This is a genomic window from Streptomyces sp. NRRL WC-3742 (assembly GCF_000720635.1).
Classification (GTDB): Bacteria; Actinomycetota; Actinomycetes; order Streptomycetales; family Streptomycetaceae; genus Kitasatospora.
In genome coordinates this window covers 1-114,098 of record NZ_JOCF01000006.1, presented here as the reverse complement: position 1 = coordinate 114,098, position 114,098 = coordinate 1, and the positions used below count along the sequence as shown (strand labels likewise).

At 72.5% G+C, this 114,098-nt stretch carries 97 protein-coding genes and 1 pseudogene (1 of these 98 running past the window's edge); 48 read left to right on the top strand and 50 right to left on the bottom strand.

Annotation, left to right across the window (positions count from 1 at the left end; genetic code table 11):
• The 3 genes from IH61_RS0105865 to IH61_RS0105855 all read right to left on the bottom strand — a co-directional run.
• On the bottom strand, nucleotides 1–117 hold the start of the coding sequence (locus IH61_RS0105865; RefSeq protein WP_031065942.1) for a GNAT family N-acetyltransferase. It extends 405 nt beyond the left edge of the window; 117 of the gene's 522 nt are visible here — the first part of the coding sequence; the start codon lies at nucleotides 115–117; its stop codon lies beyond the left edge, outside the window.
• 207 nt (nucleotides 118–324) lie between these two features.
• Nucleotides 325–1,626, bottom strand: a complete 1,302-nt coding sequence (locus tag IH61_RS0105860; RefSeq protein WP_051836360.1) for a helix-turn-helix domain-containing protein — start codon at nucleotides 1,624–1,626, stop codon at nucleotides 325–327.
• Between the two features lie 119 nt (nucleotides 1,627–1,745).
• Entirely contained in the window at nucleotides 1,746–2,537 is a 792-nt protein-coding gene (locus IH61_RS0105855) for a DUF4232 domain-containing protein (RefSeq protein WP_031065935.1), read from the bottom strand.
• A 443-nt stretch (nucleotides 2,538–2,980) separates the two neighbouring features.
• Between IH61_RS0105855 and IH61_RS0105850 the strand changes: the two genes are divergently transcribed.
• Both IH61_RS0105850 and IH61_RS0105845 read left to right on the top strand, forming a co-directional pair.
• A complete protein-coding gene (locus IH61_RS0105850; RefSeq protein ID WP_420713840.1) occupies nucleotides 2,981–4,072 on the top strand; it encodes a HoxN/HupN/NixA family nickel/cobalt transporter in 1,092 nt (363 codons plus the stop codon).
• Nucleotides 4,073–4,201: 129 nt separating this feature from the next.
• Nucleotides 4,202–5,308: a branched-chain amino acid aminotransferase gene (locus tag IH61_RS0105845; RefSeq protein ID WP_031065929.1), complete on the top strand. Its 1,107-nt coding sequence runs from the start codon at nucleotides 4,202–4,204 to the stop codon at nucleotides 5,306–5,308.
• Between the two features lie 72 nt (nucleotides 5,309–5,380).
• On the opposite strand, the gene IH61_RS0105840 is transcribed toward IH61_RS0105845, so the two are convergent.
• Nucleotides 5,381–9,118, bottom strand: coding sequence for an RICIN domain-containing protein (locus IH61_RS0105840; protein ID WP_031065925.1), 3,738 nt, complete (start codon nucleotides 9,116–9,118; stop codon nucleotides 5,381–5,383).
• 359 nt (nucleotides 9,119–9,477) lie between these two features.
• Here IH61_RS0105840 and IH61_RS49480 point away from each other — a divergent pair, with 359 nt between their 5' ends.
• Nucleotides 9,478–16,692: an RHS repeat-associated core domain-containing protein gene (locus IH61_RS49480; protein WP_158844669.1), complete on the top strand. Its 7,215-nt coding sequence runs from the start codon at nucleotides 9,478–9,480 to the stop codon at nucleotides 16,690–16,692.
• Nucleotides 16,693–16,777: 85 nt separating this feature from the next.
• On the opposite strand, the gene IH61_RS0105830 is transcribed toward IH61_RS49480, so the two are convergent.
• On the bottom strand, nucleotides 16,778–17,986 hold the full coding sequence (locus IH61_RS0105830) for an RCC1 domain-containing protein (protein WP_031065920.1): 1,209 nt from the start codon (nucleotides 17,984–17,986) through the stop codon (nucleotides 16,778–16,780).
• 32 nt (nucleotides 17,987–18,018) lie between these two features.
• Nucleotides 18,019–19,266 carry an RCC1 domain-containing protein gene (locus IH61_RS49475; RefSeq protein ID WP_031065917.1) on the bottom strand — a complete coding sequence of 416 codons (1,248 nt, stop codon included), beginning with the start codon at nucleotides 19,264–19,266 and terminating at the stop codon, nucleotides 18,019–18,021.
• A 327-nt stretch (nucleotides 19,267–19,593) separates the two neighbouring features.
• On the opposite strand from IH61_RS49475, the gene IH61_RS0105820 reads away from it, so the two are divergent.
• Nucleotides 19,594–20,517, top strand: coding sequence for a hypothetical protein (locus IH61_RS0105820; protein WP_031065915.1), 924 nt, complete (start codon nucleotides 19,594–19,596; stop codon nucleotides 20,515–20,517).
• Nucleotides 20,517–21,857 carry a hypothetical protein gene (locus IH61_RS0105815; RefSeq protein ID WP_031065913.1) on the top strand — a complete coding sequence of 447 codons (1,341 nt, stop codon included), beginning with the start codon at nucleotides 20,517–20,519 and terminating at the stop codon, nucleotides 21,855–21,857. The genes IH61_RS0105820 and IH61_RS0105815 overlap by 1 nt, the downstream gene beginning before the upstream one ends.
• A gap of 56 nt (nucleotides 21,858–21,913) precedes the next feature.
• Here IH61_RS0105815 and IH61_RS0105810 read toward each other — a convergent pair whose 3' ends face one another.
• The 3 genes from IH61_RS0105810 to IH61_RS0105800 form a co-directional block, all read right to left on the bottom strand.
• The gene (locus IH61_RS0105810) at nucleotides 21,914–22,786 is read right to left on the bottom strand and encodes a hypothetical protein (RefSeq protein WP_158844666.1); all 873 of its coding nucleotides are present in this window, start codon (nucleotides 22,784–22,786) and stop codon (nucleotides 21,914–21,916) included.
• A complete protein-coding gene (locus IH61_RS40410; protein WP_158844663.1) occupies nucleotides 22,783–23,739 on the bottom strand; it encodes a hypothetical protein in 957 nt (318 codons plus the stop codon). Before IH61_RS40410 ends, IH61_RS0105810 begins: the two co-directional genes overlap by 4 nt.
• A 225-nt stretch (nucleotides 23,740–23,964) precedes the next feature.
• Complete coding sequence (locus IH61_RS0105800) at nucleotides 23,965–24,261, bottom strand: hypothetical protein (protein WP_158844659.1); 297 nt, start codon at nucleotides 24,259–24,261, stop codon at nucleotides 23,965–23,967.
• Nucleotides 24,262–24,331: 70 nt separating this feature from the next.
• Here IH61_RS0105800 and IH61_RS40405 point away from each other — a divergent pair, with 70 nt between their 5' ends.
• The gene (locus IH61_RS40405; RefSeq protein ID WP_158844656.1) at nucleotides 24,332–25,243 is read left to right on the top strand and encodes a SecDF P1 head subdomain-containing protein; all 912 of its coding nucleotides are present in this window, start codon (nucleotides 24,332–24,334) and stop codon (nucleotides 25,241–25,243) included.
• Nucleotides 25,244–25,424: 181 nt separating this feature from the next.
• On the opposite strand, the gene IH61_RS47630 is transcribed toward IH61_RS40405, so the two are convergent.
• The 5 genes from IH61_RS47630 to IH61_RS0105770 form a co-directional block, all read right to left on the bottom strand.
• Nucleotides 25,425–27,203 carry an acyltransferase domain-containing protein gene (locus IH61_RS47630; protein WP_063763140.1) on the bottom strand — a complete coding sequence of 593 codons (1,779 nt, stop codon included), beginning with the start codon at nucleotides 27,201–27,203 and terminating at the stop codon, nucleotides 25,425–25,427.
• A gap of 113 nt (nucleotides 27,204–27,316) precedes the next feature.
• Nucleotides 27,317–27,571: an acyl carrier protein gene (locus IH61_RS0105785; protein WP_031065897.1), complete on the bottom strand. Its 255-nt coding sequence runs from the start codon at nucleotides 27,569–27,571 to the stop codon at nucleotides 27,317–27,319.
• 67 nt (nucleotides 27,572–27,638) lie between these two features.
• Complete coding sequence (locus IH61_RS0105780) at nucleotides 27,639–28,856, bottom strand: ketosynthase chain-length factor (RefSeq protein WP_031065894.1); 1,218 nt, start codon at nucleotides 28,854–28,856, stop codon at nucleotides 27,639–27,641.
• Nucleotides 28,853–30,121: a beta-ketoacyl-[acyl-carrier-protein] synthase family protein gene (locus IH61_RS0105775; RefSeq protein ID WP_031065891.1), complete on the bottom strand. Its 1,269-nt coding sequence runs from the start codon at nucleotides 30,119–30,121 to the stop codon at nucleotides 28,853–28,855. Before IH61_RS0105775 ends, IH61_RS0105780 begins: the two co-directional genes overlap by 4 nt.
• A gap of 360 nt (nucleotides 30,122–30,481) precedes the next feature.
• Nucleotides 30,482–31,276: an AfsR/SARP family transcriptional regulator gene (locus IH61_RS0105770; protein ID WP_031065887.1), complete on the bottom strand. Its 795-nt coding sequence runs from the start codon at nucleotides 31,274–31,276 to the stop codon at nucleotides 30,482–30,484.
• A gap of 242 nt (nucleotides 31,277–31,518) precedes the next feature.
• Here IH61_RS0105770 and IH61_RS0105765 point away from each other — a divergent pair, with 242 nt between their 5' ends.
• From IH61_RS0105765 to IH61_RS0105750, 4 genes are all read left to right on the top strand, one after another.
• Nucleotides 31,519–31,806: a hypothetical protein gene (locus IH61_RS0105765; protein ID WP_031065886.1), complete on the top strand. Its 288-nt coding sequence runs from the start codon at nucleotides 31,519–31,521 to the stop codon at nucleotides 31,804–31,806.
• A 5-nt stretch (nucleotides 31,807–31,811) separates the two neighbouring features.
• A complete protein-coding gene (locus tag IH61_RS0105760) occupies nucleotides 31,812–34,082 on the top strand; it encodes a TOMM precursor leader peptide-binding protein (RefSeq protein ID WP_031065884.1) in 2,271 nt (756 codons plus the stop codon).
• Nucleotides 34,083–34,221: 139 nt separating this feature from the next.
• The gene (locus tag IH61_RS0105755; RefSeq protein ID WP_158844653.1) at nucleotides 34,222–35,403 is read left to right on the top strand and encodes a sensor histidine kinase; all 1,182 of its coding nucleotides are present in this window, start codon (nucleotides 34,222–34,224) and stop codon (nucleotides 35,401–35,403) included.
• Nucleotides 35,404–35,459: 56 nt separating this feature from the next.
• Nucleotides 35,460–36,074: a response regulator transcription factor gene (locus tag IH61_RS0105750; protein ID WP_031065880.1), complete on the top strand. Its 615-nt coding sequence runs from the start codon at nucleotides 35,460–35,462 to the stop codon at nucleotides 36,072–36,074.
• Between the two features lie 21 nt (nucleotides 36,075–36,095).
• On the opposite strand, the gene IH61_RS0105745 is transcribed toward IH61_RS0105750, so the two are convergent.
• From IH61_RS0105745 to IH61_RS0105700, 10 genes are all read right to left on the bottom strand, one after another.
• The gene (locus tag IH61_RS0105745; protein ID WP_031065878.1) at nucleotides 36,096–36,929 is read right to left on the bottom strand and encodes a 4'-phosphopantetheinyl transferase family protein; all 834 of its coding nucleotides are present in this window, start codon (nucleotides 36,927–36,929) and stop codon (nucleotides 36,096–36,098) included.
• 1 nt (nucleotide 36,930) lies between these two features.
• The gene (locus IH61_RS0105740) at nucleotides 36,931–38,172 is read right to left on the bottom strand and encodes an acyltransferase domain-containing protein (RefSeq protein WP_031065876.1); all 1,242 of its coding nucleotides are present in this window, start codon (nucleotides 38,170–38,172) and stop codon (nucleotides 36,931–36,933) included.
• A gap of 50 nt (nucleotides 38,173–38,222) precedes the next feature.
• The gene (locus IH61_RS45625; RefSeq protein WP_051836354.1) at nucleotides 38,223–39,941 is read right to left on the bottom strand and encodes an acyl-CoA dehydrogenase; all 1,719 of its coding nucleotides are present in this window, start codon (nucleotides 39,939–39,941) and stop codon (nucleotides 38,223–38,225) included.
• Complete coding sequence (locus IH61_RS0105730; RefSeq protein ID WP_031065873.1) at nucleotides 39,938–41,686, bottom strand: fatty acyl-AMP ligase; 1,749 nt, start codon at nucleotides 41,684–41,686, stop codon at nucleotides 39,938–39,940. The genes IH61_RS45625 and IH61_RS0105730 overlap by 4 nt, the downstream gene beginning before the upstream one ends.
• Before the next feature lie 134 nt (nucleotides 41,687–41,820).
• On the bottom strand, nucleotides 41,821–42,837 hold the full coding sequence (locus IH61_RS0105725) for an aromatase/cyclase (protein ID WP_051836352.1): 1,017 nt from the start codon (nucleotides 42,835–42,837) through the stop codon (nucleotides 41,821–41,823).
• A gap of 139 nt (nucleotides 42,838–42,976) precedes the next feature.
• The gene (locus IH61_RS0105720) at nucleotides 42,977–44,005 is read right to left on the bottom strand and encodes a ketoacyl-ACP synthase III family protein (RefSeq protein ID WP_031065869.1); all 1,029 of its coding nucleotides are present in this window, start codon (nucleotides 44,003–44,005) and stop codon (nucleotides 42,977–42,979) included.
• Nucleotides 44,006–44,042: 37 nt separating this feature from the next.
• Nucleotides 44,043–45,743, bottom strand: a complete 1,701-nt coding sequence (cimA, locus tag IH61_RS0105715) for a citramalate synthase (protein WP_037971705.1) — start codon at nucleotides 45,741–45,743, stop codon at nucleotides 44,043–44,045.
• Nucleotides 45,744–45,829: 86 nt separating this feature from the next.
• On the bottom strand, nucleotides 45,830–46,996 hold the full coding sequence (locus IH61_RS0105710) for a CaiB/BaiF CoA transferase family protein (RefSeq protein ID WP_031065864.1): 1,167 nt from the start codon (nucleotides 46,994–46,996) through the stop codon (nucleotides 45,830–45,832).
• A 3-nt stretch (nucleotides 46,997–46,999) separates the two neighbouring features.
• Complete coding sequence (locus IH61_RS0105705; protein ID WP_031065860.1) at nucleotides 47,000–48,118, bottom strand: hypothetical protein; 1,119 nt, start codon at nucleotides 48,116–48,118, stop codon at nucleotides 47,000–47,002.
• A 65-nt stretch (nucleotides 48,119–48,183) separates the two neighbouring features.
• Nucleotides 48,184–48,666 carry an SRPBCC family protein gene (locus tag IH61_RS0105700; protein WP_051836350.1) on the bottom strand — a complete coding sequence of 161 codons (483 nt, stop codon included), beginning with the start codon at nucleotides 48,664–48,666 and terminating at the stop codon, nucleotides 48,184–48,186.
• A 173-nt stretch (nucleotides 48,667–48,839) separates the two neighbouring features.
• Here IH61_RS0105700 and IH61_RS0105695 point away from each other — a divergent pair, with 173 nt between their 5' ends.
• Genes IH61_RS0105695 through IH61_RS0105685 form a run of 3 tightly spaced genes read left to right on the top strand, consistent with a single transcriptional unit; the run spans nucleotide 48,840 to nucleotide 51,118 of the window.
• Entirely contained in the window at nucleotides 48,840–49,625 is a 786-nt protein-coding gene (locus IH61_RS0105695) for an SDR family NAD(P)-dependent oxidoreductase (RefSeq protein ID WP_031065854.1), read from the top strand.
• A 30-nt stretch (nucleotides 49,626–49,655) separates the two neighbouring features.
• On the top strand, nucleotides 49,656–50,189 hold the full coding sequence (locus IH61_RS0105690) for a flavin reductase family protein (RefSeq protein ID WP_031065852.1): 534 nt from the start codon (nucleotides 49,656–49,658) through the stop codon (nucleotides 50,187–50,189).
• The gene (locus tag IH61_RS0105685) at nucleotides 50,186–51,118 is read left to right on the top strand and encodes an MBL fold metallo-hydrolase (protein ID WP_031065849.1); all 933 of its coding nucleotides are present in this window, start codon (nucleotides 50,186–50,188) and stop codon (nucleotides 51,116–51,118) included. Before IH61_RS0105690 ends, IH61_RS0105685 begins: the two co-directional genes overlap by 4 nt.
• A 100-nt stretch (nucleotides 51,119–51,218) precedes the next feature.
• On the opposite strand, the gene IH61_RS0105680 is transcribed toward IH61_RS0105685, so the two are convergent.
• The gene (locus IH61_RS0105680; RefSeq protein WP_031065847.1) at nucleotides 51,219–51,671 is read right to left on the bottom strand and encodes a nuclear transport factor 2 family protein; all 453 of its coding nucleotides are present in this window, start codon (nucleotides 51,669–51,671) and stop codon (nucleotides 51,219–51,221) included.
• Between the two features lie 199 nt (nucleotides 51,672–51,870).
• On the opposite strand from IH61_RS0105680, the gene IH61_RS0105675 reads away from it, so the two are divergent.
• Together IH61_RS0105675 and IH61_RS0105670 are read left to right on the top strand one after the other, a co-directional pair.
• On the top strand, nucleotides 51,871–53,439 hold the full coding sequence (locus tag IH61_RS0105675) for an acyl-CoA carboxylase subunit beta (RefSeq protein WP_031065845.1): 1,569 nt from the start codon (nucleotides 51,871–51,873) through the stop codon (nucleotides 53,437–53,439).
• A 28-nt stretch (nucleotides 53,440–53,467) separates the two neighbouring features.
• Entirely contained in the window at nucleotides 53,468–53,677 is a 210-nt protein-coding gene (locus tag IH61_RS0105670) for an acyl-CoA carboxylase subunit epsilon (protein WP_031065843.1), read from the top strand.
• Between the two features lie 93 nt (nucleotides 53,678–53,770).
• Here IH61_RS0105670 and IH61_RS0105665 read toward each other — a convergent pair whose 3' ends face one another.
• Nucleotides 53,771–55,042: an NAD(P)/FAD-dependent oxidoreductase gene (locus IH61_RS0105665; protein ID WP_199823273.1), complete on the bottom strand. Its 1,272-nt coding sequence runs from the start codon at nucleotides 55,040–55,042 to the stop codon at nucleotides 53,771–53,773.
• A gap of 12 nt (nucleotides 55,043–55,054) precedes the next feature.
• Nucleotides 55,055–55,921 (bottom strand): LLM class flavin-dependent oxidoreductase, encoded by an 867-nt coding sequence (locus IH61_RS0105660; protein ID WP_031065839.1) that lies wholly within the window; start codon nucleotides 55,919–55,921, stop codon nucleotides 55,055–55,057.
• A gap of 268 nt (nucleotides 55,922–56,189) precedes the next feature.
• Here IH61_RS0105660 and IH61_RS0105655 point away from each other — a divergent pair, with 268 nt between their 5' ends.
• Complete coding sequence (locus IH61_RS0105655) at nucleotides 56,190–57,719, top strand: alpha/beta fold hydrolase (RefSeq protein ID WP_063763139.1); 1,530 nt, start codon at nucleotides 56,190–56,192, stop codon at nucleotides 57,717–57,719.
• A 59-nt stretch (nucleotides 57,720–57,778) separates the two neighbouring features.
• Here IH61_RS0105655 and IH61_RS0105650 read toward each other — a convergent pair whose 3' ends face one another.
• Nucleotides 57,779–59,251 (bottom strand): MFS transporter, encoded by a 1,473-nt coding sequence (locus IH61_RS0105650; RefSeq protein ID WP_063763138.1) that lies wholly within the window; start codon nucleotides 59,249–59,251, stop codon nucleotides 57,779–57,781.
• A 214-nt stretch (nucleotides 59,252–59,465) separates the two neighbouring features.
• On the opposite strand from IH61_RS0105650, the gene IH61_RS0105645 reads away from it, so the two are divergent.
• Together IH61_RS0105645 and IH61_RS0105640 are read left to right on the top strand one after the other, a co-directional pair.
• Nucleotides 59,466–60,896, top strand: a complete 1,431-nt coding sequence (locus tag IH61_RS0105645; RefSeq protein WP_051836346.1) for an alpha/beta fold hydrolase — start codon at nucleotides 59,466–59,468, stop codon at nucleotides 60,894–60,896.
• A gap of 26 nt (nucleotides 60,897–60,922) precedes the next feature.
• Entirely contained in the window at nucleotides 60,923–61,738 is an 816-nt protein-coding gene (locus IH61_RS0105640) for an SDR family NAD(P)-dependent oxidoreductase (RefSeq protein WP_051836344.1), read from the top strand.
• A 61-nt stretch (nucleotides 61,739–61,799) separates the two neighbouring features.
• Here IH61_RS0105640 and IH61_RS0105635 read toward each other — a convergent pair whose 3' ends face one another.
• The 3 genes from IH61_RS0105635 to IH61_RS0105625 all read right to left on the bottom strand — a co-directional run bounded on the left by IH61_RS0105635 (nucleotide 61,800) and on the right by IH61_RS0105625 (nucleotide 63,517).
• Nucleotides 61,800–62,057: a peptidoglycan-binding domain-containing protein gene (locus tag IH61_RS0105635; protein WP_031065826.1), complete on the bottom strand. Its 258-nt coding sequence runs from the start codon at nucleotides 62,055–62,057 to the stop codon at nucleotides 61,800–61,802.
• 217 nt (nucleotides 62,058–62,274) lie between these two features.
• Nucleotides 62,275–62,802, bottom strand: a complete 528-nt coding sequence (locus tag IH61_RS0105630; protein WP_031065825.1) for a GNAT family N-acetyltransferase — start codon at nucleotides 62,800–62,802, stop codon at nucleotides 62,275–62,277.
• Between the two features lie 121 nt (nucleotides 62,803–62,923).
• Nucleotides 62,924–63,517, bottom strand: coding sequence for an MBL fold metallo-hydrolase (locus tag IH61_RS0105625; protein WP_031065822.1), 594 nt, complete (start codon nucleotides 63,515–63,517; stop codon nucleotides 62,924–62,926).
• Nucleotides 63,518–63,667: 150 nt separating this feature from the next.
• Here IH61_RS0105625 and IH61_RS0105620 point away from each other — a divergent pair, with 150 nt between their 5' ends.
• The gene (locus tag IH61_RS0105620; protein ID WP_051836369.1) at nucleotides 63,668–64,576 is read left to right on the top strand and encodes a GlxA family transcriptional regulator; all 909 of its coding nucleotides are present in this window, start codon (nucleotides 63,668–63,670) and stop codon (nucleotides 64,574–64,576) included.
• 64 nt (nucleotides 64,577–64,640) lie between these two features.
• On the opposite strand, the gene IH61_RS42560 is transcribed toward IH61_RS0105620, so the two are convergent.
• A complete protein-coding gene (locus tag IH61_RS42560; RefSeq protein ID WP_031065818.1) occupies nucleotides 64,641–65,267 on the bottom strand; it encodes a TetR/AcrR family transcriptional regulator in 627 nt (208 codons plus the stop codon).
• A 153-nt stretch (nucleotides 65,268–65,420) separates the two neighbouring features.
• Here IH61_RS42560 and IH61_RS0105610 point away from each other — a divergent pair, with 153 nt between their 5' ends.
• Nucleotides 65,421–66,086, top strand: coding sequence for a hypothetical protein (locus tag IH61_RS0105610; protein WP_051836341.1), 666 nt, complete (start codon nucleotides 65,421–65,423; stop codon nucleotides 66,084–66,086).
• Nucleotides 66,087–66,197: 111 nt separating this feature from the next.
• On the opposite strand, the gene IH61_RS0105605 is transcribed toward IH61_RS0105610, so the two are convergent.
• Nucleotides 66,198–67,751, bottom strand: a complete 1,554-nt coding sequence (locus IH61_RS0105605; protein ID WP_078910863.1) for a multicopper oxidase family protein — start codon at nucleotides 67,749–67,751, stop codon at nucleotides 66,198–66,200.
• 32 nt (nucleotides 67,752–67,783) lie between these two features.
• Nucleotides 67,784–68,629: an NAD(P)H-binding protein gene (locus IH61_RS0105600; RefSeq protein ID WP_031065809.1), complete on the bottom strand. Its 846-nt coding sequence runs from the start codon at nucleotides 68,627–68,629 to the stop codon at nucleotides 67,784–67,786.
• Between the two features lie 104 nt (nucleotides 68,630–68,733).
• Between IH61_RS0105600 and IH61_RS0105595 the strand changes: the two genes are divergently transcribed.
• Complete coding sequence (locus tag IH61_RS0105595; protein WP_031065807.1) at nucleotides 68,734–69,087, top strand: winged helix-turn-helix transcriptional regulator; 354 nt, start codon at nucleotides 68,734–68,736, stop codon at nucleotides 69,085–69,087.
• A gap of 84 nt (nucleotides 69,088–69,171) precedes the next feature.
• On the opposite strand, the gene IH61_RS0105590 is transcribed toward IH61_RS0105595, so the two are convergent.
• Entirely contained in the window at nucleotides 69,172–70,617 is a 1,446-nt protein-coding gene (locus IH61_RS0105590) for an MFS transporter (protein ID WP_031065804.1), read from the bottom strand.
• 131 nt (nucleotides 70,618–70,748) lie between these two features.
• On the opposite strand from IH61_RS0105590, the gene IH61_RS0105585 reads away from it, so the two are divergent.
• Nucleotides 70,749–71,072, top strand: coding sequence for a 2Fe-2S iron-sulfur cluster-binding protein (locus tag IH61_RS0105585; protein WP_031065801.1), 324 nt, complete (start codon nucleotides 70,749–70,751; stop codon nucleotides 71,070–71,072).
• Between the two features lie 95 nt (nucleotides 71,073–71,167).
• Here the strand turns inward: IH61_RS0105585 and IH61_RS0105580 are convergent, their stop codons facing one another.
• Nucleotides 71,168–72,397: a methylaspartate ammonia-lyase gene (locus tag IH61_RS0105580; protein ID WP_031065800.1), complete on the bottom strand. Its 1,230-nt coding sequence runs from the start codon at nucleotides 72,395–72,397 to the stop codon at nucleotides 71,168–71,170.
• Between the two features lie 133 nt (nucleotides 72,398–72,530).
• Here IH61_RS0105580 and IH61_RS0105575 point away from each other — a divergent pair, with 133 nt between their 5' ends.
• A complete protein-coding gene (locus IH61_RS0105575) occupies nucleotides 72,531–73,625 on the top strand; it encodes a winged helix DNA-binding domain-containing protein (RefSeq protein WP_031065797.1) in 1,095 nt (364 codons plus the stop codon).
• 9 nt (nucleotides 73,626–73,634) lie between these two features.
• Here the strand turns inward: IH61_RS0105575 and IH61_RS0105570 are convergent, their stop codons facing one another.
• The 7 genes from IH61_RS0105570 to hemA form a co-directional block, all read right to left on the bottom strand.
• Nucleotides 73,635–75,728 (bottom strand): methylaspartate mutase subunit E, encoded by a 2,094-nt coding sequence (locus IH61_RS0105570; RefSeq protein ID WP_051836332.1) that lies wholly within the window; start codon nucleotides 75,726–75,728, stop codon nucleotides 73,635–73,637.
• A gap of 49 nt (nucleotides 75,729–75,777) precedes the next feature.
• Nucleotides 75,778–76,866 (bottom strand): AMP-binding protein, encoded by a 1,089-nt coding sequence (locus IH61_RS0105565; RefSeq protein ID WP_031065792.1) that lies wholly within the window; start codon nucleotides 76,864–76,866, stop codon nucleotides 75,778–75,780.
• The gene (locus IH61_RS0105560; RefSeq protein WP_031065789.1) at nucleotides 76,863–77,888 is read right to left on the bottom strand and encodes an ACP S-malonyltransferase; all 1,026 of its coding nucleotides are present in this window, start codon (nucleotides 77,886–77,888) and stop codon (nucleotides 76,863–76,865) included. The genes IH61_RS0105565 and IH61_RS0105560 overlap by 4 nt, the downstream gene beginning before the upstream one ends.
• Before the next feature lie 227 nt (nucleotides 77,889–78,115).
• A complete protein-coding gene (locus IH61_RS0105555; RefSeq protein WP_051836324.1) occupies nucleotides 78,116–79,822 on the bottom strand; it encodes an MFS transporter in 1,707 nt (568 codons plus the stop codon).
• 92 nt (nucleotides 79,823–79,914) lie between these two features.
• A complete protein-coding gene (locus tag IH61_RS42555; RefSeq protein WP_051836320.1) occupies nucleotides 79,915–81,078 on the bottom strand; it encodes an AfsR/SARP family transcriptional regulator in 1,164 nt (387 codons plus the stop codon).
• Nucleotides 81,071–82,639, bottom strand: coding sequence for a class I adenylate-forming enzyme family protein (locus tag IH61_RS0105545; RefSeq protein WP_037971702.1), 1,569 nt, complete (start codon nucleotides 82,637–82,639; stop codon nucleotides 81,071–81,073). The genes IH61_RS42555 and IH61_RS0105545 overlap by 8 nt, the downstream gene beginning before the upstream one ends.
• 100 nt (nucleotides 82,640–82,739) lie before the next feature.
• A complete protein-coding gene (gene hemA / locus IH61_RS0105540) occupies nucleotides 82,740–83,948 on the bottom strand; it encodes a 5-aminolevulinate synthase (RefSeq protein ID WP_031065778.1) in 1,209 nt (402 codons plus the stop codon).
• A gap of 193 nt (nucleotides 83,949–84,141) precedes the next feature.
• Between hemA and IH61_RS0105535 the strand changes: the two genes are divergently transcribed.
• From IH61_RS0105535 to IH61_RS0105525, 3 genes are all read left to right on the top strand, one after another.
• Entirely contained in the window at nucleotides 84,142–85,674 is a 1,533-nt protein-coding gene (locus IH61_RS0105535; RefSeq protein WP_031065776.1) for a long-chain-fatty-acid--CoA ligase, read from the top strand.
• A gap of 118 nt (nucleotides 85,675–85,792) precedes the next feature.
• Entirely contained in the window at nucleotides 85,793–86,932 is a 1,140-nt protein-coding gene (locus tag IH61_RS0105530) for an epoxide hydrolase family protein (RefSeq protein WP_031065774.1), read from the top strand.
• 107 nt (nucleotides 86,933–87,039) lie between these two features.
• Nucleotides 87,040–88,248 carry a cytochrome P450 gene (locus tag IH61_RS0105525; protein ID WP_031065771.1) on the top strand — a complete coding sequence of 403 codons (1,209 nt, stop codon included), beginning with the start codon at nucleotides 87,040–87,042 and terminating at the stop codon, nucleotides 88,246–88,248.
• Nucleotides 88,249–88,347: 99 nt separating this feature from the next.
• Here IH61_RS0105525 and IH61_RS0105520 read toward each other — a convergent pair whose 3' ends face one another.
• Nucleotides 88,348–89,325 (bottom strand): quinone oxidoreductase family protein, encoded by a 978-nt coding sequence (locus tag IH61_RS0105520; RefSeq protein WP_031065770.1) that lies wholly within the window; start codon nucleotides 89,323–89,325, stop codon nucleotides 88,348–88,350.
• Between the two features lie 134 nt (nucleotides 89,326–89,459).
• On the opposite strand from IH61_RS0105520, the gene IH61_RS0105515 reads away from it, so the two are divergent.
• From IH61_RS0105515 to IH61_RS0105490, 6 genes and pseudogenes are all read left to right on the top strand, one after another.
• Nucleotides 89,460–91,052, top strand: a complete 1,593-nt coding sequence (locus IH61_RS0105515) for an MFS transporter (protein ID WP_031065765.1) — start codon at nucleotides 89,460–89,462, stop codon at nucleotides 91,050–91,052.
• 90 nt (nucleotides 91,053–91,142) lie between these two features.
• A complete protein-coding gene (locus tag IH61_RS0105510; RefSeq protein ID WP_234327043.1) occupies nucleotides 91,143–91,595 on the top strand; it encodes a MarR family winged helix-turn-helix transcriptional regulator in 453 nt (150 codons plus the stop codon).
• Nucleotides 91,596–91,641: 46 nt separating this feature from the next.
• Nucleotides 91,642–92,193 carry a cysteine hydrolase family protein gene (locus IH61_RS0105505; RefSeq protein ID WP_051836314.1) on the top strand — a complete coding sequence of 184 codons (552 nt, stop codon included), beginning with the start codon at nucleotides 91,642–91,644 and terminating at the stop codon, nucleotides 92,191–92,193.
• A gap of 41 nt (nucleotides 92,194–92,234) precedes the next feature.
• Nucleotides 92,235–92,546, top strand: a pseudogene (locus IH61_RS0105500) (GNAT family N-acetyltransferase); the annotation flags it as partial.
• A 143-nt stretch (nucleotides 92,547–92,689) separates the two neighbouring features.
• Nucleotides 92,690–93,205, top strand: a complete 516-nt coding sequence (locus IH61_RS0105495; RefSeq protein ID WP_031065752.1) for a MarR family winged helix-turn-helix transcriptional regulator — start codon at nucleotides 92,690–92,692, stop codon at nucleotides 93,203–93,205.
• Nucleotides 93,196–94,443 (top strand): MFS transporter, encoded by a 1,248-nt coding sequence (locus tag IH61_RS0105490; RefSeq protein WP_031065750.1) that lies wholly within the window; start codon nucleotides 93,196–93,198, stop codon nucleotides 94,441–94,443. The genes IH61_RS0105495 and IH61_RS0105490 overlap by 10 nt, the downstream gene beginning before the upstream one ends.
• On the opposite strand, the gene IH61_RS0105485 is transcribed toward IH61_RS0105490, so the two are convergent.
• Complete coding sequence (locus IH61_RS0105485) at nucleotides 94,416–95,234, bottom strand: helix-turn-helix transcriptional regulator (protein WP_031065748.1); 819 nt, start codon at nucleotides 95,232–95,234, stop codon at nucleotides 94,416–94,418. The genes IH61_RS0105490 and IH61_RS0105485 overlap by 28 nt on opposite strands.
• A gap of 58 nt (nucleotides 95,235–95,292) precedes the next feature.
• On the opposite strand from IH61_RS0105485, the gene IH61_RS0105480 reads away from it, so the two are divergent.
• The 5 genes from IH61_RS0105480 to IH61_RS0105460 all read left to right on the top strand — a co-directional run bounded on the left by IH61_RS0105480 (nucleotide 95,293) and on the right by IH61_RS0105460 (nucleotide 101,631).
• Nucleotides 95,293–95,760 carry a DUF2000 domain-containing protein gene (locus IH61_RS0105480; protein WP_051836312.1) on the top strand — a complete coding sequence of 156 codons (468 nt, stop codon included), beginning with the start codon at nucleotides 95,293–95,295 and terminating at the stop codon, nucleotides 95,758–95,760.
• Nucleotides 95,761–95,904: 144 nt separating this feature from the next.
• Entirely contained in the window at nucleotides 95,905–96,258 is a 354-nt protein-coding gene (locus IH61_RS0105475) for a zinc ribbon domain-containing protein YjdM (protein ID WP_031065744.1), read from the top strand.
• Between the two features lie 187 nt (nucleotides 96,259–96,445).
• Nucleotides 96,446–97,393: an ABC transporter ATP-binding protein gene (locus IH61_RS0105470; RefSeq protein ID WP_031065741.1), complete on the top strand. Its 948-nt coding sequence runs from the start codon at nucleotides 96,446–96,448 to the stop codon at nucleotides 97,391–97,393.
• Entirely contained in the window at nucleotides 97,390–98,745 is a 1,356-nt protein-coding gene (locus tag IH61_RS0105465) for an ABC transporter permease (protein WP_031065739.1), read from the top strand. The genes IH61_RS0105470 and IH61_RS0105465 overlap by 4 nt, the downstream gene beginning before the upstream one ends.
• A gap of 93 nt (nucleotides 98,746–98,838) precedes the next feature.
• Nucleotides 98,839–101,631, top strand: coding sequence for an alkaline phosphatase family protein (locus tag IH61_RS0105460; protein WP_031065736.1), 2,793 nt, complete (start codon nucleotides 98,839–98,841; stop codon nucleotides 101,629–101,631).
• Nucleotides 101,632–101,683: 52 nt separating this feature from the next.
• Here the strand turns inward: IH61_RS0105460 and IH61_RS42550 are convergent, their stop codons facing one another.
• Complete coding sequence (locus IH61_RS42550; RefSeq protein WP_078910857.1) at nucleotides 101,684–102,832, bottom strand: PD-(D/E)XK nuclease family protein; 1,149 nt, start codon at nucleotides 102,830–102,832, stop codon at nucleotides 101,684–101,686.
• A 129-nt stretch (nucleotides 102,833–102,961) separates the two neighbouring features.
• On the opposite strand from IH61_RS42550, the gene IH61_RS45620 reads away from it, so the two are divergent.
• The 6 genes from IH61_RS45620 (at nucleotide 102,962) to IH61_RS0105430 (ending at nucleotide 107,368) form a co-directional block, all read left to right on the top strand.
• Complete coding sequence (locus IH61_RS45620; protein WP_107057049.1) at nucleotides 102,962–103,210, top strand: RICIN domain-containing protein; 249 nt, start codon at nucleotides 102,962–102,964, stop codon at nucleotides 103,208–103,210.
• 16 nt (nucleotides 103,211–103,226) lie between these two features.
• Nucleotides 103,227–103,493 (top strand): RICIN domain-containing protein, encoded by a 267-nt coding sequence (locus tag IH61_RS0105445; RefSeq protein WP_031065730.1) that lies wholly within the window; start codon nucleotides 103,227–103,229, stop codon nucleotides 103,491–103,493.
• Nucleotides 103,494–103,647: 154 nt separating this feature from the next.
• On the top strand, nucleotides 103,648–105,090 hold the full coding sequence (locus IH61_RS0105440; RefSeq protein ID WP_037971701.1) for a PTS transporter subunit EIIC: 1,443 nt from the start codon (nucleotides 103,648–103,650) through the stop codon (nucleotides 105,088–105,090).
• A gap of 163 nt (nucleotides 105,091–105,253) precedes the next feature.
• Nucleotides 105,254–105,973, top strand: coding sequence for a G1 family glutamic endopeptidase (locus IH61_RS0105435; RefSeq protein WP_031065724.1), 720 nt, complete (start codon nucleotides 105,254–105,256; stop codon nucleotides 105,971–105,973).
• 49 nt (nucleotides 105,974–106,022) lie between these two features.
• Nucleotides 106,023–106,544 carry a phosphotransferase gene (locus IH61_RS50175; protein WP_078910855.1) on the top strand — a complete coding sequence of 174 codons (522 nt, stop codon included), beginning with the start codon at nucleotides 106,023–106,025 and terminating at the stop codon, nucleotides 106,542–106,544.
• Between the two features lie 332 nt (nucleotides 106,545–106,876).
• Nucleotides 106,877–107,368: a hypothetical protein gene (locus IH61_RS0105430; RefSeq protein ID WP_051836308.1), complete on the top strand. Its 492-nt coding sequence runs from the start codon at nucleotides 106,877–106,879 to the stop codon at nucleotides 107,366–107,368.
• 925 nt (nucleotides 107,369–108,293) lie between these two features.
• On the opposite strand, the gene IH61_RS0105420 is transcribed toward IH61_RS0105430, so the two are convergent.
• Entirely contained in the window at nucleotides 108,294–108,539 is a 246-nt protein-coding gene (locus tag IH61_RS0105420; protein WP_031065718.1) for a hypothetical protein, read from the bottom strand.
• Nucleotides 108,536–108,787, bottom strand: a complete 252-nt coding sequence (locus IH61_RS0105415) for a hypothetical protein (protein WP_031065713.1) — start codon at nucleotides 108,785–108,787, stop codon at nucleotides 108,536–108,538. The genes IH61_RS0105420 and IH61_RS0105415 overlap by 4 nt, the downstream gene beginning before the upstream one ends.
• A gap of 127 nt (nucleotides 108,788–108,914) precedes the next feature.
• Between IH61_RS0105415 and IH61_RS0105410 the strand changes: the two genes are divergently transcribed.
• The gene (locus IH61_RS0105410) at nucleotides 108,915–109,742 is read left to right on the top strand and encodes a helix-turn-helix domain-containing protein (RefSeq protein ID WP_031065711.1); all 828 of its coding nucleotides are present in this window, start codon (nucleotides 108,915–108,917) and stop codon (nucleotides 109,740–109,742) included.
• Nucleotides 109,739–109,933, top strand: coding sequence for a DUF397 domain-containing protein (locus IH61_RS0105405; protein ID WP_031065710.1), 195 nt, complete (start codon nucleotides 109,739–109,741; stop codon nucleotides 109,931–109,933). The genes IH61_RS0105410 and IH61_RS0105405 overlap by 4 nt, the downstream gene beginning before the upstream one ends.
• A gap of 261 nt (nucleotides 109,934–110,194) precedes the next feature.
• Here the strand turns inward: IH61_RS0105405 and IH61_RS0105400 are convergent, their stop codons facing one another.
• On the bottom strand, nucleotides 110,195–110,428 hold the full coding sequence (locus tag IH61_RS0105400) for a response regulator transcription factor (protein WP_031065709.1): 234 nt from the start codon (nucleotides 110,426–110,428) through the stop codon (nucleotides 110,195–110,197).
• Between the two features lie 47 nt (nucleotides 110,429–110,475).
• Entirely contained in the window at nucleotides 110,476–110,751 is a 276-nt protein-coding gene (locus IH61_RS0105395; protein ID WP_031065706.1) for a hypothetical protein, read from the bottom strand.
• 153 nt (nucleotides 110,752–110,904) lie between these two features.
• On the opposite strand from IH61_RS0105395, the gene IH61_RS0105390 reads away from it, so the two are divergent.
• From IH61_RS0105390 to IH61_RS0105380, 3 genes are all read left to right on the top strand, one after another.
• Nucleotides 110,905–111,939, top strand: coding sequence for a helix-turn-helix domain-containing protein (locus IH61_RS0105390; protein ID WP_031065703.1), 1,035 nt, complete (start codon nucleotides 110,905–110,907; stop codon nucleotides 111,937–111,939).
• Between the two features lie 117 nt (nucleotides 111,940–112,056).
• Nucleotides 112,057–112,536: a hypothetical protein gene (locus IH61_RS0105385; RefSeq protein WP_031065687.1), complete on the top strand. Its 480-nt coding sequence runs from the start codon at nucleotides 112,057–112,059 to the stop codon at nucleotides 112,534–112,536.
• 31 nt (nucleotides 112,537–112,567) lie between these two features.
• Nucleotides 112,568–114,098, top strand: a 1,531-nt coding sequence (locus IH61_RS0105380) for a YcaO-like family protein (protein ID WP_199823272.1), incomplete at its 3' end; no start/stop codon positions are given.

Genomic DNA, 114,098 nt, shown 5'->3' with positions numbered 1-114,098 from the left:
CTGACGCCAGCCGAACCACAGATGCTCGCCCATGGCGTCGGGGTTGTTGAGGAGGTCGAGGAACTGCGGGAGGTCGGACTCGGCGACCGGGCGCAGGGATATCCGTTCTTGGCTCATGTCTGCCCGAACGCCGAATGGCGCGGTGACGGTTCCTCAATTCGCCGAGAAATTCCGAGAACTTTCCGGGAAATGTCCGCGGACCCGATTTACTGCGGAAATTCTCGCCCATTTACCGCGACAGCCGAAGAAGAACCGAGGCCCTGCCCCCGGGGGCACCGCACTACTTCCGTAGTGCCACTACGGAAGTAGTGCGACGGGCCCGGATCAGGGCACGTCGTTCGAGGTCTTGGTCCAGGTCCGCTCGTTGAGGAAGTACGCCGGCGCGCCCTTCATCCCGACCGTGCGGAACGCCTTGTCGTGGTCGTTCACCGTCATCCGGCCCTGAAGGCCGTTCTCCGCGGTGTACGTCAGCACGATGTTCCAGGAGACGTCCTGGCTCTTGGTGGTCGCGTCGATGTTGATCACCTGCGGATCGGTATTCGACACCTTGAACGGGAAGTTGAGGGCGGTCTTCTTACCCGTCTCGGGAACCGCCACGATCCGGGGCGGGGAGGAGTCCAGGTCCACGTCGAAGGAGGAGGGCTCCAGCCCGCCGCCGCAGCCCGAGCCCGGGGTGTACGCGTACCCCTTGAACGCCGGCTGGGTGCTGACCACCTCGATCGAGATCGTGTTCAGCACCACCACCTGGCTGCTGTCCCCCAGCGCCGTCAGCTGGAGGTGCAGGTGACCGGCCGGAACGGCCTCCTGGGCGGCCGCCCAGCTGTCGTTGGCGGCGAACATCGTCGGCGGCGGGGTCACCTTGCCGGGCGGGCGGGGCGAGAGGAACCACTGCTCGCAGGGATTCTGCCAGTCGGTGGCCAGGACGCTGACGTGGAAGGGGGCGGGCGGCGCCTGGGGCGGCGGAGCGGCCGAGGCCGACGCGGGCGCGGCCACGGCGGCAGGTGCGGAGGCGGGAGCCGAAGCGGGAGCGGCGGCGGTCGGAGGCGTCGTCGTGCCCGCCTGACCCGCAGCGTCTGCCGAGCGCTGCCCGTCGCTGTGCATCAGGTACGCCGGTACGGCGGCGGCCAGCACCACCAGGGCCGCCGCGCCCACCAGCACCCGCGAGCGCGACCACCGGGAGCGGCCCCCGGCCCCGGCGACCGGCTCGTTCACCGGCCCGGGCTCCTCGACCGCAGGAACGGCGGCCGGATCAGCGGCCGGAACAGCAGCCGGAGCAACGGTCGCAGCGGCGGCCGGAACAACAGCCGCAGCCGACGACTCGGCCACGGAAGCCTCCGCCGCCTTCGCGCCCTGCCCGCCGCCCGCGCCGCCCGGCTCCCGCCGCCTCGCCGCGTCGGCCAGTATCCACCGCCGGTGCAGCTCGACCAGCTCCGCGGGCTCCGCCCCGCAGACCCGGGCGAAGCGTTCCACCGGCGCGTACTCCGCCGGTACGGCCGCGCCGTTGCAGTACCGGTGCAGCGTCGACGTGCTGACGTGCAGCCTGGACGCGAGCACGCCGTAGCTGCGCCCCGACCGTTCCTTCAGCTCGCTCAGCATCGCCGCGAACCCGTCGGCCTCCACGCCCACGCCTTGCCTCCCCGTACCGCCGCCGGGCTCGGCCCCCTGACCGAACTCGCAGCTCACCGTACCGGCCGGAGCCCAGACGCTGTCGTCCGGGCCCGGCGCGAGGAGGTCCTGACCGCGGCTCACAACTGGTGGTCCGCCGTGGCCGCCGAGGCGGCCGCGTCCGGGACGGTGGAGCGGTAGAGGCCGAGCTTGGGCTTGGAGACCTTGGTGCCGGGCGTCAGCGGGGCGTTGATCCGGTAGGCGGTGGGCAGGCCGCTGCGCGCCAGGACGTTCAGCTCGTCGACCTTGCCGGCCGCGCCGCCGGAGGCGCCGCCCGGGTTGAGGTCGACGACCGCGTACGCGACCTTGCCCGCGCCGACCACGTACGCGGGCGGGCCGCCGAGGCCGCTGGGCACCATCGGCAGGATGTCCTGGTCGCGGTAGGCGGCGTGCGAGTCGCCGATGCTGATCTCGGGGTAGTAGTCGAGGCCGCACGCCTTGGGGCCCTTGTTGTGGACCTCGATGACCCGCTGGGACGGAGCCTCGGCCCGGGCGCTCACCTTCACCGTCAGCTGTTCGTTGGTGCAGAGGTGGCTGTAGCCGTACGGGTCGTCCTCGCCGGCTCCGCCGCCGGCGCCCCCGGTGCCACCGCCCGGGTTGGCCGGTCGCGCCGGAGTCGGAGCCGACGCGGGTGCTTTGGTGGCGCCCCCCGGAGCGGTGCCGCCCGCAGCAGTGCCGCCCGAAGCGGTGCCACCCGCAGCGGTGCCCGGGGCGGCGGAGTCACCCGGGGCCGGCGCACCCGGGGCGGAGGCCGGGGCGGACGCCTGCGGCGCGGCTCCGGCGTCGCCGCTGTCCGGACCGCAGGCGGTGAGGGCGAGGACGGCGCCCAGTGCGAGGGCCGCGGGCAGGACGAAGGTACGACGAGAGGACATGGAGAACCCCGTGAGCGTGAGAGGAAGGAGGCGAAGGAGACGAGGAAGCCGCCGGGCGGTGGAGCGAAGCCGCCGGACCCCGACGACCGGAACTCTGGCCCGCCGCCCGCCACGGCCGCCAGCCCTACCGGCCGATACGGGACGCTGGAACGCTTCCACCCCCTCTGACCTGCGCTTTCCCGTCAGCCTGGAACGCCCGGCCGGAACGCTCCCGCCCCTCCTACGTCCTCCGGAAGCGCACGCGTTCACCCCGCTCCACCCCGCGGCCGCCGCCCGCGCGACCCTGTTGCAAAGTCTTCGCAGGTGCGCAGGCTTGTCCGGAAGCGAGCCGAGACCCTACGGTGTTCCCCGCCTCTCTCACCGGGGGCAGAACCGCCCGTCCCGAGAAGTGAGCGAGAGTTGAGCGAGAAGTGAGTGGGACACGCCCGCCCGTCATGACCGTCATGGACGAGACCCCGTCACGGACGACACCCCCGCGGTGGGAGCGCAAGGACACCGTCCGCACCGCGAGCCTGCTGGCCGTCATCCTCGGCATGCACGTGGTCGGCTTCGGCATGCTGTTCCTGCTGATCGTGCCGAACCACTACACCGTCGGTAACCAGGCGTTCGGGGTCGGCCTCGGCATCACCGCCTACACCCTCGGCATGCGCCACGCCTTCGACGCCGACCACATCACCGCGATCGACAACACCACCCGCAAGCTGATGGCCGACGGGCAGCGCCCGGTCTCCGTCGGGTTCTGGTTCGCCCTGGGCCACTCCAGCATCGTGATGGCGATGGCCGCCCTGGTGGCCGGCGGGGCGAAGGTCGCCGGCACCCTGGTGGACCAGGAGTCGACGACCCACCAGTGGCTGGGCGTCATCGGCACCAGCGTCTCCGGGACGTTCCTGTACCTGATCGCCGCGATCAACCTGGTCGCGCTGGTCGGGATCTACCGGGTCTACCGGGCCATGCGGGCCGGGAACTTCGACGAGAAGCAGCTGGAGAAGCACCTGGACGAGCGCGGTTTCATGAACCGCATCCTCGGCCGGCTCACCAAGTCCATCCGCCGCCCCGGCCAGATGTACCCGGTGGGCCTGCTGTTCGGCCTGGGCTTCGACACCGCCACCGAGGTGGCGCTGATGGTGATGGCGGGCTCGGGTGCGGCCTCGGGCCTGCCCTGGTACGCGATCGTCTGCCTGCCGCTGCTGTTCGCCGCCGGGATGTGCCTCTTCGACACCCTCGACGGCACGTTCATGAACTTCGCGTACCACTGGGCGTTCTCCAACCCGGTCCGCAAGGTGTACTACAACCTGACCATCACCGGGCTCTCCATCGCCGTCGCCTTCGTCATCGGCACGATCGAGCTGGTCGGCGTCCTGCACGAGAAGCTGGACCTCACCGACCCCGTCACCGGCTGGATCGCCGACATCAGCCTCGACAACGTCGGCTACATCCTGGTCGGGATGTTCGTCGTCGTCTGGGCCTGCGCCCTCGCCTACTGGCGCTTCAGCAACGTCGAGCAACGCTGGACCGCCCGGGTCGAGAAGGGCTGACCACCTCCGGCCGCCAGGTGGCAGGCACCGGGACGATCTCTCATCGCGGATAGCGCCGCCCCGCCTCCACGGGGCGGCGTTAGCATGACCGGACCCGACCACGGCCCCCTCCGCGCCCAGGAGTTGACGATGAGCCCTGCCGAGACCGGACGCCCCGCCTACCCCCTCACCCGGACGACCGGCCCCGTCCCCGAGGAGGCACGCCGCGACATCCTCAGCGACCCCGGCTTCGGCAAGCACTTCACCGACCACATGGCCACCGCCGTCTGGACCCCCGACAACGGCTGGCACGAGCGGCGCGTCGAGCCGCTGGCGCCGTACTCCCTGCACCCCAGCGCGGCGGTGCTGCACTACGCGCAGGAGATCTTCGAGGGCCTCAAGGCGTACCGGCACGCGGACGGGAGCATCTGGCTCTTCCGCCCCGGGTTCAACGCCCGCCGCTTCGCCCGCTCCGCCGAGCGCCTCGCCCTGCCGCAGCTGCCGGAGGAGGACTTCCTCACCAGCGTCGAGGAACTCGTCCGCGCCGACCGGGCGTGGGTGCCCGAGGCGGAGGGCGAGGGCAGCCTCTACGTGCGCCCGTTCATGTTCGCCTCCGAGGCGTTCCTGGGCGTCCGGCCCGCCGAGCACGTCACCTACTCGGTCATCGCGGGCCCGGCCGGGCCGTACTTCTCCGGCGGCGTCACCGGCATCACCCTCTGGGTCAGCGGCGAGTACACCCGCGCGGGCCGCGGCGGCACCGGCGCCGCGAAGTGCGGCGGCAACTACGCGGGCAGCCTCGCCGCCCAGATGGAGGCCCGCCGCAACGGCTGCGACCAGGTGCTCTACCTGGACGACACCGGCGGCGACGGCAACCTGGAGGAGTCCGGGACGATGAACCTGTTCGTCGTCACCTCCGCCGGCGAACTCGTCACCCCGGGCCTGGGCACCATCCTCGACGGCCTCACCCGCGACACCGTCCTCGCCCTCGCCGACGACTTCGACCTCACCCCGGTCGAGCGCCCCTTCAGCCTCACCGACCTGCGCAACGGCGCGGCCGACGGCACCGTCACCGAGGTCTTCGCCGCTGGCACCGCCGCGGTCATCACCCCCATCACCGCCTTCAAGTCCCCCACCGCCGACTTCACCGTCGGCAACGCCACCCCCGGCAAGCACACCCTCGCCATCCGCGAGCACATCCTCGACATCCAGTACGGCCGCACCCCGGACACCCACGGCTGGCTCCACCGCGTCGTCTGACCCGAGGGCACGAGCGAGGGGCCCGGCCCGGGAAACGTCCCGGGCCGGGCCCCTCGTTTGTGGAGCGGTGCGTCAGGGAGTGCGTTCCGGCTGCAGGCTCCAGCGGACGTTGTCCTGGAGGTTGCGGCAGTCCCAGATGTCGAGCCAGGTGCCCGGATCCGTCTTCCAGCCGTTCAGTTCGATGCAGCGCCCGGTGTCCGGGTCGCCGCCGGTGACGGTCGCGTTGTTGACGAAACGGCCGTCCGGGCGGACGGTCCACTTCTGGGTGGGCTTGTCCTCGCAGCGGGCGAGGCGGACGAGGGTGCCGTTGCCGGTGGCGCCGTCCGCGGTGGAGACGCAGAGCGCGCCCGCGCGGATCGTGCCGTCGGCGCCGAGGTTGAACCGCTGGTTGGGCGTGTTCCAGCAGGCACCGAGGGCGAGCTGGGCGCCGTCGCGCGGGCCGCCCCAGGCGTCGATGCACTGCCCGGGCGAGAGCACGGGGTGGATCGAGGTGCTGGCGTCGGCGTAGCCGATCATGCTCGGAGTGCCGAAGCCGTCGACCTTGCCCGCGGTGCCGTTGGCGCTCCGGCCCGGGTAGACGGTGATGGCGTTGTCGTTGCCGACGGTCCACAGGTCCGGGGAGCCGTCCGCGTTGACGTCCCCGGCGCCGATGCGCGGGTAATCCGCGGCGTTCACGCCGAAGCCGATCTTGACGCCGGCGTCGGGCTTGGTCAGGGCGGTGTAGTCGACGGTGCCGTCGGCCTTCCAGGCCAGCGGGTAGGCGAAGACGTCGCCGGTGGTGCGGTTGCGGGCCCACAGGGTGGTCTGGCTGACCTGGCCCGGGTTGGCCTTGTCGGTGCTGGTGGTGACGCCGTTGGCGGCGCCGGGGTTGAGGAGTTCTAGGTCGGCCCAGCTGCCCGAGGCGGTCGGGATCAGCGTGGCGCTGTTGACGCGGTCGGCGAGGCCGTCCGGCGAGAAGAGGTAGAGGTTGCCGTTCTCGACGGTCAGCAGGGTGGTCTGGCTGGAGATGACCTTCTGGCCCGTGCTGCCGCCGGGCTTGGCGGCGGTGGCCTCACCCTCGGGGGTGCCGAAGGCGAGCACCTGGGAGACGCTGCTCCAGTCGGTCGCATTGTAGCCCGCGCACGGGGCGCCGGTGCCGTAGGTCCTGCACGTGGGCCGGTTGGTGATGGCGATCGGTGTGAGGGTGTCGAGGCGTCCGGTGCCGTCGTTGGGGATCACGTAGATCGAGTTCCTGAGGATCGACGCGCCGGGCTTGTCGGGGTTGTCGAAGTGGGTGACGATCTCGTCGACGGGCTGGCCGACGGCGAAGGTGCCGTGGTGGCTGATCCGGAAGTCGGCCCAGGTGGTGCCGTAGTCACGGGCGCCGGGGGCGGCCGCGGCCGGGGCTGCCAGTGAGGTCGACGGGTCCGAGGTGGCGCCGATGACGCGCAGGTCGCCGGTCCTGTCGACCAGGACGATGTCGGGCTTCTGGTCGTTGTTCACGTCGCCGAACACCGGCTGGGTGCCGGGCTTCCAGGGCACGTAGAAGTTGTAGACGGCGGGCTGGCTGTAGTTGCCCGCGATGTCCATCGCCCAGGCGTAGAGGGTGTTGGTGCCCCAGTTGCGCGGCTGGAAGCCGTACGGCTGGCCGGGCTTGACGGTGTCGGGGCGGTTGCACTGGAACCCGACGACGGGCGTCGGGTCCGGGCTGACGCGGATGCAGGCGACGCCGGAGGCCCACAGGCCGGGGCCGGGTGCCGGGTCCTCGGCGTTGAGGGTGAAGGTGCCCCAGTCGCCCGCGTACTTGGCCGGGTTGGGGTTGGGGGTGCCGGAGGGCGGGAAGTCGGTGGAGCCGATGCTGACGCGCGGGTTGGTCCGGTCCACCCGGAAGAAGCACATCGCGCTGCTGGGCGAGGTCAGCAGGCTGTCGGTCGAGCGGGCGACCCAGCCGTACTGGTGCCCGTCGCTGAGCGAGCCGACCGCCAGGCTGGGCGCCGGGTTGTTGTAACTGCCAGCCCAGCTGCCGTTGTTGGGGCCGATGCTGTAGTTGGGGTCGTTGTCGTCCCACATCTGGAAGCCGGTGTAGAGCGGCTGCCCGGCCGGGGAGTAGCTGCTGGCGTTCAGGTAGATGTTCTGGTTGTTGCCGACCCAGCCCGGGTTGTCCCAGGGGTTGGCACCGCCGGAGTTGCACTCGGCCGTGCCGCCCGTGTCGGCGAAGCCGGGGGCGGGGCCGGCGTGCGGCCACCAGACGGTGGGCGTGATGTCGTAACTCGTCGTGATGCTCGGGTTGTTGGCGACGGCGTGGCGGAAGAACTTGTTCCACTCGCTGTCGCTGGGGGCGATGGCGATGGTCCACTGGCCCCACTGCCCGGCGGCGGCGCGCTTCATCATGTCGGTGACGTCCACGGACATCGGGCCGGTGCCGGTGATCTGCTGGCCGCCGACCCAACTGCAGCCGTCCATCACGAGGTTGCCGTTGGTCCCGCAGGGCTGCGCGTTCCAGTTGGTGTCCCCGTTGATGCCCGTCGGGGCCGAGAAGACGCCGAGGCTGGTCGGGGTGCCCGGGCTGGAGGCCACGTTGACCTGGGCGTTGAGGGTGGAGGTGTAGAGGGTGGGCGGGACCTGGGCGCCGCCGGGGACGTTGTAGATCGCCGGGTTGACGCCGATCGCGAAGTAGGCCCGCTGGCGGCCCTCCTTGCCGCAGTCCTGGCTCGGGTCCGAGCTGTGGTAACCGCAGTAGCCCGTCGAGAGGTTGGACTTGGTGTTGAAGTTCTTGGCGTCCTTGTGGTTCTCCTGGACCTCGACCGAGCCCTGGCTGTAGCTGGTGACGGCGACCAGCGTCGGGTCCAGGTACCACGGGCCGCTGCCGGAGCCGAGGGCCTTCGGGTCCGGGGTCAGCTCGATGGCCTCGTTGGTGGCCCTGGCGCCGATCGAGGCGACGTTGGCGCCGTCGCCGGGGGCCTCGGCCGTGGACGGGGCGCCCTGGGCGGCGGCGTCCTCGGCGGCCGGAGCGGCAACCGCCTTGCCGGCGTTCGGGGTTGCGGTGGTGGCGGCGGGCCTGGAGGAGTCCCACTGCAGGGGTGCGGGCGAACGGAAGCGCAGCGCGCCCTTGTCGTCCTTGACCGTGATCGCGCCCTTGTCGTCCGAGGCGACGCTCAGGCCCTGGGCGGTGACCGGGAAGCGCAGGGTCCTGAGCGCCGGGTTGGCCGCCGCCTCGGGCGTGCGGACGACGATCACGTCGCGCCAGCCGCCGACCGGCAGCGCGGTCAGCTTCAGGTCGACGCCGGGCAGCACGTCCGCGTAGGTGGCGGTGTCGACGCTGAGCGTCGGCCTGGGCAGGGCGAACGGGGCACCGACGGCGAGTTTCCTGCCGTCCGCGGTGGCGACGGTGGCCATCGGGCCGGTGCCTCCGCCGGAGAAGGACACGGGGGTACTGGCCACGGCCGGGCCGAGCGTGCCGTCGGCGTTGCGGCGAAGCGTCGCGTCGATGTCGGCCCACCCGCCGCCCTGCTTGGCGCGTACGGGCTGGGCGCTGTCGGTGGTGGTCAGGCGGCCGTTCGGCTCGGCGGTGGTCCTGGACACCTCGGTGGTCATCGCGTCGACGACCACCGATCCGCCGGTCGACTTCGCCTTGGCGAGGGCGTCGAGCGCGGCCTGCTGCTGCTCGGTCCGGTGCGGGGCGGGCCCGTTGGGGGTGAGCGGCGGCAGGGACGTGGGCACGTGCGAGCCGCCGGTCGGCCCACCGGGTGCCGCGCCCACCGCGAACGCGGCCGGTGTGAGCAGCGTGAGGCCCAGGACGCCGCTGACGCCGAGCGCGGCCAGCCGGAGCACGCGTTTGCGGACCGATGGTGACGGTGGCGCCATTTGATGCGTAACTACCTTGTCGGACATGTCAGTTCGCTTTTCCTCCCGGTCACCGCGCCACGGTCGACGCAACGTTCGGGTGGGAACGATGCAACCCGCACAGCGCCCCGGTCAAACCGGAATCCCGTCCGCCGCCGTCACCTTGGAAGGACATGTCCGGAATGGTTCCAGCACGATCGGTCAAGTCTTGGCAAAGTTCGTCGGTGTGCGGATGAACTGCCTGTCCCGAGGATTCGATGCGCGCCTATCGTCGAGCCCCGACATCGTTAAGCGTGAATCTATCTGACGTACCGTCAGATGGCGATTCGTCATGTGGAGGTTCGGCGATGGCAATTCTGCATGCCCGGAACCGGGATTCCGGAGGCGGCGGAGGATCGGGCGGAGGGTCGGGCGGAGGATCCGGTGGACGGCGGAAACGGCCGCTGCTGTACACGCTCGCCCTCGCTCTGACCGTCTCGGGCCTGGCCGCACCGCAGGCCGCGGCCTGGACGTTCCCCGCACCGGAGGGGGAGGTGTGGACGCCCCCGAACACCCCGCTGGGCGCCCGGACCACGCCGGTGAAGGGCGCGGACGCCAAGCCCCCGGGCGGCAACCCCGCCCCCTCCCCCGCGAGTTGGACGCCGCAGGTGGCGCCCGCGGTGGTGACCGGGAAGGCGACGGTCGCCCTCGGACCGGACGGCGCCGAGGCGGAGGCCGCCCGCAGGGCGACCGGCGGCGCCTCGCCCGCCTCCGGCGGGACGACCGGAACGAAGGCCGGCGGCCTGGCCGTTCGGGTCGCGCCCGGAGCCGGGACGGCGCAGAGCGCCACCTCCGTCACCGTGCAGGTCCTCGGCCAGGACAAGGGCAGGGCGGCGGGCGTCGACAGCCCGCTGGTCGCGGTCAGCGACGCCGCGCCCGAGAGCGAGGGCCACGCGGCCCGCGTCACCCTGGACCTGAAGGCCCTGCGGGCCGGCGGCTGGGCCGACCGGGCGGCGCTGATCGCCCTGCCCGCCTGCGCGTTGACCACGCCCGACAAGCCCGAGTGCCGTACCCAGACGCCCGTCGAGGCGAAGGCCGACGGGCGCGGCGAGATCACCGCCGAGCTCACCCTCCCGGCGGCCCGTACGGGGGCGAAGGCCGGTGAGTCACTGGCGGCCGACGGCGGCGGCGCGCTGGTGCTCACCACGGCGGCCTCGCCCTCCGGCTCGCTGGGCGACTACACGGCCTCCTCCCTGTCCCCCTCCTCGGCCTGGTCGGCAGGCTCCAACACGGGGAGTTTCACCTACAGTTACCCGATCCAGGTGCCGCCCGCCCTCGGCGGCGCGGCTCCCACCGTCGCGCTGGGCTACAGCTCGGCGGAGGTGGACGGCAAGACCTCCGCCTCCAACGCGCAGCCGTCCTGGATAGGCGACGGCTGGTCCTACGACCCCGGGTTCATCGAGCGCTCCTACCGCAGCTGCGACAAGGCCGGGATCACCGGCTCGCCCGACCAGTGCTGGGGCAGCCAGAACGCCGTCCTGTCCTTCGGCGGCCACTCCGGCCCGCTCGTGCACGACGACGCCCCCAACGGCACCTGGCACCTGGCCGCCGACGACGGCACCAAGGTCGAGCAGCTGACCGGCGCCCCCAAGGGCGCGGGCGACGTGGACTACAACGGCCGCGAGTACTGGCGGATCACCACGCCCGACGGCGTCCAGTACTACTTCGGCGCCAACCACCTGCCCGGCGGCGACGGCAGCGACCCGGCCGCCAACTCCGTGCTGACGATGCCCGTGTACTCCCCCAACAGCGGCGACCCCTGCTACAGCGCCGCCCAGGGCAAGAACTCCTGGTGCCAGATGGCCTGGCGCTGGCAGCTGGACCACTCCGTCGACCCGCACGGCAACCTCACCACCTACACGTACGCGACCGAGGGCAACAAGTACCAGCGCGGACGCGTCCAGGGCGGCGGGGCGCTGACCGACTACCAGCGCGCCGCGTACCTCAAGGAGATCGCCTACGGCCAGCGCCTGGCCGACCAGGTGGCCGCCAAGGGCGCGGGCACCCCGGCGGCGAAGGTCGTGTTCACCACCGCCGAGCGCTGCATCGCCACCGACGCGATCAAGTGCACCGAGGACCAGCGCACCACCGCCAACGCGGACGCCTGGCCGGACACCCCGATCGACCAGATCTGCGCCGACGACACCTGCACCAACGTGGCGCCGACCTTCTTCACCACCAAGCGCCTCACCTCGATCAGCACCCAGGTCCAGACCGACGCCGGGCCCCGCACCGTCGACACGTACAACCTCGCGCAGCAGCTCGCCGACCCCGGCGACTCCACCAAGCACCTGCTGCAACTGGACTCCGTCCAGCGGGTGCCCAGCAACGGCCAGGCCGAGCTGAAGACCCTGCCGTCCGTCCGCTTCCAGTACACGATGCGCGCCAACCGCGTCGACGGCCTCGTGCCCGCCTCGCCGATGTTCATGCGCCCGCGCATCCAGGGCATCACCACCGAGACCGGCGAACGCATCGACGTCGCCTACAGCGACCCCGAGTGCTCCCGGGTCAACGGCCACATGCCGGCCTCCGAGGACGCCAACGCGATGGCCTGCCAGCCCGTCCACTGGTACCTGCCCAAGCAGAGCTCCAAGGACCCGGTCAGCGACTGGTTCGACAAGCCGCTCGTCAGGAGCGTCACCGAACAGGACCTCGTCAGCACCCCCGCCGTCGCCCGCACCACCGAGTACACCTACGGCGGCGGCGCGGCCTGGCACCGCAACGACGCCGAGTTCACCGACCCCAAGGTCCGCACCTGGGACCAGTTCCGCGGCTACCGGACGGTCGTGACCACCACCGGCAACGCCGCCCCCGGCGAGGCCCCCAAGACCCAGTCCCGCACCACCTACCTGCGCGGCATGGCCGGCGACTACCTCGCCGACGGCAGGACGCTGCGCACCGTCCCCGACGTGGCCAACCCGCTCGGCGGAACGACCCCCGACAGCGCCCAGCTCGCAGGCCGGGTCGTCGCCTCCGAGACCTTCGACCAGGCCGGCGGCACCGTCACCGCCATCTCCGGCGCCCTGTACGGCGGACAGACCAGCACCGCCTCGCACGCCCAGAGCGCCGGCGCGCCCAAGCTCTACTCCTGGCAGCCGGACTCCCAAACCACCGCCGTCGCCAAGTCCCTCCTGTCGGACGGCAGTTGGCGCACCACGACCACGGTGACGACCACCGAGCCGGCCAACGGCAACCGCGTCGTCAAGGTCGACGACCAGGGCGACGGCACCGCCGCCACCCCCGAGACCTGCACCACCCTCACCTACGCCGCCAGTGACAACCCCCAACTCCGCTCCCTCGCAGCCGAGAAGGCCACCTACCGGAGCTCCTGTTCCCAGCCCGGCAACCTGCTCTCCGCCACCCGCACGCTCTACGACGGCAAGCCCTTCAAGCAGGCCGGCGCCACCGGTGACCCGACCAGCTCCCAGGCCCTGGACAGCCTCGACGCCTCCGGCAACCCCGTCTACGCGCTCACCGGCAGCGGCACCTTCGACGCCTACGGCCGCGCCCTGACCACGGCCACCACCGACGGCTCCACCTACGGCCGCGACGGCGCACAGCTCGCCGCGCCCACCGTCACCCCCGCCGTCACCACCACCACGCTCAACCCCGCCTCCAGCCGTCTGCCCACCGAGGTCCGCACCACCAACCCGCTGGGCTGGACGACCGTCACCACCAGGGACCCGGCCCGCGGCACGCCGCTGACCAGCACCGACGTCAACGGCCGCGTCACCACCGCCCAGTACGACCAGCTCGGCCGCGTCACCGCCGCCTGGGCCCCCGACCGGCCCACCGGCGCCCTGCCGAGCAAGCGCTTCACCTACGGCCTCAACGGCGGCGGCGCACCTTCCACCGTCAGGACGGAGGCGCTCAACGACGACGCCTCCACCTACTCGGCGAGCATCCAGATCTACGACGGCCTCGGCCGCCCCCGCCAGACGCAGAGCACCAGCGACGCCAAGCCCACCGGGCGGCTGATCACCGACACCGCGTACGACACCCACGGCTGGGTGATCAAGACCTCTGCGCCGTACTACGAGGAGAAGTCCTTCCCCACCGAGGCGGTCTTCGTCCCGGCGGCGGACGGCCAGGTGCCCGCCCAGACGTGGAACACCTACGACGGCAACGGGCGCGTCCTGCGCGCCGAGCTCCGCTCCAACGGCAACCTCCAGTGGGCCACCACCTCCGCCTATCCGGGCGCCGACCGGGTGGACGTCACGCCGCCCGCCGGCGGCACGCCGGTCTCCACGGTCACGGACGCCCGCGGGCACACCGTCGCCCTGTGGCAGTACCGCACGCCCACACCGACCGGCAACCCGGCCGACGCGGACGTGACCACGTACGGCTACACGGCCGACGGCCAGGTCGGCACCCGCACCGACAGCAGCGGCAACGCCTGGAGCCGCACCTACGACCTGCGCGGCCGGCAGACCTCCCTGTCCGACCCGGACACGGGCGTCAGCCGGACCTTCTACGACGCCGACTCCCGCGTCGACCACACCGTGGACGCCAAGGGCACCACGCTCACCTACACCTACGACCAACTCGGCCGCAGGACGGGCCTGTTCAACGGCGGCGTCGCACTCACCAACCAGCTGGCCTCCTGGACCTACGACACCCTCGCCAAGGGCCTGACCACCTCCAGCACCCGCTACGTCGGCGGGGCGAACGGCGCGGCGTACACGACGGCCGTCACCGGCTACGACACCGCCTACCGCCCTCAGGGCAGCACCGTCAGCATCCCCTCCAACGAGGGCGCACTGGCGGGCAGTTACACGAGTGGCTACACCTACAGCCCGGTCCTCGGCGCCCTCACGGGGCTGGACATCCCGGCCGCCGGAGGGCTGCCCGCCGAGTCCGTCAGCTACGGCCGTACGGTCACGGGCCTGCTCACCTCCTCCGCCAGCCTGAAGAAGGCCGTCGTCGCGAAGGTCGAGTACGACGCACTGGCCCGCCCGATCCGCACCACGGCCGGACCGTACGGCACCCAGGTGGTGGCGACCCAGCAGTACGACTGGGCGACCGGGCGGGTGATCAACAGCTTCGTCGACCGGCAGAACGGCACCGTCTCCGCCGACCAGACCAGCTACACCTACGCCCCGTCGGGCCGGCTGACCTCCGTCACGGACGTCCAGGACGCGGCCGCCACCGACACCCAGTGCTTCACCTACGACCACCTCAGCCGTCTCACCGGCGCCTGGACGGACACCGGCGGCGCCCAGACCACCGCCGACTGGACGGACTCCTCCGGCGCCACCCACGGCACCGGCAGCTCCACCACCGTCCCCGGCGTGGGCGGTTGCACCAACGCCACCGGCCCAGCCGCCGTCAGCCCCGGCGGCCGTACGGTCGGTGGTCCGGCCCCGTACTGGAACACCTACACCTACGACGCCACCGGCAACCGCACCTCACTCGTCCAGCACGACATCACCGGCAACAGCCTGGGCGACACCACGACCACCCAGACCTTCGGAGCCGCCAAGAACCCCAACTCCCCCACCACCGCGCCCAACACCGGCGGCGGCACCGGCGGGCCCCACGCCCTGCTCACCTCCACCACGAAGAGCCCGGCCGGAACCAAGGCCGTCGGCTACCAGTACGACGCCAAGGGCAACACCGCCGCCATCACCGACACCGGCGGCACCACCACCCTGACCTGGAACGGCGAGGACAAGCTCGACACCCTCACCAGGACCGGCCAGGCCGGCGCCACCAGCTACCTCTACGACGCCGACGGCAACCAGCTCATCCGCCGCAACCCCGGCAAGACCACCCTCAACCTCCCCACCGACGAACTCACCACCGACACCGCCGGCAACACCAGCAACGTCCGCTCCCTCACCGCCCCCGGCGGCCTCACCTACACCCGCACCACCGCCCCCACCGGCGGCGGCACCGTCCTCATCCAGGCGGCCGACCCCCACGGCACCAACGGCGTCCAGATCGCCACCGACGCCGCCATGACCGTCACCCGCCGCCCCACCGACCCCTTCGGCGGCCCGCGCGGCACCCAACCCGCAGCCGACCAGTGGGCCGGCACCAAGGGCTTCGTCGGCGGCAGCAAGGACGACACCACCGGGCTCACCAATCTCGGCGCCCGCCAGTACGACCCGTCCACCGGCCGATTCATCAGCCCCGATCCGCTCTTCGTCGCCGCCGACCCCCAGCAGTGGAACGGCTACGCCTACAGCGACAACAACCCCGTCAACCTCAGCGACCCCACGGGCCTGCGCCCGGACGGCACCTGCGGCGGCACGGGTCCCTGCCGCACCCCGGACGGCCACAACGTCCAGGAGGCGTGGGGCCTCGACGGCGGCGAATGGAACGTGACCGTCTGGAAGGACCCGATGGTCTACCTGCCCGGGAACATCGCGTTCCCGAGCATCCCGGACTACCAGAAGGTCCTCAAGCAGACCGTCAAGAACCTCGACAACCTCTACCGGGACCACGTCCGCTTCGGAAAGCCCAGGGCGGAGGAAGAGGACCAGATCCAGTACAAGGCGGCCGCGCTCAACGCCTGCTGGGCGGTCGATTCCTGCTTCGACTCCCAGGTCTTCACGAAGCTCTGGAACGCGCGGCTCGACTACGAGATCGAGAACTTCGCTCCCTTCGGTCCCGGCGAGATGGTGGGCGGCCTGAACGGTGCCGTCAACGCCGCCAAGAGCGGCGCGTCCCAGGTCGGCAAGGGTGCCAAGGGCGCCAAGGGCAGCAGCGAAGGCTCCGTCGGCCCGAGCAGCCGCATCGCCGGCTGCAACAGCTTCCCGGTCCGGACGCCGGTCCTGATGGCCGACGGCTCCACCAAGCCGATCGGCGACCTCCAACCGGGCGACGTGGTCGCCGCCACCGACCCCCAGACCGGCGAGACCACCGGGAAACCGGTCGTCGACAAGATCGTCACCCCCGACGACTCCCGGTTCACCGACCTCACCCTGGCCCCGCGGCAGGGTGAGGACGGCAGGAACGGCGAGAACGGCGAGAACGGCGCCAGGAGCCTCACTTCCACGGCCCACCACCCCTACTGGGACGACAGCACCAAGCGCTGGACGGCGGCCGAGGACCTCAAGCCCGGCGACCGGCTCACCACCGCCGACCACGGCCTGCTGACCGTCCTCGCCACCCGCACCTACGACACCGAGCCCCAGCGGGCCGACAACCTCACCGTCGCCGACCTCCACACGTACTACGTGCTGGCGGGCGACGCCCCGGTGCTGGTCCACAACGCGGGCAAGTGCCCGCTCGACCTCGAGACCTGGCACGAGGGGACGCTGGGCACTCCCGAGGCAAGCTTCGAGTACCACTGGGACAAGCACGCCAAGTCCCTGAACATCTCTCCCGAGCAGTACCTGGCCGACGCGAACGACTGGGCGGCGGGGCTGTTGAAGCCGGGAGGCAAGAAGGGCCTGGACGCGTACAGGGAGGAGTTCGGCAAGGGCCAGTGGGGCGTGCAGTACAGGACCCCCGGCGGAGGAAAGGGCGGGATCATCGGCCCCGACGGGAGGGTCGTCTCGTTCTGGTACGACTAGGAGCACCAGGAACACCCACCCGATGAACGAAGGGGCCCGGAAGGTGAGTTGCGCCTTCCGGGCCCCACCGTTCCGTCGGGTGGGGTCAGTTGGCGAGGGTGAAGTCGCCGGCTACCGGGGCGGCGAGTTTGTCGACGCCGGTGAGGGCGGTGAGGGAGGTGACGGGGGTGGGGCTGTCGGTGGTGGTGCCGTTGGCGAGTTGGCCGGAGCCGTTGGCGCCCCAGGACTGGACGGTGTTGTTGCCGAGGAGGGCGACGGTGTGTTCGCGGCCGCCGGTGACGAGTTGGACTCCCGTGACGCCGGGGACGGGGACGGGGGTGATGCGGTAGTCGGTGGTGCCGTCGCCGATCTGGCCGGAGGTGTTCTGGCCCCACGCCTTGAGCTTGTTGTCGCTGTCGGTGACGGCGAGACTGTGGTTGCAGCCGGCGGCGAGCTGGGAGACGCCGCCGAGCCAGATGCCCTGGATGTCGACGGGGGTGTAGCGGTTGATGGTGCTGTTGTCGCCGAGCTGGCCGGTGGCGTTGTAGCCCCACGCCTTGACGGAGTTGCCGCTGGTGGGCTTGGAGGGGCCGCTGGGCGGGCCGATCAGGGCGAGGTTGTGGTTGCAGCCGGCCGCGATGCGGGTGACGCCGCTCAGGTTGGCGACCGGGGAGGGAACGTTGCGGCTGGCCGAAGTGCCGTCGCCGAGCTGGCCGTTGATGTTGTAGCCCCAGGCCCAGACGGTGCCGTCCTCGCGCAGGGCGATGCTGTGGTTGAGGCCGCCGGCGATGGCGATGACCTTGTTGAGGCCCTCGACGCGCACGGGCACGCTGCTGTCCATGTTGGTGCCGTTGCCGAGCTGGCCGTAGTTGTTCTTGCCCCAGGCGACGACGGTCTGGTCGGCGAGCAGGGCGAGGCTGTGGGCGCCGCCGCCGGCGATGTCGGTGGCGTTGGAGAGGTTGACGACCTGGCCGGGGGCGTTGTGGCCGAAGACCGAGCCGTCACCGAGCTGGCCGTTGGTGTTGGCGCCCCAGGACTGGACCGTACGGTCGGTGAGCAGGGCGAGCCCGTGGCCGTTGGTGGGGCTGCTGCCTCCGGCCGCGATCTTGACGACCTCGGCGCTGGTGAGGCCGAGGACGGTGGTGGCGGCGGGGCGGAAGTCCGCCCAGGTGCCGTCGCCGAGTTGGCCGGAGCGGTTGTTGCCCCAGGACTTGAGGCGCTTCTCCTGGGCGTGGGCGGTGCCGGCGGGCACGACGGCGAGGCCGAGGGCGGTGAGTGCGGCGACGGCGGTGGCGAGCAGCGGGCGGATTCTCATGTGGTGCCTTCCTGCTGGATGGGGAGGAGAGGTCAACGCGCCAGGCTGAAGCTGCCGTTGGAGGGGGCGGCGACGATGGCGACGCTGCCGGACTTGGCCAGCACCTGCACGGCGGTGAGGCGCTGGGTGGTGGTGCCGTCGCCCAACTGGCCCTTGTCGTTGAGGCCCCACGCCTGGACGGTGCCGTCGGAGAGCACGGCCAGGGTGTGGGCGGCCCCGGCGGCGACGCCGATCACGTTGGTGACGCCGGTGACGGGCACGCTGGTGTTGCGCTGGGTGGTGGTGCCGTCGCCGACCTGTCCCTTGTCGTTGAGGCCCCACCCGCGCAGGGTCTTGTCGGTGAGCAGCGCGAGGCTGTGGGAGGCGCCGGCGGAGAGCCCGGTGACGTTCTTGAGCTCCACCACGGGGACGGGGTAGGGCTTGTTGGCGGTGGTGTCGTCGCCCAGCTGGCCCTTGTCGTTGAGGCCCCAGGCCATCACGGTGCCGTCGGCGAGCAGCGCGAGGGCGTGGGAGGCGCCGGCGGTGATGCCCTTGACGGTGGTCAGCTCGGGGACGGGGGCGGCGGTGGTGCGGGTGGCCGGGGTCGGGGCGGGGACGGGGGCGCTGGCGAGGGCGGGCTTGGCGGTGATGCCGAGCTGGCCCTTGTCGTTGTTGCCCCAGGTCTTGACGGTGCCGTCCTTGAGCAGGGCCATGCTGAAGGTGTCGCCCGCGGCGATGGCCTTGACGTCGTCCAGTCCGGCGACGACCACGGGCAGGTTGGCGTTGGCGATGGTGCCGTCGCCGAGCTGGCCCTTGTCGTTGAGGCCCCACGCCTTGACGGTGCCGTCCTTGAGGAGGGCGAGGGCGTGGGAGCCTCCGGCGGCGATCGCCTCGACGCCGCCGAGCCCGGCGACCAGGCCGGGGACGGCCCATTCGTCGGTGGCGGCGGTGGAGCCGTTGCCGAGCTGGCCCTTGTCGTTCTTGCCCCAGGCTTCGACGGTGCCGTTGGCGAGCAGGGCGAGGCCGAAGCCGGAGCCGGTGGAGCCGCCGGTGCCTCCGGCGGCGACGGCGTTGAGTTCGGCGCCGGAGAGGCCGACCACCGAGGTGGGGGTGAGGCGCTGGGTCTTGGTGCCGTCGCCGAGCTGGCCGCTGGTGTTCAGGCCCCAGGAGCGCAGCCGCAGGTCGTAGGCGGAGGCGGCGGAGGTGGGCAGGGCGGCGCTGCCGATCAGGGCGAGGCCGAGGGCGGCGGCGGGGAGGGCGGTCACGGGCAGACGGCGGAACGTGCGGTGCAGCGGGAGCATCTGGTCCTCACGGTCATAGGACGGCCACAGGGCGCGGTCGCAGGGGTGACAGGGCGTGCCTCGTGGGCCCGGCCGGACGGCGCGCGGGCGCCGCCCGGCCACGGGCTGGAGTGATGAGCGGATCATCGGCATGTCTGCCCGTTTAAGAGAACGTCCGTGCGGATGCGGAGGAGTTTCCACACCTACGGACCAGCCCGATCGTTCGCCTTCGCCCTATCGGACCGTCCTCGGTTGCGGCGCGTAGCCGGCCCCCGAAGCATGACCCGGGGGCCCAATGATCGACAGGAAGCCCCCGCCCCCAATGACCAGAGCTCTATGCCGATTTGAGTGGGAGACACCGTGCTGCGGACGCATCGAGCCAGACTCCTGGCCGTCACCCTCGGTGGCGCCATCGCCCTGGCGACCCCCGTACCGGCGGGGGCGGAGGACACCGAGCCGGCCGTGGTGGTGAACGGCACCTTCTCCTCCCCCACCGTCCCCGACGGCCAGAGCTTCGCGAAGGGCGTCGACAACTGGGACAGCCCCGGCGCCCTGGCCTCCGCCGCCCGCGCCGAGCACCGCAACGGCTACCAGGCCGCCAGCCTCGGCTGGAACGGCAAGGGCATCGCCATCAGCACCAAGCTGCCCGGCATCCGCAGGGGCGCCACCGTCACCCTCACCTGGGACGACAACCCGGACAAGTGCGTGGGCACCAGCAACGCCAAACGGGCGTACAGCGTGACCGTGGCCGGCGACGCCAACACGCCCGGCGCGTTCACCAGCAACGCCCCCAACAGCAAGGCGAACTGGTTCTACGGCCGCAGCTACTCCTTCACCGCCGCCGAGGACGCCCCCAAGGTCACCTTCGCCTCCACCGACGCCGATAGTCCCGGCTGCGGCGCGCTGATCACCAACGTCGCCGCCAAGCAGACCGCCCCGCCGCTCGGCTCGCCGCAGAGCACCGGGTCCAGCGACCCGTGCAAGGACAAGCCCGACGACCCCGGGTGCAAGACCTCCGCGGACAACAAGGACAAGATCGACAAGTGCCCGCCCTCCAACCGCGACTGCCTGGCCGAGGTGGCCGGCACGGGCGAGAAGGAGCACGCCGGGATCGACAAGGAGACCCAGGCCGTGGAGAACTTCAACAAGGTGCCCCGCGACCAGGAGCCGAACGCGGCGGCGAACGACCTGTGCGCCCTGCCGAACGCGCTGACCGGCTCGGTCAAACCCGGTGACGCCGTCGTCCCGCCGAGCCAGTGGTGGTTCTGCTGATGCGCCGACTCGCTCCCGCCCTGCTGACCGCCGGGCTCGTCGCGCTCACCGCCGCCCCGCCCGCGCGGGCCGCCGACACCGTGGACGTCCCGGTGCTCAACGGCACCTTCGCGCAGCCCGTCGCCCCCGACAACGGCACAGCGGCCGGGCACACCGACTGGTCGCCGGAGAACAACGGCGTGGTCTTCGGCAAGGCCCTCGCCCAGCACCCGAGCGGCTACCAGGCCGCCTCGCTCAACTGGAACGGCGCCGCCCTCGTCCTGCGCGCCCGCCTCTGGGGGGTGAAGAACGGCTCCCACGTCACGCTCACCTGGGACGACAGCCCGGGCGTGGACCGCCGCTGCACGGCCGAACAGCTCAAGGACGGCCAGACGTACAACGTCGCGCTGATCGCCCCCGGCAACCCGCCCGACCCGCAGGTCACCACCAAGGGCAGCGACACCGTCGGCACCGCCAACTGGACCACCGGGCGCAGCTTCGAGTTCACCGCCCCGGAGGACAACCCGATGGTCTCCTTCGAGTCCGCCGAGAAGCGCGACTCGCTCTCCTGCGGCCCGCTGATCACCAACGTGGGCGCCAAGCAGACCCCGGCGCCGGTCGACCAGCGCATCCGCAAGGAGCAGATGCCCGGCCCCAAGGCGTACAAGGGAAACGAGCCGCTGGAGCCGGGCATCGCGGTGGACGACTGCGAGGGCAACGCGGGCAACTGCGTGTTCACGGTGGACAGGCAGTACTCGTACCCGTACTACGGCCAGACCCGGATCGTCGGCGAGGTGTACATCAACTGCACCCGCAACTCCGTCGTCGACGACCGCAAGGTGGAGGTCACCGAGCCGCCGTACGACAACCTGACGCAGTACTACGCGCTCAAGGGCACCCCGCTGGTGCCGAGCCGCTCCGACATCTCGGTGAGCCGGCCCAACCTGGCCGCGCAGGCGGCCGCCGGGTACAGCGCGGCGGGCGGCAACAGCGCGGCGGTGTCCACCAGCCAGCCGCTGACCTGGAGCCGGACCACCACCAAGGTGCTCAACCCGACCATCCAGCCCGGGGAGATGAGCTGGACCGAGGTGCAGCCGGCGCGCGAGCGGGTGGTGGGCAGCTTCACCAACTCCCGTAACAAGTACCGGCTGGACGCGACCTTCGACGTGCCGTCCACCGCGATGCCGGACCGCTACTACCAGCGCAGCGGGCCGCTCACCGAGACGGAGCTGAAGCGCTGCGGCTCCGCCCGTCCGACCGCCGACACGCCGGACAACGGCGCGGGGACGGACAAGCGGCTGCTCACCGCCGAGGCTCCGCCGGCGGGGGTTCAGGCGCGCACCGAGCTCCTCGACCCGTAACGAACGAGATCGGCCGCCCACCCCGGGGCGAAGGGGTGGGCGGCCGATCCGCGTCGTCAGCCGAGAGCCTCCCAGGCGCCGCCGACCAGCCGGTAGCGGGCTGTCGGGACGGCGTCGGGGGTACGCGACGGCACCTCGACCAGTCCGTCCGGCAGCGCGCGCCCCGGCGGGCGGATCGACAGGCAGTGGTCCTTGGCGCTGAAGGTCTGCGCCACGACGGTGCTGACGTTCACGCTGGACGGGCTGTCCACGACGATGTTCTTGATCAGCTTGCCGATGGAGTCCACCCGCAGCTCCCCCACCGTGCGGTTCATCGCGTTGAGGACGCCGAACTGCAGCTCGTCGCCCGAGCGCACGGTGAACTTCACCTGCGTGGTCTCGCTGATGCTCCGCTTCCACTCGTGCGAGTAGGTGGCCTGGAAGGCGAGTTCGAAGGACGCCTTCGCGCTGAGCTTGAGCTGCCCGGCGCCGCTCACCGTGCCGCCGATGGTGAAGGTCCCGCCGTTGGTGATGTCCTGGTTGGGGCCCTTGTCGGTCGGCGCGGTGTGGTCGATGTGGGTGACCTCGGTCTTGTTGCTGACACCGGCGCTCGCCGAGGCGTCGGTGGTGTTGTCGATCACGCCCTCCAGCGCGGCCTTGCCGGAGATCTGGCCCGCGATGTTGTCCGTGGTGCTCGACTCGAGGACGACATTGCGTTCGATGTCGATCGGCTTGCCGGTGCAGTTGACCACCGCGTTGCCGACCGACAGCACGGCCGCCGCGTACTCGCGCGACACCTCCGGCAGGATGCGGTACGAACAGCCGTACTCCTCACCGCACTTGGAGGCGATCGTGGCGGCATCATCGGAGGCCGGGGCCGGGTCGGCGGATGCGGGCACAGCGCCCAGGACCACCGCGACCAGTGCCACTGGCAGGGAAACCCGCTTCATCGCTTCCTCCAACTGCCGTTTTCCGCGCGGACATAGACCGCGTCCGGCGCCCGACGCGCGCTCTCCGCCCGCTCCGGTGCCACCGCCGTCAGCCCGCCGCCGAGGGAGCGCCCCGGGGGGCGCAGGGACAGGCACTTGTCCGGGACGGAGTACGTCTGCGCCACCACCGAGCTGACGTTGACGCTCGACGGGCTGTCCACCGTCACGTTCTTGATCAGCTTTCCGGTGTCGTTCACCTTGAGCACGCCCGAGGTGCGGGACATCGCGTTCACCACCCCGAACTGGAGCTCGTCCCCGGGGCTGACGGTGAACTGCACCTTGGTGGACTCGGTGGTCACCGCCTGCCACTGCCGGGAGAAGGACGCCTGGAAGGCCAGCTCGAAGGTCGCCTTGGCCCCCAGGTGCAGGGCGTTGGAGCCCGCGACCGTGCCCGTGCCCTCGATCGTGTTCTTGCCCTGGTCCTCGGTGTACGGGCCCTTGTCCTTGTTGGGCCCGAAGTTGGTGATGCCGTTGACCATCCCGGCCGTGGCCGTGCCCGAGCCGGAGACGGTCACCGTGGTGTCCACCCCGCCCTCGATGGCGGCCTTGCCAGAGATCTGGCCGGCGATGTTGTCCGTGCTGCTGGTCACGAAGGTGACGGTGCGATCGATCACCATGTCCGAGTCGGTGCAGTTGATCGCCGCGTTGCCGACCGACAGCACCGCGCTCACGTACTCGCGCGGCGCGCCGTGCATCCGGAAGTCGCACGCCTTCACCCGTTCGCACAGGGAGGTGACCTCCTTCACCGACGCGAGCTTCTTCTCCCCGTCCAGCACCTCGGCCACCGGGAAGGGCGGCAGCTTGCCGGCCTCCGGAGCGGCGGCCGACGGGACGGACGGGACCATCACCGCCAGCGCTACCCCCGGGCCCAGGACGGCCGCCAGGGCGGCTCGCCGGGGGCGTGCGGAACTCACCACAAGCGCACTCCTCACTCTTCGGAAGCTGTCGCCAGGGGCCATCCCACCCACGCGCAGGACTGTTCGATTCCCCGGCCTCCCCCATCCTCCGCGAGGCCCGTATCGTGGGCGAACGGTCGGGCCGCGATCCTGCGCCATTCGATGCCCGCTCGATGCGCCGTCAGCCGCCCGGCCCACCGGGCTTGCGCCCGGGGCCGCTCGCTCGCCGCTACTCGCTCGCTGCTACTCGCTCGCCGCCACGGAGGCCGCCACCAGCAGGGCGATCACGATCAGGACCACGCCGATGCCGATGGCCGTCCAGCCGCCGCTGGTCAGGCTGTCCAGCTGTTCGGCGTACGTGGAGTTCTGGGGCTTGGGCATGCCGTCCCCCGGAGTGCCGGCGTCCCGGGCGTAGCAGATCTGGCCGGGCTCCATGGGTTTGCCGAAGCAGGTGGGGACGGCGGTGTGCAGCTTCTCGTAGCCCATCAGGACCAGGCCGACACCGGCGAGGAGGAGAACGATCACGATGAACACGGCCACGGCCTTTCCGTAGGTCACATGTCGGTTAACTCGACCGATTGGCATGGTCGTTGGGAGGAAGACTGGGGTCATGGCGACAGTCAGGTACGGCGTTCTCCTGTCCGGTGCGACGGTGGCGGTGCTGCTCACGGCGTGTACGAGCGGGGGCGGTACGGCGGCTTCGACGTCCGCGAGCCCGTCAGCGGTTCCGAAGGGGCCGCGCACGACCGCGACCTACACGCCGAAGCGGGACGCCACCGCAGCCGAACTCCAGGAGACCGCCGAGCAGTTGAGAAAGCGGGCCGCCGTGCTCGGCCTGACCGCCCCGCAGATCGAGGCTGCGGCCGGGAAGATCACGGTGACCGCCGTGAACGCCACCGGCGACGAGCTCGCGGCCCTGGCCACGCAGGGCGAACTCGCCTTCCGGCCCGTGCTCGCGGTCGCCCCGTCCGGCCCGCCCACCGGGGCCCCGGCGGGCACCGTCGTGGGGCCGACGGCCGAAGGCGTCGTGCCGCCCGGCCTGACGGCCGCCTACCTCGCGCTCGACTGCGCCGATCCGGCGCAGCGCACCGACCGTCAGACGTCGCCCACGGCGGAGGCCGTCGCCTGCTCCCGCACCACGGAGAGCGGCGGCCACTGGGAGAAGCTCGCGCTCGGCCCGGTCGCCGTGGACGGGAAGAACGTCAAGAAGGCGGAGACTGCCCTCGACCCGCAGAACAGCGGCGGTTGGCAGATCATGCTGACCTTCGACGACGCCGGGGCGAAGGCGTTCGCGGAGGTCACCGGGCGGCTCTCGGGCACGGACACGCCGACCAACCAGTTCGCGATCGTGGTGGACGGGCTGGTCGCCTCCCACCCGGCGGTGCGCTCGGCCATCACGGACGGCAGCGCGGTGATCTCCGGCACCTTCACCCAGGACGAGGCCAAGCGGCTCGCCGCCCAGCTCTCCGACCACCTGACCGTCGGCCTCACCCCTGCGGGCGCGACGACCAGCCCCGGCTGATCGCGAAAGTGCCGTGCCCGTCCCGGGGGCGCGGGACGGGCACGGAGCGTTGGGCCGGCGAGGGGTGCCGGAGAGGTCCGGGCCCGTCCCGCAGGGGGCGACGGGGCGGGCCCGGAGGCTTGGGACAACTCGGGCGGGCAGCTCAGGCGGACAGCTCGGGCAGGCGGCTCGGGCAGGCGGCTCAGGCCGTGACCGGAGCCGGGGCCGGAGCCGGCTGCTGGGCCGGGGCCGCCTCCGGGTGCCAGGTCCACAGGTGCGCCAGCGCGTCCAGGTCGAGGTCGTGGCCCTCGGACCAGATGGCCGCCGCAGCCGCGAGCACCGAGCGCCGGTCGTCCTCGCCGCCGCCACCGCGCGCCGGCAGCAGCGGCACGGCCGCGCTGGCGCCCAGGCGCACGGCCCGGTGGCGGCGGGCGAAGGCGGTGAGGGTCTGGCGCGGCCCCGCCTCCACCAGCAGCACGTCCTCGGTGGCGAGGAGCTGGTCCAGCGCGGGGGCGAAGTTGACGGTGTCGGTGATCTGCCGGGCCCAGTAGCGGGGGCTGAGGGCCTCGGTGGCCGTCATCAGGTCCCCGGTGTACCCGGAGTAGAACGGCAGCGCCGGTTCGGCGAACTGCACGCCCCGGTACGCGAGTTCGACGAGGTCGGAGGCCGGGGCCATCGCCGGGGAGTGGAACGGGCTGGTGGCCGGGACGGCGACGGCGATGTGCCCGTCGGCCCGCAGCCGCTCGGCGACCTCGGCCAGCACCTCGGTGGAGCCGGCCAGCATGGTCTGCTGCGCCGCGTTGACGGCGGCGATGGCCACGTCGCCCGTCAGGTACGGCCGCAGGACGCGCTCGGCGGCGCCGACGGCGAGCATCCCGCCGGGCGGGATCTTCACGGCCTGGACGACGCGTTCGCGCATCATCCCGACGGCGTCGGAGAGCGAGACCACCCCGGCGAGCGTGGCGGCGACCAGTTCCCCGGCGCTGTGCCCGAGCACGGCCGCGGGCCGTACGCCCCAGCCGAGGACCATCCGCCCGAGGGCGTAGTCGACGGCGAACAGCAGCGGCTGGGCACGGCGCACGTCGTCGATCCCGATCGTGGGCGCCCGCCCCTCGAGCGCGCCGAGCCAGTCGGCGCGGATCGCCGGGCCGACCTCCTCCAGCAGCTCGAACACGGCGTCGATCGCGGCGGTGAACACCGGCTCCCGCCCGTACAGTCCGGCGGCCATCGCGGTGTGCTGCGAGCCCTGCCCGGGGAACAGCAGCGCGACGGGCCTGGGGTGGCGGGTGGTGACGGTACGGGCCTTGGCGATGGCGGCGGGGGCCTCGTGCGCGGTGGTGACGGCGGTGGCGCGGACGGGGCCGAGGGCCCGGCCGTGCGGCGGGGCGGTGGGCAGGGCGGCGAAGCCCTCGGGGTCGAGGCGCTCGACGAGGGTGAGGAGTTCGCCGCGCACCCGGGTCTCGTCGCCGGTGTCGAGGCCGGACCAGATCACCAGCCGGGGCGTGTCGGGGTCGGGCCGGTGGCCGCCGTGGCGCAGCGGGCGCAGGACGGGCTGTTCGGCGGTGAAGTGGCCGCCGGGGGCGAACTCGAGGAGCCCGACGACGGTGTCCCCGTCGGCGAGGGCCTCGGCGGCGCGGCGCAGCACCTGGGCGGTGAGGGTGCCGGTGGCCGGGTCGTCGAGGGTGGCGAGGAGGGCGCGGTCGGTGCGCTTGGCCTGGAGGTCCTCGTGGGCGAGGCGGGTGGCCTCGCCGGGGGTGACGGCGGTGCGCACGGGCAGGTCGAGGAAGTGGTCGGGCACGTGGTGGGGCGGGGCGGGGAAGCCGCCGATGTAGAGGACGGTCCGGGCGGGCAGGCGGACGGGGAGTCCGCCGAGGGCGTCCAGGAGGGGTCCGGCCACGTCGGCGGAGGTGCGGGTGAGGGGGGCGCCGCCGGCCTCGACGGTCAGCCGGCGGGTCACGGCGGTACGTGCGGTGAGCGACATCCGTGCTCTCCTTGCGAGGCGAGGCGAGGCGGGGCGGGGCGAGACTCGGGCGACGGCGGAAACCAGGAACGCGGCCGCCCCGCCGTTCGGGCGGGGCGGCGGCCGGCGGCGGCTCAGGCGGCGCCGTTGATCAGCTGGAGCAGCGCGCGGGGGGTCTCGGCGTCGACGACGGCGTCGTCCGGGATGATCACGCCGTACTCGCGCTGGACCTGCCCGATGACCTGGAGGAGCGCCAGCGAGTCGTAGCCGAGCTCGATGAACGGGGTGTCGATGACGTCGCCGTCGAGGTCAATGCCCTCCTCCTCACCGGCGCACTCGCGCAGCATCCGGGTCAGGTCGGTGAGGGTGAGTTCGGTCGTGATGGGCATGACGGGTCCTCTCTGCGTACGGGTGGTGGGGTTCCTCGAAACAGGAGCGGGCGGGGCGTCGACGGTTTCAGGACGCCTTGCGGACCACGAGCGCGGCGTTGAAGCCGCCGTACCCGCGGGTGAGCACCAGTGCGGTGCGCAGCCGCGCCTCGCGGACCTCGGTGACCAGGTCGAGCCGGTACTCGGGGGCGGCGGCGCCCACGTTGACGGTGGGCGGGACGACGCCGTCGCGCAGGGAGAGCAGCGCGGTGGCGACGTCCAGGGCGGAGCCGCCGGCGAGCAGGCGCCCGGTCATGGTCTTGGGCGCGGTGACGGGCACGGCCCGGTCGCCGAAGATCCCGGTGATGGCCTCGGCCTCGGCGCGGTCGAGTTCGGGGACGCCGGCGGCGTCGGCGAAGACCACGTCCACGTCGGCCGGGGTGAGGCCCGCGTCTGCGAGGGCCGTCTCGGCGGCGCGGCGCAGCCCGGGCGGGCGGCCGGAGCCGGGGGCGGGGTCGAGGGTGGCGGCGTAGCCGGCGACCTCGCCGTAGATCTGACGGGCGCCGCGCTCACGGGCGGAGTCGGCGTCCTCGACGACGAGGATGGCGCCGCCCTCGCCGGCGACGTGGCCGGCGGCGTCCGCGCTGAAGGGCAGGAAGGCGCGGGCCGGGTCGTTGACGGTGCTCAGACGCCCGGAGGCGATCTGCGGCAGCCAGCCCCAGGGGCAGACGGCCGCGTCGACGCCGCCGGAGACGACCAGCGGGATGCCCTTGCGGACGTGGCGGCGGGCGTGGCCGAGGGAGTCGATGCCTCCGGCCTGCTCGCTGAGCAGGACGCCGCTGGGACCGCGCATCTTGTGGCGGATGGAGATCTGGCCGGTGTTGACGGCGTAGAACCAGGCGAAGGACTGGTACGCGCTGACGTACTCCTTGCCCTTGCTCCAGAGCTGCTGGAGCTCGCGCTGGCCGAACTCGACGGCGCCGCCGGAGGCCGCGGTGACCACGCCCATGCCGAACTCGGGGAGCTGGCCGGCCTCGAGGCCGGCGTCGTTGACGGCCCATTCGGTGGCGGCGAGCGCGAGGCGGGTCATGTGGTCGGTCTGGGGCATCAGCCGGCTGGGGACGTGGTCCTCGGCGACGAAGCCGGGCACCTCCCCGGCGAGGCGGGAGGGGTACTGGTCGGCGTCGAAGCGGGTGATGGGGCGGATGCCGCTCTCACCGGCGAGGGTGGCCTTCCAGTAGTCCTCGGTGCCGAGCCCGGTGGGCGCGGCGATGCCCAGGCCGGTGACGACGGTGGTGGCGCTCATGCTGCGTCCTTCCTCTCCGGCCGGGCCAGCACCATCGCGCTCTGGAACCCGCCGAAGCCGCTGCCGACGCTGAGCACGGTGTCCGTCTTCTGCTCCCGGGCGACCAGCGGGATGTAGTCGAGGTCGAGTTCCGGGTCGGGCTCGTGCAGGTTGGCGGTGGGCGGCAGGACGCCGTGTTCCATGGCCAGGGCGCAGGCGGCGATCTCCAGGGAGCCGATGGCGCCGAGGGAGTGGCCGATCATCGACTTGATGGAGCTGATCGGGGTGGCGTAGGCGTGCTCGCCGAGGCTGCGCTTGAAGGCGCCGGTCTCGTGGCGGTCGTTCATCTTGGTGCCGGAGCCGTGGGCGTTGATGTAGTCGAGGGCGTCCGGTCCGAGGCGGGCCTCGTCCATGGCCGCGTCGATGGCCTGCGACATCTCCCGGCCGTCCTCCTTGAGGCCGGTCATGTGGAAGGCGTTGCAGCGGGAGGCGAAGCCGGCGATCTCTGCGTAGATGTGGGCACCGCGCCGGCGGGCGCTCTCCAGCTCCTCGAGGATGAGGATGGCCGCGCCCTCGCCGAGGACCAGGCCGCTGCGGGTGCGGTCGAAGGGCCGGCAGGCGCTCTCGGGGGTGTCGTTGCGCGGGGTGGTGGCGTGGATGGCGTCGAAGCAGGCCGAGGTGATCGGGGAGATCGGGGCCTCGGTGGCGCCGGCGACCATCACGTCCGTGGTGCCCTCGCGGATGAGCTCGACGGCGTGGCCGAGCGAGTCCAGGCCGGAGGTGCAGCCGGTGGAGACGACCACGGCCGGGCCTTCGGCGCCGGCGGCGTAGCCGACCTCGGCGGCCATCGAGCTGGGCACGAAGTGCCGGTACAGCTCGGGGACGGCGTACTCGTGGTCGACGTTCCACTTCTTGCCGCCGTCGCTGACGACGACGTACTCGCGCTCCAGGCTGGTGGTGCAGCCGACCGCGCTGCCCAGCGAGGTGCCGACCCGGGAGGGGTCGAGGGCGGCGAGGTCGAGGCCGCTGTCGGCGATGGCCTCGCGGGTGGAGACGACCGCGAACTGCGCGGCCCGGTCGAGCCGGCGGATCTCCTGCGGGCTCAGGCCCGCGGCGCGGGGGTCGAAGTCGCACTCGGCGGCGACCCGGGAGCGGAACGGGGAGGCGTCGTAGAAGGAGATGGTGCGGGTGGCCGTGCGGCCCGCGGTGAGCAGCTCCCAGTAGTTCTTCACGCCGACGCCGCCGGGGGCGACGACCCCGAGGCCCGTGATCACGACTCTGCGCATCTGCTTCACCTCGCCTTCTGGGTGGCCGGCCGCAGCTGCGGGCTGCTGCCGGTCGGAACGGTGCGGACCACTGTGGTTCCCTTCGGTCGGGCCGCTGGCTGTGTCGGTGCTTCCGGTGTTCAGGTGCTCCGGTGCTCCGGTGCTCCGGTGTTCCGGTGGCCCGGGGCGGAGTTGGGGCTGATTCCCGTCTTCCGCCCCGGGCGGGCTGTGCCTTGGCGGCGTCTTCCCGCTTGTGGCGTGCCGCCGTTCACCGGTTCCGCCATGGTTCGGGCGGGCCCTCGACGGCCGCTCGGGTGTTCGTGGAGTGTGCGTGAGCTGCGAGAACTCGCCTTCGGAGCCGGGCAGTTCAGCAGAGGCGACTCAGAAGCTGGTGGTCGCCACCAGGTCGAGCTCCGGGTCGCCCTGGAGGACGGCGCGGTGCAGCCGCTGCAGGCGCGGTGAGGGTTCCAGCCCGAGTTCGTCCACCAGCGTGGTGCGCAGCCGCTGGTACGCCTCGAGGGCGCGCCAGGCGCCGCCGGCCCGGTGGGTGGCGAGCATCAGCTGCCCGCAGAAGGACTCGTGCATGGGGTGCCGGGCGGTCAGGACGCGCAGTTCGGCGATGAGCTCGTTGTGCCGGCCCAGGCGCAGGTCGGCGTCGAGGCGGCGCTCCAGGGCGGCCATCCGGCCCTCCTCCATGCGCAGCACCTCCAGTTCGAGGACGTCGCCGACCTTGACGTCCACCAGGGCCGGGCCCTGCCAGAGGGCGAGGGCGCCGCCGAGGAGTTCGGAGGCGGCCCGGTAGTCGGCGGCGTCGTAGGCGGCGCGGCCGGAGGCGGCGAGCTGCTCGAACTCCTGGACGTCGGTCTGTCCGGGCTGGACGCGCAGCAGGTAGCCGCCGTGCTGGGTGACCAGCACCTCCTTGGCGTGGGTGTCGCTGTCGCCGGCGAGGGCGAGGGCGATGCGGCGGCGCAGCTGGAGGATGTACGTCTGGAGGGTGGTCGCGGCGCTGCGCGGCACCTCGGTCCCCCAGATCTCCTCCATCAGGGTGGGTACGGTGACCACCCGGTCCGCCTGAAGTGCGAGCAGTGCGAGGATCTGGCGCGGCTTGGCCGCACTCGGAACGATCGACACTCCGTACTCAGTGGCCGACAACGGCCCCAGGATCTTGATGTCCATGGTGTTCTCCCCTTTCCGGCCTCCCGTCGGTCGTCCCCCGGCGGTCGTGGTCGAAGCATGGGGTCGAGCCTGGCACCAGCACGCCGTGAGGCCCAGTGAGGGCGTCACGAGGGGAACCGTGAAAATGTCATGCCGCGAGGGTGAGTCCGCCACTGGGCCCGGGGCCCGGCTTTTCCGCAGACTCCTGGTCCACAACCGAACGGGACCACGACCGGTCGGTATCGCGACTCAGGAGGCACCCCATGAAGACCATCGCCCGCGACACCAGTGCCCGCGTGAGCGTCACCCAGGAGGACCGCCGTTTCGCCGAGTTGACCGTCCGCAGCGGTCTGGAGCCGGAGCTGGCGCAGCGCTACGCGGCCGACCCGGTGGCCGTGCTGGCCGAGTTCGGGCTGTCGGCCGGGGAGCCGATCTACCTGGCCGGACTGGTCGGGGACGCCGACACCGTCCTGATCGAGGAGCTGGACGTGCCGGGCGTGGGGTTCGCCTCGAACTGCACCGGCAGCTGGTCCGCGGCGCTGGTCGGCTGACCGCGATGGCGGACACGGGGGGCAGAGGTCTGCCGCTGGGGTTCAAGCGGCATCTGCGGGCTGAAGTGGTACCGGGCGAGGCGACGTACCTGCTCTCCGCCAACGGCGTCACGGCGGTGGCCGGGCGGCTCGTCGAGCGCCTCGCCCCGCTGCTGGACGGCACCCGCTCGCTGGAGCGGGTGCTCGACGAGGCGGCGGACACGATGACTCCCGGGGAGGCGGGCCGCGTCCTGGCCCGTCTCGCCCAGGCCAAGCTGCTGGGCTACCACCGGCCGGCGGAGGACGAGGCGGCGCTCGCGTACTGGGACCTGCTCGGCCTGGACGGGGCCGACAGTTCGCTCGCGCGGGCGGCCGTCAGGGTGGTGACGCTGGGCCGCCCGGAGCCGGAGCCGGCGCGCCAGGCGTGCCGGGACTCGGGGCTGCGGGTGCTCGCGAGGGGCGAGGAGGCCGGGCCGGGCAGCGAGGTGCTGACCCTGGTGCTGACGGACGACTACCTGCACCCGGAGCTGGAGCGGATCAACGCCGAGCACCTGGCGGCGGGGGCGCCCTGGCTGCTGGCGCGCCCGTGCGGGGCGCAGCCGTGGATCGGGCCGGTGTTCCGCCCGGCCGCGGGCCCCTGCTGGTCCTGTCTGGCGCACCGGTTGTGGGGCCACCGGCGCTCCGAGATCCCGTTGCAGCGGGCGCTGGGCCGCCCGGGGCCGGTGGCGCGGCCGGAGGCGTCGCTGGCGGCCGGGCGGGCGATGGGCCTGCAGGCGGCGGTGCTGGCGGCGGCGAGGTGGCTGGCGGGGGCGCGGGGCGTCGAGGACGACGCGGTCTGCACCCTGGACACGGCGACGCTGCGCAGCCGTCACCACGCGGTGGTCCGGCGCCCGCAGTGCCCGGACTGCGGCGATCCGGACCTGGTGGCGCGGCAGGTGCTGGGCCCGCTGGTGGTGCGGCCGCGCCCGAAGTCGCCGGAGACGGGGGGCGGGCACCGGGCGCTGGCCCCGGCGGAGATGCTGCGCCGGCACGAGCACCTGGTGAGCCCGGTGACGGGCATCGTCGAGGAGGTCCGCCGGGACGAGTGGGCGCCGGTGGGGATCAACCGCTACGTGTCGGGCCGCAATCTGGCGATGCGCAGCGGTTCGCTGGGCGGGCTGCGGGCCGGGCTGCGCTCGCTGAGCGGCGGCAAGGGCGCCACCGAGCTGGATGCCAAGGTGGGGGCGCTGTGCGAGGCGGCCGAGCGCTACAGCGGGACGCGACAGGGGGACGAGCCGGTGGTGCGCGAATCGATGCGCGCCCTGGGCCCGGTGGCGCTGCACCCGAACGACTGCCAGCTGTACTCGGAGCGGCAGTTCCGGGAGCGGGCGCGCTGGAACGCGAGCGGTTCGGCGTTCCAGCAGGTGCCGGAGCGGTTCGACCCCGACAGGCCGGTGGACTGGACCCCGGTGCAGTCGCTCACCACCGGCCGGCAGCGGCTGCTGCCGACCTCCCTGCTGTACTACGGCAACGCGCCGGGGCGGCCCTCGGACGGGCTGTGGGCGGACTCCAACGGGAACGCGGCGGGCAGCAGCCTGGAGGACGCGATCGTCCAGGGCTTTCTGGAGCTGGTGGAGCGGGACGCGGTGGCGCTGTGGTGGTACAACCGCACCCGCCACCCGGCGGTGGACCTGGACGCCTTCGACGACCCGTGGACGGCGACGCTGCGCCAGGCGTACGCGATGACGGGCCGCCAGGTCTGGGTGCTGGACGTCACCTCGGACTTCGGGATCCCGGTGTTCGTGGCGCTGTCCCGCCAGGTGGGACGGCCGGCGGAGGAGATCACGTTCGGCTTCGGGGCGCACCACGATCCGAGGCTGGCGCTGCGGAGGGCCCTGACCGAAATGGGTCAGTTCCTCCCGTCCGGGGGCAGCCCGGACGGTGCTCCGCGGACGACCGATCCGGACCTGGTCGCCTGGTGGTCGACGGCGACCGTCGCGAACCAGCCATATCTGCTGCCCGATTCCGGTCAGGTTCCGCGCGGGCCCTCGGACTACGACTACCGGCCGTCCGGGGACCTGCGGGAGGACGTGGCGGAGGCGGAACGGCTGGTCCGGGCGAAGGGGATGGAATTGCTCGTGCTCGACCAGACCCGGCCCGACGTGGCGATCCCGGTCGTCAAGGTCATCGCCCCCGGGATGCGCCACTTCTGGGCGAGATTCGCCCCGGGTCGTATCTTCGACGTGCCGGTACGGCTCGGTTTACTCACCGGGCCGACCGTCGACGCGGAGCTCAACCCGATTCCCTTGTTCGTCTGACGAGTTGGCTGAGTCTTCATATGTTCATACGACAAGAAGCTTGAACGGACGGCGACGGTCCCGTACGTTTCCGTGACGCTCTGCCTGAGCGCGCGGTAGCATGCACGCCGACCGGGGCGCTGACATGGGGGGAAGCGGTATGGCTGGCAGAACGGGCACGTCCTCGGCCGATCTCCCGGCCCCCCGATTGGCCCGGGGCATCACCGTCTTCGCCCTCTTCTGCTTCTGCCTGATCGCCTTCAACAACGTGCTGCGGGACAGCTTCGGAGGCCGCAAGGCCCTGGTGGCCCTGGCGTGCGCCGCAGCCGTCTTCTCCATCCAGCTCCTCAACTCCTCCTCGAAGGCCCGCCGGTGGCCGATGCGGCGGCGGATCGTGATGCTGCTCTGGCAGGCGGCGTTCACCGTCGGTCCGATGCTGCTCTTCGGCGCCGACTGGGGCGGGATGCTGGGGTGCCTGGCCGGCTCCTGCCTGCTGCTGCTCCCCCGGCGGCTCGGGTGGACGCTGTACGCCGTCTGCTGTCTGTCGGCGTTCGCCGAAGCCTGGATCACGGGCGTGGCACCGCTGCTGACGGTCTACGTACTGCAGTCGACCATGCTGACGGGCCTGGTCATCTACGGACTCACCCGGCTGGCCGACCTCGTGGAGGAGGTCTTCTCCTCCCGGGAGGAACGCGCCCGGGCGGCGGTGCTCCAGGAACGGCTGCGCTTCGCCCGGGACCTGCACGACCTGCTCGGCTACAGCCTCTCGTCGATCACCCTCAAGACCGAGCTGGTCAATCGGCTGGTCACCAGCCGGCCCGACCGGGCGCGGGAGGAGATCGCCGGGGTGCTGGACATCTCCCGGCAGGCGCTGGCCGACGTACGGCTGGTGGCCAGCGGCTACCGGGAGATGTCCCTGGCGGCCGAGGTCGACTCCGTCGCCTCGACGCTGAAGTCGGCGGACGTGAAGGCCGAGGTGGAGGTCACCTGCTCGCGGATGCACCCGGTGGTGGACACCGTGCTGGCCACCGCGCTGCGCGAGGGGGTGACCAACATCCTGCGCCACAGCAGAGTGCAGCACTGCGAAATCCGTGCCCACTCCGACGAAGAAACGGTTTTTCTCCGTCTGGTGAACGACGGCGTGGCCAAGACCGTCCAGCCGCCGGCCCCCTGGAGCGGCAGTGGGATCGGGAACCTGGAAACCCGGCTGGCCGCCATCGGCGGCCGGGTGGAGGCGGGCGTCCGGGAGGACGGCCGGTTCCACCTGCTGGTCGAGGCACCGCTCAAGCCCCAGGTGCCGGCCACCGCCACTCCCAATGACGTTCCGCAGGCGGTGGCCTGAGAGAATTTTCCGGCACCGGGCGAACCCGACCACGGACCCCGACCACGAGGGATTGCATGTTGTCGACGAAGATCCTCCTCGCCGAGGACGTGCAGATGATCCGCGGCGCGCTGGTCGCCCTGCTCGAGCTCGAGCCGGACTTCGAGGTGGTCGCCTCGGTGGACCGGGGCGACATCATCGTGAAGACGGCGCTCGAGACCAGGCCCGACGTCGCGGTCATCGACATCGACCTGCCCGGCATGGACGGCCTCACCGCGGCGGCCGCCCTGCGCGAACGCCTGCCCAGCTGCCGGGCGTTGATCCTCACCAGCCTCGGCCGTCCCGGCACCCTGCGCCGGGCGATGGCCGCGCACGTGTGCGGCTTCCTCCTCAAGGACGCCCCGCCCGAGCAACTCGCCCGCTCGGTACGGGCGGTGGCGCAGGGCCAGCGGGTGATAGACCCTCAGCTGGCGATGTCCGCCTGGGACGCGCCGGCCAACCCGCTGTCCCCGCGCGAGCTGGAGGTGCTGCGGCAGGCCGCGCACGGCGCCGCCGTCACCGAGATCGCCGCCTCGCTGTACCTCTCCAAGGGCACCGTCCAGAACTACCTGACCGCCATCGTCACCAAGCTCAACGCCCGCAACCGGGTCGACGCCATCCGCATCGCGGAGGACGCCGGCTGGATCCCGTAGGGCTGGGCCCGTGGGCGAACTCTAGCTGCGCCCCGAGGAGTTCAGCAGCGCCTCCAGCAGCCCCTCGTCCAGCACCGTCTGCACCGACAGGTCGCTGCCGCTGCCGAAGCCCGCGTCGAACACGGCGACGCTGACCACGAAGCGCCCCTCCAGGGCGACCGTGCCGAACGTCCAGGCCGAGCCGTCCGCGACCGGCCCGCCGTCCGGTCTGACCAGCCGCGCCTGCTCGCCGTCCAGCGCGAAGCCGAACTCGGTGAAGCGGAACCGCAGCCCCTGCCCGCGCGCCTTGCTGTACGCCTCCTTGAGCGTCCACAGCCGCACCAGCAGGTCGTTGCGGCGCTCCGCCGCGTCCGCGTCCAGCGCCTCGCGCTCGTACGGCGTGAAGCCCTGGGCCTCCGAGGCCGTGCCCGCCATCCGCCGGTCGGCCAGCTCCACGTCCACGCCGATGCGGCCGCGCCGGGTGACGCCGACCACCAGGACGTCCTGGGTGTGGCTGAGGCTGACGTCGATCTGGTCGCAGCCGCGCACGTACGGGCGGCCGCCGGGCTCGTACGCCAGGTCCACCTGGTCCGGGGTGGTGCCGATCACCTCGGCGGCCGTGCGGCGCAGCAGCAGCCGCGAGGCCAGGAAGCGCTCCTTCGCCCGGGCATGGCCGATGCGCTGGTAGCGCGGCCAGTCCCGACCGAGCACCTCCCGCAGCCGCTCCGGCTCGCGCAGGTGGACGCTCCACTGGGTGAGCACCCCGTACACCAGGGCCGTGCCGGTGCCGGCGAGGTCCTGGCGCACGGGGTCCCAGGGGCCGTCCGGCCCGGCCATCTGGCGCGGCCGCGGGAGTCCCCCTCCCGCTGCCGCCATCTCAGGCCCTCACCAGGGGGTGGGCCAGCGGGCCGGCGTCCAGGGCGGAGAGCACCCCCGCGAGGTCGACGGCGTTGGTCTGCGGGCCCCGGCACATGCCCAGGCAGGAGGGGCCCTCGTTGCCGGCGATGCGGCGCAGGAACGGGGTGAGCACCACCTTGGGGCCGATCTCCACGATGTGGGTCAGGGCCTGCTGGTCGACCATCTGCCGGGCGGCGTCGGCGAAGCGCACGGGCGAGGTGACCTGGGCCGTCCAGTACGGCGCATACAGCGGCTCGCTCGTCAGGCGGCCGCGCACGGTCGAGTAGTACGGCAGCCGGGAGGCGCCACCGGGCAGCCGGCGGGTGACGGCCTCGAACTTGGCGAGCATCGGCTCCATCAGCGGCGAGTGGAAGGCGTGGGTGACCTCCAGCGCCTTGCAGGCGATGCCCCGCTCCTCCAGCTTGCGCTCGATGCGGCGCAGGCCCTCCAGTTCGCCGGACAGGACGGTCGCCTTGGCGGCGTTGATCGCGCCGATCGCCACCCCGGGCTCGTCGACGATCAGTTCGGCGGCCTCGTAGGGCGCCAGGCAGGTGGCGGTCATGCCGCCGCCGGCGGGCAGGTACTGCATGAACGCGCCGCGGACGGTGACCAGTTTGGCCGCGTCCGCCAGCGTCAGGGCGCCGGAGATCACGGCCGCGGCGAACTCGCCGATGCCGTGGCCGAGGACGGCGACGGGCTGGACGCCGGCCTCCTCCAGGGTGCGGGCGAGGGCGTACTCGACGGCGAACAGGGCGGGCTGGGTGTAGGCGGTCTGGTGCACGCGCCGGTCGCGGCTGAGCATCAGGTCGACGACGGAGACGCCGGTGTACGGGGACAGCGCGGCGGCGGCCTCGTCCAGGAAGCGGCGGTAGCCGGTCGAGTTGAGGTAGAGCCCGGAGGTCATGCCCGGGTGCTGGGAGCCCTGGCCGGTGAAGACGAAGGCGGCGCGCACCTGCTGGCCGCTGCCGAGGCGGATGTCGCGCAGCTCCAGGTAGGCGGCGAGCTCCTGGATGGTGGGGTAGAGCCAGATGTCGGTCGGGTCCAGCACGGGGCCGAACTCCTGCTCGATGTCGCCGTAGAGGCTCAGTGCGGCGACCGAGTCGAGGTCGTAGGTGGTGAACGGGACGTCCTCGGCGATGTCGCGGCCCAGGTAGTGGCGCAGCCGCTCGCTCAGCCAGCCGTGGTAGTCGGGTTCCGGTGCGGACGGGTGGGGGGTGTTCACGGGAGGGACTCCTTCGCGGTGGTCGGGGGCGGGCGCGGGCCCGGAGAGTTTCAGGCCAGCGCCGACCCGTACAGGTCGAGGCTGCGGCGGCCGTGCAGGCGGGCCAGGACCTCGGCCAGGACCCGCTGTTCGGTTCCGGAGGGGCGATCGGGCAGCGGCAGGCCCAGGCGGCGGCCGAGGCGGTAGAGGGCGGCGGTGACCCAGCTGGGGTCGGCGAGGAAGTCGTCCTCGCCGTCGCGCTGCTCGCGCCACACGCCGAGGCAGGCGGCGGCGGCCAGCACCAGGGTGTAGCGGTCGGCCTGGCCGAAGGCGTGCGGGCTGACCATGGCCTTGCGGTCGTCCAGGGCGATGCGGGTGAACGCCTTGCGCAGGTCGTCGAGTTCGATGGTGAAGGCGCGGGCGAGGAAGCGCAGGGCGGGGCCGTCCGGGCCGGCGTCGGAGAGCAGCCCGCCGTTCTCCAGTTGATCGGTGCATGCCACCAAAGTGGCCGCGAGAGGGTCACCGTCGCCGAGCAGGGCCGCGTCCGCCAGGCTCAGCGGTGGCAGGTCGCCCTCCAGCCGGAACAGCGCGGGCGGGGCCTCCGGGTCGGCGAACCAGGCGTGCCGGGCGAAGAAGGGCAGCTGCGGCAGGATGCTGACCTGCCGTCCGGCGCTGCCCGCGTGCCCGAGCGAGGTGACCGGCAGGTCCCGCAGCTGCTTGCGGAACATCGCGTACGCGCCGTCCTCGGCGAAGGTCTCCTCCCCCAGCACGGCCGACATCTCCTCCATCGCCTCCGCGACCAGCTTGGGCGCCAGGTAGGCGGCCGTGGCCGCGTAGGCGCTCATCTGCTTGGGCAGCAGGTGCAGGGCCCGGGTGGCCACCAGCGACAGGCAGTCGCTGACCAGCAGGTCCAGGAAGGCGCCCGTGAGGACGTCCTTGACGTGCTGCACGTCCAGCGAGGAGCGGCCGTCCGCACGCCGGCGGGTGGCGAAGCGGGCCACCGTGCGCAGCGCCGTGTCCCCGCCGGCCAGCACGATCGACGGGATCAGCCCGCGGATCACCAGCGAGGAGCGCAGCGACAGCTCGTACCCCTCGCCGAGCCCGCCGACCAGGGCGGAGCCCGGCACCGGGCAGTCGGTGACGCGGATGCCGCCGAACTCCACGCTGCGCATCCCTGTGGTGTCGTGCCGACCCAGGTACTCGACGGCCGCCTCGGGCAGGGCCTCGCGGTCCAGCAGCAGCACCGAGTGGGCGCGGCCGGGCACCTCGCCGCCGGTGCGGGCGAAGACGACCAGGCCCCCGGCGGTGCGGGCGTTGGCGATCACGCTCTTGGTGCCGTTGAGGACGAAGCCGCCGGCCTTCGGCTCGGCCGCGAACTCCTCGCGGACGAACGCGTTGCCGTGCGCCACCTCGTGCCGCACGACCGCGATCCGCCGGCCCTCGAGGAGCAGCCGGGCGGCCAGGGCGCGCTGGCCGCCGTCGCCGCCGGCCCACACGGGGACGGCGGCGAAGAAGCAGCTGAGCCCGTAGCCGAAGCCCAAGGAGGCGTCGCGGCGGAACACCGGGCGCAGCACCCGGCCCAGCTCGTCCAGTCTGGTCAGTCGCCCGTCGAGCTCGGCGGGCACGAACTCGGCGTTGAAGCCGAACTCGTCGAGCACCCGCTCGGCCTCGGCCAGCACCTCGCCGCGCGCGTCGGCGGCGAGCAGGCCGTGCTGGCCCATCGGATTGTCGGCGCTGAAGAGCGGCCCGAAAGCCTTCTCCAGCCGGGTGATCCGGTCCCCTTCGATCATGGACGACTCCTGACGAGCAACTGTTCCACTTCGGACTTCACTTCCTGGTGCAGCGGCTTGAGCCGGCCGTCCAGGAAGAGCTTGCGCATGGCCGCCCGTTCGACCTTGCCGCTGGTGGTGCGGCGCACGGTGCCCGGGCGCACCAGGAGGACGGCGCCGGTCTGGAGCTCGAACTCCCGGGCCAGGCAGTCCTTGACGGCCGCGGTCAGCCCCGCGAAGTCGACGCGGTAGCGGCTCTGGGCGCGCAGTTCCTGGATGACGACGACCTGTTCGCGCTCGCCGGGCACGCCGAAAGCGGTGGCCGAGCCGAACATCGCACTGACGCGCTGCACCGTCTGCTCCAGGTCCTGCGGGTAGAGGTTGCGGCCCGCCACCACGATCACGTCCTTGAGTCGGCCGGTGACGTGCAGCAGCCCGTCCTGGAGGACGCCGAGGTCCCCGGTGCGCAGGTAGCCGGCCTCGCCCTCCGCGGTGGTCTGGCCGAAGGTCTGGGCGCTCTCGCCGCGGCGGCGCCAGTAGCCGGCGGCCACGCCCTGGCCGCGCACCCAGATCTCGCCGATCCGGCCGTCGGGCAGGGTCGCGAGGCTCTGCGGATCGACGATGCGCAGGTCCAGCTCCACGGGCAGGCCCACGGGCACCAGCGATCTGGAGGGCCGGCCCGTTCTGGCGTCGACCAGCCGGTTGCGCTCCAGCGCGGCCGCGTCCACCTCGCGGTGGGTGCGCGCCCCGGTGACGCCCTCGGTGTCCAGGGCGACCAGCAGGGTCGCCTCGGCCAGGCCGTAGCCGGCGGTCAGGGCCTCGGCCCGGAACCCGGCCGGGGCGAAGCGCTCGGCGAAGGCCCGCCAGGTGGCCGAGCGGATCGGCTCGCCGCCGTCCACCGCGGCCCGCCAGCCGGAGAGGTCCAGCCCGGCCGGCAGCGGGTGCTCGTCGGTGCGCCGCACGCACAGGTCGTAAGCGAAGTCGGGGGCCGCGCTGACGGTCACGCCGTAGCGCGAGATGGCCTCCAGCCAGCGCAGCGGGCGCTTGACGAACGCCTCCGGGGTGAGCAGCACCGAGGTGGCGCCCAGCCACAGCGGGTGGAGCAGCTGGCCGATCAGCCCGAGGTCGTGGTGGAAGGGCAGCCAGCCGCCGAACACGTCCGCCGGGCCGGTGCGCAGCGCCGCCCCGATCGCCCGCTGGTTGGCCGTCAGGCTGCCGTGGGTGACGACGACGCCGCGCGGCTCGCGGGTGGAGCCGGAGGTGTACTGCAGCAGGGCGACCGAGTCGGGGCCCAGCTGCGGCGCGGTGAAGGGCGCCGAGGGCGGGACCACGTCGGCGGCCAGGCAGGGGATGGAGCCGTGGCCCTGGCCGGCCAGCAGCCGGGACAGGTCGGGGGCCTCGGCCGCGTCGGTGAGCGCCAGGCAGGGCGCGGCGTCCTTGACGATCCCGGCGATCCGCTCGGCGTGGTGGCCCCGGCCGCGCGGCGGCGCGGTGGGCACGGCGATCGCGCCCGCGTACAGGCAGGCGAGCAGGCTGATCGCGAACAGCCGCCGGTCGGAGTGGGCGAGCAGCACCCGCTCCCCGGTGGCGCCCCGGTCCTGGAGCCAGCCGGCCAGGCGCCGGGCCCCGGAGTCCAGGGCCCGGTAGGACACCGCCTCGGCCTGGCTCCTGCCCTCGTACTCGGGCAGGAGGATCAGTGCCTCCCTGCCCGGCGCCTCGGCGGCCCTGGCCTGGATCTGTTCCGCGAAGTTCCGGAAGCCGGTCATGCGTCCCCCTCGCGCGTCATGGTTGTCGCCTCCATGGCTGCATGGTGCGCCCGGCCCCTCGAGGAAGCCTTGCGCTGGGAACGCGGGAGAGCCGAGGCCCGGACGGCCTCGGCTCTCCGCTCGCTGGAGGGACATCAGGAGGAGGATTCCTCGGCGTACCGGCGGGCGTGGCGCAGGGTGGTGGAGCTGTTGGTGCCCAGCGCCTTGCGCACGAGTTCGCGGGCCTGGGCGAGGGTGGCGTCCTCGCCGAGCAGCTCGCGCACGCCGTCCGGGTCGAGGGTGACGGTGTGCCAGGAGGTGGCGACGACGCCCTTCCCGTCCGCGGCGGGCTCGATCTCCCAGCGGCCGGTGTGGCCGGCCATGGCGGCCGGAACGCGCAGCTGCTTGTAGACGATGGTCCGCCGCTCGGGGAAGACGACGCGCACGGAGACGGTGGTGTGCACCGAGCCGTCGGGGCTGCGGGTGTCCATCTCCATGTGCTGGATGCCGGGCTCGTCCTCGGTGAGGTCCAGGCGGGCGACGTGCGGCAGACGCTCGGGCCACAGGTCGGCGCGGTTCAGGAAGTCGAAGACGTCCTGGGCGGAGCCGTCGATGTGCTCGGAGTCGCTGAAGGTGAAGCACAACTCGTCGTCCTGCGGGCCCTGTTCGGCTCCGGCCTTGAGGGCGGCGAGCTCCGCGCGGCTGTTGTGGTCGACGGCGCTCTCGATCAGGGCGACGGCCTCGGGGGCGTCGTCGACGGCGCGGTAGTCGTGCAGCAGGGTGACGTGGGTGTCGCCGCTCCCGTCGGCCTGCCGGATGACCCAGTCGCCGCCCATGGCCTCGACGGGCGGGGCGGAGACGACCTGGCGGAAGGCGATCCGCCCGGCCGCTCGGTCCAGGGTGCGGCGGGAGGTCCACGTCCTGGCCCTGCCGTTGGCGGTGGCCCAGATGCGCAGCAGCTGCTCGCTGCGGCCGTCGGTGAGGACGTTCTCCTCCACCACCTCCGCGTGCACGGTCGGCCCGAACAGCTGGGGCCAGCCGGCCACGTCGGCGACGAGCGCGAAGACGGCGGCCGGCGGGGCGGAGACGGTGACGGCGTGCTCCGTGACGCGGGTGGGCGTCTCGGGCCGCTCGGTGGGTACGGTCTGGTCGGTCGCAGCGGTGGGCGCCACGGCGAGCTCTCCTTCGTTCACGCCGCACGCGGCGGCCGGTTCGAGAATGCCAAGGTCCGCTCGAATCGGGCTCGAGCGCTGGTGCAGTCGGGCTCAGCGGAGCCCGACTCCCTTTCGTGTCAACTGATCTGATCGTTCGTCAGGCCCAATGGGGCCGGTCGAGGATGTCCACCACCGCCGCGCCCCAGCTGTAGCCGGCGCCGACGCTGACCATCACCACCCGGTCCCCGGGCCGGGCCCGGCCGGAGACCACCAGGCGGTCCAGGCCCGCGAACTGGTCGCCCGCGCCGAGGTGGCCTACGGTGCGGCTCCAGTCCCAGGTGGTGCGCTCCGGCTCGATGCCGAAGGGCTCGAAGTAGATGGCCTGCAGGCGCCGGCGCCCGAAGTGCGGCAGCAGCACCCAGTCCGCGTCGGCCAGTTCCATCTCGGCGTCGGACAGCGCCTGCTTCAGCGCCGTCTGCTGGCCCGCGTGGGCCTTGCTGATCGCGAAGGACATCCCGACATCGCGCAGGAAGGCGCGCTTGGCCTCCTCGAAGTCCACCGGGATGCGGTGGCTGAACGGCGCGGGGCTGAACGGTTCCTCCCCGCGGTGCATCGGCTCCAGCTCGGCGTCGGCGTGCAGCGCCAGGGAGCGCAGCCGGGCGTACCCGCCGCGGCGCGAGAGCACGAGCGCCGTCGCCCCGTCCGCGTACGGCGTGCCCGGGTCGGTGCGCCAGCGGTCGATGCCGGGCGGGCAGAAGCGGTCGGCGGTGGTGAGCAGCGCGTCGCAGCGGTTGTGGTCGGCGCTCAGGTAGGCGGTGGCCAGGTCGAGCGCGCCGAGGCCGCCGTTGGACATCTGGCGCACCTCCAGCGCCGGGCAGGTGCTGCGCCCGGTCTCGCGCTGGACGTAGGAGGCCACCGGCCAGAGGTCCTGGCCCTGGTGGTAGGTGTCGGCGTGCAGGATGAGGTCGATGTCCTCGGGGGTGGTTCCGGCCCGGGCGAGGGCCGTACGGGCGGCCGTGACGGCCATCTCGGCGGCGGACTCCTCGGGCGAGTGGGCGACGGACAGCATGTCCGTGGCGGTGGCGATCTTCGCCGGGCAGGCGCCGGCGGCGACCGCGTCGGCGACCAGCAGGGTCGCGGGGAGCCTGATCGCGGTCCCCCGGATGAAGATGTCTTCGACGCGCACGATGGCTCCCTTGTCTGCTTCCGTCAGTCGTCGGCCGTCAGCCGGCTGCGGCTATGGCCGGGGCGACGACGGGGACGGGCCCGGCGGCCGCCCCCGTGCGCAGGACGTAGTGGACGGCGTCCAGCAGGGCCCGCCAGGAGGCGGCCACGGTGTTCTCGTCCACCCCGACCGTCCCCCAGGTCCGGTCACCGTGCCGGAAGGTGACGAGCACCCGGGCACGGGCGGCGCTGCCCTTGCCCCCGCTGCCCTTGCCGGCGTTGCCCTTCCCGCCGCTGCCCTTCCCGCCGCTGCCCTTTCCGCCGCCGCCGTTGTCGCCTGCCAGGACGCGCACCTGGTAGTCGACCAGCTCCAGGCCGGCCAGCTCGGGGAAGAACGGCTCCAGCGCCTTGTGCAGCGCCCGGTCCAGGGCGTTGACCGGGCCGTTGCCCTCGCCGGAGGCGATCAGCGGGATGCCGTTGACCACCAGCCGCACCGAGCCCTCGGTGCGGATCGCGCCGGTGGGCAGCCGGTCCACGCCGACGCGCCAGGAGGCGACCTCGAAGGGCGGCTCCACCTGCCCGTCCGCCAGTTCGTCGAGCAGCATCAGCTCGAAGGAGGCGTCCGCGGACTCGAAGGCGTAGCCGAGGTGCTCCAGCTCCTTGACCCGGGCGGCGGTGCGGGCGACCACGTCGGAGGCGGCGTCCAGCCGGTAGCCGAGGGAGCGGGCCTTGAGCTCGATCGAGGAGCGGCCGCCGAGGTCGGAGACGAGGGTGCGCATCTCGCCGCCGACCAGCGCCGGGTCGGTGTGCTGGTAGAGGTCGGGGTCGATCCGCAGCGCGGAGGCGTGCAGACCGGCCTTGTGGGCGAAGGCGGACGAGCCCAGGTAGGGCGCGGCCGGGTGGCCGGGCACGCCGGTCAGCTCGGCGACGGAGTGGCCGATCAGCGCCATCGCGCGCAGCTGGTCGGGGCGTACGACCTGTAGGCCCCGCTTGAGCACCAGGTTGGCGGACACGGTGAACAGGTTGGCGTTGCCGCAGCGCTCGCCGTAGCCGTGCGCGGTGCCCTGGACGTGGTCGGCTCCGGCGTCGACGGCGGCCAGGGTGTTGGCGACGGCGCAGCCGGTGTCGTCGTGGCAGTGGATGCCCAGCGGCACGCCGGTGGCCTCCAGGGTGTCGGCGACGACGGCGCGCACCTCGTCGGGCAGGCAGCCGCCGTTGGTGTCGCACAGGACGACGGTCTCGGCCCCGGCATCGGCGGCGATGCGCACGACCTCCAGGGCGTACTCCCGGTTGAGCCGGTAGCCGTCGAAGTAGTGCTCGGCGTCCAGGAAGACCCGCCGCCCGGCCGAGACGAGGTGGCGCACGGTGGAGCCGATCATCGCCAGGTTCTCGGCCAGGTTGGTGCGCAGCGCCAGGTCGACGTGGCGCGGGTGCGCCTTGGCGACGAGGGTGACCACCGGGGTCTGGGCGTCGAGCAGGGCCCGTACCTGGGGGTCGACGGAGACCAGGGAGGCGGGCTTCCTGGTGGCCCCGAAGGCGACCAACTGGGCCGAGGACAGGTTGAGTTCGGTACGGGCCCGGCGGAAGAACTCGGTGTCGCGGGGCACCGCGCCCGGCCAGCCGCCCTCGATGAAGCCGACCCCGAAGGCGTCCAGACGGCGTGCGACGGCGAGTTTGTCCTCGACCGTCAGCGTCATCCCCTTCTGCTGCGTTCCGTCGCGCAGGGTCGTGTCGTAGAGCTGGAACCGCCGCTCGGCCATTGCCTCCTCCTTCTCTCAGTTCCGGGCCGCAGGAGGCCCTGGAACTGGCGTCCGGGCGGCTGGTCAGGTCACGGTCCGGGGAGCGGCTAGCGCGGGCCTGGACCGGCGCTCGAACGGGCCGCGCCGGCGGAGAGCAGCTCCTCGACGCCGTCGGCACTCAGGCCGCACTCGGCGAGGATGGCGCGGGTGTGCTCCCCCGGCGCGGGTGCGGCGGCGGGCTCGGGGGCCTCGCTGCGCCCGAAGCGCGGGGCGGGGGCGGGCTGGTGGAGCCCGGCGGTGGACAGGAAGCCGCGGCGGGCCACGGCGTGGGGGTGGCGGGCCGCCTCGGCGAGGCCCAGCACCGGGGTGACGCAGGCTTCGGTGCCCTCGAAGCGGGCCGTCCAGTCCTCACGGGTCGCGGTGGCGAAGCGCTCGGCGAAACGGCGGCGCAGTTCGGGCCAGTTGGCCTCGTCGGCGCGGTCGGGCAGGGGCTCCCCGGCCAGGCCGAGGCCCTCGAGGAGGGCGCGGTAGAAGCGCTCCTCCAGGGCGCCGACGGCCACGTGGCCGCCGTCGGCGCAGGCGTAGACGTCGTAGAAGGGCGCGCCGCCGTCGAGCAGGTTGGCGCCGCGCGCCTCGTGCCACTGGCCGTCGCCGGTCATGCCGACGAGCATGCCGAGCATCCCGGAGACGCCGTCGACGATCGCGGCGTCCACGACCTGGCCCTGGCCGGAGCTCAGCCGCTCGTACAGGGCGGACAGGACGCCGTTGACGAGCAGCATGCCTCCGCCGGCGAAGTCGCCGAGCAGGTTGAGCGGCGGCACGGGCGGGCCGCCGGCGCGGCCGATCGCGTCGAGGGCGCCGGTGAGCGCGATGTAGTTGATGTCATGCCCGGGGGTCTGGGCCAGGGGCCCGTCCTGGCCCCAGCCGGTCATCCGGCCGTAGACCAGGCGCGGGTTGGCGGCCCGGCAGGCGTCGGGGCCCAGGCCCAGGCGTTCGGCGACGCCGGGGCGGAAGCCCTCGATCAGCACGTCGGAGCGGCGCACCAGGGCGAGCACCACCTCGACGGCCCTCGGGTCCTTGAGGTCCAGGGCGATGGAGCGCCGGCCCCGGTCCAGGACGGTGTGCCAGGCGGCGAAGGACCGCGCGCCGTCCGCGCGGTCCACGCGGACGACCTCCGCGCCGAGGTCGGCCAGCATCATGCAGGCGTACGGGGCGGGCCCGATGGCCGCGAGTTCGACGACCCTCAGGCCCGCCAGTGGGCCGCTGCCGGGCACCGCTCAGGACTCCGGGCCGAGCAGGACCGCCGCGTAGTTCTTGCGGGCCGCGGTGTCGTACTGCAGGGCGACGTGGCTGGCCGCGGAGGTGACGTCCCGCCAGAAGCGCTGGAGCGGGTGGCCCTCGCCCAGGCCGCTGGTCCCGGCGGCGCGCACCAGCAGGCCCACGGCCTCGGGCACGACCTCGGCGCAGTAGGTGGCGTTGCGCTCGTTACGGGCCAGGTGCGCCTGGTCGAACAGCCGCCCGTCGAGGACCTCGGCGTTCTGGGCGACGAGCAGCTTCGCGGCGTCGATCCGGCCGGAGGCGCGGACCACGGCCAGCTCGCCGCCCGGGTTGCGCTTGCGGCCGGTGAGCGTGGCGGCGGCGGCGTTCAGGGCGCCGGCGGCCGCGCCGACCACGGGCGCGATGAACGTCAGACTGCCCACACCCTGGAAGGGCACGTTGTGGGCGGACAGGTCGGAGTTCACGTTGCGGCCGGTCATGATGTCGGTGCGGTCGAAGGACAGGTGCTCGGGCACGAGCACGCCCTCCAGAGCGATGGTGTGGCTGGAGGTGGCGCGCATGCCGATGCTGTCCCAGGTGGGGCGCACGGTGTAGCGGCCGGCCGGCACGGCGAAGAACCGCATCTGCGGCGGGCCCTGGACCTCGCCCGCGACGACGGCGCAGACCAGCACCCAGTCGGCGAAGTCGATGCCGCTCACGTACTGCCAGAGGCCGTCCACGCGCCAGCCGTCGCCGACCCGCTCGGCCTTGCCGGAGGGGATCAGCGCCGTCGCGATGACGGTGTCCGCCCCGGCGCCCCACAGTGCGTGGTGGCCCTCCTGCGGCAGGTGGGAGGCGAAGCGGGCGGAGTAGGCGCTGAGCGAGGCGCACCAGGCCGTGGCCGGGCAGCCCTCGGCGACGCTCAGCACGGCCTGCGTCAGCTCGCCGAAGGTGCCCTCGGCGCCGCCGAAGCGGGCGGAGACGAAGTGCCGGGCGAAGCCGGCCGCGCGGATCGCGTCGGCGACCTCGGGCGCGAGCACCCGGGTGCGGTCGGCCTCGGCGGCGTGCTCGGCGGCGAGCAGGCGCAGCTTCTCGACGGCCTCGGCGGACAGCTGGGCCGGCGGTGTGGCGATGGACATCTCGGTGGTCCCCCTTCTTCGGTCCTTCTTCGGTCCTTCTTCGGCCTTCCGTTCCTGACTGATCGTCAGCCGACGTGCTTCTCGATGGCCTTGGCGAACAGCGCCAGCGTCTCGCCCGGGCTCGGCCCGTCCAGCGCGCGGAAGATCCGCTCGGCGCCCTCGCCGTGCTTGTGCAGCTTCACGTGGGCCAGCTCGACGAGGGTGGTGTGCTCGTCGACCGCCGTGAACTCGACCTCGATCTCGCTGGCGCGCTCGTCGTCGGTGATCGACTGCCAGTTGGGGTCGATCCGCCAGGTCATCGCCAGGCGGTGCGGCGGCTCCCAGACCAGCACGGTGCCCCAGGCGATCTCGGTGCCCTCGACGTCCCACTCGTAGTAGCGCCCGCCGACGCCCGGCTCGAAGGCCAGGCCCGCGCGCTCCTTCTTGACCAGCACGTGGCTCGGCGGCCACCAGTCCTGCGGGTGCCCGGTGAACACCGCGAAGCACTGCTCGACACTCGCGGCCACCGTCACCGTCTTACGCACGTCCGGAAGCGACGTCTCCGTCATGGGCCCGACCCTCTCTCCTGCCTACGGTCTCTGGACGGCGCCACCCTCGCGCGTGCCTCTCGACCAGGGCTGGGGCGCGCCTCAACTCCCGTCGGTCCAGCGGCAGTCGAGGCCCCCGCAAGGCGACGCGGCCACCGTCGCCGTGGATTTCCACCGAGAAGGGGAGTGCGGAGATGACGGACACCGGACGGAAGGTCGCCTTCGTCACCGGGGCGACCAGCGGGATCGGCCTGGCCGTGACGGAACTGCTCGCCCGCCAGGGCGTCGCGGTCTTCGGGGTGGCGCGCAGCGCCGAGAACGTCGCCACCCTGGTGAAGCGGCTGCGCGAGGAGGGCCTGGAGGCGAGCGGCGCCGCCGCCGACGTCTCCTCCACCGAGGAGGTCAGGGCGGCCGTCGCCGCGGCCGTGGCCGAGTACGGCCGCATCGACATCCTGGTCAACAACGCTGGCCGGGGCGGCGGCGGGGAGACGGCCAAGCTGGAGGAGTCCCTCTGGCTGGACGTCATCGACACCAACCTCAACAGCGTCTTCCGGGTCACCAAGGAGGTGCTGGCCACCGGCGGCATGGTCGAGCGCGGCTGGGGCCGGGTCATCAGCATCGCCTCCACCGGCGGCAAGCAGGGCGTGGCGCTGGCCGCCCCGTACTCGGCCTCCAAGCACGGCGTGGTCGGCTTCACCAAGGCCGTGGGCATCGAGCTCGCCAAGACCGGGGTCACCGTCAACGCCGTCTGCCCCGGCTACGTGGAGACGCCGATGGCCGTCAAGGTCCGCCAGGGCTACGCCGGGCACTACGGCGTCACCGAGCAGGAGATCCAGGAGAAGTTCAACGCCAAGATCCCGCTCGGCCGCTACTCCACCCCCGAGGAGGTCGCCGGCCTCGTCGGCTACCTGGTGACGGACACCGCCGCCTCGATCACCGCCCAGGCGCTCAACGTCTGCGGCGGGCTGGGCAATTACTAACCCCTCCCCCACAGAGAAGGAGCCGTCACCATGGCACCCACGGGCAACGCCCTCCTGACCGCACCCGACGCGACCGCCTTCCGCACGGCGATGGGCACCTTCCCCACCGGAGTCACCCTGCTGACCCAGGGCTTCGGGTCGGACACCATCGTGATGACCCTCAACAGCCTGACCTCCGTCTCGCTGGAGCCCCTGCTGCTGCTCGTCTCCGTCAAGGCCGACGGGCGGATGCGGCCCTGGATCGAGCGGGCCGGCAGCTTCGCGGTGAACGTCCTCACCGAGGAACAGCAGGACCTGGCCTCCGAGTTCGCCCGGCCCGACCGGCCGGTGGGCCAGGCCGCGGTGCGGCGCCTGGGCGCCGTCGAGGGCGTCACCGGCGACGCCCTGCTTCCGGGTGCCGCCGCCTCCTTCGCCTGCCGGCTCGAGAACGTCGTCGAGGCGGGGGACCACGCGCTGCTGATCGGCCGGGTCGCCGCCGTCCACCAGGGCCCGCCGGAGGCCCGTCCGCTCCTCTTCCACGGCGGCCGCTTCGCCCGGCTGCCCCAGGCCCGGGAGGCCGCATGACCGCCCCTGCCCTGCCCGTTCTCTCCCCTCCCGGTCTCTCCCTGCGGGCCGTCGCCGAGGGCGTGTACGCCTTCGAGCAGCCGCCCGGCGGGTGGTGCCTGAACAACGCCGGGCTGATCACCGCCGGCGGCCGGGCCGTCCTGGTCGACACCGTCGCCACCGAGTCCCGCGCCCTGCGGCTGCGGGAGGAGGTGCTGCGGATCGCCCCGGACGGGCCGGACTTCGTGGTCAACACCCACTTCCACGGCGACCACGTCTTCGGCAACTCCCACTTCGCCCCGCGCGCCACCGTCGTCGCCGGGGAGCAGACCCGCTCCGACATGGCCGAGTCGGGCCTGGGCCTGTGCCACCTGTGGCCGCAGGTCGAGTGGGGCCACATCGAACTCGCCCTGCCCGACCTGACGTTCCGCGACACCCTCACCCTGCGCGCCGGGGACCTGACGGTGGAGCTGCTCCAGGTCGGCCCCGCGCACACCGCCGACGACGTGGTCGCCTGGGTGCCGCAGCGGCGGGTGCTGTTCACCGGCGACGTGGTCTGGTCCGGCGTGACGCCGTTCGTGCTGATGGGCTCCCTCGAGGGCTCCCTGCGGGCCCTGGCCCGGCTGCGGGCGCTCGGCCCGCAGGTCGTGGTGCCCGGCCACGGCCCGGTCGGCGGACCGGAGTTGATCGACGCCACCGAGGCGTACCTGCGCTGGCTGGGCGCCCTCGCCCAGGACGGCCTGCGCGACGGCCTCACCCCGTTCCAGACGGCGGAGGCAGCCGACCCCGGCGAGTTCGCCGAACTCCTGGACGGCGAACGGCTGGTGGCCAACCTGCACCGCGCGTACGGCGAGCTGCGGGGGCTGGCGCCGGGCGCGCGGATCGACGTGGCGGCGGCCTTCGGCGAGATGGTCCGCTTCCACGGCGGATTGCCGGCCTGCCACGCGTGACAACGCGCCACAGCGCTTGACAACGCTCGACAACGCGAAAGGTGCGGCAGGGGAGACTCGAACTCCCCTGCCGCACCGTTGTATTGGTCCCTCTACGGGTTCACTGCTCGGCCGGCGCGTCGCGGTGGATCTCCCGGTACTTGGTGAGCAGCCGGCCGTCCCGACGCACCAGCACGTCCTCCACGGTGAAGGTCGGCTCGAAGGTGATGCCGCCCGCGCGGTCGGTCAGAGCCACCAACGTGTAGTAGGAGACGTTGAGTTCGCCCTCCTCGCCGCCCTCCACCGGCTCGATGAGCAGGTGCTCGAACCAGTGCCGGGGGGCGATGTCGCGGTAGCGCGGCAGGCTGCGCCGCATGCCCTCGATCATCTGCTCCCGGCCCTCTGCCTTGGCGCCGTTGGAGTGCACCACGACGCCGTCCTCGGTGAAGGTGGCGGCGAAGCCGTCGATGTCGAGGTTGTCGACCCGGCGCATCTGCCAGGCGTAGAAGGTGCGCACCTCCGCGTAGAGATCCCCGCTGACCTGGACCGGGGCCGTCCGAACCGGCTGAGACACAGTGCCTCTCCTCGCGTCGCGATGCCCCTGGTCGGGGCGGTTGCGCCCCACCCTGCCGGGAGGCCCTGAAGGGCGGCTGGAGCACGGGTCGGGCCCTGGGATCGAGCCCCGCTCTAGTGGCCGCTCGCATCCTCGCCACCTCCGACCGCACCACGAACCGCCCCACGAACGCCCCACGAACCGCCCCGGGAGGACGCGGATGACCGCCACGGACGAGACCACCACCGCACACCGCGCCGCCGAGCTGGCCGAGCTGAAGGCCCGGGTGCTGGCCGGCCCGAGCGAGCAGGCCACCGCCGCGCAGCACGCCAAGGGCAAGCTGACCGCCCGCGAGCGCATCGACCTGCTCTTCGACCCGGGCACGTTCACCGAGATCGAGGGCCTGCGCCGCCACCGGGCCACCGGTTTCGGCCTGGAGGCCAAGAAGCCGCACACCGACGGCGTGGTCATCGGCTGGGGCCTGGTCGACGGGCGCCAGGTCTTCGTCTACGCCCACGACTTCCGCATCTTCGGCGGCGCGCTGGGCGAGGCCCACGCCCAGAAGATCCAGAAGATCATGGACCTGGCCGCCTCCGCCGGCGCCCCGCTGGTGGGCCTGTGCGACGGCGCCGGCGCCCGCATCCAGGAGGGCGTCACCGCGCTCGCCGGCTACGGCGGCATCTTCCAGCGCAACGTACGCAACTCCGGGGTGATCCCGCAGATCTCGGTGATGCTCGGCCCCTGCGCGGGTGGCGCCGCCTACTCCCCCGCACTGACGGACTTCGTCTTCATGGTCCGCGACATCTCCCAGATGTTCATCACCGGCCCCGACGTGGTGCAGGCCGTCACCGGCGAGGCCATCACCCAGAACGGCCTGGGCGGCGCCGACGTCCACGCCGAGCGCTCCGGCGTCGCCCACGCGGCGTACGACGACGAGGAGAGCTGCCTGCTCGACGTCCGCTTCCTGCTCTCCCTGCTGCCCGCCAACAACCGCGAACTGCCGCCCGCCGAGCCCGTCGGCGACCCGGTCGACCGGCGCTGCGAGGCGCTGCTCAGGCTCGTCCCCGCCGACCCCTCCCGCGCCTACGACATGCGGGCCGTGCTGCGCGAGATCACCGACCACGGGGACTTCTTCGAGGTGCACGAGCAGTGGGCGGGCAACGTGCTGTGCGCGCTGGCCCGGCTCGGCGGCCAGGTCGTCGGCATCGTCGCCAACCAGCCCTCCGTACTGGCGGGCGTGCTGGACATCAACGCCTCCGAGAAGGCCGCGCGCTTCGTCCAGTTCTGCGACGCCTTCAACATCCCGCTGGTCAGCCTGATCGACGTCCCCGGCTTCCTGCCCGGCGTCGACCAGGAGCACGGCGGGGTCATCCGCCACGGCGCCAAGCTGCTCTACGCCTACTGCAACGCCACCGTGCCCCGCATCTCGCTGATCCTGCGCAAGGCGTACGGCGGCGCCTACATCGTCATGGACTCGCGCTCCATCGGCACCGACCTGGCGTACGCCTGGCCGACCAACGAGATCGCCGTGATGGGCGCCGAGGGCGCCGCCAACGTCGTCTTCCGCCGCGAGATCGCCGCCTCCGACGACCCGGAGGGCACCCGCGATCAGCTCGTCAAGCAGTACAAGGACGAGCTGATGCACCCCTACTACGCCGCCGAACGCGGCCTCGTGGACGACGTCATCGACCCGGCCGAGACCCGCGCCCGGCTGATCGACGCCCTCGCCATGCTCCGCGGCAAGGTCACCTCCCTGCCCGGGCGCAAGCACGGCAACCAGCCCCAGTGAGTCTCCGTTCCAGCGAGAGGACCCTCCGATGAACGTCGACCAGCCCCTCTTCCGTGTGGAGCACGGCAGCCCCTCGACCGAGGAACTCGCCGTCGTGACGGCCGTGTTGACCGCCCGGCTGCGGGCCGGCGGCGCGCCCGCCGCCGAGGCCCCGCGGGCCGCCTGGACGGTCACCCGGCTCGGCCAGGCGGGCGCCTGGTCGGTGGGGCCCTCGGCGGCCTGGCAGACGGCCGTGTGAGGTCCCGGCGCAGCGGAAAGGGCCGGCCCCCGGGGGCCGGCCCTTAGGGCCTGTCCGGCGGATCTTGCCGGACAGGCCCTAGTCGTGCGGTGCTCAGGCGTTCTGGCGCGCCCGCAGGAAGGTCTTGAGCTCGAAGCCGGGCTCCGCCGCCTCCTGCGGCGTCGGGCCCTGCGCCCCGCCGCTCAGGAGGCGGCGGCTCAGCAGGTGCTCGGCGGGCCGGTTGACCGACTCCACGCCCACCAGACGGCCGGCTCGGAAGCAGTACACCGAGAACCGGCTCGTCGACGGGTCGCCGACCACCACCGCCCGGTCGTGCCCGTCCGTCACCCCGGCGATCTGCAGGCGCAGCGCGTACTGCTCCGACCAGAACCAGGGCAGCGCCGTGTACGGCTCGGCGTCGCCGCAGATCGCGGCGGCGGCGCAGCGGGCCTGGTCGGTGGCGTTCTGGACGGAGACCAGGCGCAGCGGCCGGCCCGCGTGCGGGCTCGGGAAGCGGGCGCAGTCACCGACGGCGTACACGGCCGGGTCGCTGGTGCGCAGGTGCTCGTCGACGAGGATGCCGTCGCCGACCGCGAGGCCCGCGTCGGCGGCCAGCGCGGTGTTGGGCAGCACGCCGACGCCGACGACGACGAGTTCGGCCAGGGCCAGTTCGCCGGCCTGGGTCTCGACGGTGGCGACGTTCCCGCGACCGTCCCCGTGGAGGGCCTTCACGGCGCGCCCGCAGCGGACGTCCACGCCCCGGTAGCGGTGCTCCTCCTCCAGGTAGTGGCTCATCTCGCGGCTGACCGCCCCGGCCATCAGCCGCGGGCCGGCCTCGATGACGGTCGCGCCCAGGCCCAGCGCCCTTGCCGTGGAGGCGAGTTCGAGGCCGATGAAGCCGCCGCCGATCAGCGTGACGTGCCGCACGCCGGACAGCCGGGCGAGCACCGCCTCGGCGTCCGCGAGGCGGCGCAGGGTGAGCACCCCGGCCAGCTCGGCGCCCGGGATCGGCAGGTGGCGCGGGCGGGCGCCGGTGGCGAGCACGAGGTGGGTGTACGGCAGGCGGGTGCCGCTCGCGAGGAGCACCTCGTGCAGTTCGCGGTCGAGTTCGACCGCGCGGTCGCCGAGCACGAGGTCGACGGCGTGGTCCCGGTAGTAGGCCCGGGAGCGCAGGGTCAGGTCGGCGCGCACGCCGGCGTCCAGGAGGTAGCCCTTGGACAGCGGCGGCCGCTGGTACGGCAGCACGTCCTCCTCGCCGACCAGGGTGATGGCGCCGGTGAACCCGTTCTCGCGCAGCGCCGCGACGGTGTCCGATCCGGCCTGCCCGGCGCCGATGACGACGACGGAGGGGGCGCCCTTGGTGGTCATGGTTGTCATGGTGGTCATGGGTGGCTCCCGTCAGCCGAGGAGGGACGCGATGCGGTCGACCTGGCCGAGGTCCTGGGACCAGCACATGAACACCAGCTCGTCCGCGCCGCTCTGGCGGCACATGTGCAGGACGTACTGCAGCTGCTGCTCGGAGGTGACCATCCAGTCGCTGATCTTCTGGCTGGTGATGTACGAGCCCGGGTAGTCCAGGAACGCGTAGTAGGCGGTGAGGCGGCGGCGGGCCTCCTCGACCACCTCGGGGGAGCCGATCGCCACGTTGACCTGGGCGAGCAGCTGCGGCCTGCCCGTCCGTCCGGCGGCCGCCCACTCCGCCTCGACCTTGCGGAAGATACTGCCCTCGGCGTCGGGCACCATGTTGCTGATGTAGCCGCCGCCCCAGCGGGCGACGCGGCGCAGGGCGGCGTCGCTGTAGCCGCCGAACAGGAGCTTCGGGCCGCCGGCGGAGGCGGTCGGCGGGGCGACGGGGCCGAGGGCGCCCTCCTGCTCGGAGCCCGGCCAGACCTGGAGCAGGCGCTCCACGTTGGCGTCCAGCAGGCGGCCGCGCTGGGTCTTCTTCAGGCCGACGGCGGCGTAGTCGTCCTCGCGGTCGCCGAGGCCGAGGCCGAGCTCGAAGCGGCCGCCGGAGAGCAGGTCCAGGGTCGCGGCCTGCTTGGCCAGCACCACCGGGTCGCGCAGGGCGCCCAGCAGCACCTGGCTGCGCAGCGTCACCCGGGAGGTGACGCCGGCGACGGCGGCGAGCGTGATCAGCGGGTCGGGGCACGGGTACACCAGCCGGTCGAAGACGGCGACGGTGTCGAAGGGCCCCGCCTCGATCCGGCGCGCCCACTCCAGCGCGGCGTCGGGCGCGGCGATCGGCAGGCTGATCCCAGTTCTCATCGCTTCTCTCCCCTGGTGGGTGTGTGGGCCCGGGGCCCGGCATGGGCCTGGCGTGGGCCCTGGTGTGGGCCTGGTGTGGGCAGTCCTCGTCCGGCCCAGTGTGCGAACACCCGGCCGAGGGCGGGTCGGGCGGCGCTGGAGGGGAGTTGACAGCCGACGCGCGCTGTACCCGACCTCGACCGCCCCTTCAGCCCTCGGCCTCAAGCTGCGGGCCCGGGACCCACGGTCCCTCCCCCACCACAAGCAACTCATCGACAGGAGACGGCGGATGGCAGTGAAGCGACACCCCCGCGGTTCCCGGAAGGCCCTGCTGGTCGGCGCGAGCGTCCTCGGGGTGCTCGCCGCCGCGCTGGCCCCCGCGCCCCTGGCCGCCGCGGCCGACGGCGAGGATCTGACGGTCCGTCAGCACCTCACCTGGGCGGCCTGCGACTTCGACCCCACCCTCGAATGCACCACCGTCCAGGTGCCGTTGGACTACGCGCACCCGCGCGGTCCCCACCTCGGCATCGCCGTCAGCCGCCTCAAGGCGGCCGGCGGGCACCGGCGCGGCGTGCTGCTCTCCTTCAACGGCGGCCCCGGCGGCGACGGCGGTCTCGGCCGCCGCACCCCGCAGCGCCTCGCCGGCAGCACGCTGCACGGCGCGTACGACCTCGTCGGCTTCGACCCCCGCGGCACCGGGGCCTCCTCCCCGCTGCTGTGCAAGGTGACCAAGCCGACCGTCGCCTTCGATTCGCGCCCCACCGACGAGTCCCTGCCCGGCCTCTACGCCGACGCCCGCGCCACCGACCAGGCGTGCGCCCAGGCCGGCGGCGAGCTGCGTCGCACCGTCAACTCGGCCACCGTCGCCCGCGACATGGACGCGATCCGCGCCGCCCTCGGCGAGCGCAGGCTCAACGTCCTCGCGTACGGCGACTCCACCTACACCACCGCCGTCTACGGCACCCTCTTCCCCCACCGCCTCGACCGCAGTGTCCTGGACTCCTCCCGCAACCCCGACGTGGACTGGCACGGCCAGTACAAGAGCCAGGCGTACGCGCTGCGCGCCAACGTCGACCGGTGGGCGGCCTGGACGGCCGATCGCGACGGGCATTTCTCCCTCGGCGACGCCTCCGAGGACGTGCTCGCCTCCGTCGAGCAGGTGGTGACGGCCCTCAATGCGGCGCCCGTCGGCTACCTCAACCGCACCGCCTTCGACGACGCCGTCGGCCGGCTCGCCACCGACCGCACCAAGTGGGCCCAACTCGGCGACCTCGTCGGCGCGTTGCGCGACCGCCCGCAGGACCCCGAGACCGTCCGGCTGGCCAACGCCGTCCTCGCCCCCTGGTCCTCCCCGCAGGGCGACACCCGCCCCGGCACCGTCGAGGCCGCGACCTGCGAGAACGACTGGCCCACCGACCTGGCCTCCTACGCCGCCGACGTCCGCGAGTTCCGGGTGAAGTACCCGTACGGCCTCGGCGCCCTGCGCGCCCAGCCCTGGGTCTGCGCCTTCCGCAGCTTCACCCCCTCCGAGCGGCCCCCGTACATCCGCAACTCCGGCTACCCCAAGGGCCTGGTCGTCCACGCCGAGGGCAATCCGGTCCTGCAGTACGCCGGCGGCCAGGCCATGGCCCGCCGCCTCGGGGACCGGCTGCTCACCGTCGCCGACGACGGCAGCAGCGACGTCTACCTGGTGCGCGGAAACACCTGCGTCGACGAGAAGGTCACCCGCTACCTCCTCACCGGCGCCCTGCCCGCCGCCTCCGACTCCACCTGTGCGGGCGCCCCCCGCCCGGCGATCCCGGCGGACGACGAGTCGTAGCGGCTGCACAGCCGAGGGCCCGCCACCGAACTCCGGTGGCGGGCCCTTCAGTTGTCAGATCACACCAGCTGCGAGGCGGCGACGGCCTCCTCGACCGCGACCTCCTCCGACACCAGGCGCGGGGCCGCCCGGCGCACGCCCGGGACGGCGAAGGCGACCAGGACCGCCGTCAGCAGGAAGCCGGCGCAGACGTGGAAGGCCAGGCTGTAGCCCGCCACCATCGCGTCCGGGAACTGCACGCCGTGCATCGCCTGGGCCTTGGTCCGGGCCGTGGCGATGGCGACCAGCACCACCAGGCCCAGTGCGCCGCCCAACTGCCGCGTGGTGTTGAGGAGTCCGGAGCCCAGACCGGCGTGCTCGGCGGGCAGACCGGCGGTGGCCGCGCCCGTCGAGGCCGTCAGCACCAGGCCCTCGCCGATGCCGATCAGCAGCAGCGGGCCGAACAGCCCCGCGAAGTACCCGGTGTGGGTCCCCGCCTGGGCCAGCCAGAGCATGCCGGTCGCGCCCGACACCAGCCCCGCCATCATCACCGGGCGGGCGCCCAGCCGGGTGACCGGCCCGGCGATGCCCCGCGCTGCGGCGAAGATGCCCAGCGCCAGCGGCAGGTAGGCCGCGCCGGTCTGCAGTGGCGTGTACTGCAGCACGACCTGGAACAGCATCGAGATGAAGAAGAACATCGTGCCCAGCGCCCCCCAGGCCAGCACCGCCACCAGGTTGGCAGCCGAGACGGACCGGTTGCGGAACACGGCCAGCGGCACCAGCGGGCGGCTCGCCAGCTTCGCCTGGTCCAGCAGGAACAGCGCCAGCAGCAGCACTGCGGCGACCAGCGCGACGACCACCCGGGTGCCCGCCCAGCCGTACGCCTCGCTCTCGTTGATGCCGTACACCAGCGCCGCCGTGCCGACGGTCAGCGTGGCCGCGCCGAGCAGGTCCAGCCGGCCCGCGCCCTCCTTGCGCTGCTCCGGCACGTACCGGTACGCCAGTACCAGCAGCAGCGGGCCGAGCACCGCGCTCGCGAACAGCGTGCCGCGCCAGGAGATCCACTGCGTGATCATGCCGCCGACCAGCACACCGGTCGCCGCGCCGCCGCCGGCCACCGCGCTCCACAGGCCGTACGCCTTCGCCCGCGCCAGCCCGTCCTTGAAGGTGGTGCCGAGCACCGTCAGCGTCACCGGCACCAGGATCGCCGCACCGACCCCCTGGAGCCCGCGCGCCGCCACCATCGCGTTCGCCGACTGGGCGAAGCCGCCGGCCAGACCGGCCGCGGTGATCAGGGCCGCGCCGGAGAGGAACACCCGCCGCTGCCCGTACAGGTCGGCGAGCCGGCCGCCGAGCAGCAGCAGGCCGCACAGCGCGATGGCGTAGGCGTTGAACAGCCAGTGCAGACCGGTGGGGTCGAAGCGCAGGCCCTCGGCGATCTGCGGTACCGCGATGTTCACCGAGGCGACGTCCAGCACGAACACGAACTGTCCGAGACAGCACACGGCCAGGATCACCCCGGGGTGCACAGCTCGTCTGTTGGGCACACTCATCGTCAACCACCCTCATCCGTGGCTCCGGCACGCACTTCGGTCGTGCCTCCGTTGCGGCGGGACGCTCCGGGTTGAAGCCGGAATACCGCTAGCGCGCCGCTCGAGCGCGGTCCGGACCAGGGGCCCTCCAGTGGTATGCGACCGCGCCGGAGGACCGTCCGAACCACATCCGGACCCCGAACAGGAGTGCCATGCCCACCCCGAGATCCACCTCATGAAGCTCCGGCTGCTCGCGGCCTCCGCCGCCCTCGGACTCCTCGCCACCGGCTTCGCCCAGACCCCGGCCGCCGCCTCGGACTCCCGCGGTTTGCGCTGGAGCGCCTGCGACTTCGACGCCCGCCTGGAGTGCGCCACCCTCCCGGTGCCGCTCGACCACAACGACCCCCGCGGCAAGCGGATCGACCTCGCGCTCAGCCGCCTCAAGGCGACCGGCCACTCCCGGGGCATCCTCCTCGCCGTCGACGGCGGCCCCGGCGGCAACCAGGGCATGGGCCGCACCGCACCGCTGCACTACGCCGACACCCCGCTGCACGGCACCTACGACCTGATCGGCATGGACCTGCGCGGCAACGGCGCCTCCGCCCCCGTCCAGTGCGAACGCACCACCCCCACCGCCGCGTTCGACTCCCGCCCCGCCGACTCCGCCTTCCCCGCCGTCCTCGCCGACGCCAAGGCGAGCGAGCTGGCCTGCGAACGCGCGGGCGGCGACCAGCGCCGGTACATCGGCACCGTCGCCGCCGCGCACGACCTCGACCAGGTCCGGGCCGCCCTCGGCGAGCGGAAGCTCAACTACATCGGCTACGCGTACGGGAGTTACCTCGGCGCGGTCTACCAGACGCTGTACCCGCAGCGCCTCGACCGCATGGTCCTCGACTCGGTGCGCCACCCGGACTGGACGTGGCGGCAGCAGTTCATGTCCCAGGCCGTCGCGATCCGCGAGAACGTCGACGCCTGGGCCGACTGGGCCGGAGACCGCAACGGGGCCCTGGGGCTGGGCAGTTCGCAGGACGAGGTGCTCGCCACCGTCGAGGACACCGCCTCGGCGCTGGCCTCCGCGCCGGCGCACGGGACGACGCGGACCGCCTTCGACGCCACCGTCGGCGCGATGGCCAACGACCGCACCAAGTGGGCCGACCTCGCCCACTACATCCACGCGCTGACCCCCGCCCCTCCCGCTCTCGCGCCTTCTGCTTCCCCTGTTCTCCGCTCCGGCATCCTCGAGGCCACCACCTGCGAGACCTCCTGGCCCACCGACCCCGAGGTCTACCGCCGGGACATGGCCCGCTACGAGGCCGACTACCCGTACGGCCTCGGCGTCACCCGCGCCCAGCCCTGGGCCTGCGCCTTCCGCTCCGACCCGCCCGAGGCCCCGCCGCAGATCCGCTCCGGCGGCCACCGCCCCGGTCTCATCGTCCAGACCGAGAACGACCCGCAGACCCCCCTCGCGGGCGGCCTCGCGATGGCCCGCCGGCTCGGCGACCGCATGATCACCATCCCCGACGACGGCAGCAACGCCATCTACGCCAAGCGCGGCTACCGCTGCGTCGACGACCTGGTGAACCGCTACCTGCTCACCGGCGACCTGCCCCACGCCACCCGCACCACCTGCGCCGGCGCGCCCCGCCCCGACGTCCCCACCGACTGAACTTCCTTATCAGAAAGGTGACTTACATGTCCGCATTCGAAGGCCGCATCGTCGTCGTCACCGGCGCCGGCACCGGCATCGGCCGCGCCGCCGCTCTGGAGTTCGCCAAGCTCGGCGCCAAGGCCGTCATCGCCACCGGCCGCCGCAAGGACCGCCTCGCCGAGACCGCCGCCGAACACCCGGCGATCGTCCCCGTCGTCGCCGACGTCACGACGGACGAGGGCACCGAGGCGGTCGCCTCCGCTCTTGCTCCGTACGGCGACAAGCTCGACGTGCTCGTCCACAACGCCGGTATCTACCGCCAGACCCCCGCCTGGGACCCGAACCTCGCCTACGCCCGCGAGATGCTCGAGACCAACGTCCTCGGCCCGGTGCGCCTGACCGCCAAGCTGCTCCCGCTCCTCAAGAACGCGAAGGGCAACATCGTCTTCGTCTCCAGCGTCGCCGGCCACAAGCCCGAGCCCTACGCCTCCATGTACGCGGTGTCGAAGGCCGGTGCCCACAGCCTCACCCGCACCTGGGCCAAGGAGCTCGCCTCCGACGGCATCCGCGTCAACGCGGTCGCCCCTTCGGCGGTGCGCACCGAGGTCTACGAGGCCAACGGCCTCAGCGGCGAGATCATCGACGGCCTCTTCAAGGGCTTCGCCGCCGCCAACCCGCTGGGCCGCACCGGCGTGGTCGAGGACGTCGCGCCGTGGATCACCCACCTGGCCGCTCCCAACGCCTCCTGGGTCACCGGCCAGATCATCGTCATCGACGGCGGGGCCGACCTCACCTCGGCCGCCGACAGCCCGTGGTCCCCCTACCAGGGCGACAGCGACGGCACCGCCTGGTCCAACTGACGCCTGCCCCTGCCGCGACGGCCGCCCGCTCCCCCCAAGGGAAGCGGGCGGCCGTCGGCGTTCAGTTCAGGACGATCGTGTACGAGGGCACGAAGTGGGCGCAGGTGGAAGCCTTCTGGAAGTTGTCGACCAGCCAGGGGTTCCGCTTGATGCGCTCCAGCACAGCCTGCCCCGTCGCCGGCCCGAAGTACCCGTCGACCACCAGCGGGGCGGCAGCCCACTTGGTGCTCGCCAGCTGCTGAATCCGCTTGACCCCGTACTCGGTCTGCGGGCCGAACTGACCGTCCTCCAGGATGTGCAGACCCGTCAGCTGGTTCACGTAGTACTGAACGCAGCGAACCTGCAGACTGGGGTTCGGATAGCCGTAACCCACGGTGGGGTTACCCGGATCCGCCTGCGCACTCGGCACCCCGAGCCCCAGAAGAACGGCAGCCCCGGCCAGAACCGTCGCGCCGCGCCGAAGAATACGGGCGTTCCGCATGGAAACCTCATCACATGATCGTGCAGTCAGAGAGCGGTGATCATATCCACCCCGCTCAGCACTCCCGCATCATGACCACCAGCCGGGGCGACTCCGCCGTAGCCGCCTGACCGTTGACCGCCCGATACCCCCAACCTTCGTACACAGCCTGCACCTTGCCGTCGCCGGCCAGCGGGTTCACCATCAGCAGGACCCTGCCCTCCTCCCGTCCGGCCAACAGCCGATCATGGATCCGCCGCGCCACCCCCGTCCCCCGCCACCCGCTCCGCACCCCGATCTCCCGCAACGCCAACACCGGCTCATCCGTGAACCCCTCGGGCAGCGGCTCCGCCATCCGCCCCCAGTACCGATCCCCGGCCCCCACCCGGTTCCCACACGCATACCCGACCACCACCCCACCCTCGTACCCGAGCACCAGCCCGAACCCGGACTCCCCCGCACTCCGGTCAAGCCGCTCCCCGAACGCCTCCACGCTGTAGTTCGCCAGATGCAGCAGCGGCCCCCGCACATCCGCGTACACCTCCAACAGGTCCTCCCGCACCTGCCCAGCCAACTCGCCGTAATACCGCAGCTCAACACCCACGCGACAACCCTCCAACAGCCCGTGCCAACCATCGACCACCCCCCAACTCCCCCACCCCCACGATGGTTCCACCCCACCCACGCACGTCACCTGCGCTCGCGAGCCGGACGGGACGGGGCATCTAGAGCGGGGTGGTGTCGTCGGGCTCGAAGGGGCTGCCGTGGCCGGGGACGATCAGGTCGGCTGCGGCCAGTACGCGTTGGCGGGAGGTGCGCAGGGTCTCGCGGTCCGGGGCTACCGGGTCGTCGGCGGGGCCGTCGGCGTGCCACCACAGGTCGCCGGCGAAGGCCACCACGCCCGTGTCGGTGCCTGCCAGGAGCGTGATGTCCTCGGGGCTGTGGCCCGGGGTGCGGATCAGGCGCAGGGAGGGGGTGAGTTCGTAGCCTTCCGCGTCGCGGTTGGTCCACCGGTCGCCGAGGTACTCCACCTTGTGGTCGTGCACCCGGGCCTGGGGGAAGAGGCCGACGTTCATGGTGTTGTCGGGGTGGTGGTGGCTGAGGACCACGTCGGTGATGTCGGCGGGGCCGAGGCCGAGTGCGGCGAGCGGGGCGAGGATGTCGTCGCGGCTCGCCACCATGCCCGGGTCGAAGATGACGTGCCGTCCCGCGTCGGCGATGTAGGAGACGGTGGCGGCGACCCCGGGGCCGGTGGAGCCGACGTAGCCGGTGGTCAGGACGTGGTAGGCGGCGCTGCGGCCGAGCGGTGCGTCGTTCATGGCCTCAATGCTTCCGGACGTGACGGCGTCGGACGAGTGGCACAGTTGCCGCTGATCGCAGGATTCCTGCCAGCGGTGCCGGCCGTGTGCCACACTTCGCCGGTGCCGCCTTTCCAGACCGTCGCCGCGTACGTCCCTCCCGGTGTGGGCATGCTCGCCGTCGGCATCGTCACCGAGGTGTTCGGTCCGCACGGGGCGGCGGTGCCCGGTTTCGACCTCGCCCTGTGCGCCGACCGGGCCGGGCCGGTGCCCACGGACTGCGGTGTGCCGGTCTCCATCGGGCACGGGCTGGAGCGGCTCGCCGGCGCCGATCTGGTCATCGCCCTGCCCGGGGCCGGATTCCGCACGCCGCCCGGCCCGGACGTGCTCGACGCGCTGCGGGCCGCGCACGGGCGCGGTGCGGTGGTCGCGGCCCACTGCGTGGGCGCGTTCGCGCTCGCCGCCGCCGGGCTGCTCGACGGCCGGCGGGCCACCACCCACTGGCGGTTCGCCGAGCTGCTCGCCGACCGCCACCCGGAGGTCTCCGTGGAGCCCGACGCGCTCTACATCGACGAGGGGAGCATCGTCACGGGCGCGGGCGCCGCCGCGGGATTCGACGTGTGCCTGCACCTGCTGCGGCGGGAGCACGGCGCCGCCCTGGCCAACGCCGTGGCCCGGGACATGGTGCTGCCCTCCCACCGCGACGGCGGGCAGGCCCAGTACCTCGCCGCGCCCGTCCCCGAGGACGGCGAGGACGAGCGGCTCGCCGAGGTCCTCGCCTGGGCCCGCGAGAACCTCCACGAGCCGCTGCCCGTCGCGGAGTTGGCCGGCCGGGCGCTGATGAGCAGGCGCTCGTTCGCCCGACGCTTCACCGCCGCGACCGGCACCACCCCGCACGCCTGGCTGCGGAGCCTGCGACTGAGCAGGGCCGAGGAACTCCTGGAGACCACGAACCTCCCGGTCGAGGAGATCGCCCGCCAGGTCGGCTACGGAAGCGCCGCCGTGCTGCGCGAACAGTTCGTACGGCGCCGTGGGGTCCCACCCCGCTCCTACCGCCGCGCCTTCGCCGGCACGCCGTAGGCGTCGCCGCCCGGGACGGAACCCGAGCGAGACGGTCCGGGCTTCGGTCGGAGCGAGGGCGGACCTACGACAGCGACGCGAAGGCGGCGCAGAGCAGATGGAGGCTCCGCGCGAACTTCTCGTCCTGGCCGATGCGCGGGATCAGGTCGCCCATGACCAGCGGGAACCGCTCGCACAGGTCGGCGTAGAGCTCGGCGGTGACGGCCGGTCGGGTGGTCGGCTGGTTCTGCTCCTGGAGGACGAAGCCGGTGACGTGGCTGAGCAGGGTGTCGGCGGCGATGCCGCAGTGCTCGGCGGGAAGCCCGGCGTCGAGGAGGGTGCGCAGCAGGCGTTCCATCAGGGAGAGGGCGCCGGTGCTGAGCATCCCGGGGCTCTCGGCGAGGAGTTGGGCGCCGCCGGGGTGCTGTTTGATGCTCAGGCGCAGGGCGGTGGCCTGGGCGGCGAGGCGGTCCTGCCAGGTGGCGGCGGCCGGGAGCGCGGCCAGGGCTTCGGTGCCGGTGTCGTAGGCCCGGCGGCAGACGCGGTCGGCCATCAGGGCGAGCAGTTCGTCCTTGCCGCGCACGTGGTAGTAGAGGCTGCCCGCGTGGGCGTCCAGCCGTTCGGCGACCTGGCGCATGGACAGGTTCTGGTAGCCGACCTCGGCGAAGACGGCCATGCCCGCGTCGACGATGCGGTCCTTGGTGAGCTTCATGCGGTCCACCGTACCCGCATTTTCCAACACCGTTCGAAAACTGTGCTAGCTTTGCGTCATCAGGTTTTCGAACGACGTTGGAAACGCGTCGCGCACAACGCGTCACGCACAGCGCGCCGCACAGCGCGTCGCACTCAAGGGGGAGGACCAGTCATGGGGGCAATCGTCTTCAACGTGACCACGGCCGCACTGATGGTCATGATGGTCAACTGCGGACTGAGCGTGGTCGGTCGCGACACCCTGCGCGGGCGGCCACTCCCCTGGGCGGCGATCGCCCTGACCGCGCTCGCCGTCGGCGGCGTCCTGCTCCAGCAGGTCTGGTCCGGCGCCATGGACGCGCTCGACGGAGACCCGTCGAAGTCCGGCTGGTGGCGCGAGTTCACCTCGGTGTTCATGCAGAACGGCGGCCTCTTCGGCGGCCTGTGGAACCTCGCCTCCCTCGCCGCCGTCGCCGCGCTCGCCACCTGGTACTGGGGCGGCCCGCTGACCCTCGGCTTCTTCCTGGCCGGCATCGTGCTGCCCGGCCGGATCGACGACCTGCTCGGCCTCGGCGACGGTCCCAGCACCGACCCCCGCAACTTCGCCGGCAGCTCCGGCGCCACCTACTTCCTCGGCGCCACCCTCGCCCTCGCCTTCCTCACCCGCACCCGCCTGCCCAAGGAGATCGCCCTGGCGGCCGGCGTCCCGGCCCTCGGCCTGGCCATGTGGATCGCCCAGGAGAACGGCCACGGCCTGGTCTCGGTCTACGGGTTCGCACTCGCCGGCGCGGTCTGGCTGGTCCGCCGCCTGCGCCGCCGAGCAGCCACTCAGGCGGCCTGACCCGCGCCACCACGGCGGCGCACGCCTACGACCGGGTCACCGGGGTCGACGCCAGCTGCTACGCAGCGACGGCGGCCCCGGATCTCGGCGTTCTGCCTCGGCGAGGGCCGATCAGGCGCCGACGCCCTCGACGTACTCCACGGACTGCATCATCCCGAGGTCCTCGTGGTGGAGTTGGTGGCAGTGGGCGAGGGCGCGGCCCGTGAAGTCCTCGTACCGGACCAGGAAGGTCACGGATTCCCCGGGCCGGCCGCCGGCCAGGCCGACGGTGTCGTGCCAGACCGGCGGGTCGAGCCGGGTGCCGTTGCGGTGGGTGACCAGGAACTGGTTGGTATGGAGGTGGAAGGGGTGGTTGTGCGCCGGGAGGGTCTCGTCCGTCCGGACGGTCCAGCGTTCGACGGTGCCCAGGCGCAGGGTGTGGTTGGTGTAGTGGGCGTCGAAGAGGCCGTAGGCGGGGTCGCGGCGGAGGTCGCCGGACGGGTCGGCGGCGGGGGTGGGGTGGCTGCCGAGGACGCGGAAGGCGTTGGGGAACGGGCCGGGGAAGACACCGGGGTCGACGTGGAAGAGGACCTCTCGCTCCGCGGTCACGGCGGCAGCGTCGAGGAAGGGCCTGCCGAGCGGCAGTGAGCTCGGCAGGGGCATGGGCGGTTCGACGGGTGTTCCCGCCACCTCGATCGTCATCAGCGGATCGGGGACGCCCTCCGCCCGCAGCTCGTACGTGCCGGGCGCGCCGCCCCGGACGAGGACGTCGGCGCGGTTGCCCATGGCCAGGTCCACCGCCTCCCGGGCGACCGGCGCACTGAACGTGACGCCGTCGCAGGCGATCTGATGGAGCGTCAGATCACAGATCCGGAGCCGCAGGGCCGTGAAGGCCGTGGCCGCGACGAGCCGCCAGCGCTGGACCTCGCCGGGGCGCAGCGCGACGGTGGGGTTGACCGCGCCGTTGACGGTGAAGGTGGACGGGATGTCGTTCACCCAGCCGCCCGAGGTGAAGGCGGGGATCCTGCCGTCCTTGATCTTGAGTTCGTTGATGCAGAGGACGACCTCGGCGGCCGCCGCGATCTCCGGCACCTCGTCCACGTCGCCCTCGACGACGATCACCCCGGCCATCCCTCCGACGATCTGCTCGGCGGTGGACCCGTGCAGGTGCGGGTGGTACCAGTACGTCCCGGCCGGGTGGCCGGCCGGGACGTGGATGACGGACGAGTACCTCGGCTCCGGGCCTCCGGCGACCGACCGCGGGGCGAACTCGCGCAGGACGTTGTCGGCGTACCCGGACGGGGAGACGTGCATCCCGTGGGTGTGCAGGTTGAAGCTGTTGGGGTGGTGGGGCGCCGGGTGCTCTCCGCCATGGCGCGCGTGGGGCGGGTTGGGCGGCAGGCCGTTGACGCTGGTCAGCCGCAGGACGTCCCCGGCCCGCACGCGCAGGGTCGGCCCGGGGATCGTCCCGTTGTACGTACGGGTGGTGACCCGCCCGTAGCCCGGGACGGAGACCTCCGTGAAGCGGACGTCGAGCGTCTGCTCCACGACCTTCGGCCCCGCCCCGAGCCCCGCCCCGGACCCTGTCCCGAGCCCCGCCCCGGGCCCCGGGGGCGGCACGACCGCGAGCCCGGCGGCCGCCTTGAGGATCTGGCGACGGCTGATTCCGCTGCTGAATGCTCCCATAACGGGGCAATCTAGCCCCCCGCCCGCGCGGATCAGTGGAAGGCGCCGGCGTACCGCTGCGCCCAGTCGGCGAAGGTGCGCGGCGCCCGGCCGAGGAGGCGCTCGATGTCGGGGCTGATGCGCTGTTCGGCCGGGGTGGGGGCGCCGAGGATGGCGAGGGTGGTGTCGACGACGGACTCGGGCATGCCGTGGAGCATCTGGGTGCGGGCTTCGGCGTGGGTCTGTTCGACGAACTCGACGGCCTCGCCCAGTGCGGCGGCGAGGGCGGCGGCCTGCTCGCGCGGGGTGATGAGGGCGGGACCGGTCAGCTCGTAGGTCCGGCCGGCGTGGGCGTCGTCGAGCAGGGTGAGGGCGGCGACCTCGGCGATGTCGTCGGGGTCGATGGTGGGAAGGGCCGTGTCGGCGAAGGGGGCGGTGACGGTGCGGTGGGTGCGGACGGAGTCGGCCCAGGCGAAGGTGTTGGAGTGGAAGCCGCCGGGGCGCAGGATCGTCCAGGAGAGGCCGGAGGTGCGGACGGCTTCCTCGATGGCGCCCGCCACGACTCCGTAGAAGGGCGAGTCGGGCCGGGTGCCGACGCCCTGGGTGGAGAGCAGGACGACGCGCTCGATGCCGGAAGCCTTGGCGGCGGAGAGGATGGCGTGGGGGTCGAGCAGGGGGGCGCTGGGGCCGCCGTTCTGGAGGAAGAGTGCGGACGCGCCGTCGAGGACGGGCCGCAGGCTCTCGAGGTCGAGGAGGTCGGACCGGACGTGCGCGACGTCGGACGGTACGTCGGCGGCGGTGATTCCGCGCGAGGTGGCGGTCACGGCGACGCCGGCGGCGGCGAGGGTGCGGACGAGCGAGCGGCCGACGTTGCCGGTGGCCCCGGTTACTGCGTACATGGACAACTCCCGTGTCGTAGAAGCCTGTTTGGTGCGACACAGGGACGCTAACACCGTGGATATAGTAGGTACCTAGGGGAAAGTGACTACCCGGGGAGAGGGCATTGGAGACACCGGAGTTCGCCTGTCCGACCACCGCCGTCGTGGACATCGTCTTCAGCCGGTGGACCACGCCCATCCTGTGGACCCTGCACACCCACGGCCGCCTGCGCTTCGTCGAGCTGGAGCGCCACATCGGCACGATCACCCCGAAGGTGCTCACCCAGCGCCTGCGCCAGCTGGAACGCGACGGGATGGTGGTCCGGACGTACCACCCGGAGGTCCCGCCCCGGGTCGAGTACGAGATCAGCGACCTCGGCCGCAGCCTGGCGCCGCTGTTCGCGCAGCTCTCCGGCTGGGCCGCCGACAACCTGGACAAGGTCGAGCAGGCCCGCGAGCTCTACGACGGCGGCCGGTAGCCGAGAAATGCCATAAATGCTACAACTGCCCCAACTTGTGGCGAGGAAGCACAAGTTGGGGCAGTGGAGAGAAGGGAACGAGGCTCAGGCTTTCCGGCGGGCCGGGACGGCGAGGGCGCCGAGGAGCCCCAGCGCCAGGAACCCGGCCGCCGTCGCGAAGGCGAGCCCGTACCCGGAGGCGAGGGCCTCCCGCACCGGCTGCCCGGCGGCCGTACGGTCGGCGATGCGGCTGCCCGAGATGGTGACCAGCAGTGCCAGTCCGATCGCCCCGCCCAGCTGCCGCGTGGTGTTGATGAGCCCGGAGGCCAGCCCCGACTGGCTGTACGGCAGATCGGCGGTGGCGGCGATGGTGAGGGCCGTCATCACCATGCCCTGCCCGACGCCGAGCAGCAGCCCGGGTCCGAGCAGCGCGGAGAGGAAGCCCGCGTCCGGCCCGGCGGTGGAGAGCCAGAGCAGGCCGGAGGCCGAGACCAGGTGCCCGGCGATGAGCACCGGCCGCGGACCGATCCTCTGCACCAGCGGCGCGATCCCCCGTGCCCCGGCGAACAGGCCCGCCGTCATGGGCAGGTAGGCGAGCCCGGTCTCCAACGGGCTGTAGTCCAGCACCTGTTGCAGCAGCAGTGTGAAGAAGTAGAAGGAGCTGAACAGCGCCCCGCTGCACGCCAGCGCCGTGACGTTCGCGGCGGTCACCTGCCGCACCCGGAAGATCGAGAGCGGCACCAGCGGCTGCGAGGCGATCTTCGCCTGGTCCAGCACGAAGAAGGCGAGCAGTGCGGCCCCCAGCCCCACCAGCCCGAGCGTGCGCACCGAGCCCCAGCCCTCCCGGGAGGCTCCGGCGACGCCGTACACCAGCACCATCAGCCCCAGCGTCACCGCCAACGCGCCCACCACGTCGACCCGGCCGCGCAGTTCGCTGCGGGAGCGCGAAGCCTCGGGCACCACGACGGCGGTGAGGGCGAGCAGGGCGAGCCCGACGGGGACGTTGGCGAGCAGGGTCCAGCGCCAGGAGAACCACTCGGCGATGACGCCGCCCGCCAGCACGCCGACCGCGCCGCCGGCCCCGGCGACGGCGCTCCAGAGGCCGAACGCCCGTGCCCGCGCGCCGGGTTCGGTGAAGACGGTGCCGAGGACGGTCAGCGTGGACGGCGCCATGATGGCGGAGCCGAGGCCCTGGAAGCCGCGGGCCGTGACCAGGATCGCCGGGTTGCTCGCCAGGCCCCCGACCAGGGCGGCCAGCGTGAACAGGCCGATGCCGAGCAGCAGCAGGCGCCGGCGCCCGTACAGGTCGGCGAGGCGGCCGCCGAGGAGCAGCGCCCCGGCGAAGACGACGGTGTAGGAGTTCACCACCCAGTGCAGGCTGCCCGCGCCGAGGTGGAGGCTGTGGTCGATGAGCGGCAGCGCGACGTTCACCACCGAGCTGTCGAGCACCACCAGGAACTGCCCCGCGCAGCAGACGAAGAGGATCAGCCCCAGCCGCTGCGTGATCGCCTGCGGGGGCGCGATCGGGCGGCCGGTCGTGTGTGTGGTCATGCGCGAACCGTCCGGCACGAGCGTGGACACCGGCTCAAGGAGCGGTCGAACGTCCGCCGCAACTCCAGCCGCCTTCCAGCCCGGCTTGCCAGAGTGCATCCGACTCACGACCAAGCGTTCGAGGAGACGGCATGCCTGAGATCAGCTATCGGAGTGCGGACGGCCGGATCGAGGTCGTCGATGTGCCGGAGGGCCTGAGCGTGATGCGAGGGGCCGTCTCCCGGGGCATCAAGGGCATCGTCGCCGAGTGCGGCGGCGCCGGGATGTGCGGCACCTGCCACGTGTACGTCCCCGAGGACGGCTCGATCGAGCTGCCGCCCGTCCACGAGCTGGAGGACGAGGTGCTCGACTGCACCGCCGTCCCCCGCCGCGACAACAGCCGCCTCAGCTGCCAGCTGGAGGTCACCCGCGCCCTGTGCGGCCTGGAGGTCCAGTTGCCCGACCGCCAGGTCTGACACGGCCACGTCTGACACGGCCACGTCTGACGCCGCCAGGTCTGACACCGCACGAGGAAGCCCCCGGTGCCGCGGCACCGGGGGCTTCCCTTCGTCTACCGGGACGCGGCGAGCACCGCCAGCGTCCGCGCCTGCTCGTTGCGCACGATCATCAGCGCCTCGTCCACCCCCATGCCGGGCTTGGCGAGCTGCACCTCCGGCCGGCTGGCCAGCGCCACGTGGACGGACGTACGGGCGGAGCGGTCGGTCTCGGTGCAGCTGCCGCCGAGCACGGCGCCGACTCCGCCCGCGCGGCAGCGGAGCACGGCGAGCACGCTGTCCTCGACGGTGCCGACGTCGGGCATCTTCACCTGGAGGAGGTCGCAGGCCCCGGCGCTGACGAAGGCGTCGATGTCCTCGAGGGTGTTGCACCACTCGTCGGCGACGATCCCTACACCGCAGCCGCGTTCGCGCAGCAGTTCCCGCAGCCGGCGCATCCCCTCGATCTGGGCCTCCCGGCCGGCGAGGTCGATCGGCGCCTCGATCCGGACGGCCAGCCCGCCCGCGGCCCGTTCGACGCGCTCCAGGTACTCGGCGACGCGCGGGAGGTCCCCGTCGAAGGCCGCGCCGGGCTGGCCGTAGCAGTCGAAGTGCAGGACGGGCCGGTAGTCGGCGCCGCCGAGCAGGGTGATCCGCTCCGCGAGCCAGCCGACGTAGGCGAGCAGCTTCTCGCCCTCGGCGCCGAACTTGGCCCGGTTGTTGATCAGTCCGTGCGGCAGGGCGTCGACCCGCTTGATGATCATCTTGTCCGCGTTGCCGTAGCGCTCGTCCCCGGTCTGCGCGTACACCGGCACCGGCTCGACGACGACGGGCAGGTCGTACTCGGCGCACAGCACCTCGCACATCGTGCGGCTACCGGCCTGCGCGGCGGCGCCGAGCAGCGCCTGGCTGAGGCCGTAGCGCAGCGCGGCGCCGGCCCCGGGCAGGGCTTCGGGCAGGGCCGCGAGCACCTCGGCGAGCGCCGGGCGGAAGGCGTCGACCTCCAACCCGACGAGGACGTCCCGCAGTTCGCCGAGAGCCCCCTCCCCCGGCCCGTCGAGCGGGTCGCGCCCGTCGAGGCCCGCGTACTGGACGGCCATGGCGTCGCCCCAGGCGATCCGCCCGTCCTCCAGACGCAGGCCGATGCCCAGGGCGCGGGCCGGGGTGCGGACGGAGCTGAATCCGGAGGTGACGGGCCGTCCGCGGTACCACTGGCCGTCCGCGACGGCACCGCCGCGGATCGCCGCCAGATCGTCGTGGAAGAAACCGCCCAGTCCGGGTACGAGTACGACATCACTGACCTTCATGGCGCACACAGGACACCGGAGCGCTCGAAACCGGACCGACTGGCGCTAGAAGGCCCCGTTCGAGCCGTCCGCGAGCGCCCTGCCCTAGCGTGGAGGGCGCCCGGCTGTCGGCCCGACCAGGAGATGCCACCCGATGTCCACCGTGCTCGACCGGCGCGCCCTCAACCGCGCCACCCTCCACCGGCAGGGGCTGCTGGAGCCGTGGAAGTGCCCGCCGCTGGAGGCGCTGCGGCACCTGATCGGGCTGCAGTCGCAGGTGCCCGACCCGCCGTACTTCTCGCTGTGGACGCGGCTCGCCGAGTTCACCCACCCCGAGCTGACGCAGCTGATCCAGGACCGGCTGGTGGTGCGCACCGGCATGATGCGGGCCACCCTGCACCTCGTCACCGCCGAGGACTTCCTGACGCTGCGCCCGCTCTTCCAGCCAGTGCGCGAGCGCGCCCAGCGCAGCCACTTCGGCAAGAAGACGGCCCATCTGGACCAGGCCGAACTGCTCGCCGAGGGGCGCAAGTTGCTCGCCGCGCAGCCGATGAACAACAAGGAGCTGAAGGCCGCGCTGCACGAGCGCTGGCCCGACACCGACGCGGCGGCGCTGATGTACACCGTGCACTACCTGCTGCCGCTGGTGCAGGTGCCGCCGGGCGGGCTGTGGCGCTCGTACGGCTCGGTGCCGTGCACCACGGACGAGGCGTGGCTGGGCCGCAACATCGCCACGGAGAGCGACCCGGGCCCGATGATCCTGCGCTACCTCGCCGCGTACGGGCCCGCCTCGGTCAAGGACGTGCAGGCGTGGTCGGGGCTGACCCGGCTGGCGGAGGTGGTGGACCGGCTGCGGCCGCAGCTGCGGCGGTTCACCGACGAGCAGGGCGTGGAGCTGTTCGACCTGCCGGACGGCCCGCTGCCGGACGCGGGCACGGAGACGCCGGTGCGCTTCCTGCCCGAGTTCGACAACCTGATGGTCGCCTTCGCCGACCGCCGCCGGGTGATCAGCGACGAGTACCGGCAGATCACCCACACCAAGAACGGGCTGGTCGCGGCGACCGTCCTGGTCGACGGCACGGTGCGCGGCCGGTGGCGGATCGACCGGGTGAAGGACACGGCGACGCTGACCGTCGAGCCCTTCGAGACCCTCACGGCGGGGGCCCTCGAGGCGGTGGAGGCGGAGGGTCTGCGACTGCTCGGCTTCGCGGCCGAGGAGTCGCAGACCCTCGAGGTGGTGTTCGGCTGAGGCGGGTGTTCAGCTGACCGAGGCCGCCGGACGGGCGGCTCCCGCCGCCACCGGGTGCCGCCCGCCTACCGGCCGTCCACCCGAAGGCCGTTCGCCCGAAGGCCGCCCGTCCAGCGGCCAGTCGGCGAAGGCGCCGCGGGCGACGTCGAGGATGTCCGCCTCGATCAGCTGCTCCAGCGGGGTGCCGCCGCTGCCCGAGCGCCGCGCCACCAGGTCCCGGTGGACGGCCGCGACCTCGGCCGGCAGCGGCAGCGCGCCGTGGTCGGCGAAGCGGACGGCCCCGGAGAGGTCGCGCACCGAGAGCACCTGCCCGGCGTTCCACCGGCTCGGCGAGAACGGCACGTCGATGATCCCGGCCTCGATCGCCCGGACCACCGCCGCCTCGAAGCTGCCGTGGCCCAGCCGCAGCGCCGCGTCCAGCAGGGCCCTCGACTCGGCCAGCACCAGGGCGAGTTCGAACTCGACCTCGGCCGGTTCGTCCAGCCGGTCCGCGTCGTCGACCGCGCCGACGACCAGCCGGACGCTGTCGGCGTTGTCCTGCTCGGAGGGGATGCGGATCGCCTCCATGTGGGACTTCACCATCACCCGCTCCGCGCCGCTGAGCCTGGCCGTGCGGGCCGAACCGACCAGCAGTTGCCGGGCCTTGTCGGCGTCCAGCGGGAACGCGCCCATGTACTGGTGGAAGACGGTGTGCACCTGGACGTCCCCGAAGCCGAACCGGTCCAGGTACTCCCGGCCGAGCAGGCGCAACGCCCGTACGGCCGCGATGTCCTGGGCCCGGTTGCCCTGTTCGGCGTAGCCGAGGGAGACCGACACCACGCCCTGGGCGGCCGCGAGCAGCGCTTCCAGCACGTTGACGACGGCCGCCAGGCTCGGCGGGATCAGGGTGGCGGTGAGGACGCCGAAGAACTCCCGGTCGATCACCACGCCGTGGCGCTCGTGGTAGATCCCTGCCAACCGGTCGACGTAGCGCCACAGTTCGATGGCCTCGGCCGGCGGGTAGTCCCGGAAGTACGGCAGGTTGTACGTGATCGGGCCGCCCTCGAAGCCCGCCACCCCGGCCGCGAAGGACACCTCGGCGAGCAACCGGGAGTCCCGGGTGGAGTGGCGCACCTGGAGGGGGACGTCCCGGAACTCCTCGGTCATCCGGCGCATCGCGGCGACGCCCCGGTTGACGGCCGGGTAACCGTTCAGGGCGATCGGCCGCCCGGCCCTCAACTGCTCGCCCTTCTCCAGCAGTTCGATCTCCTGGTGCGCGCCGTTGCGGGTCAGGGAGTCGATCTGGAAGGAGAGGACGTCCGCCCCGGCGGCCCGCATCGCGCGGAACAGCCGGCGCTGGCCCTCGTCGCCGGAGACGCCGGTGCGCGGCTGGACGAGGATGCGCCCGTCCTGGCGGGCCTCCCGCTGCCGGTCGGCCAGCCAGGTGCGGCGGTGCAGCACCTCGGCGTTGTCGGCGAGGCTGCGCGCGCCGGCGCCGGTGCGCCAGAGCATCAGCACCTCGTCGCGGATCTCGTCGAAGGGCCGCCCGGACTCGGGCAGGCGGAACCCGGCACCCCGGCCGGACCGCCCGCCCGGGGCGGAGGCGCCCGCGGCCGAGCCGGCCGGGCCGGCGAGCCGCCGCGACCCGCCGGAGCGGGACGGGCGGCCGCGCAGGTCCCCGGCGAGCAGGGTCAGGGTGGTGCTCTGGTCGGTGAAGCCGAGGAAGACCCGGTCGAAGCCGAGGCCCCGCAGCTCCTCCGCCTCCTCCTCGGTGTTGGACAGCGACGGGTTCCCGCCGAGGTACCACAGCGCACCCGCGCCGCCCAGTTCGGCCCGGACGGCGGCCAGGTCGTCGAGGTAGTAGCGGGCGTGCCCGTCCATGTTCGAGACGAGGACGGCGTCGGCGTCCTGCGCCGCCCGGCAGATGTCCGGCACCGGGCACTGGTTGCCGAGGTAGCGCACCCGGTACCCGGCGCGCACGAGCACCCGGTTGAGGATGATCAGGCCGACCGAGTGGGCGTCCCCGCCCACACCGGCCAGGACAACGGTCCGTTCGTCGGTGGCAAGGTCATCGGTGACATGGTCGTCAGTGACAAGGTCATCGGTGGCAAGGTCGTCGGTCATTGGGGGCAACGGCTTCTCCTTCCGGTTCCGGCGGAGCCCTGCGGGCCCGCTAGTAGATGCCTTCCGGAGCCGAGGCCCGGGTGCGGATCAGCGGCCGCACGTTGGCGACGCCGTCCACCGGCCAGCCCTCGATCGGGCGGCGCAGCGCCTCGTCGCGCTCCAGCATGTTGGGCAGGAAGTGGTCGGGGTGGAGCACGGTGACGCACACCTGCCCGTACACGCCGTCCTCGACCGGGCTGCGCCAGTCGTCCGGGTCGACGATGCGCATGGTGGTGAAGGGGTAGGCGGTGCGGTAGGGCAGGATCTCGCCGCCCTCCTCGACGCCGAGGCCCATCCCGGCGTCGGCCATGGTGTTGCCGTAGCGGCGCAGGATGATGAAGTCCTCGCCGACCACGTCGCGGTACTCCTGGAACATGCGCGGGGTGATCTGGGTGCCGGACATCCGCACTCCCCGCACGTCCTTGAGCGCCGTGGGGTGCTGGCGGCACAGCGCCTGCATCAGGGCGGGCGAGGTGGCCAGGTAGTCGACCTCACGGGTCGACAGGACCTCGACGATCTGCTCGAGGATGTGGTCGGTGTACTCGCGCGCGTCGGCCGGGCGGCCCTGGCGGAGCATCCGCTTGACCCAGCGCGGGTCCATGTCGATGCCGTAGACGAACGCCTTGCCGGCGCGGGCGGCGGTGATCGGCGGGGTGCCGGCGAAGTGCGGGCCGGTGGGCATGGCGTTGAGCCAGACCTTGCCGTCCTCGAACCCGGCGGCGTGGTCGGCGTACTCGCGCCAGACCTCGCGCTCGGCCATCAGGGCCTCGGTGTAGTAGAGGCGCTTGGGGGTGCCGGTGGTGCCGCCGGAGTCCCAGATCTGGCCGGTGAGCGGGCGCGGGTTGGCCAGCGGCACGAGGTCGCGCGGGTCGCAGCTGGTCATCTCGTCCATCGGGAACGGGCCGAAGCGCTCCAGCTCCGCGTAGGTGGTGATGCCCAGCGGGTCGAAGGGCAGCTTGGCGCGGCGGGCGAGCCAGAAGGGGCTGCCGGTCTCCGGGTGGAAGTGGCGGGCGACGATCCGGCGGGTCCACTCGTCGAGGTCGACCTCGAGGAACTCCTCGACGGTCGTGGGCCAGGTCGTCCCGGTGTCGGTGCTCACGCCGCCACCCCGAGGTCCACGTTGAGTTCGTACAGCGCCTCGATGGCGGCCTGGAGCTGCTCCAGGTTCTCCACCGGGATCATCGGGATCTCCCCGGCCTTCTTGGACTCGGTGATCTGCTTGGCGTACCGGCCGGCGATGGAGGGGCCGACGACGAAGTACGCGGAGACGCCGTGGCGCTCCAGGCCGTCGCTGATGAAGGGCAGCGAGGCGGCGCGCAGGTGGTTCTCGCGCAGCAGGGTGCGGACCTGCTCTCCGGTGGTGAGCGTGCTCCGGTCGAGGCAGGAGACGACCGGACGGTCCGGGTCGCTGAAGGTCATCCCGGCGAGGATCGGGTCGATCACCTCCTCGACGTACGCCTGGCGCAGCGGGCTGTGCGGGGTCAGCGGGACGTCGGTGACGGCGAACGGCTGCTGCTCGGCGGGGAGCCCGGCGAGGTACTTGTCCACGTCGGAGCGCAGACCGCCGAAGCAGACCCGGCGGAACTTCAGCGCCGGGTCGGCCGGGCCCATGTCGGAGACGAGGTGCAGGGCGCCGCCGCCGGCCTCCAGGGCGTACTCGGCCGGGTCCCGGTCGAAGGGGATGGCGAGCATGATCACGGTGGACGCCTCGCCGCCGCGGCCGTCGCCGTCGGGGAACGCCTCGCGGCCGGGCACGCGCGGGAGCATCTGCTGCGGGGCGGAGGTCTCGGCGAGGTAGACGAACAGCTCCCTGCGGTCGATCGCGCCGGCCATGCAGGCGCCGACGACGTTGCCGAGGCTCATGCCGGCCAGCACCTGCGGGCGGATGCCGAGGGAGGCCAGCACGTCGTGGACGGCCAGCGAGAGCAGGGCCTGGCAGACCGGTGCAACGGCGGCGAGCTCGGCCTCGGGGCCCTCGCGCAGCAGGCGCTCCACGTCGATGCCGGTCCATTCGGTGACCTGGCGGTAGAGGTCCCGTACGACCTCGTGGCGCTCGTACAGGTCGACACCCGAGCCGACTTCGTGCGCCATCATCGGGTGCGTTACGTAGGCCAGGGTCATGGCCTGCTCCTCCCAGTGCGGTGATCCGGGTACGTGATCTGCGGGCGGGGAGCCCGGGGACCCGACGGTCTCAGCGGTACCTCGAACCCCGATGGACCTCGGCTCGCGGGCGCCCGCACCCCTGCTCGGGGCCCGGACGATCCCGGGGAACAGCGAACGCCGCGTACGGACAGGGGTCCGTACGCGGCGTTCGCGGGCTCTGTGCGCTCTGGCGGGCGGCACGCCGGTCACCAGGCGGCCTTCGCCTGCTCCTCCTCCTTCTTCTTCTTGGGCAGCAGGAAGCCGAGCAGCCCAGCCACGGCCGCCAGCCCCATCACCGCCCCGAGCGAGACGCGGAACGCGGTGCCGAAGTTGTCCGAGGTGGCCGTCTGCCCGGCCTCCGCGAACGCGGCCGCCGCCTTGGGCTCGGAGGCGAGCGCACGGCAGGCGTCCGGCACCTCCGACGGGTCCTTCTGGACGGCGGCGGCGACGCTGCACGCCTTGAAGTCCGCGATCAGCGGGTCGAGCCGCTCCGGCGCCACCTGGGCCGCGGTCAGCCGTTGGCGCAGCTGGTCCATGGTGGTGTCGGCGGAGGTGGCGGCGTGGTTGGACAGGATGCCGAAGAACGCGACGGAGGCGAGCGCCGTGCCGATCGCCGCGCCGAGCTGCTGGGCGGTGTTGATGAGGCCCGAGGCGGAGCCGGCGTCCTGCCACGGCACGGCGGTGAGCACCAGGCGCGGGATCGGCGAGGCGATCAGGCCGAAGCCGAAGCCGAAGACCAGCAGCGGCAGGATCATCTGCCAGGAGTGCAGCTCGCGGCCGTAGTGGTCGGCGAGCAGCCCGTACGTGCCGAGGGCGACGATGATGAGCCCGGCGCCGAGCGCCAGCACCCCGCGTCCGATGCGCGGCACGAAGACCGTCATGGAGGACGCGGCGCCGGAGAAGGCGCCGATGCAGAAGGGCAGGGCGGTGAGGCCCGCGTGCATCGGGGTCCAGCCCAGGCCGACCTGGAGGTAGAGCGTCCAGGCCAGGAACCAGACGCCGCTGGCGACGTTGAAGGCGATCTGCACGGAGAGGCCGGCGGAGAACACCCGGCTCTTGAACAGCCGCACCGGCATCAGCGGGGAGTCGTCCCGGGCGGTCTTGCGGTGCTGGTGCCAGACGAAGGCGGCGAGCACCGGCGCGGCGAGGCCCATCGAGACCCAGCCCCAGACCGGCCAGCCCTCCTCCCGGCCCTGGGTGAGCGGGAAGAGCAGCATGAGCAGGCCGAGTGTGGCCAGGCCCATGCCGACGAAGTCGGGCTTGAGCGCCTGCGGGTTGCGGGACTCGTTGATCTTCCGACTACCAACGAGCAGCGCACCGATGCCGATGGGCAGGTTGACCAGGAAGATCGCGCGCCAGCCGAGGCCGAACACGTCCGCCTGGACGAGCAGGCCGCCGAAGCAGAGGCCCGCCACGGCCGCGAAGCCCGAGATCGAGCCGAACATCGCGAACGCCTTGACCCGTTCCTTGCCCTGGAACGTGACGTGGATGATCGACAGGATCTGCGGGACGATGATCGCCGCGAACACACCCTGGAGGATGCGCGAGCCGACCAGCATGCCGGGGCTGGTCGAGATGCCGCTGAGCAGGGAGGCCAGCGTGAAGCCGGCCGTGCCCAGCATGAAGACCTTCTTGCGGCCGAAGATGTCGCCGAAGCGCCCGCCGCTGATGAGCAGCAGGGCGAACGCGAGTTGGTACCCGGCGGTGATCCACTGGATCGCCGAGTAGCCCGCCGACAGGTCCTCGCGCACCGAGGGCACGGCGACGTTCACGATGGTGACGTCGAGCATGTCCATGAAGGCGGCGGTGAGGATGACGGCGAGCGCGATCCAGCGCTTCGGGTCCGGCGGGGTGTCGGACTCCTGGCCCCAGCTTCCGGCCTGCTGCTGTGACCCCTGGGATTTCTGGTCCAACTGCGTTTTCTGATCCAAAGCCATGTGGCTCTCCCTCTCAATTGCGTCCCGTCCACGGGGGTGAGACGGGACGCTCCATACACATCGCGACTCTAGAAAGCCGCGCTATAGTCCGGCTCGAATTGGTCGAGCGTGATGGTCAGTTGGTTTCTGCCGCTGCCCCAGTCGGGCCGTTGTTCGATGAGCTCGGGCCGGGCGGTCGCAATGATCAGTCGCGCCGGGCCGGGCATCTCCGCTGTTCGGCCGATGGATTCCAGGACCGCTTCTCCCGCGCGGTGGATGTCCTCGAACACGTCGACGTACGAACGTTCGTCACGGTCGATGGTTTCGTCCAGCCGTGCGAGCAGCCGGCTCTTGCCCGTACCGGCCCGCCCGAGCACCGTCACCAGGTACGGGCGCCGCTCCCGCCGGGCCACCCGGAGCACCGAGTGCAGGAGTTCCAGCTCCGGGCCGTCCCTGGACCTGGGACCGCCCGGAGGCGGTCCCAGGGAGGGGTGGTGGTTGAGGATCGCCCGCTCCAGCTCGCGCAGCCCCCGTCCGGGCTCCAGGCCCAACTCCTCGCGCAACGCGGCCCGGTGGAGCCGGAAGAACTCCAGCGCGGCGACCTGGCGCCCGCACCGGTAGAGGGCCAGGGCGAGCAGGGAGGCGAGCCGCTCCCGGGCCGGGTCGCGCCGGGCCTCGGCCTCCAGCTCGGCGACCACCTCGTGGTGGCGGCCCAGGGCGAGTTCGGCCTCGAAGCGGTCCTCCAGGGCTGCCGTCCGCTCGCCCTCCAGCCCGCGCAGTTCGGGCCAGGCGATCCCGGCCTCGGCCAGGTCGGCCAGGGCGCAGCCGCGCCACAGCGACAGCGCCTGGCCGAGCAGGGCGGCCGCCCGCACCCAGGCCCCGGCGGCCAGGGCGGAGCGGCCGGCGCCCGCCAGGCGGCGGAAGCGCGCCAGGTCCAGGCTGTCGGCGTCGAGGCGGAGCACATAGCCCGGCGGGCGGCTGAGCAGCACAGCGCCGGGCGGCCGGCTCTCCAGTGCCGCGCCACCCTCCCCCAGGGTGGCGCGCAGCCCGCACACCGCGTTGTGCAGCATCTTGCGGGCGGTGGGCGGCGCCCCGTGCGGCCACAGGGCCGTCACGAGTTCGCCGGTGGCCACCACCCGGTTGGGGTTCAGCAGCAGGTAGCCGAGCGCGGCCCGGCGGTTGGCGCCGCGCAGCGGCAGCCGGCGGTGGCCGTCGACCACCTCCAGCGGGCCGAGGACCCGGAACTCACGCATCGCCCAGGGCGGTCGCCGTCCGGTCGAGCCGGCGGATCTGCGCCCGGTCGAGCTTGCCGGACTCGCTCAGCGGCAGCGACGGGAGCGCGACGATGCGCACCGGCGCGTGCAGCGGGCTGAGCAACTCGCCGACATGCGCGCGGAGTTGGTCGGCCCCGACGGTCGCGCCGGGGGCGAGGACGACGGCGGCGTGGACGAACTCCAGCCCGTCCTCGTCGGTGACGCCGTACACGGTCGCGTCGGCGATCGCCGGGTGGGCCGTCAGCGCCTTCTCGACGGCGGCCGGGTGGATGCGCTCCGAGCGGGACTTGATGACGTCGCTGATCCGGCCGACGAGGAACAGGTGGCCGTCCTCGCCGGTGTACCCGAGGTCCCCGGTGTGGAGCCAACCGTCGCGCACCGTACGGGCGGTGAGCTCCGGGTCGGCCAGGTAGCCGCTCATGACGTGCGCCGAGCGCATCACCACCTCGCCGGTCTCCCCGGCGGGCAGCTCCTCGGCCGTCTCCGGGTCCAGGATGCGCACCTCCACCCCGGGGAAGGGGCGGCCGACGCTGGGGAGCAGTTCGGGCTTCTGGTGCTCGGGCGAGCCGAGCAGCGCGATGCTGCCGGCCTCGCTGGTCCCGTACGTCTGCACCAGGATCTCGCCGAAGGGGCCGGCGAGCGCCTGGGCGAGCCGCCGGGGCGAGGCAGGGCAGCCGCCGTAGGTGACCTGGCGCAGGGTGGACAGGTCGGTGGTCGCGAGGTCCGGGTGGTCGAGCAGGGCGTAGAGCTGCGGGGTGGCCATGTAGGTGGAGTTGATCCCCTCCTCGGCGACGGCGCGCAGGGTCTCGCCGGCGTCGAAGCGCTGGTGCAGCACCAGGGCGCCGCCCGCGGCGAGGACGATGTCCAGCAGCGGGCCGACGGCGTGGCCGACCGGGGTGATCACCAGGAAGGTCTGCGCGGGGAAGTACTGGTAGGCGGAGAGCACGGCGCCGTTCCAGGCGGCGAAGGACTTGACCACGCCCTTGGGCCGGCCGCTGCTGCCGCTGGTGAAGATCACCACCGCGCCCCCCGGGACGGCCGCCTCCTCGCGCTGCCCGGCGGCGACGCCCGCGAGGACGCTCTCGACCTGCCCGGCCTCGTCCAGGGCGGCCACCGCGACCGCGCCGTCCAGCAGGGCGGCCACCTCCCTGCCGCGCGGCGTGTTGGCCGCGTCGACCAGCAGGAGGTCGGCCCGGCTGACCCGCAGGATGTCCGCCTGGTCGGCGGCCGGCAGCTCCGGCGAGTCGGGGCCGGGGTTGGTTGAACGGACGTACAGCACCGTCGCGCCCAGCAGGTTGGCCGCGTACCGGCCGATCAGCCCGAGCGGGCCGTTGGGCTCGGTCAGCAGGCCGACGGCCGTGCCGGGGCCGACGCCGAGGCCGCGCAGGCCCTCGGCGGCGCCGGTGACGGCCCGGTGCAGTTCGGCCGCGGTGACGGTCCTGCCCCGCCACCGCAGCGCGGTCCGCTCCGGGCGCGTGTTCAGGTTGTCGAGGATCGCCGTCACGTACTGGCCGGTGTCGGCGGGAAGGTGGGCTGCCATGGCGTTCCAATCTCCGTAGGCGGGAAGAGGCAGGCGCATGGTCGCCCGAGGTCCTCGAATGACGGTCGGGTGGACTGTTCCTGATGCTGCGTCAGACAACTCAGCGGGTGCGCTCCAGCTCGAGCTCCTGCCAGACCTTGTCCAGCGCCTCGACGAACTGCTCCACGTCCCGGGTGCTGTGGGTGGCGGACGGCGCGACGCGCAGGATCTCCTCGCCCGCGCGCACGCTCGGCGCGTTGATGGCCTGCACGTAGATGCCGTGCTCCGACAGCAGCTTGGCCGAGGCTTCCTTGCAGCGCGCCTCGTGGCCGACGAACACGGCGACGATGTGCGACTGGGGGGAGACGAACGGGATGCCCCGCTCCTGCAGCAGGGTGTGCAGCAGGTCCGCGTTGGCGTGCAGGCGGTCGCGGTCCTCGGAGCTGGCGCGCAGGTGGCGCACGGCGGCGAGCGCGCCCGCGGCCAGCGCCGGCGGCAGCGAGGTGGTGAAGACGAAGGAGCGGGAGAAGCTGCGCACGGCCTCGATGACGGCGCTCGGGCCCGCGATGTACCCGCCGATGGCGCCGACGCCCTTGGCGAGGGTGCCCATGACGACGGTGAACTCGTCCGCCAGCCCGTCGCGGGCGGCGATGCCCGCGCCCTCGGGGCCGTACATGCCGACGGCGTGCACCTCGTCGATGAAGGTGGTCGCGCCGTAGCGGCGGGAGACCTCGGCGATCTCGGCGAGGGGGGCGATGTCCCCGGACATGGAGTACACCGACTCCAGGACGACGAGCTTCGGGCGGTCCGGGTCGGCCGCGGCGAGCAGCTCCTCGAGGTGGGCCACGTCGTTGTGGCGGAAGATCTTCTTCTCGGCGCGGCTGTGCCGCAGTCCGTCGATGATCGAGGCGTGGTTCAGTTCGTCCGAGAACACCAGGGTGTTCGGCATCCGGCCGGCGAGGATGGTGAGCGCGCCGTCGTTGGCGTTGTAGCCCGAGGTGAACAGCGCGGCCGCGTCCTTGCCGTGCCAGGCGGCGAGCTCCTCCTCCAGCTGGACGTGGAAGTGGTTGGTGCCGCCGATGTTGCGGGAGCCGCCGGAGCCTGCGCCGTGGCTGTCGATGGCGTCCTTCATGGCGGTGAGCACGGCCGGGTGCTGGCCCATGCCCAGGTAGTCGTTGCTGCACCAGACGTTGATCTCCGCGTCGACGCCGCCGTCACGGGCGACCGCGGCGGGAAAGTGCCCGGCGCGCCGACCGATCTCCAGGAATTCCCGCTTGCTCTGCCCGAGTTCCTCGATCTCACGGGTGAAGAAGTCCACGTGCTGGGTCATCGTCAACTCGCTTTCTGGAGTGGTCGGATTTCTGGCTTCCCCGAATGGAGGATCCAAAAGGTCCGCGAACCCCCTCGACGGCGCGTCGAGGAGCCCTCGAAGGCGAGTGGACCGGCCGCACCGGAATCAATTACCGGGGAATGACCGGCCCGTGCGAATCTCGAATTCCCTGCTCCCGTATCAGGAGGTCGACATGATTTCCGTCGCGGCCGTACTCGCCGATTCCGCCGTACGCCGCCCCGACCACCCCGCCCTCGTGTTCGGGACCGAGGAGGTGACGTACCGCCGGCTCTGGGAGCGGGCCCGGCGCTACGCCGCGGTGCTCGGACGGTTCGGCATCGGCCCGGGCGACCGCGTGGCCCTGCTGCTCACCAACACCCCCGAGTTCCCGGCCGCCTACTTCGGGGTGCTGGCCCTCGGCGCGGTCGCCGTGCCCGTGCACGCGCTGCTGCGCGCGGGCGAGATCGAGTACGTGCTGCGCGACTCCGGCGCGCGGGCGCTGATCTGCGACGCGCCGCTCCTGGACCAGGGCGGCAAGGCGGCGGCCGCCGCCGACGTGCGGGTCCTGGCGATCGGGCTGGAGCAGCGCGGGGACTCCGTCCGCCTGGACGTCCTGGCCGACCACGCCGATCCGGTGGAGCGGGCCGAGCCCCGCGAGCCCGGGGACCTCGCCCTCGTCCTGTACACCTCCGGCACCACCGGCCGGCCCAAGGGCGCGATGCTCACCCACCTGAACGTGGTGATGAACGTGGTCACCACCATGGTCTCGCCGTTCGAGTTCCGCGAGCACGACGTGCTGCTCGGCTGCCTGCCCCTGTTCCACACCTTCGGCCAGATCTGCGGGATGCTCACCTGCTTCCGGGCCGGAGCGACCCTGGTACTGATGCCGAGGTTCGACGGGCCCAGGGCCCTGGAGCTGATGACCGTGCACGGCTGCACGGTGTTCATGGGCGTGCCGACGATGTACCTCGCCCTGCTCGACGCCGCCCGGGACAGCGCCGACCGCCCCCCGCTGCAGCGCGCCTACTCGGGCGGCTCGGCGCTGCCGGTGAGCGTGCTGGAGTCCTTCGAGGCGGAGTTCGGCTGCCCGATCTTCGAGGGCTACGGCCTCACCGAGACCTCCCCGGTGGTCGCCTACCGCCAGCGCCGCCGCCCCGGCGGCCCGGGCACCGTCGGCCACCCGATCTGGGGTGTGGAGGTGGAGATCGCCCGGGCCGACGTGGAGGGCCGGATCGAGCTGCTGCCCGCCGGGGAGGTCGGAGAGATCGTGGTGCGCGGCCACAACGTGATGGCCGGCTACCTCAACCGTCCGGAGGCCACCGAAGAAGTACTGGTGGACGGCTGGTTCCGCTCCGGGGACCTCGGGCGCAAGGACGCCGAGGGGACGCTGAGCGTCGTCGACCGCAAGAAGGACATGGTGCTGCGCGGGGGGTACAACGTCTACCCGCGCGAGGTGGAGGAGGTGCTGATCCGCCACCCGTCGATCGCCCAGGTCGCCGTCATCGGCGTGCCGCACCGGATGCACGGCGAGGAGGTGTGCGCCGTGGTGGTGCCGGTGGCGGGCGAGGAGCCGGGCCCGGACCTCGGCGCCCGGCTGGTGGCCTGGGGGCGGGAGCGGCTGGCCGCGTACAAGTACCCGAGGCTGGTGGAGTTCGTCGAGGAGCTGCCGCTCGGGGCCAGCGGCAAGGTGCTCAAGCGCGAACTGGTCGCGCGCTACAGCCGGTAGCGGGCATCGAGCCGGGAACGGGCATCGAGCCGGTAGCGCGCTCTTCGAGGAGTCCTCGACCGCGTCTGCGCACCCTCGGGCCGTACCGAGTCGACTCCCCCCGCCCGGAGGCACCCGCATGACCGAGCACCGCTCGAGCGACGACACCGTCACCCCGTTCCGCATCGAGATCCCCGACGAGGCGCTGGCCGACCTGCGCCGGCGCCTCGATGGGGCGCGCTGGCCCGACGCCGAGGCCGTCCCCGACTGGTCGCAGGGCGTCCCGCTGTCCTACGTCCGGGAGTTGGGCGAGCACTGGGCGCACGCCTACGACTGGCGCGCCGTCGAGAAGCGGCTCAACGACCTGCCGCAGTTCCGCACCGAGATCGACGGGCTCGGCGTGCAATTCCTGCACGTGCGCTCCCCGCACCCGGACGCGCTGCCGCTGCTGATCACCCACGGATGGCCGGGCAGCGTCGCCGAGTTCACCGACCTGGTCAAGCCGCTCACCGAGCCGGAGGACCCGGCGCACGCCTTCCACCTGGTGATCCCCTCGCTGCCCGGCTACGGCTTCACCGACCGCCCCTCGGGCCCGGGTTGGGGCGTGGAGCGGATCGCGGACGCCTGGTCCGAGCTGATGCGCCGCCTCGGCTACGAGCGCTACGCGGCGCACGGCGGCGACTGGGGCGCCTTCGTCACCGCCCAGTTGGGCCACTCCGACGCCGCACGCCTGGCCGGCATCCACGTCACGATGGCCTTCGCCGCCCCGCCCGAGGGCCAGGTCGAGCTCGACGCCCGGGACTACGCGGGCCTGGCCGCCCTCAAGACCTTCCAGGCCCAGGAGAGCGGCTACTCCACCCTCCAGGCCACCCGCCCGCAGACCCTCGGCTACGGCCTCGCGGACTCCCCCGTCGCCCAACTCGCCTGGATCGCCGAGAAGTTCTGGTCATGGACCGACCACGACGGGGACCTGGAGCAGGCCGTCCCGCGCGAGCGCCTGCTCGACACCGCCAGCCTGTACTGGCTGACCAACACCGGCACCTCCTCGGCCCGGCTGTACTGGGAGAGCCACCACAAGGTGCCGATGCACCGGGTCGAGGTGCCCACCGGCGTCACGGTCTTCCCCAAGGACGTCCGGATGCCCCGGCCGTGGATCGAGGGCCGCTTCACCGACCTGCGCCACTGGCGGGACGCTGAGCACGGCGGGCACTTCCCCGCGATCGAGTGCCCGGACGTCCTGGTCGACGAACTCCGTTCGTTCTTCGGCCCGTTGAGGTGACCGGCACCCCGATCGAGCAGCCCGAACCCCGGTTCGAGAGCGCGTCCATCCCGGCTCCAGCCGCCAGGGCGAAGCTGACTGACGAGACGACCCAGAAGGGAAACACGATGACCGAGTCCGCCACCGAACTCCCGGAGTTCCCCTGGCACCGCGGCTGCCCGATGGCACCGCCGAAGGAGTACGCGGAGATTCGAGCAACCGAGCCGATCAAGAAGGTTCGGCTCGCCACCGGGCGGACCGCCTGGGTGGTCACCCGGTACGAGGACGTCAAGGCCCTGCTGACCGACGCCCGCGCGAGCTCCGACCGCGCGCACGAGGGCTTCCCGTACTACATCGACGTCCCCCAGCAGTTCCGCACCGAGGGCTCGTTCATCGGCTGGGACCCGCCGAAGCACACCCTGCACCGCCGGATGGCCGCCCTCTCGGGCGAGTTCACCAAGCAGCGGGTGCGCACCCTGCGCCCGCGCATGCAGGAGATCGTCGACGAGTGCATCGACAAGATGCTCGCCGCCGGCCCGCCGGTGGACCTGGTGCACATGCTCGCCCTGCGCGTCCCGATGACGATCGTCTGCGAGATCCTCGGCATCCCCTCCAAGGACCAGGACTACCTGCACTCCTGCACCGACATCCTCTTCGGCGGCAACAGCACCGCCGCCCAGCGGGCCGACGCCATCACCCGCGTCGGCGTCTACCTGGAGGAGCTCGTCGCCGGCAAGGAGGAGAACCCCGGCGACGACCTGATCAGCCGCATGATCGACCGCTACCGCACCGAGGGCATCTACGAGCGCCGGGAGATGTGCAACGTCACCCGCCTGCTGCTCAACGGCGGCCACGAGACCAGCGCCGCGATGATCGCCCTGAGCGTGATGTCCCTGCTGGAGCACCCCGACCAGCTGGAGGCGTACGTCTCGGACCCGAGCCTGCGCCCCAAGGCCATCGAGGAGCTGCTGCGCTACCTCTCCCCCGGCGACCTCGCCACCTCCCGGGTCGCCACCGCCGACATCGGCATCGGCGGCGTGGTCATCCGCGAGGGCGAGGGCATGATCCTCCTCGGCATGTCCGCCAACCGCGACCCGGAGGCGTTCGACCGCCCCGACGAGCTGGACCTCAGCCGGGGCAACCGTCACCACCTGGCCCTCGGCCACGGCGTCCACCACTGCATCGGCGCCGAGATCGCCCGCGTCGAGCTGGACGTCGTGCTGAGCACGATCTTCCGCCGCCTGCCGGGCCTGAAGCTCGCCAAGTCGTGGGAGGACCTCACCTACAAGGACGGCAACGTCATGTACGGCGTCTACGAGATGCCCGTCACCTGGTAGTCCTCCGGCAACCATTCGGCAGTCCTTCGGCAGTCCTTCCGGACACGCCGACGGCCGGTCCACTCCCCCCCGGGGTGGACCGGCCGTCGGCGTTCGCCCTCAGCTCACGCGCAGGACGAACTTGCCGGTGGAGTCCCGCCGTTCGAGGATCTCGTGGGCCTTCGCCACGTCCTCCAGCGCCAGTTCGGTGGTCTCGATGCGGACGGCGCCCGAGGCCAACAGCCGGGCGCACTCGACCAGATGGCCGTGCACCAGGTCCGGCCGCCGGTTCGCCAGGCCCCCGATGTTGTAGCCGGCCACGGTCTTGGCCGTGTACCACATCAGGTTGGCCTCGTAGGTGTGGTCCTGCTGCGAGGCGTTGCCGTAGACCACGTGCCGGCCGAGCGGCGCCAGCAGGTCCAGCGCCCGGGCGCGGACGGGCCCGCCGACGGAGTCCAGCAGGACGTCGACCCCCTGACCGTCCGTCAGCTCGGGGATGCGGCGCTCCAACTCCTCGTACGTGAGCACCTCGTCGTAGCCGAAGCGCGTGGCCGGCCCCAGCTTGGCGGCACTGCCCACCGCGCCGAAGACCCGCCCCGCGCCGAGGTGGCGGGCGATCTGCGCGGCGCCGCTGCCCACGCCGCCGGCGCCGGCCAGCACCAGCACGCTCTCGCCCTCGCGGACCCGGGCCACCTCGTGCAGGATCGCCCAGGAGACCGGCAGGTTGCAGGGGAAGGCGGCGGCCACGGGCGCCGGGATCGCGTCCAACTCCCCGTCCAGGGCGACGGTCAGCCGCTCGCGGGCCACCGCGACCTCGGCGTACCCGCCGCCGGCCAGGGTGAGCGCGGCCACCCGCTGCCCGGGGCGCAGGGTGGTGACGCCCTCCCCGAGCGCACGGACGGTGCCGGTCACCTCCAGCCCGGGGACGTGCGGGGTGCCGGGCTCGAACTGGCCCCGGCGGAACATCACCTCGGCGAAGTTGACGCCCGCGTACGTCACGTCGATCGAGACCTCGCCCGGCCCGGGCTCGGGAACGGCCGTGTCGACCAGGGTGAGGACCTCGGGCCCGCCGTAGGTGTCGAAGCGAATGGCACGCATGGATAAGCCTCCTGGCTGCGGTGGAGCTCGGTCGAGGCAGGACAGTATCAGACCTCGTATACACATCGGACCACTGATCAGAATCAAAATTCACCCTTGACTCAGTCCGAGCCGGACACCTAACGTCCTCTGTCATGAGTTCGAACCCTGATATTAACTGGACCTCTCACCCCCGCACCACGCTCGCCGTCGTGTGCCTGGCCGGCGGACTGCTGCCGGCCTCCCTCACCGGGGCGTCCGTCGCCCTGCCGGACATCGCCGGCGACCTGGGCGCGGGCCTCGGCCCGCTCCAGTGGGTGGTCAACGGCTACAACCTGGCCTTCGCCAGCTTCATGCTCGCCTGCGGCGCCCTCGCCGACCTGGTCGGCCGCCGCCGGATGCTGGCCTTCGGCATGACCCTGTTCGGCCTCTGCTCCCTGGTCAGCGGCCTCAGCGGGAACATCTACCTCCTCGACGGCGCCCGGCTGCTGGCCGGACTGGCCGCCGCGGCGGTCCTGACCGCGGGCAGCGCCGTACTCGCCTCCACCTTCTCCGGCCCCGCCCAGGCGAAGGCGTTCGGCGTCCTCGGCTCCTCCTTCGGCGTCGGCCTCGCCCTCGGCCCGTCCACCTCCGGCGTGCTGGTCTCGGCGGTCGGCTGGCGGTCCGTCTTCCTGGTGCACGCGGCGATCGCCCTGGCCCTGCTGCCCGCCCTGCCCAGGCTCGCCGAGTCCCGCGACCCCGGCGCCCGGGGCGTCGACTGGGGCGGCACCGTCACCTTCACCAGCGCCCTCGCCCTGGTCACCCTCGCCATGGTCGAGGGCCCGCAGCAGGGCTGGACCAGCGCCGCCACCCTGGGCCTGCTGGCCGGCTCCGCGCTGCTGCTGGCGCTCTTCGTGGTCGTCGAACTGCGCCAGGAGCGGCCCATGTTCGACCTCGCGCTGTTCACCCGGGGCCGCTTCACCGCGATCTGCGTGGTGCCCGTGGCGCTCGCCTTCGGCTTCGTCTGCCTGCTGGTCTTCCTGCCCTCCTACCTGATGGGCGCGGGCCGATTCAGCAGTTCGGCGGCGGGCGGCGTGATGCTGCTGCTCACCGCCCCCGTGCTGGTCTTCCCGATGGTCGCCGGGCACCTCGCCCGCACCGTGCCCGTCCGCACCCTGCTCGCCGGCAGCCTGCTGCTGGTCGGCGGCGGCGCCGCCTGGCTGACCACCGTCCACCCGGGCATCGGCGTGGCCGGGCTCGTCGGCCCGTTCCTGGTGATCGGCACCGGCGTCGGCATCTCCTTCGGCCTGCTGGACGGCGCGGCGATCGGCTCCGTCCCGCCGGAGCGCGCCGGCATGGCGGCGGGCATGTTCAACACCATGCGCCTGGCGGGCGAGGCCGTCGCGATCGCCGGGATGGGATCCGTCCTGGTCAGCCTGGTCGGCTCCAAGGTGTCCGACGGCCTGGCCGCGTACGGCAGCACGTACACCGGCGACCCGGACGGCCTGGCCGCCAAGGTCGCCCAGGGCAACCTGGCCGGCCCGGAGTCGGGCGTCGCCGCCGCCGGCCGGGAGGCGTTCCACACCTTCCTCGCGGACGGGTACACGGACGCGCTGCGCACCGTGCTCTGGGTCCTGGCGGCGGTGGCCGCGCTCACCGCGCCGCTGATCGCGCTGATGCTGCGCGACCGCGAGCCGGCGGCGACGCCCACCCAGATGCCCGCAGCCGAGCCCGCATCCGAGCCCTCGCCCGTCACCGCCGGCCGCTGACACGCCGCCCGCACGCCTGGCCGCCCATCAGCCCACTGATGTATGTTAAGGCCCGAACAATCAGACTCGGGGGCCGGGGAGGCGATCACCTTGACCGAACACAGCACCGACCAGCCCGACTTCCACGACCGCCTGGGCCACGCCATCAAGCGGGCCGAACAGGCGCTGATCGCCGAGAAGTCCCGCGCGCTGCGCACCGTGGACCTCACCGTCCCGCAGTACGTCGCCCTGCTCGTCCTGCAGCAGTCCTCCGGGATGTCCGGGGCGCAGCTCGCCCGGGAGTGCATGGTCACGCCGCAGACCATGACGACGATCCTGACCAACCTGGAGAACAAGGGCCTCATCAGCCGCGAGACCTCCAGCCTCCACCAGAAGGTGCTGGTCACCAGGCTCACCCGCTCCGGCCGGGCGCTGGCCAGGAAGGCCGACGCCCTGGCCCGGGGCGTGGAGCAGCGGCTGGCCGACGCCCTCTCGGCGGCCGAGCAGGCCCAGCTGCGGGACCTGCTGGAGCGCTCGGCGGAGGCACTGCGCCGTACCGACTGACCTGGTGCCGCGTCAGGCACCAGGCCCCTTTTCCGAAGGATCAGCGATGACCGACACCCCCGCCTCGCCCGCCACCGGCTCCGTCCTGGTCCTGGTGGACCTCCAGCAGTGGATCGTGGACCGCCCGGTCGCCCCGCTGCCGGGCGAGGCGGTGGTGCGTTCCGCCGTCCGGCTCAAGGACGCCTTCGCGGCCGCCGGCCGGCCGGTGGTCCTGGTCCGCCACGCGCGGCTGGACCGCAGCGACGGCGGCCCGGACTCGCACTTCAACCGTTTCGCCGCCGGACTGGAGGCCGGGCCGGGTGACGGCGTGGTCACCAAGTACGCGATCGACGCCTTCGCCGGTACGGACCTCGCCGAGCGCCTGGAGCGCCTGGGCGCCCAGGATGTGGTGGTGGCGGGCATCGCCACCGAGTGGGCGGTGAGCGAGACCGCCCGGACGGCCCGCCTGCTGGGCTACCCCGTCACCGTGGTGGAGGACGCCTGTTCCGCCCTCTCGGCCCCGGCGCACGCCGCCTCGCTGGCCTCGCTGCGGGAGTTCGGCGTCAGGATCGTCCCGGCCGACGCGTTCGGTGGCGGCGCGACAGATGTTGATTTTTAAACTAAGATGACGGGCGACCCGGCCCCACCTCCCCCAGGAGCGATCCCATGGCGCAGCTCGTCACCGACAACCCCGAGAAGTCCCGCTTCGAGATCCACGAGGACGGCGCCCTGGCCGGCTTCGCCGAGTACCACCGCTCCGGCGACGAGATCGCCTTCATCCACACCGAGGTCGACCCCGCCTTCGAGGGCCGGGGCTTCGCGAGCCAGCTGGCCCGCGCCGCGCTGGACGCGTCCCGCGAGCAGAAGCTCGCCGTCCTGCCGTACTGCCCCTACATCCGCGCGTGGATCAAGAAGCACCCGGAGTACACCGACCTGGTGCCCACCAGCCACCGCGCCCGCTTCGGCCTCTGATCCGTCCGAGACGTCCGAGACGCCTGAGACAACCGAGGGGCGTCCCGGGCATCCGGGGCCTCCGGGGCGTCCGAAGCACCCGTCGCCGACACGCACCGGCCGCATCGTGACAGCACTTATATAAGTCCTGTTACGATGCGGCCATGGCACAGGACGCCCCCTCCCCGCCCGACCCCACCCACGAGAGCCTCTGGCGCCCCCTGCGCCTCCTCCAGGCATCGATGGACGCCGACATCGGCCGCCTCTACGCCGAGGCCCGCACCGGCGGGACCGCCGGCCTCAAGGCCAGCTGGGTCATGGAGCTGCTGCGCCTGCACGCCGCCGGGCCGATGACCATCACCGAACTGGCCGAGTCCGTCGGCCGCACCCACTCCGCGCTCAGCCAGAAGGTCGCCGCGATGCGCGCCGCCGGCTGGGTGCGGACCGTCCCCGGGGACGACGCCCGCAGCAAGAAGGTCGCGCTCACCGACCGGGCCCGCTCCGTCGTCGGCCGCCTCGCCGCCGAGTGGCGGGCCACCGAGGCCGCCCTCGCCGAGCTCGAGGCCGAGATCCCGTACCCGCTCAGCCGGGTCGTCGCCGACATCGAGCAGGCGCTGGCCCGCCGCAGCTTCCACGACCGGATCGCCGAGAAGCTCGCCGAGGACCCGTCATGGGACTGAGCCGCAGCCTCCTCGACCTCTCCCCCTTACGGGTCTCACCCGCCTTCCGGCGGCTCTGGGCCGGGCAGGCGCTCTCCGGCCTCGGCACCCGGATGACCACCGTCGCCGTGATGGTCCAGGTGTGGGAGTCCACCCGCAGCACGGCGTGGACGGGCGCGGTGGGCCTGGCGAGCGCCCTGCCGATCGTCCTGCTCGGACTGTTCGCCGGCTCCCTCGTCGACCGGGTGGACCGGCGCCGGTTCTTCCTCCTCACCACCGCCGGCCAGGCGCTCTGCTCACTGCTGCTCGCCGGCCAGGCCCTCTTCGGCCGCCTGCCCGTCGCCGGGGTGCTGGCGCTGGTCGCCGCGCAGTCCTGCTTCGTCGCGGGCGGCGGCCCCGCCGCCCGCACCTTCCTCCCCCGCCTGCTGCCCGCCGACCGGCTCGCCGCCGGACTGGCCCTGCAGGGCTTCTCCTTCCAGGTCTCGATGCTCGCGGGCCCCGCTCTCGGCGGCCTGATCGCCGGCCGGTACGGCGTCGACGCCTGCTACCTGGTGGACGCCCTCACCTTCACCGCCGCCCTCTACGGCGCCTTCGGCCTGCCCGCCGTACCGAGCAGCGGTGACGTGGCGGCGCGCCCGGGCCTGCGGGGCGTCGCGGACGGCCTGGCCTTCCTCCTGCGCACCCCCGTGGTGCGCGGCGCCCTGGTCACCGACCTCGCCGTGACCGTGCTCTCCATGCCGATAAGCCTCTTCCCGCTGATCAACGCCGAGCGCTTCGGCGACGACCCCCGCACCCTCGGGCTCTTCCTCAGCGCCCTGGCGGTCGGCGGCCTGGTCGCCTCCCTGCTCTCCGGCGCCTTCACCCGCCTCCCCCGCCCCGGCGTGGTGATGCTCACCGCCTCCGCCACCTGGGGCACGGCCCTCGCCCTCGCGGGCCTGGCGCCCGGCCGCTGGCCGGTGCTCGGCTTCCTCGCCCTGGCCGGCGCCGCCGACACCGTCGCCGTGGTCTCCCGCAGCACGATCGTCCAACTCCACACCCCCGCCGAGCTGTTGGGCCGCGTCAGCGCGGCCGAGCAGATCGTCGGCCAGGCCGGCCCCGACCTCGGCAACCTGCGCGGGGGCCTGGTCGCGGACGCCACCTCCGGCGCCACCGCCCTCGTCAGCGGAGGGCTGCTCTGCCTCGCCGCCGTCACCCTGGTCGCCACGACCACCCCGGCCCTGCGGCCCGCCGCTCAGCCCCTGCGCCCGGCCCGGGAGTAGCGGCCCGGCGTGACACCGAGGACGCGCTTGAAGTGCCGGGTCAGGTGCGACTGGTCGTAGAACCCGGCCTCGGCCGCGACCTCCCCCGCCGGCCGTCCGCCCAGCAGCAGCCCGCGCGCGAGGTCCACCCGCCGCGCCATCACGTACCGGTGCGGCGCGATCCCGTACGCGGCGCTGAACACCCGTACCAGGTGGGCGGGGTGGGCGTGCAGCAGTCCGGACGCCTCCTCCAGGGTGAGGGCCCCCGGCAGCCGCGCGTCCAGCAGGTCCCGCAGGTCCGCGGCGAGACCGCGCCCGGCGAGATCGTGCCCGGCGGGGCCCGCTTCCCGCACCAGCCCCGGCCGCAGGCGCTCGCGCAGCCGCTCGCCGACGAACGCCAGCCGGCTCTCCGCCTCCAGCTCGTTCCCCGGCTCGGCCAGCGCGGCGTGCAACTGCCCGACCCTGCGGCGCAGCAGGGGGTCCGCGAAGTCCGGGCCGTCCACCGCCGGGCCGATGAAACGCGCGTCCAGCTGCGTCATGTCGAGGTAGAGCACCCGCTTGCGGAAGCCCTGCGCGGTCGCGGGCGAGCCGTTGTGGGGCACCTGCGGCGGCAGCAGGCTGACCGTCCCGCCGGGGGTGCCGCGCTCGTGCCGGTCCAGGTCGTAGCGCACCGCGCCGTCATCGACGATCAGCACCGTCCAGGCGTCGTGGACGTGCATCGGGTACCGGTGCTCGGTGAAGCGGGCGTGGAGCACCTCGACGACGCCCGGGACGGCCGGGCGCCAGGCGGAGACCTCCTGACGCGGCACCATGCGAAGAACGTACAAGACCGCGCCACCGGCCGTGCCGCAGTCTCACCCCATGAGCACGATGAGCACCATGAGCACCGCGACGAGCACCATGAGCACTGCGACGAGCACCGAGCCCGTCCGCTTCGACACCAAGATCGCCGTCCTGCTGCGCGAGGACCTCGAGCCCTGGCAGCGGCTGAACGTCACCGCCTTCCTGGTCAGCGGCCTGGGCACCGCCCTGCCCGAACTGATCGGCGAGCCCTACCTCGACGCCGACGGCACCCTCTACCACCCGATGTTCCGCCAGCCCGTCCTCGTCCTCGAGGGCGCCGCCGAGACCCTCGCCGCCGCCCACCGGCGCGCCCTGACCCGCTCGCTGCGCACCGCCGTCTTCACCGCCGACCTCTTCACCACCAACAACGACCGCGACAACCGCGCCGCCGTCCGGGCCGTCCCCACCGACGCCCTCGACCTCGTCGGCCTCGCCCTCCACGGCCCCCGCAACGCCGTCGACAAGGCCCTCAAGGGCGCCCGTATGCACCCCTGACCGGCACCCGCGCGGTCACCGTCCGCACCCGACCCCGCCCGGATGAGCGATTTGAAAAGTTCTTCACATTCTTAGATGCTTGCGTGCTGCCCGCCGCCCGAACCTTCCCGACCGGCGGCCGACCGTAACGACGCAGGAGCCCCGATGAGCGACACCCTTCCTCCGTGCCCGCAGTGCCAGGGCGAGTACACCTACGAGATGGACGCCCTGATGGTGTGCCCGTCCTGCGGCCACGAGTGGGCGCCCACCGAGGGTGGCTCCGCGGCCGGTGCGGGCGAGAAGGTCGTCAAGGACGCGGTCGGCAACGTGCTGAACGACGGCGACAGCGTGACCGTGATCAAGGCGCTCAAGGTCAAGGGCAGCACCTCGGGCATCAAGGCGGGCACCAAGGTGCGCAACATCCGCCTGATCGACGGCGTCGACGGCCACGACATCGACTGCCGCGTCGAGGGCTTCGGCGCGATGCAGCTCAAGTCGAGCGTGGTCAAGAAGGCTTGACCGCTTGACCGCTTGACCGCTTGACCGCCTGAGCGCCTGAGCGCCTGAGCGCCCTGAAACGTATCGCCCGCCGGGGCGGCACAACTTCCTGCTCGAACTGCCGGGAGTTCCCTCGGTGTTCAACCGGCCGCTCCTGTCCGCTCCCCGGCCAGGCCCTACCTTCCGTGATGGACTGCGAGAAGGGGCCATGAGCGATACACAACCAGCCGTACGGGCACGTGGATTGACGAAGTGCTTCGGCGACGTCATCGCACTCGACGACATCGAACTCACCCTCGCGCCCGGCCGGATCCACGGACTGGCCGGGCCGAACGGTGCCGGGAAGACGACCCTGCTCGGGCTGCTGCTCGGGCTGGCCGTCGCCGACGGGGGCGAGCTGGAGGTCATGGGCAGACCGGTCGGCCGGGGCTCGGAGGCGCCGGACGGCGTGGCCGGGTTCGTGGACGGCCCCGGGCTCTACCCGTCGCTGACCGCCCGCCGCAACCTCGCCGCCCTGGCGGCGCTGCGCGGGCAGGACGGCGCCGGCCGCCGCATCGACGAGGCGCTCGCCCAGGTCGGCCTCACCGACGTCGCCGACGACCGCGTCCGCGGCTTCTCCCTCGGCATGCGCCAGCGCCTCGGCCTGGCCGCCGCCCTGCTCACCGACCCCCGGCTACTGATCCTCGACGAGCCGTCCAACGGCCTGGACCCGGCGGGCAAGCGCCATGTGCACACCGCACTCCAGCGCCTCGCCGCCGACGGCGTGACCGTCGTCCTGTCCAGCCACCGCATGGACGACCTCGAGGCCCTCTGCGACGAGGTCACCATCCTCGCCACCGGCCGGGTCCGCTTCTCCGGCCCGCTCGGCAAGCTCGCCACCGACAGCCACCGCCTCGCCCACCGCCTGCTCACCTCCGACCCGCGGGCCGCCCGCCGGGTGGCCGCCGGGACCTCCGGGGTCACCGTCCTCGAGGAGTCGGGAGCCTGGCGCGGCGCGGAAGCCCTGGTGGTGCGCGCCACCGCGCCCGCCGTCGAGGAACTGGTGCGGGCCCTGGTGCGCGCGGACGTCCGGGTGCGCGAGGTCGCTCCCGTCACCTCCCCGCTGGAGGCCGCCTACCTCGCCCTGACCGACCAGCAGCAGGAGGGCGGGCGATGACCGCCGTAGCGACTGTCCCCACGGCCCGGCCGCAGCGCGTCCCCACCCCCCGGGTCTACCGCTTCGAGCTGGTCAAGCTCGTCTCCCAGTGGCGCGCGCGCCTGCTGATGCTCGCCTGCTGGACGGCCCCCGGCCTGTTCACCGCCGCCGTCGCCCAGCAGGACGTCCTGCCCTCCGACACCCTGTTCGGCCGCTGGATGCACGCGACCGGCTGGGCGGGCCCGCTGGTCGTCCTCGGGTTCGCGGGCTCCTGGGCCCTGCCCCTGCTGACCTCCGTGGTCGCGGGCGACGTGTTCGCCGCCGAGGACCGACTCGGCACCTGGCGGCACCTGCTGGTGACGGTCCGTTCGCCGCGCCGGATCTTCGTGGCGAAGGCGCTGGCCAGCGCCACCGTGCTCGTCCTGCTGGTCATGGGCCTGGCGCTCTCCAGCACCGCCGGCGGCCTGGCGGCGGTCGGCGACGAGCCGCTGGTCGGCGTGGACGGCCACCTGCTCGCCTCCTCCGACGCCGCGAGCGCCGTGTTCCTCTCCTGGGCCTGCGCGCTGGCGCCGACCCTGGCCCTGGCGGCTCTCGGTCTGCTGGGCTCCGTCCTCCTCGGGCGCTCCCCGATGGGCCTGCTCGTCCCCGCCCTGTCGGCGGTGGCGATGCAGCTCGCGCAGATGCTGCCGCTGCCCGTCCCGCTGCGGCTCGCCCTGCCCGGGTACGCCTTCGTCTCCTGGAACGGCCTGTTCGCCGATCCGGCCAGGCTGGACGAACTGCTGATCTCCGTCGCGGTGAGCCTGGTCTGGGCCGCGGTGGCGACCGCCGCCGCCTACCTGATCTTCCTGCGCCGGGACTTCACCAACGGAGCCGAGGACGGCGTCGGCCGGCGCACCCTCACCCTCGGGGTCCTGCCACTGGCCGGCCTGCTGGCCCTGACCACCGCCGCGGTCGCCGTCGCCGCGCCCCTGGAGGACGGCGGCGGAAACGGCGTCACCCAGGCGAAGGTGCAGCACGACGTCTCCACCGTCTTCGCCCACCTCTACCGTCTCCAGACCGAGCAGCTGCACCGCCCGGCCGTCACCGAGGCGGACCTGAAGGTCTCCACGGCCTGCGACCGCGGCGACGGCCAGGTCGAGCCCGAGGGGCCCGGCAACGACTGGCGCTGCACCGTCACCTGGCACCTGCCCGGCGCCCCCGCGCCCGGGACGGCCGTCTACCAGCTCAACATCACCTCCGACGGCCGGGTGACGGCCGACGGCGACGGCCCCAAGGAAGTGAACGGCTACTTCCTGGTCCACACCCCGACCGGCGACGCCCCCAACCCGCTGTGGCAGTTCGACGCCCAGATCGAGCTGCTCGCCACGTCCTGAACGTACTCGCCACGTCCTGAACGTACTCACCGCCTCCTGAACGTACTCCCCGCACCGTCCCGCTTCCCCCCTCCACGCAGAAGGAATGACGCCATGCAGGTCACGCGCCGTCGTGTCCAGAAGGAGTCCCACGCCCTCTTCGGACGGCGAATCGGCCGCCGCGCCACGCTCGCCACCGCGTGCATCACCGCGGTGTGCGTCGCGACGGGCACCGCCTTCGCCGCCACCGGCCAGTTCGGCACCGACCAGGTCGGCCAGGTCTACGAGAACGGTCTGCTCGTCTCCGGCGACCAGTACCTCGCCCCCTACGGCGACCGGCTGGTCATCAACTCCGGCAAGATCATGGCCTCCCGGGTCAGCCCGGACGGCACCCACCTCGCCGCCTCCGTCGCGGACGGCGACGCCTCGCTGGTGATCGTGGACCTGAAGACCAACAAGGTGCAGCAGCGCGCCGGCACCAACAAGGTCGACGAGCTGCGCATCAAGAGCAAGTCCGTCGGCCAGGCGGCCCCCGTCTACTCCCCCGACGGCAAGCAGCTGTGGCTCGGCCAGCTCGACGGCTACACCCGCTTCACCGTCACCGCGGACGGCACCCTCGCCGACCCCGTGGAGGTGAAGATCGCGGCCGACGGCGACAAGCACGCCCTGGCCTCCGGAGCGGTCTTCTCCGCCGACAGCAAGACGGTGTACGCGGCGGTCAACGGCCAGAACCGCGTGGTCGCCATCGACGCCGCCACCGGCGAGATCAAGCGCAGCTGGGCCGTGGGCAACGCCCCGCGCGAGCTCGCCCAGGTCGGCAACAAGCTCTACGTCGGCAACGAGGGCGGCCGCACCCCCGAGGCCGGCGACGACACCCTCAACTCCTACGGCACCCAGGTCCCGGCCGACCTCGACACCGGCGCCGCCGTCAGCGGCACCGTCAGCGTGATCGAGCTGGAGGACCAGAACGCCCCCGTCGAGTCCATCGACGTCGGCCTGCACCCGACCGCCCTGTACGGGAAGAACGGCGTCCTGTTCGTCGCGGACACCGGCTCCGACCAGGTGTCGGTCATCGACTCCAAGCACGACAAGGTCGTGCAGCGCATCTCCACCAAGCCGTGGCCCGAGGCGTCCGTCGGCTACGAGCCCACCGCGATCACCCTCACCGACGACGGCCGGCTCCTCGTCACCCTCGGCCGCGCCAACGCCGTGGCCGTCTACCGCTTCAAGAGCGCGCAGGAGCCCGTCAGCTACGTGGGCCTGCTGCCCACCGACTACTTCCCGGCCGAGATCGCCACCGTCGGCAACCGGGTCCTGGTCTCCAACACCCGCGGCATCGACGCCCGCCGGCCCAACTCCACCGGCGCGCACAACACCCACGACACCACCTCCAGCCTGACCTGGTTCACCCTGCCGAGCGACAAGGAGATCCGCTCGCAGACCGACAAGGTCTTCCGGCAGAACGGCTGGACCAACGGCTCGGTCAAGACCGCCAACGGGAACGGCGGCGAGAACGGCAATGGCCGTCGCGCGAAGGCCGTCCCGGTGCCGGAGCGCATCGGCGACCCGTCGACGATCAAGCACGTCTTCCTGATCGTCAAGGAGAACCGCACCTTCGACCAGCTCTTCGGCGACCTCGGCAAGGGCAACGGCGACCCGAAGCTCGCCCAGTTCGGCGAGGCCGTCACGCCCAACCAGCACGCGCTGGCCCGGCAGTTCGGCGTCTACGACAACACGTACGACATAGGCACCAACTCCGCCGAGGGCCACAACTGGCTGATGCAGGCGGACAACCCGGAGTACACCGAGTCCTCGGCCGGCGAGTACGAGCGCAGCTACGACACCGAGGACGACGCCCTGGGCCACCAGCGCAGCGGCTTCCTCTGGACCGGGGTGCAGGCCGCCGGCAAGGACGTGCGCGACTTCGGCGAGTTCCACAAGTCCGTCACCAAGCCGGCCGGCGCCACCTGGCAGAACCTGTACTGCGACGCCAAGACCATGGACGCGACCGGGAAGCCCACCACCTACCCGCTCAACTCCTCCTCGCCGATCCCCTCGCTCAACAGCGTCTCGGTGCCCGGCTACCCGCTGTTCGACCTCGACGTGCCGGACATGTACCGCTACCAGATCTGGAAGCAGGACTTCGAGCAGAACGGCCCCGCCGCGCTCAACATGCTCTGGCTCTCCAGCGACCACACCGGCGGCCCCGCCAGCCCGGCCGCCTCCGTGGCCGACAACGACCTGGCCACCGGCAAGATCATCGACGAGATCTCGCACAGCGAGTACTGGAAGGACTCCGCGATCTTCGTGGTCGAGGACGACTCCCAGGCGGGCCTGGACCACGTGGACGGCCACCGCGCGCCGATCCAGGTCGTCAGCCCGTGGGCGCAGCACGGCGCCGTGGACAGCCGCTACTACTCGCAGATCACGATGATCCGCACCATCGAGCAGATCCTCGGCGTCCACCCGATGAACCAGAAGGACAGCGCGGCCACCCCGATGGCCACGGCCTTCACGGACAAGCCGGACTTCACCCCGTTCAACGCCGTCCCCAACCGGACCTCGCTGACGGACGGCCTCAAGACCCAGCCCTCCTGCGGCCCGGACGTGCCCGCCCCGGCCGCTGCCCCGACCAACCGGGCTGCCGCTGCCCCGGCGCCGGCGCCCACCACCGTCGCCCCGCCGGCCTCCCAGCAGGGCGTCGCGGCGCAGTGGGAGCAGTGGAAGAACGACCAGCACCTCACCGGCCCGAACGCCAAGCCGGACCGCGCCAACCCGGCGCAGATGAACCACCTGACCTGGTACCAGACCCACAACTGGACGCAGCCCTACCCGGGCGAGTCCGGCATCCTCGCCCCGAACGACGTCCCGGGCGCCTACATCCCGTCGGCGGAGAACGACGGCTGACGCGAACCCCCTGGGCCCGGGTGCGCACACGCGCGCCCGGGCCCGGCGCCGTCTACGCCGTCCGGTGCTCGGCCCAGATCGCGTCCACGGTGGCGGCCCGCTCCTGCCAGGTGTCCCGCACGAGCGCGGCGACGGCGGGGCCGTTGTGGTCGAGGAAGCCGACACCTGCCGGGTGCGGGGTGAGCGGCAGGTCCTCCCACCAGACCCAGTGCGCACCCCACGTCGTCGACACGAAACGCTTCTTCAGCACCGGCCACACGTCCGGATCGGTGCAGTAGATCCCGTGGAACGGCCGGAGGTTCGGCTCGTCGAAGTCGGGCCCGGGGTTCTTCTCCGAGGTCCGCCGCCGCACGCCGAACCCGAACCCGAGCCTCGGCCCACCATCGTCCAGCCACTGCGGCCGACAGAGCAGGACGGCGGTCTCCGGGTGGAGACGCTCCCCCACCGCCTCGTAGTCGACCGAGACCGCACCGACCCCCTCCCCCAGTTCGGCGGCCAGCCCCTCGAACTCCGTCAGCACCCGTCCGGCCAGCTGCCGCAGCAGCCGCCTCGTCGCCTCCTGCGCCGCGAGCAGCGCGGCGCTGTGCGTCATCCAGAGCCGGGCGTCGTCATCGTCGTCCGTGCTGATGCCCACCGTGTTCTCCAGGTCACTGAGGTAGTCGTCCGCGTGCCGGCGCCCCGGCGCCGTCGTCCCGGCCGCTTCGAGCAGCCGGGCCAGGTGCCCGGCGAGGTCCCGCAGGGAGACGGGCCGGAACCTCCCGTCCCCCGCCGGGCGACCGGTGGGCGTGAGGTAGACGAAGACGGGCTCGTACAGGTCCGCGAAGTCGTCGCCCTGATGGGTCGTCTGCTCGTCGCCCTCCGGCGCGTCCACCTTCAGCTCGACGACGACCGTGCCGCCCGGCCACACGACGATCAGATCCGGTCGGCTCTTCGCCCCCCGCACCTGCCGGTGCACCCGGGCCCGTACGAGCCGGGGGTCGTCCGCGAGTTCGGGCCTGCCCGCCAGCGCGAGCAGGGCGCCCAGCAGCCCCGCGCCCAGTCCGTGCACCTGCCTCGGGTCCAGCAGGAACGCCAGGTACCGCTCGTGGCTGTCCTCGTGGCGCCGCCGCCCCAGCACCTCCAGCGGGCTCGGCCCGCCCCCGCCCCGCCGCGAACGCGGCAGTGCGAGCACCGCCTCCGCTGTCCCACCCTCGCCATCCATCCCCCCAGTATCCAAAAATCAATGTCCTGGTGAGGAAGATCGTTTGATACGGTCTGCAACGCCCAGTGCTCTGGGCTCGCGGCCTGAACTTACGGCCGACGGGGGATCATGAATTGAGGAGAACCTCAAGTGAAGAAGTCTTCAAGCCGGGTGGCGCTCCGCGCCGGAACACTGGCCGCGGCCGCCACGGTCACAGCGGCGATGGCGCTGGTGGGCGCCTCGCCGGCGAGCGCCACGTACTGGACGTACCTGTCCAACAACGCGAGCGGCAAGTGCCTGGAGGTTCCCAACGGCAATGGCAACGACGGCGCGCCGGTCGACCAGTGGGACTGCTGGGGGGGGCGCCAACCAGAAGTGGCACGTCTACCCGACGAGTGACTCGTACTACACGCTCGTGAACGACCAGTCCGGGGACTGCCTGGACGTTCCCTTCAGCAGCAAGTCCCAGGGAACCAGGTTGCAGCAGTGGTCGTGCAACGGCGGTGACAACCAGAAGTGGGTCATCTCGGGGATGGATCCCGCCACGGGTCTGCGAACCATCACGAACAAGAACAGCTGGCTGGTGATCGACGACCCGAACGGCAGTGGCGCCAACGGTACTCAGATGGTCCAGTGGCCGTACAACTACGGGAACAACCAGCTCTGGAAGCAGATCCTCTGACGATCCCGCACTGACGGAGGGGCTGTCCCGGCCGGGGACGGCCCCTCCTTCGCCGTGTGTCGCGCGCGACGGCCCGCCGGTGTCCTCACACTCCTGGCGCCGGGCGGGTGCGGGGAGCAGCATCGAAGGGCCCTCCTCCGAAAGGTGGTTCCGGATGCCGCAGCCCAGCACCCACGCCCAGACCGCACGCGACCTGCTCACCCTGGTCGGCGGCCCCGGCAACGTCACCTCCGTCGCCCACTGCATCAGCCGCCTGCGCCTCGGCCTCGCCGACCCGGGCCTCCTAGAGGTGCCGCGCATCGCCGAACACCCCGCCGTCCTGGGCGTGGTGCAGGGCGACACCTTTCAGATCATCCTGGGCCCGGCGGCAGTCGGGCCGGTGGCTGATGCCTTCGAGGAACTGGTCCGGGAGGCCGGACCGACCGCGCGGGGGCAGGCTCTTCGGGAGGCCAACCGCCGCCGCAACGCCACCCCCGCCAAACTCCTCCTGCGCCGGATCGCCGAGGTCTTCGTCCCCCTCATCCCCGCCCTGATCGCCTGCGGTGTCATCGCGGGCCTCGGCGGGCTCCTCAACTCCCTCTACCTGTCCACCCATTGGCAGGCCCTGAGCGGAGTCGTCCCCGTCACCACCGCCCTCTCCCAGGGCTTCATGTCCCTCATCGCCGTCTTCGCGGGCTACAACGCCGCCAAAGTATTCGGCGGTACGGCCGTCCTGGGCGGCGCGGTGGCCGGGATCGTGGTGTACCCGGGCGTCGTCAACGTCACCCACACCCTCTTCGGCCACCTCAAGCCCGGCCAGGGCGGCGTCCTCGGTGCTCTCGGCGCGGCGGTGCTCTGCGCGGCCGTCGAACGCTGGGCGCGGCGGCACGTGCCCGAGGCCCTGCAGATGCTGCTGGTGCCCACCCTCGCCGTCGCCGTATCCGGCCTGGCCGCCCTGATGGTGCTGATGCCGCTGGCAGGGGTCGTCGCGGACGGCATCGGCCACGGCGCCACCTGGCTGCTCGCACGCGCGGGCGTGGGCGCGGGCATCGTCCTCGCCGGAACCTTCGCCTCCCTCGTCATGCTTGGCCTGCACCAAGCCCTCATCCCCATCCACGCCACCCTCATCGGCCAGCAGGGCTTCAGCGTGCTCTACCCGATCCTCGCCATGGCCGGCGGCGGCCAAGCCGGGGCCGCCGTGGCCGTCTACCTCCGCGCCCGCAACAACCCCTCCCTCCGCCGAGTGATCCGCTCCGCCCTGCCCACCTGCGTCCTCGGCGTAGCCGAACCCGTCATCTACGGCGTCACCCTCCCCCTCGTCCGCCCCTTCATCACCGCCGGAATCGGCGCAGCCATCGGCGGAAGCCTCGTCGGCCTCTGCGCCCAACTCGGCCTGACCACCGGCTCCACCGCCATCGGCCCCTCCGGCCTCGTCCTGCTCCCCCTCCTCAACGGCAGCCACGGCATCGGCCCAGCCGTCCTCATCTACACCACCGGCTGGCTGGCCTCAGCCCTGTCCTCCTGCGCCCTCACCTACGCCTTCGGCTTCACCCCGTCCATGCTCGCCGACCTCAACTCGCCAGAGCGGGACCACGGGCCGTCGCAGCCTCCCCTCTAACGTCAAGTCCGTTACTCAACAAGGCAATCCCTTCTCCAACCTTCGCCCTGCGCCCCTTGCCCGGCTCATGACAGTTCGGCGATCCTGGCTGCCGCCCCTCCACGGCCCCCACAGCCCGGAGCGGCCTGAGAGACGCCTGCCCGTCCCCCACGAAGGAGCAAGCATGCGCACGTTCCTCATACGCGTCGCCACCCTCGCGGCAGCGGCCACCACCCTCGTGGCCCCCACCGCACCGACCGCTGCGGCGGCCGCGCAGGGGCTGTCGTTCCGCCCGCTGCAGTACAACACCAACGGCTACAACTGGGGCGGCTACGTCGCCACGGGCAGTGGCTTCACCTCGGTCTCGGCGACGTGGACCGAGCCTCGCGCGACCTGCAACTCCACCAACGACCTCTACGCCCCGTGGGTCGGCATCGACGGGTACGGCTCCTCCACCGTGGAGCAGACCGGGGTGGCGACCGACTGCTCCAGCGGCAGCCCGGTGAACCAGGCGTGGTACGAGATGTACCCGGCGAACCCGGTCTACCTGAGCTCCAGCACCTACCCGGTGTCCGTCGGCGACGTCATCACCGCATCGGTGACCTACGCGGGAAGCAGCCGGTACACCCTCAAGCTGACCGACTCCTCGCGCGGCTGGAGCTTCAGCACCACCAAGTCCCTCTCCGCGCAGCGGGTCAGCGGTGAGGTCATCATCGAGTCGCCGACCGGGTCCTACCCCAACTTCGGGACCCTGAGCTTCACCTCGGCCACCGTCAACGGCAAGTCCCTCGGCTCCTTCGGCCCGGTCGCCCTCGACCCCAGCGCGAACGGCACCTACGAGGCCCGCACCAGCGCACTCGGCTCCAGCGGCACCAGCTTCACCGAAACGTACCTGCACCAGTAACCCCCCTCCCCCGCCGGGGCGGCCCCCCGCCGCCCCGGCACCCCAGCCCCTGCGGCACCTCCCAGAGCCGGCGGAGGCCGACACCACCGCCGGGCCCGTCGGCGACGAAGTGATCTGTCACGGGGACTTCGGCTCATGGAACACCGTGTGGCGCGGCGCCCGGCCAGTGGGGATCATCGACGGGGATCACGCGCGTCCGGCGCCACGGCTGCACGATGTCGCGTACGCACTCCAGTACACGGTGCCGTTCCGCGACGATGCCATGTGCCTGCGGTGGCTGCGCTACCCGCAGCCACCCGACCGCCGCCACCGCCTTGAGGTGTTCGCCGCCGCCTGCGCCCTGGCACCTTCTTGCCCGCGTCGTAGCCCCGAGAGGATGACGGGCCCGTGGCAGCGGCCCGCACCGACTGCGAGTCGACGACGGCAGCGGTCGGCTCCGCATCACGGCCGACGTCCTCACGGACCAGGCCCCGCAACCGGTTGTGCGGCTCGGCCAGCAGCCCCTGCGCGCCCCAGCGTCACGCGAACGCGTAGACACGGGACCGCAAGGTTGCCACACAGTGCCTCGTGACCAGGTCGTTCGAACTTCGACAATCCCGAACTGGACAGGACGCCCCGCCTTCATGCACGTCGGAGTCGGAAATCACGTGGCCAATTCACCGCACTCGAACGGGCGCCCAACAGGATCGGTACGACAACGGCTTCTCACCGCCCATCAGCCCGTACCGCCCAGGCAGGCACCGCCCGCCGGAAGGAATATCATGGAACTGGCTGCGCTGACGTCGACGCGCCAGATTCTCAAACCATCGCGACCAGCGGATTCCGTCGCCGGGCAACCGGACAGGCGGGCGCTCCCGCATGGATCCCGTCCCCGACGGACGGGAAACAGCGAAGGAGAGCGAGATGCCACAACAGACTGATTGGCGCTTCTGCGGACAGTGCCACGAACTGTTCTTCGACGGCTACCCCGACAAGGGCCGGTGCCCCAGTGGCGGCGGCCACGCTGCGGCCGGTTACAACTTCAGCCTTCCGCACGACCAAGGGGCTACGCCGACAACCCAGCCGGACTGGCGCTTCTGCGGCAAGTGCCAGGCGATGTTCTTCGACGGCTACCCGGACAAGGGCAGCTGTCCGGGCGGTGGCGGCCACGCAGCCGCGGGTTTCAACTTCGCGCTCCCCCACGACGTGCCCGCAGGGGCGTTCACCCAGGATGCCTGGCGCTTCTGCGGCAAGTGCCAGGCGATGTTCTTCGACGGCTACCCGGACAAGGGCAGCTGTCCGGGCGGTGGCGGCCATGCTGCCGCAGGCTATGACTTCGTCCTCCCGCGTCTACCTGCCCCGGGCGAGGGGGTCCCCATCGATGACGGTACCGAACTCAACCCGGTCGACGGATGACACCTGGTTCGGCTTGGAACCTCGCTCCGTCGTGCGGCTGACCTGCGGCCTCATCCGCAAGCCGGCCCGGCAACTGGCCGTGCTCGGCTGTCATGACGTGCCAGGAGATCACCGTCGCCCTCGGGCCGGAGCCGGTTTCGGCCAGCGTGGAGGACGTGCGGTCGAAGATGAATCGGCTCGCGCACTGTGGCTGGGCCGCCGAGCCGGCTCCCGGTCGGTTCACGCTTGCCGACGGGCTGGCCGCCGGCTCATGAGCATCGTCGTCGACCACAGCACCATCTGCCCGTGGACGGCGGGCAGCGTCTCGTAGTCGCGCGAGTGCTCACGCTCCTCGCCGCTGGCCGGGCCAGAGATCCATGTAGACAGCGTCCATGAACTCGACCTGTTTCCTCAGCAGTTCGGGGGCTTGCCCACCGCTTCGCCGTGGGCAGCTTCCGCCAGGGACAAAACCGCTGGTCCAAGACTCCCCCAAGATCCCGTGCCCGCAGTCTCTCAGCAGTCCCCTGCCCCATCCAGAGGCCCCGAAGTCCGGGCACGCTTGCGACTCCAGGCGGATCTTGCGGGCAGTTACGGGACAGCCCTGGCGTCGTCACGTGGCACAAGTGATGCCGCCCTCTGCCACAGGGGGGTGGTGGCAGAGGGCGGCTGCTCCAGGATGCCCACAATCCCTGGAGCGACCGGCGAGGGGAGCAGGAGCCTCGCCGGGTCCCGTGCGCGGCATCACGCCAACGAGTCACGCGAACGGGGTTGGGTCCCGCCGCCGCAGAGGATGAGTATGTGTGCTGCGGTGGTGGGAGTTTGGATCAGGCCGTCGGGGAATCGGGCACCCTTGATCGCGCACAGGGCACCGAGTGGGCCAACACCGCGAAGGCCAGGGCGAGCACGGTTGATGCGTGCAGTCCGGCGAGGAGGAGCACGGCGGAGGTCAGAGCGTCACGCCCTGGAACACCCGCATCGGCACTTCGGCCACGAGACGGTACTTCCGGTGGTCGAGGTGGGCGCCGGTGTGTTGTCCGGCCCAATCGCCGTATGCCTCGGCACTGTTCAGGCTGCCCGAGGACTCGTTGCAGGCTGCGCCGGGTTCGGCCTCGGAGATGCAGACGAGGACGTACTCGGCCGGCTCGTCCGGCGTGGGGTCCACCGAGATGGCCCACTCGCTCGCGCCGTTCACGTGCTGACCTCGCCGTCCCCGGCGCTGACGAAGCCGGACAGCCTGTCCGGCACGATGTGCACCACCACTCCAGGCCCGCCCGGCAGTTCCCTGAGCTTGCCGGCGTCGACGTCGCGTTCGACGCCGCCGCCCGGCGGACGGATGTAGGCGCGCCCGCCGATCGTTTCCATGTGGACGACGTGTTCGCCGGTCGTCTCGTCCCTGACCAACTCGCCGATCTGGGGCCGATAGTGCTTCGGCTTGGCCAAGGATGCGGGGGTACATTTGCGCGGCACAGCAGACTCCTCTCCGTAGCGGTTTCGCTACCGGGGAGACACACTTTCCTCTACGCTCAAAGCGCCTTCAACCTTGCGAACCGGAAAGAAATGGGGCCGCGTGAACATCAAGCCGCTCACGCCGGACAGCTCACCACAAGCGTCCTTTGGTGCCCAACTACGGACGCAGCGACAAGCGTTGAAGATGTCGCAAGATCAGCTGGCGACACGAACCGGCTATTCACCGGGACATATCTCATCCGTAGAAACTGGCAGAAAGCCGCCAACCCTGCGCTTTGCGCGGCAGGTTGATCGGACGTTCGAGACGGGAAGCAAGTTCGCAAACCTGTTCATGGACGTAAGGACAAGCTCGTTGTTGCAGGGCTTCGGCAAGTACCTTGCAGAGGAAGCGAAGTCCCTGGAGCTCAGGATGTTCGAAATCGGGATCATCCCCGGCCTACTTCAGACACCGGAGTACGCCACAGCGCTGACAACGGCAGCGGTGAACCGAGGAAGCATCACGGAGGACCAGGCGGCGGAACGACTCCGAGTTCTAGCCGAACGCCAGAAGTTGCTCGCCCGGCAGCCCGCGCCGCAGCTGTATGCGATCCTCGACGAGAGCTGCATCCGCCGCACTGTCGGCGGCCGTAAGATCATGGCAGCTCAACTCGACCGCCTGGTTGAGATAGCCGCGCTTCCTCACATGACCTTGCAGATCGCCCCGTTCTCCATGGGCGAGGCACGAAGTCTGAACCTTCCGGTCTACCTGCCCGTGCTACCCGACCGCTCCGTAGCTGCCTACTCGGAGGCTGCCCAGCAAGGCTGGTTCGAGCGTGATCCCGCCGAGGTACAGCCCTTGCTCACGGCCTACCATCATCTACAGGTAGAGGCGCTACCGCAGGCCCCATCTGTGGCGCTGATCGGCAAGGTGCGAGAGGAAATCCAGTGACCGAACCCGCATGGTTCAAGTCCAGCTACAGCGACAACGGCGGCGCATGCGTCGAGGTAGCGGCCAATCTCACCAACGCCGTCCCCGTTCGGGACTCCAAGGACCCTGAGGGCCCTGCCCTCTTCTTCCCTACCGGCTCCTGGCAGTCGTTCGTCGCCGCCGTCCAGGCCGGCGAGTTCGGCGACGCCTGAGCGCTCGAAATCGCCGGGTCCGCCCAGCGGCGATGTGCCCGAGTGGGTGGCGCAGGAAGTCGACGTCGTCGACTTCCTGTGCCACGGTGCCCTTTCGGAGCGGCGTGCCTGGCCCAGTGCTCTCTACTGATACTTCACCCTGCTCCATCAGCGCCGTGTGCCGCCTTGGACCGGCGGCACACGGCGTGCCCGGGGGTGGGGGGTGGACGGTGGGACAACTCCCAACACAGCTGATGATGCGCGGGTTTCACCCGTACCGCTTCACCCCCTCGCCGGACCGTGCCCCAGGGAGAAGGCCAGCAGCGCCAGCTGAGTGCGGTTGACCGCCCCGGTCTTGCCACGGATGCGCCGCAGGTAGGTGTCGACGGTGTGCGGGCTCAGGTTCATCCGGCGGGCGATGGCCTGGTACGTGGCGCCGTCGGCGAGGTGCTCGAGGACCTGGTGCTCACGCTCGGTCAGGGCTGGGGCAGCGGCGGCAAAATCGGTCTGAGGCATGACGACTCCCTGCGGGATCGGGACGGCGGTCCGGGCGGGAAACGGGCTCAGCCGCCCCAGGAGGTGTCCGTCGTCCCGATCGGACGCCCGCTGCCGGCCGTCCGGTCGAGCTCGACGGCGGCCCCCGGCGGGTGGGGGAAGCGGTGCTGACCGCCGCAGATGTCGGTGGTCGCGTTCGGCGGGCAGACCCAGCCGCCCCAGGAGGTGTCCGCCACCGTGCTGCGACCCGCGTCCTGCGCGGAAGCGGAGGCCGACGCGGAGACGGCGGCCCCGCCCGCGAGCAGCCCGGCGAGGACCAGACCTGCGATGATCGAGCGCTTCATGTGCGTCCTCCTGGGAACCGGGCCGAAACCTCCGACCCTCTTTTCACGTGGATCTCCGGTGCTGTGCACCAGTTTGCTCATGATCACGTAGGGCTCACCAGGGGCATCCGACCTCACCAACGTGTCCGGCAGGAAAGGGAGTGGGGGAGAAAGATGGACAACCTCACCGAAAACCTCACGAGTGCGCGCCCGTCGGTCGACCCCGTCGACCGGCAGGTGTACGCCTGGGTGCTGGGCCACCGGCGCACCGCCGTCAAGGAGTTCGCCCACGACCTGAACCTCCCCGTCGACCGCGCCCGGGCCTCGCTGGAACGGCTGGTGGCACTGCGCCTCGTCTTCCTGGACCCGGACGACCCGGACGCGGGCTATGCCGTCGCCCCCGAACTCGCCGTCACCGAACTGGCCGCCCCGGTGGAGGCCCGGATCCGGGCCGAACAGGAGCAACTCGCCCGCACCCGCGCCCTGCTGGCCGACTTCGCTCCCGTCTACCAGAACAGCTGCGGAGCGGGCTGCTCCGGCACCGGCGTCCAGGTCATCGCCAGCCTGCCCGAGGTCCGCTCCGCCCTCAACCGCGCCTCCGACGACTGCACCCTCGAAGTGCTGGCCAGCCAGCCCGGCGGCGGCAGCCGGGTGCCCTCGGCCATGGAGGAGGCGCTGGTGCGCGACCGCGCCCTCCTCGGCCGGGGCGTCAGGATGCGCACCCTCTACCACCACACCGCCCGGTTCAACGGCCCCAGCCAGGCGTACGTGGCGGCCGCCTCCCGCCTCGGCGGCCAGTACCGCACCGCCCACCAGCTCTTCGGCCGGCTCATCGTCTTCGACCGCGAACTGGCCTTCGTCCCCGTGCAGGACGGCTCCTCGGGCGCGGTCGCGATCCGCGAGCCCTCGCTGGTGGCGTACCTGTGCGAGCTCTTCGAGCACACCTGGGCCGAGGCCCGCCCGTTCGCCGACGCGGCCGACGACGGGCTGGAACAGGTCGCCCAGGAGCTCGACGAGACGATCCTCGAACTGCTCGCCGCCGGGATCAAGGACGAGACCATCGCCCGACGACTCGGCATGTCCCTGCGCACCACGCGCCGGCACATCGCCGACATCATGCAGCAGCTGAACGCCGAGAGCCGCTTCCAGGCGGGCGTGGCGGCCGTACGCGCCGGGCTGCTCCCGGAGGAGCGATCGGCGGACGAGTGACCGGCGGACGAGTGACCGGCGGACGAGTGACCGGAAATACGTGACTGGCAGGCCCCCCGACACGCGCCCACCATGACTCCCACAGACACGACCCGGGAGACGTGAGGAGGGCACCCGATGCAGTGGGGCGAAGCCGGTGAACAGCCGGGCGACGGTCACTACCTGCGCGAGATCGCTGGCTTCCTCGCCGAGCGCCGCCGCGTCCAGCGGCCCGCCGTGCTCTGGCCGCAGAGCGAACCGCCTGGCCTGCGGGGGGACTTCGACGCCCATCTGAGCCTGCTGCGCCGCGAGCTGGCCGTCCTGCTGGAACAGGTGGTGGCCGCCGGGCCGCCGGGCCCCGGCACCGCCACTACCACCGGTGAAGGCACTGCCGGCAAAGGCACTACCGGCGAGCGCTCTACCGGTGAGGGCACCCTCCTCCTCCAGGGAGCCGGGGCGGTCGGCATCGCTCTCCGGCTACCCCACCGCCCCGGCCAGGACCGCCGGATCCGCCTGCGCACCGGCGAGTTGCTCTACCTGCCACCGGACGCCCAGTACACCGTCACCGGCACGGCCGACGCCCGCTACGGCGTGCTCTCCGTCCCCTCCCAGCGCTGACCACGGGAACGAGAGGAACAGCGGGAACGCGATGACCACGACGCCCACCACCGCCTACGACCGGATCGCCGACACCCGGCCCCGCCTGCGCCGCGACGTCCTCTTCACCGAGACGGCGGACGGCGTCCTGTTCCACAACGCGAGGAGCGGCTTCACCCTCACCGGCCCCTCCGCCCACCACTTCGCCACCCTCACCACCCCCCACCTGGACGGCGCCACCACCGTCGCCGACCTCACCCGGGACCTCCGCCCCGCCCAACGCGTCATGCTGGTACGGCTGGTGAGGAACCTGTACGAGCGCGGCCTCGCCCAGGACGCCGCGCCCGCCGACGCCCCCGAGGCCGACGCCCCGATCGCCTCCCCCGACCACGACGCCGACTGCTTCCAGCACTTCCGCACCACCCCGGTGGCCGTCCTCGGTGACGACCCGCTCGCCCGCTCCTGCGCCCTGGGCCTCATCCGCAGCGGCTGCGCCGACCTCGCCGTCACCGACGGCCCCGGTATCGCCGAACTCATCGCCGAGGCACGTGAGTTGACCGAGGCCGGCTGCCCCGTGACCGTCACCGGGCTGAGCGCCGCCACCGAACCCGGCTGGCCCGAACTCGAGCGCTACCCCACCGTGGTGGCCGCCGGCACCACCAGGATCGCCCGCCTCCTGGCCGAGGGCGTCCCCGAGGGCCAAACCCTCCTCCCCGCCTGGGACTTCGGCCGCAGCGCCACGATCGGCCCACTGGCCGCACCCGGCGCCGACTGCTGCTGGGGCTGCGCCGTCAACGCCCCCCGGGCGTCCGAACCCGCGCCGTGGACCGGGCCGATGGCGGCCATGCTGGGCAACCGCCTCGGCTTCGACCTTCCCCACCACCCCGTCGCCCGCACGGCCCGTCCGGCCGTCCTCACCCCCCTCCCCGACGACCACGCCGCCCAGAGCCCGCTCAAGGTCGGCACCGTCGCCGTCGACCTCGGGGACGGCCGGCGCCGCCTGATCTCCGCCTTCGACCTCCACCACACCGCCGCCGCCCGACAGCGCGCACTGCTGCGGGCCGCCGAGGTGTACGCCGCCCGGGCCGTCCCCGTCACCCCGGCCCCCTCGGACGCCCCCTGGCCCACCGTCGCCCCGGCCCGCCTCTCCACCGGCAGCGACGTCCCCACCGAGGCCGTCACCGCCTGGGCCCCGGCCATCTCCCTCCTCGACGGCCGCACCCACCGCGTCCCCGTCGCCGCCCTGCGCCCCTTCGGCCCGTACAACCGCGAACACCTCTTCGAGCCCACCCCCGCCGGCCTCGGCGCCGGCTCCACCCACACCGAAGCCGTCCGCCGGGGGCTCCTCACCGCCCTCGCCCACGACGAACTGCGCAAAGCCCTCCGCCACACCACCCCCGTCACCCGGATCACCCCCGAGGAGTTCACCGACGACACCGAACTGACCGCCCTCGCCCACGCCGCCGAGCACCTCGGCATCACCCCCGAACTCCTCGAACTCGGCACCCCCGCCCTCCGCCCCGCCCCCGTCGTCCTCGCCCGCCACCCCGACCCCCTCACCGGCACCTGGCGCTGGTCCGCAG

Coding starts and splice junctions, on each gene's coding strand:
- IH61_RS0105855 (WP_031065935.1), bottom strand. CDS start 2,537: ATGTCCTCTCGTCGTACCTTCGTCCTGCCCGCGGCCCTCGCACTGGGC.
- IH61_RS0105850 (WP_420713840.1), top strand. CDS start 2,981: ATGGACGAGACCCCGTCACGGACGACACCCCCGCGGTGGGAGCGCAAG.
- IH61_RS0105845 (WP_031065929.1), top strand. CDS start 4,202: ATGAGCCCTGCCGAGACCGGACGCCCCGCCTACCCCCTCACCCGGACG.
- IH61_RS49480 (WP_158844669.1), top strand. CDS start 9,478: ATGGCAATTCTGCATGCCCGGAACCGGGATTCCGGAGGCGGCGGAGGA.
- IH61_RS0105830 (WP_031065920.1), bottom strand. CDS start 17,986: ATGAGAATCCGCCCGCTGCTCGCCACCGCCGTCGCCGCACTCACCGCC.
- IH61_RS49475 (WP_031065917.1), bottom strand. CDS start 19,266: ATGCTCCCGCTGCACCGCACGTTCCGCCGTCTGCCCGTGACCGCCCTC.
- IH61_RS0105815 (WP_031065913.1), top strand. CDS start 20,517: ATGCGCCGACTCGCTCCCGCCCTGCTGACCGCCGGGCTCGTCGCGCTC.
- IH61_RS0105810 (WP_158844666.1), bottom strand. CDS start 22,786: ATGAAGCGGGTTTCCCTGCCAGTGGCACTGGTCGCGGTGGTCCTGGGC.
- IH61_RS40405 (WP_158844656.1), top strand. CDS start 24,332: ATGGCGACAGTCAGGTACGGCGTTCTCCTGTCCGGTGCGACGGTGGCG.
- IH61_RS47630 (WP_063763140.1), bottom strand. CDS start 27,203: ATGTCGCTCACCGCACGTACCGCCGTGACCCGCCGGCTGACCGTCGAG.
- IH61_RS0105785 (WP_031065897.1), bottom strand. CDS start 27,571: ATGCCCATCACGACCGAACTCACCCTCACCGACCTGACCCGGATGCTG.
- IH61_RS0105780 (WP_031065894.1), bottom strand. CDS start 28,856: ATGAGCGCCACCACCGTCGTCACCGGCCTGGGCATCGCCGCGCCCACC.
- IH61_RS0105775 (WP_031065891.1), bottom strand. CDS start 30,121: ATGCGCAGAGTCGTGATCACGGGCCTCGGGGTCGTCGCCCCCGGCGGC.
- IH61_RS0105770 (WP_031065887.1), bottom strand. CDS start 31,276: ATGGACATCAAGATCCTGGGGCCGTTGTCGGCCACTGAGTACGGAGTG.
- IH61_RS0105765 (WP_031065886.1), top strand. CDS start 31,519: ATGAAGACCATCGCCCGCGACACCAGTGCCCGCGTGAGCGTCACCCAG.
- IH61_RS0105760 (WP_031065884.1), top strand. CDS start 31,812: ATGGCGGACACGGGGGGCAGAGGTCTGCCGCTGGGGTTCAAGCGGCAT.
- IH61_RS0105755 (WP_158844653.1), top strand. CDS start 34,222: ATGGCTGGCAGAACGGGCACGTCCTCGGCCGATCTCCCGGCCCCCCGA.
- IH61_RS0105750 (WP_031065880.1), top strand. CDS start 35,460: ATGTTGTCGACGAAGATCCTCCTCGCCGAGGACGTGCAGATGATCCGC.
- IH61_RS0105745 (WP_031065878.1), bottom strand. CDS start 36,929: ATGGCGGCAGCGGGAGGGGGACTCCCGCGGCCGCGCCAGATGGCCGGG.
- IH61_RS45625 (WP_051836354.1), bottom strand. CDS start 39,941: ATGATCGAAGGGGACCGGATCACCCGGCTGGAGAAGGCTTTCGGGCCG.
- IH61_RS0105730 (WP_031065873.1), bottom strand. CDS start 41,686: ATGACCGGCTTCCGGAACTTCGCGGAACAGATCCAGGCCAGGGCCGCC.
- cimA (WP_037971705.1), bottom strand. CDS start 45,743: ATGGCCGAGCGGCGGTTCCAGCTCTACGACACGACCCTGCGCGACGGA.
- IH61_RS0105705 (WP_031065860.1), bottom strand. CDS start 48,118: ATGTCCATCGCCACACCGCCGGCCCAGCTGTCCGCCGAGGCCGTCGAG.
- IH61_RS0105700 (WP_051836350.1), bottom strand. CDS start 48,666: ATGACGGAGACGTCGCTTCCGGACGTGCGTAAGACGGTGACGGTGGCC.
- IH61_RS0105695 (WP_031065854.1), top strand. CDS start 48,840: ATGACGGACACCGGACGGAAGGTCGCCTTCGTCACCGGGGCGACCAGC.
- IH61_RS0105690 (WP_031065852.1), top strand. CDS start 49,656: ATGGCACCCACGGGCAACGCCCTCCTGACCGCACCCGACGCGACCGCC.
- IH61_RS0105685 (WP_031065849.1), top strand. CDS start 50,186: ATGACCGCCCCTGCCCTGCCCGTTCTCTCCCCTCCCGGTCTCTCCCTG.
- IH61_RS0105675 (WP_031065845.1), top strand. CDS start 51,871: ATGACCGCCACGGACGAGACCACCACCGCACACCGCGCCGCCGAGCTG.
- IH61_RS0105670 (WP_031065843.1), top strand. CDS start 53,468: ATGAACGTCGACCAGCCCCTCTTCCGTGTGGAGCACGGCAGCCCCTCG.
- IH61_RS0105665 (WP_199823273.1), bottom strand. CDS start 55,042: ATGACCACCATGACAACCATGACCACCAAGGGCGCCCCCTCCGTCGTC.
- IH61_RS0105660 (WP_031065839.1), bottom strand. CDS start 55,921: ATGAGAACTGGGATCAGCCTGCCGATCGCCGCGCCCGACGCCGCGCTG.
- IH61_RS0105655 (WP_063763139.1), top strand. CDS start 56,190: ATGGCAGTGAAGCGACACCCCCGCGGTTCCCGGAAGGCCCTGCTGGTC.
- IH61_RS0105650 (WP_063763138.1), bottom strand. CDS start 59,251: ATGAGTGTGCCCAACAGACGAGCTGTGCACCCCGGGGTGATCCTGGCC.
- IH61_RS0105645 (WP_051836346.1), top strand. CDS start 59,466: ATGAAGCTCCGGCTGCTCGCGGCCTCCGCCGCCCTCGGACTCCTCGCC.
- IH61_RS0105640 (WP_051836344.1), top strand. CDS start 60,923: ATGTCCGCATTCGAAGGCCGCATCGTCGTCGTCACCGGCGCCGGCACC.
- IH61_RS0105625 (WP_031065822.1), bottom strand. CDS start 63,517: ATGAACGACGCACCGCTCGGCCGCAGCGCCGCCTACCACGTCCTGACC.
- IH61_RS0105620 (WP_051836369.1), top strand. CDS start 63,668: ATGCTCGCCGTCGGCATCGTCACCGAGGTGTTCGGTCCGCACGGGGCG.
- IH61_RS42560 (WP_031065818.1), bottom strand. CDS start 65,267: ATGAAGCTCACCAAGGACCGCATCGTCGACGCGGGCATGGCCGTCTTC.
- IH61_RS0105610 (WP_051836341.1), top strand. CDS start 65,421: ATGGGGGCAATCGTCTTCAACGTGACCACGGCCGCACTGATGGTCATG.
- IH61_RS0105605 (WP_078910863.1), bottom strand. CDS start 67,751: ATGGGAGCATTCAGCAGCGGAATCAGCCGTCGCCAGATCCTCAAGGCG.
- IH61_RS0105600 (WP_031065809.1), bottom strand. CDS start 68,629: ATGTACGCAGTAACCGGGGCCACCGGCAACGTCGGCCGCTCGCTCGTC.
- IH61_RS0105590 (WP_031065804.1), bottom strand. CDS start 70,617: ATGACCACACACACGACCGGCCGCCCGATCGCGCCCCCGCAGGCGATC.
- IH61_RS0105585 (WP_031065801.1), top strand. CDS start 70,749: ATGCCTGAGATCAGCTATCGGAGTGCGGACGGCCGGATCGAGGTCGTC.
- IH61_RS0105580 (WP_031065800.1), bottom strand. CDS start 72,397: ATGAAGGTCAGTGATGTCGTACTCGTACCCGGACTGGGCGGTTTCTTC.
- IH61_RS0105575 (WP_031065797.1), top strand. CDS start 72,531: ATGTCCACCGTGCTCGACCGGCGCGCCCTCAACCGCGCCACCCTCCAC.
- IH61_RS0105570 (WP_051836332.1), bottom strand. CDS start 75,728: ATGACCGACGACCTTGCCACCGATGACCTTGTCACTGACGACCATGTC.
- IH61_RS0105560 (WP_031065789.1), bottom strand. CDS start 77,888: ATGACCCTGGCCTACGTAACGCACCCGATGATGGCGCACGAAGTCGGC.
- IH61_RS42555 (WP_051836320.1), bottom strand. CDS start 81,078: ATGCGTGAGTTCCGGGTCCTCGGCCCGCTGGAGGTGGTCGACGGCCAC.
- IH61_RS0105545 (WP_037971702.1), bottom strand. CDS start 82,639: ATGGCAGCCCACCTTCCCGCCGACACCGGCCAGTACGTGACGGCGATC.
- hemA (WP_031065778.1), bottom strand. CDS start 83,948: ATGACCCAGCACGTGGACTTCTTCACCCGTGAGATCGAGGAACTCGGG.
- IH61_RS0105535 (WP_031065776.1), top strand. CDS start 84,142: ATGATTTCCGTCGCGGCCGTACTCGCCGATTCCGCCGTACGCCGCCCC.
- IH61_RS0105530 (WP_031065774.1), top strand. CDS start 85,793: ATGACCGAGCACCGCTCGAGCGACGACACCGTCACCCCGTTCCGCATC.
- IH61_RS0105525 (WP_031065771.1), top strand. CDS start 87,040: ATGACCGAGTCCGCCACCGAACTCCCGGAGTTCCCCTGGCACCGCGGC.
- IH61_RS0105520 (WP_031065770.1), bottom strand. CDS start 89,325: ATGCGTGCCATTCGCTTCGACACCTACGGCGGGCCCGAGGTCCTCACC.
- IH61_RS0105515 (WP_031065765.1), top strand. CDS start 89,460: ATGAGTTCGAACCCTGATATTAACTGGACCTCTCACCCCCGCACCACG.
- IH61_RS0105505 (WP_051836314.1), top strand. CDS start 91,642: ATGACCGACACCCCCGCCTCGCCCGCCACCGGCTCCGTCCTGGTCCTG.
- IH61_RS0105495 (WP_031065752.1), top strand. CDS start 92,690: ATGGCACAGGACGCCCCCTCCCCGCCCGACCCCACCCACGAGAGCCTC.
- IH61_RS0105490 (WP_031065750.1), top strand. CDS start 93,196: ATGGGACTGAGCCGCAGCCTCCTCGACCTCTCCCCCTTACGGGTCTCA.
- IH61_RS0105485 (WP_031065748.1), bottom strand. CDS start 95,234: ATGGTGCCGCGTCAGGAGGTCTCCGCCTGGCGCCCGGCCGTCCCGGGC.
- IH61_RS0105480 (WP_051836312.1), top strand. CDS start 95,293: ATGAGCACCATGAGCACCGCGACGAGCACCATGAGCACTGCGACGAGC.
- IH61_RS0105475 (WP_031065744.1), top strand. CDS start 95,905: ATGAGCGACACCCTTCCTCCGTGCCCGCAGTGCCAGGGCGAGTACACC.
- IH61_RS0105470 (WP_031065741.1), top strand. CDS start 96,446: ATGAGCGATACACAACCAGCCGTACGGGCACGTGGATTGACGAAGTGC.
- IH61_RS0105465 (WP_031065739.1), top strand. CDS start 97,390: ATGACCGCCGTAGCGACTGTCCCCACGGCCCGGCCGCAGCGCGTCCCC.
- IH61_RS0105460 (WP_031065736.1), top strand. CDS start 98,839: ATGCAGGTCACGCGCCGTCGTGTCCAGAAGGAGTCCCACGCCCTCTTC.
- IH61_RS42550 (WP_078910857.1), bottom strand. CDS start 102,832: ATGGATGGCGAGGGTGGGACAGCGGAGGCGGTGCTCGCACTGCCGCGT.
- IH61_RS0105440 (WP_037971701.1), top strand. CDS start 103,648: ATGCCGCAGCCCAGCACCCACGCCCAGACCGCACGCGACCTGCTCACC.
- IH61_RS0105435 (WP_031065724.1), top strand. CDS start 105,254: ATGCGCACGTTCCTCATACGCGTCGCCACCCTCGCGGCAGCGGCCACC.
- IH61_RS0105430 (WP_051836308.1), top strand. CDS start 106,877: ATGCCACAACAGACTGATTGGCGCTTCTGCGGACAGTGCCACGAACTG.
- IH61_RS0105400 (WP_031065709.1), bottom strand. CDS start 110,428: ATGCCTCAGACCGATTTTGCCGCCGCTGCCCCAGCCCTGACCGAGCGT.
- IH61_RS0105395 (WP_031065706.1), bottom strand. CDS start 110,751: ATGAAGCGCTCGATCATCGCAGGTCTGGTCCTCGCCGGGCTGCTCGCG.
- IH61_RS0105390 (WP_031065703.1), top strand. CDS start 110,905: ATGGACAACCTCACCGAAAACCTCACGAGTGCGCGCCCGTCGGTCGAC.
- IH61_RS0105385 (WP_031065687.1), top strand. CDS start 112,057: ATGCAGTGGGGCGAAGCCGGTGAACAGCCGGGCGACGGTCACTACCTG.